This is a genomic window from Roseomonas gilardii (assembly GCF_001941945.1).
Taxonomy (GTDB): domain Bacteria; phylum Pseudomonadota; class Alphaproteobacteria; order Acetobacterales; family Acetobacteraceae; genus Roseomonas.
On record NZ_CP015583.1, the window covers coordinates 1692501 to 1804651 of the forward strand.

Below are 112151 nucleotides of genomic sequence, written 5' to 3' on the forward strand. Positions count from 1 at the left end.
GAAGATCCGGCGGTCCGCGCGCTTGGCGCGAACAGTGAAACCCCACACGGTTCAAACCGTGCCCGCGCGAAGCCGCGCCGCCTGGACAGGCGGGCGAGGCGAGAGCGGGACGGGGGAGCGGTGATCTTTCACAGGGTGAATAGGATCTGGCACGTCGAAGCGGCCAGGAAGTGCGAGGCAGGCATGCCCCTTTTGGGGTGATGTGTGCGCGGCACGGACTGGCACGGGACGGCGTGTCCGAGAGAGCAAGTTATCGAGTGAACGAGTGTGAGTGACTGAGCGAGTGCCTCGGTGAACTGCTCGCCGCTTGTCCGGTGCGCCTTGGTTCTGCGCGCGGGCGGTGGCGGGAGAGAGATAGAGTGAACAAAGGGCGTTCGGTGGATGCCTTGGCGCCAAGAGGCGATGAAGGACGTGGCACGCTGCGAAAAGCCGCGGGGAGATGCGAGCGATCGTTGATCCGCGGATGTCCGAATGGGGAAACCCCTCCCGAATGGGAGATCCTGCACTGAATTCATAGGTGCTGGAGGCAAACCCGGGGAACTGAAACATCTCAGTACCCGGAGGAAAAGACATCAACAGAGATTCCGCGAGTAGTGGCGAGCGAAAGCGGAGCAGGCCAGTGATTGTGCGAGAAGAAGCCGAACGGTCTCGAAAGGCCGGCCAGAGCGGGTGATAGCCCCGTAGGCGTAGTGTCTGGCATGATCCTCGAGTAGGGCGGGGCACGTGAAACCCTGTCTGAACGTGGGGGGACCACCCTCCAAGCCTAAATACTCCTTGGCGACCGATAGTGCACAAGTACCGTGAGGGAAAGGTGAAAAGCACCCCGACGAGGGGAGTGAAAGAGACCTGAAACCGAGCGCCTACAAGCAGTCGGAGCACTCTTGAAGTGTGACGGCGTACCTTTTGTATAATGGGTCCGCGAGTTTCTGTTGGCAGCAAGCTTAAGCCGAGAGGTGTAGGCGCAGCGAAAGCGAGTCTGATAAGGGCGCTTGAGTTGCCGGCAGAAGACCCGAAACCGAGTGATCTAGCCATGGCCAGGTTGAAGGTGGGGTAACACCCACTGGAGGACCGAACCCACGCCTGTTGAAAAAGTCGGGGATGAGCTGTGGCTAGGGGTGAAAGGCCAATCAAACTCGGAAATAGCTGGTTCTCCGCGAAATCTATTGAGGTAGATCGTCGTCCGATTACCTTCGGAGGTAGAGCACCGGAAGGGCTAGGGGGGCCCAAAGCCCTACCAAACCCTACCGAACTCCGAATGCCGAAGAGTACAGGACGGCAGACAGACAGTGGGTGCTAAGGTCCATTGTCGAGAGGGAAACAGCCCAGACCACCAGCTAAGGCCCCCAAATCGTGGCTAAGTGGGAAAGCATGTGAGACGGCCAAAACAACCAGGAGGTTGGCTTAGAAGCAGCCATCCTTTAAAGAAAGCGTAATAGCTCACTGGTCTAATCAGCTGTCTTGCGGCGAAAATGTAACGGGGCTCAAGCCACGTGCCGAAGCTGTGGATTGCACGCAAGTGCAGTGGTAGCGGAGCGTTCCGTAGGCCTGCGAAGGGAGACCCGTGAGGGCTCCTGGAGGTATCGGAAGTGCGAATGCGGACATGAGTAGCGATAAACAGGGTGAGAACCCCTGTCGCCGAAAGTCCAAGGGTTCCTGCGCAAGGTCAATCCGCGCAGGGTGAGCCGGCCCCTAAGGCGAGGGCGAAAGCCGTAGTCGATGGAAACCAGGTGAATATTCCTGGGCCTGACAGACGTGACGGCTGCCAACCGTTGTTCCTCCTTATCGGATTGGAGGGGCAGCCAAAGCAGCCCAGGAAATAGCGCTGTCGAGAAAGACCGTACCCGAAACCGACACAGGTGGACTGGTTGAGAATACCGAGGCGCTTGAGAGAACTATGCTGAAGGAACTAGGCAAATTACTCGCGTAACTTCGGGATAAGCGAGACCCCTTCTTGCGCAAGCAAGGTGGGGTGGCACAGACCAGGGGGTAGCGACTGTTTAGTAAAAACACAGGGCTCTGCGAAATCGAGAGATGACGTATAGGGTCTGACACCTGCCCGGTGCCGGAAGGTCAAGGGGAGATGTGCAAGCATCGAACCGAAGCCCCGGTAAACGGCGGCCGTAACTATAACGGTCCTAAGGTAGCGAAATTCCTTGTCGGGTAAGTTCCGACCTGCACGAATGGTGTAACGACTTCCCCACTGTCTCCAGCATAGACTCAGCGAAATTGAATTCCCCGTGAAGATGCGGGGTACCCGTGGTCAGACGGAAAGACCCTATGAACCTTTACTGCAGCTTCGCAGTGGTGCCAGGAAGGAACTGTGTAGGATAGGTGGGAGCCATCGAAACCCGGGCGCTAGCTCAGGTGGAGGCAACCTTGAAATACCACCCTGTTTCTTTCTGGCATCTCACTGAGCCCGGTTAGCCCGGGCCAGGACCCTGCGTGGTGGGCAGTTTGACTGGGGCGGTCGCCTCCCAAAGTGTAACGGAGGCGCGCGATGGTGGGCTCAGGCCGGTCGGACATCGGCTGTTGAGTGCAAAGGCATAAGCCCGCCTGACTGCGAGCGCGACAGCGCGAGCAGAGACGAAAGTCGGCCTTAGTGATCCGGTGGTCCCGCGTGGAAGGGCCATCGCTCAACGGATAAAAGGTACTCTAGGGATAACAGGCTGATCTCCCCCAAGAGTCCACATCGACGGGGAGGTTTGGCACCTCGATGTCGGCTCATCGCATCCCGGGGCTGGAGCAGGTCCCAAGGGTTCGGCTGTTCGCCGATTAAAGCGGTACGTGAGCTGGGTTTAGAACGTCGTGAGACAGTTCGGTCCCTATCTGCCATGGGTGTTGGAGACTTGCGAGGATCTGTCCCTAGTACGAGAGGACCGGGATGGACGTACCTCTGGTGCACCGGTTGTTCCGCCAGGAGCATCGCCGGGTAGCTAAGTACGGAACGGATAACCGCTGAAGGCATCTAAGCGGGAAACCAGCCTCAAAACCAGGTCTCCCCAAGGGCCGTGGAAGACCACCACGTCGATAGGTCGCAGGTGGAAGTCCGGTAACGGATGCAGCCGAGCGATCCTAATCGCCCGATCGAACTCCATCACTCCCCCGCCGCCGCAGTCCCCCTCAACAAGGGACACCGCGCGCAGCACCAAAGCGCACCCGCTCAGTCAGCAACACACACTCACAACACCCGATACCCCGCTCCCTCCAGCCCCAAAGCCCCATAAAGCCACAAGGCCCAGATCCTCCATCACCCAGCGCATCAGGTCGGTACACTACACACACCTCCACGGTTCCCATCCGGTGGCCTGGTGGCCCTAGCGAGGCTGCCACACCCGATCCCATCCCGAACTCGGCCGTGAAACGCCTCAGCGCCCATGGTACTGCGTCTCAAGACGCGGGAGAGTCGGTCGCCGCCAGGCCGCCCGATGGGAACCTACACACACAACACACCGACCCGATCGCCATCACCGCATCACACACTCACCCAACGCGGGGTGGAGCAGCCCGGTAGCTCGTCAGGCTCATAACCTGAAGGTCACAGGTTCAAATCCTGTCCCCGCATCCAAATCCCACTTACACCATAACAATACCACAACCCCACAGCCCCCTCAGCAGGGGGGTGGTCAAACATCTTCCTTCACGCGGCGCCGTATCATCAGCTTCTGCAACTTCGGGAGCCGGTCGCCGATCCGCCGTAGCTTCACCTGAGGGCGCGGCGGGATAGCCAGTTTTGCGCCTTCAGGGCCATGCTGCAGCATCAGCACCCGATGATGGAAGAACTCCAGTCCAGGCCTGTGGCCAATGGAGATCAGCGCCGAATCCGGCAGCTCCTCGATCAGCATCCGCATCATCATGTTCTGGTTCTCCTCGTCGAGGGCGGCCGTCGCTTCGTCCATGAAGATCCAGTGCGGTCTCTGAATGAACAGGCGGGCGAAGGCGAGGCGCTGCTGTTCTCCCAGGCTCAGCAGCTGGTCCCAACGTTCCTCCTGGTCAAGGCGGTCGCATAGCTTGCCCAGGCCCACGCGCCGCAGGGCCGCGCAACTGATCTCGTCATCAGCCTTTTCCGCGCCCAGGGGATAGGCCAGGGCATTCCGCAGCGATCCAAGTGGCAAGTAGGGACGCTGCGGCATGAAGATGGTGCTTTCAGCCGGCGGCATGCGGATCTCGCCACTGCCCCAGGGCCAGACACCGGCGAAAGCACGGAACAGCGTGCTCTTGCCTGTCCCTGATTCCCCTTTGATCAGCACACGTTCGCCAGCCTTTATCTCGCCGGAAGCCTCGGCAATCACCACGGAGCCGTCGGCGAAAGCCACCTGCACATCCCGGAAGGACAGGGTCTCGGGTTCCTTGCCGCCTGCCTTGACGATGCTGCGTGCGATCACCGGGTTCTCGGGCCGCGAAACCATCCCCTCCACCTGCTTCAGCGCCTCATGGAAGGTGAGGAGCCGCTCGACGCTGCTGCGCCATTCGGCGAGGCGAGGGAAGTTGTCCACGAACCAGTTCAGGGACGACTGCACCGAGCCGAAGGCAGAGCCGATCTGCATCAGCCCGCCCAGGGTGATCGCACCGGAAAAATAGGACGGCGCCGCGACCACGGTCGGGAAGACATAGGTCAGCATCCCATAGGCGCTCGTCAGCCACATCAGGCGGCGCTGGCTCTGCATCAGCGCCTTCACCGCTGCGGCCGTATGGGCGAAGATTCCGTCGAGCGTCCGTCTCTCGTCGCGCTCTCCGCCGATCAGCGCGATACCTTCGCTGTTCTCCCGCGCCCGCACCAAGCTGAACCGGAAATCCGCCTCGCGCGATGTACGGTGGAAGTTCAGCATCACCATCGGCCGGCCGACGAGGTAGGTGAGGGCAGACCCTACCACCGCATAGATCAGCGCCGCCCAGACCATATAGCCGGGGATCACGACGTCACGCCCGAAAAGCGTGAGATAGAGCGGCCCGGAGATGGTCCAGAGAATGCCGATAAAGGCGATCAGCATCACCACGGCGTTGAAGATGCCGGTCGCGAAATCCAGCGCCATTTCTGTCGCGGCGCGGACATCCTCGGCGATCCGCTGATCGGGATTGTCCGCTCCCCCGGCCTTCTCCATCTGGTAGTGCCGGGCGTCGGTCATCCAGGCGCCGATCAGCTTCCGCGTCAGCCATTGCCGCCAGCGGAGCTGCGTGAGCTGCTTCACATAGAGCTGGTAGACCGCCGTCACCATCGAGGCGAGGGCCAGCAGCAGGAACAGCCACATCTGCCAGAAGAAGGCGTCCCGGTCGCGGTTCTCCAGCGCGTTGAAGAAATCGCGGTTCCAGAGGTTGAAGCGGATCTGGATCAGGATCTGCAGCAGCGTCAGCAGGAAGAGACCCAGCACCATCCAGCGCGCGGAACGCTCCTGCCAGAAATAGGCGCCGGACAGTTTCAGGAAGCCGCGCAACGCACCGGTCTGGATCTGCACCTCACGGGTGCGTGGGTTCACGGACGTTTCTCCGCGGAGCCGGCCAGAGGGCCCAGCGCCGCAAGGTTGTCGCCGATGCGTTCTGCATCCACCGCCCGGCCATGCTCGCCACTGACGCCACGGCCGGAGGCGGCGATCTCGCGGCCGACCGTCAACCGGTCTCCCATGACCTCCGCGACGCTGGGCGGCAGGCGGATCACCATCCCGTCCTGCAGGATGACCCCCATGCTGTCGCCCTGGGGCGTGTAGAGGGGCGCCACGATCTGGCCGGAAACCTCGACCTCCTGCTGGCCGGAACGGTAGGTGCCGATGCCCCAGCTTGGGCGCTCCACGAAGCGGGGCGTCGAATTGGTGTCCTTCGCCCAGGCCAGCATGATGATCACCGGCGCCTTGCGCGCCCGGATGCCCCAGACGACGATGCTCTGGCCCGGTTCGATCTTGCGCGCCACCTCGTTGCCGACGGGGCCAGGCAGAATGATCTGTGGCCCTTCGCGGAACAGCAGCCGGTCGATCTTGCCCTCAGGATTCAGGAGGTAGCGCTCGACCACCCCCGTGAAGGACGGAAGCTGGGTGGGGTCGAACCACAGCCTCCCATCCTCCGTGCTGGGCGGCGCGACGCTGCCACCCGGCTGGCTGCCGCGGCTGGACTCCTGCGCCAGCGCAGCCCCGGTGGCCAGGCCACCGAAAGCGAGCACCAGGAAGGGGACCGGCCGCCACACGTCACACCCAGCCGCGTCCCGCGACCAGCGAGATCAGGAAGAGCACGAGGAAGATGACGAAGAGGATCTTGGCGATACCACTGGCGGCGGAGGCCACGCCACCGAAGCCCAGCACGCCGGCAACCAGGGCAATGATCAGAAAGATAACAGTCCAGTAAAGCATGGCAATGTTCCTCAACCTTGCGGTCGGTGAACGTGCGCCCCCAGGGCCAGTTGCCGAGCATTCTTCGGAAGACCGCAACGTGTTCCGCGTGTCACAGCCAGGCCCATTCCGGAAGGCCGTGGAGAAGGCGTAGGACAGGGGCCGGCTTCACTGGGAGCCCTTCGTCGCCATGCTTGGTCGATGTCCCCGGCGGCGTTGCCGGCCGCCGGGGGGAGGGGTCAGCCGAGCTGCACGCCGCCGGAGACCGCCTGATAGGTGGCGATGGCCAGGGCCACCGGCTCGAAGGGCTTGCTGATGATGAAAGCCGGCTCCAGCCGCTCCGCCGTGAGCAGACGCTCCGGATAGGCGGTGACGAAGATCACCGGGATCTTCTGCTCGCCGAGAATGCGCTCCACCGCTGTGATCCCGTCACCGCCGGGGCCCAGATTCACATCCGCGAGGATCAGGCCGGGACGCAGCGACCGGGCCAGTTCCACCGCTTCCGTCTCGTCGGAGGCCATGCCGACCACGTGATGACCGCAGCCTTCCACGAGCTGGCGGATGTCCATGGCGATGATCGGCTCGTCCTCGATCACCAGCACGTCGGTCGCGGCCGTGGCGCGTAGCACGGAATGCGCTGTCTCCAGCTCCGCTTCCGCTTCCGCCTGCTCCAGGCCAAGGACCAGGGCCGCGTCGCGGATCGGCAGATCCTCCAGGGCGGTAAGGAGCAGGAGCTGCCGCTGGCGCAGGCTCATCGTGCCCTTGCCCCTCCCGGCATCCACCTTTCCATCACCCTCCCGGCTTCCGCCTTCCGCCGCGACCCTCGCGGTCACGCCCGCATAAAGGGCCAGATGGCCCGGTACCGGCGGCAGTCCCGCGCGCAGCGCCTCCGCCACCAGCTTGTCGCCCGCCTCCTGCCCCCCTGCGAGAGCGCGTGCATAGCGCCGTGCGTAGGGCAGGGCCCGGAGAAGCTCTCCCTGCGTGACAGCGTTCATCGTGCTACTCCCTCACCGGCGCCTCTTCCGCGCCCTCGACCGAAGATAAGAATGGACCAACCCAGCATCGATTTTCGCGCCGGCCTCGCACAGCTTCTTCCCGATCTGCGTGCCTTCGGAAGATTCCTGGCACGCGACGTTACTGTCGCTGACGACCTGGTCCAGGAAACCCTAGTTCGGGCACTGAAAGCGGAAGCGCAATGGCAGGCCGGAACAAGCTTGCGTGCGTGGAGTTTCAGCATCTTGCGCAATGTTTTCTACGAGACCCGCCGCCGTGGCGCGAGCGAACGGCGGGTACTGGACGCCGTCCGTCCGGAGGAGGAGGAGCGGGTCGAGGGCGGCCAGCACGCCCGGCTGGAAGTCGCCGGGCTGGACTACGCTCTGGCCAGCCTACCGGCGGAACAGCGCGAGGCACTGGTGCTGGTGGGCGCGCTGGGCTTTTCCTATGAGGAGGCCGCCGGGATCGCAAGCGTGGCGGTGGGCACGCTCAAGGCCCGCGTCTCACGCGCCCGTGTCCGGTTGGCGGCCAGCTTCGCCCCCAAGGAAGGCGGACCCAATCTGCCAACCGATTGAATTTTAACCAAAACAGAAAAAGGCGAAAAATCGCTCCGTCAGCGGCAACCGATTTTCGTGCTCGTGCATTGATCTCGTGAAGGCCGGCTTTTTCCGGCCACGACATGCGGAGTAGCGACATGAGCCAGACCGCCGACACCCAGACCGCGACGTACGAAGGTGAGTTCAACTTCCACGACCTGCTCACCACCACACTGCCGCGGCTCCGGGTGCAAGCCCTGGCACTGACGCGTAACCGTGCGGATGCGGACGATCTGGTGCAGGCCGCCGTGACCTCAGCCCTGGCGGCGCGTCACTCCTTCACCCCCGGCACCAATTTCGGCGCCTGGATGTTCCGCATCCTGCGCAACCGCTTCATCTCGGATATCCGCCGCAAGCGCGAGACGGCCGATCTGGACGATGTGCCGAGCAGCGCCTTCGCCCGTCCGGGAGCGCAGGAGGACAGCCTGGTGATGCGCGAGCTGCGCATCCACATGGCCCGCCTCCCGGTCGAACAGCGTACCGCGCTGGTGATGGTGACGGTGCAGGGCATGTCCTATGAGGAAGTCGCGGCAGCGATGAACTGCGCCGTCGGCACCGCGAAGTGCCGCGTCTTCCGCGCTCGCCAGACGCTGCAGCGCTGGCTGACTGGCGAGGAGCGTGGTAGCGCTCGCAACACGACGAGCCGTGCGGCAGCCCAGCCGCGCCGCACCGCTGTCTCGGGCAAGGGCCGCGCTTCTGTGGTGGCTGATGAAGGGGATCGGGCAACCATCTTCGGTTAATGGACGGAAAACCGAAAAAAAAGGGACGTCCCATGCCGCTGGCCGGTCGGGGGCCTGAGGAAGCCGGGCGGCATTCAGAGAATGCCCCCGACGCCGCCTTCAACAAATGGCTCCAGATGGGCTTGCACACCATGTTCGATGACGTGGCAAGCGAGCCGATTCCCGAAGATCTCCTGAAGCTGATCGAGAGGGACCGAGAAAAGTGACGGGTAGGCCCGTCCCGCCAAGGCGCGCGGGGCGGGTCGTCGGTTTCCTGGCGGGCATCCGGGGTCGTATGACCGCCCTGCTCATGGCGGCTGGCGTGCCCGTGCTCGTGATTGCCGCCACCAACGCCATGCAGGGACGTGAGGCGACCTTCGAGGAGGCCTCGCGCCGCTTGGCGACGCAGCGGGAACTCGTGCTTGTCCAGGCGGCCGCCAAGGTCGATGGCATGAGCGCGATGTTGCAATCCCTTTCGCGCATCGATCTTCCAACCCGGGGTGCCGGCGAAAGCTGCGCGAGCGAGCTGCACCGCGTGCTGGACCTCTATCCCGGCCGCTATGCCAACCTTTGGATCTCAGACGGGCAGCACGATCACATCTGCTCCGCGGTGCCGGAGGCGAGCACCGTCATGCCACCGCGGGACCGCATCAGCGTCGCCCTGTCCAGTGGCCTCCCGGCTTTCGGCGACATCATCCCGGCGGATGGCGACCAGCACGCCCGGCTGCCCTTCGCCCTGGCGCTTTCCCGCCCCTCCGGTCAGCCCCGGGTGCTGGTGGGGGGCACGCTGCTGCTCAGCAGCTTCCTCCGCCCCGGCCTCTACCCTATCCCTGGGCAGTTTTCCTGGTTGGTAGACGGGCAGGGGGAGGTAGTTCCGCTGCAGGGTGGCGAGGTGAATCTCGCGCCGCGCGACCTGTCGATGCTAAGTCCGGCGGACAGCGTCGTGCAGGCCACCGCGCGCAACGGCGCGGAGATGTCCTATGCCATCGCGCCCTTCGGCCCGGGTCTGAGGATCGTGGTAGGCCAGGCCTACGAGCCGGTCCGCGCCACCGCCTGGAGCACGCTGCTGCAAAGGCTGGCAGAACTCTCTGCCTTCCTTCTGGCCTGTCTGGTGGCGATCGTGGTGGGCGCCGATCTCGGTCTGGTCCGCCCGCTGCATTCGCTGACAGAACGTGTGAAGCGCTGGCGTCCCGGTATGGTCTTCGAAAAGGCTCCCAACGGCATCGAGCCTCGCGAGGTGATCGAGCTGGAGCAGGCCTTCGACGAGGCGACACGGGCATTGGCGGCGCGGGAGACGGATCTCGTCGATGCACTGGACCAGCGGGACGCGCTGATGGCCGAGATCCATCACCGGGTGAAGAACAACCTGCAGATCGTCTCCTCCCTGCTGAATCTTCAGGCCAACCGCATCCGCGATTCGAAGGTGCAGGCGGAGTTCCGGGCGGCGCGCGACCGGGTGCGCGCCATCGGGACCCTGCACCGTTATCTCTACACGCAGCAGTCCTTCGAGGCGATCGCGCTGCGCCCTTTCCTGGAGGAGCTGGCGACGCAGCAGTTCTCCTCGCAGGGGGAGGTCGCCGGCGAAAGGCTGCGGCTGCGGATCGAGGCGGAGGGGGACCTGCGGATCTCCACCGACCAGGCGGTGACGGTGGCGCTCTTCGTGACCGAGGCGGTCAGCAACGCCGTTGCCCATGCCTTTCCAGGTGAGGCCACCGGCACCATCACCGTACGCGTCACGCAGGAAGGTCCGGACGTCATCCTCGATGTCCAGGACGACGGCATCGGCCTCCCGGCGAGCGAAGCCGTGCCGCGCGGCCTGGGCCTGGGGCTTCAGCTCCTGGACGGCTTCGCCCGACAGCTCGGCGGGCGCCTGTTGCGGGAAGAGGGGCCCGGCACCTGCTGGCGCGTCCGCTTCCCGCTACGTGAACGCGCGGCCCCCGCCCGGAACCCCGGGGACCGGCCGCGCCGGGCCGCCTGACCGATCCCTCCGGACGGGGCCGACCTGCTCTCCGGAAGGCCGCCCATCATGGCCGCCCGACCACAGGCCTGCACCCTCGCGCGGTGTGCTCTCGCCAAGCGGCAACCGGTCCCGCAACGTGACGTTGCGAATTCGACCGCGTGACCACAGGAGACGACGATGTCAGAGCAGTCCCAGCCCGGCTCGGAGGCCAGGGCACAGGTGGAGGCCACGGCCTCCGACGTGCGCGCCCAGATCGCCGATCTACGCCGCAAGGTGGAGGGGCTTCTCGCCGAGCGCACCGATTCGCTGAACCGCGGGGTGGACCGCGTGGAGGCCTATGCCGGGGATGTCGCCGAGTCGGTGCAATACCGCTACGACGATTTCCAGGAACGGGTGCGCGAACGGCCGGTGACCTCGCTGTTGATCGCGGCGGCCATCGGCTATGCCGTCGCCCGCCTGACGGGGCGCTGAGATGATGCTGCGCGCGCTCCGCCTCGTGGGCATGGCGGCCCAGGCCGAAAGCCGCCGCCTGAAGGTGCAGGCCGGGAGCAAGATCAACCAGCTTCTCTACTGGCTGATCGCTGCCGTCTTCGGCATCGCGGCCTTCATCATGCTGCATATCCTGATCTACAACTTCGCCTTCTTCCATGCGGGGGCCGTGGGCGCCGCGGCGATCCTGCTGGCCGTGGACCTGGTCCTGGCGCTGGTGCTGGCGCTGCTTGCCTCGCGCGGCGGCCATTCCAACGCGGAGATCGAGGCGCGGGCGGTGCGCGACGTCGCGCTGTCGGGCGCGGCGGAGGAAGTCTTCCTCGGCGTGGCCCGCAAGAGCGCGCCGATCGCCGTTCTGGGCGGCATCCTGCTGACGCTGCTGCGCCGGCGCTGACGTCCAGCCTCCGGAGGCCCGTCGCCTTGGCGGCGGGCTTCATGCGCCGGCATTTGACCGTTGCGCCCGCGACCGGGAGGATGCGCCCGACACAGCCCCGGCGCCGCCCCGTCACCATGATCTTGTCCGGACAGGCGGAAGGCGCGGTGCCCCCGGAATGGCTGGCAAGGAGACGCATATGGCCGAATATCCCTTCACCGCCGCGGATCTGGACGCCCTGCGGCAATGGGACACGCCCACGATCTGCAATGCGCTGGAACTGGTGGTGCCGCACCGCCGCGGCTACGGCTTCACCATCCGCCCGCTGGTCGCCTCCGACCCATCGCTGAAGCCGGTCTGTGGTCTGGCACGCACCGCGACGATCCGCGCCGCCTCGCCCTCCGGCCGGGCGCGCGAGGTGGACCGCGCGGCCCGGCTCGGCTGGTACGAGTATGTCGCGGATTCGGCGATGCCGACCGTGGTGGTGATCCAGGATCTCGACGACACGCCCGGGACCGGCGCCTTCTGGGGCGAGGTCCATACCAACGTCCACAAGTCGCTGGGCGCGCTGGGTGTCGTCACCAACGGCTCGATCCGCGATCTCGATACCGCCGCCCCGGGCTTCCAGATGCTGGCGGGGGTGGTGAATCCCTCCCATGCCTATGTGCATATCGTGCAGTACGGGCAGGAGGTCTCGGTGCATGGCATGGCCGCCCACCATGATGCTGTGGTGCATGCCGACCGGCACGGCGCCGTGGTGGTGCCGCATGACGCGGTGTCCAAGCTGCCCGCCGCGATCGAGCTCTGCATGCGGCGGGAAGCGGTGGTGCTGGACCTGTGCCGCTCGCGCGATTTCTCCGTGGCGGCCCTGAAGGAAGCCCTGTCGAAGGCCGACGAGATCCACTGAAGGCTCCGCCACGCCCCCCGAAGGGGGCGCGGCGGCCGGCCTGTCAGGCGCGCCGGAACTCCAGCACGCGCGACCGGTGCGAGGCGAGACACAGCCGCCCCTCGCCGGTGGGGAAGAGGCAGATCCGCATGGTCGAGCCGTTATGCGTGCGCGAGGCCAGGGCGCGGCCCCCTGGCAGCGGCGTCAGCATGGCGCGCACGCCCGGGATGCCGGGCAGTTCGGCGCTGCCATCGGCCTGGATGCTCAGCCGCGCGCCATAGGCATCGTCTCGCCATTCGCCGACCAGGGAGGGGTCCAGCGGCAGCCCCTGCGGCACCGGCAGGAGGTGCTGCGCCATGCGGCCGACATGGCCGCGCAGGCTCCCATCCGCCTCCGCGCGCAGGCTGGCCTCCAGATAGACGGGCAGGGTCCGCACCCCACCCGCCCCATCCGCGAAGAGCCGGTCCGTGGTCCCCATGAAGGTGACGGTGTCGTCTGCGGCCTCGGCCCAGAAGGGGCCGCTCTCGGCGGCGTAGAGGCCGGTGGGCAGGCTGGCCGCGGCGGGCAGGGCGCGCCCAGTCCAGGCCGAGACGATGCGCAGGGCGTTCCAGAGCGGGTCCGCATCCTCGCGGTTGCAGAGCACCACCACGCCCAGGCCGAGCGAGGGCGAGAGGAGGATATGGTCCTTGTAGCCGGGCAGGGAGCCACCATGCCCGAAGAGCGGCACATCCCCGGCCAGATCGGGGGCGTTCAGGCCCAGCCGGTAGAAGCCGCCCAGCGGCTCCCGCACCGCCGTCAGGCGCGCGAGCATCCCCTCCAGCGGCCCGCGCCCGGCCAGCAACGCCGCCCCCCAGCGCGCCAGGGTGCTGGCGCTGCCCGCCAGCCCGCCGGAGGGCGAATATTGCAACCCGTAGCGCCCACGGCGCCATTCGCTGCCGTCGTGCCAGTAGCCGGTTGCGAGGTCGGCGACCGGCTCGGCTTCGTCCTCGGGGAAGCGGATCGCCTCCAGCCCCAGCGGGCGCAGCAGCCGCTCGCGCAGCAGTTCCGCATAGGAGCGCCCCCGCTGTTCCGGAAAGACATGCTGCACCAGCCGGTAGCCCGTGTTGGTATAGGTCATCTCCGTTCCGGGGATGCCGTTGATGCCGGGCAGGCGGCGGATGGCGTCGAAGGCTTCCGCCCGCGTGATCGAGGCGGAGGAGGGAAGGCCCGCCAGGGACAGCGTCTCCATCAGGTCCGGCAGGCCGCCGGTCATGTCCAGCGCCTGGCCCAGCGTGACGCCGCCCACGGCCTCCGGCAGTTCCGCCACGAGCGATCCCAGCGGCGCGGCGAGGTCCAGCCCTTCCAGCAGCACGGTGGCGGTGCAGAACTGCTTGCTGATGGAGGCCCAGCGGTTCGGCGTGTCCGGCGTGAAGGGCGTGCGGGTTTCCAGCGAGGCGAGGCCGCCGCCGAAGCCTTCCAATACCCCATCCGGCCCGAACAGCACGATGGCGCCGCCGGGCCCCCCGGCCTCGGTCCAGTCCTGAGTGATGGCGCGGGCTTCCCCGGCGGCACGGCGTGGGTCCAGGGCGATCATGCGGCGACTCTCCTTGACGCGTCGGCGCGCATGGCGGGCCGGCGCGGGCGCGGCGTCAAGCGGGGGCGCGCGGGCTTGGCAGTGGAGAGGCCTTGCGCCATGCCGGGACGGCCATGCCCGATACCACCCTTTCCCCGGATCGCGCCGCGCTCCGCCTGCCGCAGGCGGGGCTGCTGCCTTCCTACGCCGCGGCTCTCGCCGAGGGCTTCGTTGCCGACGGCGGCGGCTTGCCACCGGAGGATGGGCTGCTCGCCCACCTGACATCGCTGAACGACCCGGAGACACCTGTGCGCCTGCCGGATGGCAGCTTCGTGCGGAAGGTGCCGGCCACGCATTTCTGGCTGGCCATCGGCGACATGTTCATCGGCACGGTGAACTGCCGCTATGCGCTGACCCCCTATCTGCGCCGCCGTGGCGGCCATATCGGCTATGCCGTCCGGCCCGGGCTGCGGGGGCGGGGCTTCGCCACGCGCGGCCTCGCCCTGGCCCTGGCGCATATGCGGGAGCGCGGCTTCGAGCGGGTGCTGCTCACTTGCCGCCCCGACAACACCCCATCCCGCCGTGCGATCGAGCGGGCCGGGGGCGTGCTGGAGGACGAGGCACCGGATGCGGTGAGCGGCGAGCCGGTCCGTCGCTACTGGATCGCGCTCGGGGAGGGGCCGGCGCTGCCTCCCTCCGCTCCGGAAGCGCTTGACCCGGAGCCGGGGGCGGCGTAGAGCCCCCGTACCCGGGACATGTCCCGCAACCCGGTCGGCTGCCCTGTGCGGCCGGCTCCGCCGCTCCGCGAAGGCTCGCGCAGCGGCGCGAACGGCATTGGAGTTTCGACCGCCGCATGTTCGAGGCGCTGTCAGGCAGGCTGAATGGGGTGTTCGACCGGCTTCGCCGGCGTGGCGCCCTGTCCGAGGCCGACGTGGCGGAAGCGCTGCGCGAGGTTCGCGTGGCGCTGCTGGAGGCCGACGTCGCCCTGCCGGTGGCGCGCGACCTCATCAACAAGGTCCGCGAGCGTGCCGTCGGGGTGGAGGTCATCAAGTCCGTCTCCCCGGCGCAGCAGGTCGTGAAGATCGTCCACGACGTGCTCGTGGAGGCCCTGGGCGGCGGCGAGGGCGACGACGGCAAGCGCGGCATCGACATCGCCGCGCCCGCGCCCGTCGCCATCCTGATGGTCGGCCTGCAGGGCTCGGGCAAGACCACCACCTCGGGCAAGATCGCGCTGCGCCTCCGCTCCCGCGAGCGCAAGAAGGTGCTGCTGGCCTCGCTGGACGTGCACCGCCCGGCCGCGCAGCTCCAGTTGGAGACGCTGGCGAAGCAGGCCGAGGTCGGCTCGCTGCCGATCGTCGCCGGGCAGGGGCCGCTGGAGATCGCCGCCCGTGCCCTCGATACGGCGCGGCGCGAGCTCTACGACGTCGTCATCCTCGACACCGCCGGCCGGCTGGCGATCGACGAGGCCCTGATGGCCGAGGTCGCCCAGGTCAAGGCCATGGTGAAGCCGCACCAGACGCTGCTGGTGGTGGACGCCATGACCGGCCAGGACGCGGTGAACACCGCCCGCGCCTTCCAGGAGAAGGTGGGCGTCAACGGCATCGCCATGACCCGCGTGGACGGCGATGCCCGCGGTGGCGCGGCGCTGTCCATGCGGGCCGTCACCGGCGCGCCGATCCGCCTGCTGGGTGCCGGCGAGAAGCTGGACGCGCTGGAGGATTTCCACCCCGACCGCATCGCCAGCCGCATCCTCGGCATGGGCGACATCGTCTCGCTGGTGGAGCGTGCGGCCGAGACCATCGACCGCGAGCAGGCCGAGAAGCTGGCCGCGAAGATGCAGAAGGGTCAGTTCGACCTGGAAGACTACGCGAACCAGCTCAAGCAGATCGGCAAGATGGGCTCGCTTTCCGGCATCCTCGGGATGCTGCCCGGCATCGGCAAGATGAAGGCGCAGCTCGAGAACGCCAATCTCGACCAGTCGATCCTGAAGCGTCAGGCGGCGATCATTTCCTCGATGACCGCGTCGGAGCGCCGCAAGCCGGACATCATCAAGGCCTCGCGCAAGAAGCGCATCGCGGCCGGTTCCGGCGTGACGGTCCAGGAAGTGAACAAGCTGCTCAAGCAGTTCGACGACATGTCCGCGATGATGAAGCGGATGAACAAGCTCGGCCAGAAGGGACTGATGCGCGGGGGGCTTTCCGCCCTGCTGCCCGGTGCCGGTGGCCGACGGCCCTTCTAACCTTCCCAGTTATCGAGAGAGGACTATCTCATGGGACTTAAGATCCGCCTCGCCCGCGCGGGCGCCAAGAAGCGCCCCTACTACCACATCGTGGTGGCCGACAGCCGCTCCCCGCGCGACGGCCGCTTCATCGAGAAGCTGGGTTCCTACAACCCGATGCTGCCGGCCGACCATGCCGAGCGCATCCGCCTGCACGACGAGCGCATCGCCCACTGGCTGAGCCAGGGCGCGCTGGCCACCGACCGCGTGGCGAAGTTCCTCGGCAAGGCCGGCCTGGCCCCGATGCCCGAGTTCCGCGAGCAGCCGAAGCAGTCCGCGCCGAAGAAGAAGGCGCAGGAGCGCGCCGCCGCGGCCGCCGCGAACGGCTGATCCCGGCTTACGGAGGTTCCTGAGGCACACCGATGGGCGCGAAGCGTATCCTGGTGGGCGAGTTCGGCCGGCCCCATGGCGTGCGGGGGCTGCTGCGACTGCGCTCCTTCACCGAGGCGCCGGAGGCGATCGCCGCCTATGGCACGCTGACCGACGAGAGCGGCCAGCGCAGCTTCGCCGTCGAGGTGCTTCCGGGTGGCCTGGCGCGCGTGCGCGGCGTGGGTGACCGGGACGCCGCCGCGCGGCTGACCGGGGTGAAGCTCTACGTGCTGCGGGATGCCCTGCCGCCGACCGACGAGGACGAGTTCTACCTGTCCGACCTGATCGGCCTTTCGGCCGTGGGCGAGGACGGGGCGCTGCTCGGCCGCGTCATGTCGGTGGAGGATTTCGGCGCCGGTCCCTTCCTGACGCTGCGCGACACGAAGGGCCGGGACCGGGAGATCCCCTTCACCCGTGCCTGCGTGCCGGTGGTGGATCTCGCCGCGGGCCGCTGCACGGTGGTGGTGCCGGAGGAGATCGTGGTGCAGCCCGAGAATGCTTCGGAGAAGGGCGAGGGAGAGGCCGCATGAGCTGGCGCGCCACCATCCTGACCCTCTTCCCCGAGATGTTCCCGGGCACGCTGGGCCATTCCCTGGCCGGCCGCGCGCTGGAACGGGGCGACTGGAGCCTGGAGGCGCGGCAGATCCGCGAGTTCGGCACCGGACGCCACCGCAACGTGGACGACACGCCCTTCGGCGGCGGCGCCGGCATGGTGATGCGGCCGGACGTGATCGACGCGGCCTGCGGGGCCGTCATGGCGGAGGGCGGCCAGCGGCCGCTGCTCTACATGACGCCGCGCGGGCGGCTGCTCGACCAGGCGCTGGTGCGCGACCTCGCCGCCGGGCCGGGGGTGGTCGTGCTCTGCGGCCGCTACGAGGGCCTGGACCAGCGCGTCATCGAGGCGCGCGCCATGACCGAGGTCTCGGTCGGCGACTATGTCCTGTCCGGCGGCGAGCCGGCGGCCATGGTCCTGCTCGATGCCTGCGTCCGGCTCCTGCCCGGCGTGATGGGAGCCAGCGAGAGCGGGGAGGAGGAGTCCTTCTCTCACGGCTTGCTGGAATACCCGCACTACACCCGCCCGGCCGAGTGGAACGGCCGCCGCGTGCCCGACGTGCTGCTTTCCGGCCATCATGCCGAGGTCGCATCCTGGCGCGCGGCGCAGTCCGAGGCCGCCACACGCCTGCGCCGCCCGGATCTCTGGGCCCGCCATAAAGCATTCGTGGAAGCGCCCGACGCTTCCCAGATCAACGGTTAAGACGAGGACAACACAGATGAACCTGCTTCAGCAGTTCGATGCGGACCAGAAGGCCCGCCTGACCGCGAGCCGCGCCACCCCGGCCTTCCAGGCCGGCGACACGGTGCGCGTGATGGTGAAGGTGGTCGAGGGCGAGCGCACCCGCACCCAGGCCTATGAGGGCGTCGTGATCGCGCGCTCCAACAAGGGCCTGCACAGCAACTTCACGGTCCGCAAGCTGTCCTATGGCGAGGGCGTGGAGCGCGTCTTCCCGCTGTACTCCCCGAACGTGGCGGAGATCACCGTGGTCCGCCGCGGCAAGGTGCGCCGCGCCAAGCTGTACTACCTGCGTGGCCGCACCGGTAAGTCCGCCCGCATCGCCGAGCGCACCATGACTCGCGAGACCGCCACGCCGGCGGCAGCGGCGGCCGCGCCGGCGGAGGCCACTCAGGGCTGAGCCCGCAAGGCCCGCTCCGGCAACGGGGCGGGCCTTTTTTGACTGCAGGAGGATCGCACGATGTCGGCAACAAAGCCGCGCACGCTGTTCGACAAGATCTGGGACGCGCACGTCGTCGAGACGCTGCCCGACGGCACGGCGCTCCTCTACATCGACCGGCACCTTACCCACGAAGTCACGTCGCCGCAGGCCTATGAGGGCCTCCGCCAGGCCGGCCGCAAGGTGCGCCGCCCGGATGCGACGATCGCCGTGGTGGACCACAACGTTCCCACCGACGCCACGCGCTTCACCGGCGTGAACGAGGCCGAGAGCGCGCTGCAGATCGCGACGCTGGAAAAGAACGTCAAGGAATTCGGCGTCCCCTACATCCCGCTCTCCGACAAGCGGCAGGGGATCGTCCATATCATCGGGCCGGAGCTGGGCCTGTCCCTGCCGGGCATGACCATCGTCTGCGGCGACAGCCACACCTCCACCCACGGCGCCATGGGCGCGCTGGCCTTCGGCATCGGCACCTCGGAGGTCGAGCACGTGCTCGCCACGCAGACGCTGCTGCAGAAGCCGGCGAAGAACATGCGGATCACTGTGGACGGCAAGCTCGGATTCGGCGTCACCGCCAAGGACGTGATGCTGGCCATCATCGGCAAGATCGGCACCGCCGGCGGCACAGGCCACGTGATGGAGTTCGCGGGCGAGGTGATCCGCAACCTCGACATGGCCGGCCGCATGACGATCTGCAACATGTCGATCGAAGCGGGCGCCCGCGCCGGCATGGTGGCGCCGGATGAGACCACCTTCGCCTATGTGGCCGAACGCCCGATGGGGCCGAAAGGCGAGGCGCTGGCCCGCGCGATCGAGTACTGGCGCACGCTGCCCTCCGACCCCGGTGCGCATTTCGACACGGAGATCATGCTGGACGGCGACGCCATCGTGCCGCAGGTCACCTGGGGCACCTCGCCGGAGACGGTGGTGCCGGTGACCGGCCGCGTGCCCGACCCGGCCGAGCAGGCGGACGAGGCGAAGCGCGCGCAGATGCAGCGCATGCTGGACTACATGGGCCTCGCCGCGAACATGCCGATGCAGGAGGTGAAGATCGACGCGGTCTTCCTCGGCTCCTGCACCAACGGCCGCATCGAGGACATCCGGGCTGCGGCCGAGGTGCTGAAGGGGCGGAAGATCGCCCCGGGCGTGCGCGCCATGGCGGTGCCGGGCTCCGGCCTGGTGAAGGAGCAGGCGGAGCAGGAGGGTCTCGACAGGATCCTGATCGACGCGGGCTTCGAGTGGCGCGAGGCCGGCTGCTCCATGTGCCTGGGCATGAACCCGGACAAGCTGAAGCCTGGCGAGCGCTGCGCCTCCACCTCGAACCGCAATTTCGAGGGCCGCCAGGGCCCTGGCGGGCGCACCCATCTGCTGAGCCCGGCCATGGCCGCCGCCGCGGCCGTCACGGGACGCCTGACCGACGTGCGGGAGATCATGCGCTGATGCAGCCCTTCACCACGCTGACCGGCATCGCCGCGCCGCTGCCGCTGGCCAATGTCGATACCGACATGATCATCCCGGCGCGCTTCCTGAAGACCATCGCGCGCACCGGCCTGGGCAAGAGCGCCTTCGCCAACATGCGCTATGCGCCCGATGGCAGCGAGAAGCCGGAGTTCGTGCTCAACCAGGAGCCTTATCGCAAGGCGGAAATCCTCATCGCCTTCGAGAATTTCGGCTGCGGCTCCTCGCGCGAGCACGCGCCCTGGGCGCTGCTGGATTTCGGCATCCGCTGCGTCATCGCTCCGGACTTCGCCGACATCTTCCACAACAACTGCTTCAAGAACGGCATCCTGCCGGTGCGCCTGCCGCATGCCGTCTGCGAGAAGCTGATGGAGGACGCGAAGCTGGGCGGCAATGCCCGGCTGACCGTCGATCTCGCGCGCCAGGTGGTGATCCGCCCGGATGGCGAGGAGATTTCCTTCAACGTGGACCCGCTTCGTAAGCATCTGTTGTTGAATGGCCTGGACGATATCGGCCAGACCATGGAGCATGCCGGCGCGATCGACGCCTTCGAGACGCGCGAGCGGGCAGCGCAGCCCTGGATGTTCGGAACGGGAACCACTCTTTGATGACGGCCAACAAGAAGATCCTGGTTCTGCCGGGCGACGGCATCGGTCCCGAGGTGATGCGGGAGGTCCGCCGCGTCATCGACTGGATGAACCGCCGCCGCACCGCCTCCTTCACCGTGGAGGAAGGCCTGGTCGGTGGTGCCGCCATCGATGCGGACGGGACGCCCTGTTCCGACGAGACGGTGGCCCGGGCCAAGGAGGCGGACGCCGTGCTCTTCGGCTCCGTCGGCGGCCCGAAATGGGACAGCCTGCCTTTCGAGCAGCGTCCGGAGCTCGGCATCCTGCGCCTGCGCAAGGAGCTGGGCCTCTTCGCCAACCTGCGCCCCGCCACGGTTCTGGCGCCACTGGCCAGCGCCTCCTCGCTGAAGGCCGAGGTCGTCAGCGGCCTCGACATCATCATCGTGCGCGAGAGCACGGGCGGCATCTATTTCGGCGAGCCGCGCGGCATCGAGGTGATGCCGGACGGCAAGCGCCGCGGCGTGGACACCGAGGTCTATACCGAGGACGAGATCGCGCGCGTGGCGCGCGTGGCCTTCGAGCTGGCGCGCAGCCGCGGCCGCAAGGTCACCAGCGTCGAGAAGGCGAATGTCATGCAGACCGGCCGCCTGTGGCGCGCCGTGGTCGGGGAGGTGGCGAAGGCCGAGTTCCCCGATATCGAGCTTCAGAACATGTATGCCGACAACTGCGCCATGCAGCTCGCCTCGAATCCGAAGCAGTTCGACGTGATCCTGGCCGGAAACCTGTTTGGCGACGTGCTGTCGGACCTGGCGGCTGCGCTGACCGGCTCGCTCGGCATGCTGCCTTCCGCCACGCTGGGCGCGCCGGATGCCTCCGGGCGGCGCCACGCGCTCTACGAGCCGATCCATGGCTCCGCGCCGGACATCGCCGGCAAGGGAATCGCGAATCCCTGCGCGCAGATGCTGTCCTTCGCCATGCTGCTGCGCTGGAGCTTCGGCATGGAGGAGGATGCGGCGCTGATCGAGCAGAGCATCAACAACGTGCTGACCGGCGGGCTGCGCACCGCCGACATCATGTCGCCCGGCACGGCCCGCGTGGGTACCTCGGTGATGGGGGACGCGATCCTGCGCGAACTGGACAAGCTGGCGGGCTGACACGCGGCGAAATGGGGGAAGGGCCCTTGCGCTTCCCCCGGCACCGCAGTATCAGGCCGCCACTGGCCGGCGCCCGTAGCTCAGCTGGATAGAGCACCAGACTACGAATCTGGGGGTCAGAGGTTCGAATCCTTTCGGGCGCGCCAGAAATCCTTTCGACATATCAGATGGTTCCGAACCCCGGTGCGTTTCCGCAGCGGGGTTTTCCGTATCTGCGGACGCATGACAGATCCGTGTCGAAAAACCGCTACGGTGCCATTGCACCGCCGGGAAGCCTCGGCTATCACCCCGTCACTGGTCGGCGCCCGTAGCTCAGCTGGATAGAGCACCAGACTACGAATCTGGGGGTCAGAGGTTCGAATCCTTTCGGGCGCGCCAGTTCCCTTTCCCATCCGAACGTGAACGTGTCGAAGTGGGCTGGCGATATGCCAGCGCCTCGCGCAACCCGTCCCCTGGCCGATCCTTCCTGCATCGAGTGCAGGGGAGGACGGGTCACCCATGGCCATGCAGAGTGCAGAGACCGTGATCATCGGGGCCGGGCAGGCCGGTGTGCCCCTGGCCCGCGCCCTGGCCGCGGCGGGCCGGGATGTCCTGCTGATCGAGCGTGATGCCCTCGGCGGCTCCTGCGTCAATTTCGGCTGCACGCCCAGCAAGGCGGTGATCGCTTCCGCCCGGCTGGCCGCCCAGGCCCGGCGCGCGGCCGAATGGGGCGTGACGATCCCCACGGTGGAGGTGGATTTCGCCGCGGTGATGGACCGCGCCCGTACCCTGGTGGCGGAGCAGCGCGGCGAGCTGGAGGAGAGCTTCCGCCAGCCCGGGGCGCCACGCCTGCTGCGGGGGGAGGCCAGGATCGAAGGCCGCGAGGGGAGCCGCCTCCGCCTCCGCGTGGGGGAGGCGGTGGTCCTGGCCGACCGGCTGGTGCTCGACACGGGCTCCCGCGCGGCGCGACCGGATCTGCCGGGGCTGGACCAGGTGCCCCTGATCGACAGCCGGAGCTGGATCGACCTCCGCGAGCGTCCGGGACATCTGCTCTTCCTGGGTGGCGGCACCATCGCGCTGGAACTGGCCCAGGCCTTCCGCCGCCTGGGATCGGCCGTGACCATCGTCGAGGCCGGCCCGCAGCTCACTGAACGCGAAGACCCGGATGTGGCCGAGGTGCTGCAACGGGCCCTGGAAGCGGACGGGATCGCCGTCCACCTGGGCGCGAAGCCCGAACGGGTGGAGGCAGGAGGCGAGGGGGTGCGGCTGCATCTGGGAGGACGGATGCTGGAGGGCACGCATCTCTTCCTCGCCGCTGGCCGCCAGGCAAACACGGATGCGCTGGGGCTGGAAAGCATCGGCCTGCACCCCGGCGAGAAAGGCGTGCTGGACGTGGACGACCGCCTGCGGACGAAGGCAGACGGGGTGTTCGCGGCTGGCGACATCCGGGGCGGGCCGCAATTCACCCACACCGCCTATGACGATTTCCGCGTCCTCCAGTCGCTCTTCCTGGAAGACGGCGCGCGTACCACGCGGCGCATCGTGCCCTATGCCATCTTCACCGAGCCGGAGCTGGGGCGCGTGGGCCTGTCGGAGCAGGAGGCGCGCAAGGCCGGCCGTCCCTATCGCCTCGGGAAGAAGCCGATGACGGAGAGCGGCAAGGCTCGCGACATCGGCCGCACCGAGGGCTTCATCAAGGTCCTCGCGGACCCCGGGACGGGGGAGATCCTCGGCGCCGCCGCGCTCTGCGATTCGGGGGCGGAGGTGGTGCAGCTCTTCGTGGAGCTGATGAATGCCGGGGCGGGCCTCCGTACCATGCTGGACGGCGTGCATATCCACCCCACTCTGGGCGAGGCCGCGAAGAACGCCGCCGCCGCCCTGGATGGATAGGGCCGAAAAACCCTTCGTCTGCCCATGGACGAAGGCGGCGCGTCAGGCTAGTTACCCGCCAACGCCTCTCCGGCCGTTCTTCCTGGCCATGTCCCGTTCGTCTAGAGGCCTAGGACACCGCCCTTTCACGGCGGCGACACGGGTTCGAATCCCGTACGGGACGCCACCATCCCCCAATCCCCGCCGATGCCGACGCGCCAGCCGGAAGCCATCCGCCCTCGCACCCCTTTCCCGATCGCGCTAACCGGCCGTCACATAGTCCCGCAGGGCCTCCGCCTCGCCCACGGCCTGTTCGATCCGGGCCTTCACCAGATCCCCGATCGAGACGATGCCGCAGAGGGTCTCGCCCTCATAGACCGGCAGGTGCCGCACCCGGCGGTCGGTGATCATCTCCAGGGCCCGGGTGATCGGCGTGTCCGGCGTCACCGTATGCACCACGCGCGTCATCACATCGGCGGCCACCAGCCCATCGACCGAGCCCGCATCACTGGCCAGTGCCCGCACGATATCGCGCTCGGACAGGATGCCGAGCACGGGCCGCGCCGCGTCCTCCGCCTCCCGCACGAGCACGGCGCCAAGCCGGTGCTGCACGAGGACGCGCGCCACCTCCACCAGCGACTGCCCGGGCCGCACGCTGATCACGTCGGAGCCCTTGTTGCGCAGGATGGTCTTCACCGTCATCGTCGCCTCCAACATCTTCCGGCTCTCATCCGCCGGTTGAAGACATGGTGGCCGTGGGCGAGGCATTGGTGACAAGCGGAAACCCCCGCGCTCACGCCGCCGTGAAAGGGCGTGCCCTCCCACGCCCCGACAAACACGCTCCGACAAACCCCGCGCCGGGGCCGGGGTGGCGGCTTCCGCCGCGGGCGGATAAGCAATGGCCGCGCCCCTCCGGCCTTGGGCGATACGATCAAGGAACGCATGTCGGCAAAGCTCTGGTCCCTCGGAACCTTTCTCGTCGCGCTCGGGATCGCCGCCTATGCGGTGGGCTGGGACACCCTGCTCTGGGTGCCGCGCCGGGTCATGGATTCCCTGTTCTGGGTGCCCGGCGCGATCCTGGACACCGTGCGGACCTCGCCGGCCACGGCCATCGTCATCGGGCTGGGCATCGTGCTGATGGTGGCCGCGCGCCTGATCGGACGGCACCGCGGATAGGACCGGCCGGCGGCCGCCGGCCTCTTGCGGTGGCAACCCCGGGCCACGAACTGGGCTTCCTGCCCTGGATAGGGAATCCGCAACGGGGAGGGGAGCGGCACTTGACCGGATGGAAGACGGCGATCCTGGGGATCGCGATCGCAGGCTGCGCCATGACGGGCTGGGTGGCCGCCGCTGGTGCCGCCAGGCCGCAGCAGCCCGCCCCGCACCGCCACCATGCCACTCCCGGGACGCAACGCCACGCGCGTGTGGCGGAGGCGCGGCGGCACCACACGGCGCCCCATGAGGCAACACACCACGGGGCCCGGCATCAGGCCACGCGGGAACAGCGTGGCCGCGCCTCGGTCTATTCCCACCGCTTCGCCGGACGGCCCATGGCGGATGGCGGCCGCTTCGACCCGGGTTCCAACACGGTGGCCAGCCGGACCCTGCCGCTGGGCACGCAGGCTCGCGTGACGAACCTCCGCAACGGCCGTTCGGCCGTCGTCAGCGTGCGCGACCGGGGGCCGCATCACGGCGGCCGCATCCTCGATGTCAGCCCGGGCGTCGCGGCCCGGCTGGGGATGCCGGAAACGGGCACGGCGCCCGTGGCGGTCGTCGCGCTTTCCACCCCTGGCCTCGCGGGCCGCGCCGAAGCCGCGCCGGCGGGACGGACAGGCCGCTGACCGGAAAGCCGGGGCATCCGCCCCTGCTTTCCCTGACCGGGAGAAGGGCGCTCCGGCAGCGGGCCCAGACCGCCTGCCGACAGCACGTGGCCCGATAGCGGGGCGTCAGCGCGGAGAGGCCGGGGGCTTTCCCGGCGGCCTCCCCTGGACTCCCGCCCTGGCCTTGACCACCGAGGCCTCGAACTCCCAGGGCGTCATGTCCAGCACCAGGCGCCCTTCCGGCGCATCCCGCAACAGGCTGGCCGGCACGGAGAAGGGGGCCGTCCCGATCCCCAGGGCCGGGTTCGGCAGGATCTTCACCACGGTGGAGGGCGCGGCGCCCGTAACACCGTTCACCGTGCCGATCCGCGTTTCGTCCATGGCCCAGACCTCCTTGCCGCGCAGGTCGTCCGCCCCGCGCAGGTTGGGCGCGGCCGCAAGCGGCGTGGCCGTGAGCAGCGCCAGCATCAGCCACGGGGTCGTCCATGGGGTGCGGCGCCGGCGTGGCCGCGCGGGGCCAAGGGCGTGGGGAAGGGACGGGACCATGATGGGGGCCTTCTTGCATTCTCCGCTGGCCGATGCCAGAGCCGCGAAGGTCCGGCAGGGCCACTTCCATCCACAGAGAGGCTCGTCCGGCCGCCTCCGCCCGGGTGGGAACGGTCCTTCGGCCGGATCACGGGTGGGGAAGTCACGCGGCAGGGAGAATTCCGGGGATGAGGATGCAGGAAGGCTTCGTCGTGCTCTCCTCGGCGGTGGGCAGCGCCGCCAAGGCGGGCGAGATCGCCAGGGCCCTGGTCTCGGCGCGGCAGGCGGCCCTCGGCGGGGAACGCGACGCGGAAGTGTTGCGGCGGCTTATCCGCGACAGGGTGGGGCAAGAGCCGCGGCTGCAACTGGACTATGCCAGCATCGCCGATGCCGCGACGATGGAGGAACTGCGGACCATCACGCCGGAGGCCCTGGCCCTGGTGGCCGCGCGGCTCGGGCGGACGAGGCTGCTGGACAACATGCGCCTGATGGCGCCCGGCTGAGCCGCCCGCGGATGGACCCGCTGACACGCCTGCTGATCCAGATGGCGCAGTGGTGGCGCCATCCGCCTGGGCGCCGGAAGGCCCTGGTGATCCTGGCGGCGCTGGCCCTGTCCTTCCTGCTCGTGGGCATCGAGAGGTTCGTCGGCTGGCCCGGCTGGCTGCGCACCGAGCCGGTGCCGATCCGCCGCCTGCCCTGACCCTCCGGCCCACGAGGCGCCCGGCGGCAGGGTTGCGCGGACCGGACTGGACCGGAACATGGCCCTGCCGCAGCCTCGGTCCCGATGTTCACGTCGATACCAGGCAGGTTCCTGCGGGGGCTGCTGCGGCCCCTGCTTCTTCTGGCGTTGCTGGCTGCCTCTCCGCCGGTGGCAGGCGCCGCCATGGCGGGCGTTCCCTCCTGCTCCCTGGCGGCCGCTCCGGCCCCTTTGGCGATGGAACAGGACCGGCCGCCGCCGCAGCCCACCTGCTATGGCGGCCGTGCCGTGGTCCGGTTCGGCTGGACGCTGGTGGATTACGGCCTCGCCACGATGAAATACGTGATCGGCCTGTTCCTCGTGATCCTGGGCTTCCTCTTCCTGATGCTGGGCTATGCCCTCAGTGTCCTGGACTTCCTGCTCTGCTGGCGATGAGCCCGGCGCCCTCCGCCCGGCCGGCCCATCCGGTGGTCAGCCCTGGCAGCCGGGCGAGGGCTGAAGCAGCGGGGGGCTGCCATCGTCCCAGCATGACCTGATGCGCGGGATCAGGGGCGATCCGCTGGCGATCAGTCCGATGGTCGAGCTCTGGCCCGGATGCAGAGGTTCCGGCCTCTCGGGATGCAGGCGCAGGGCCTGGCCCTGAGTGGCCTGGCCATCATGGCGGGCGTTCCAGATCTCCAGGATCTGCCAGTCGGGGGTCAGGCAGAGCGTCCAGCGCAGCATCGGGGCCTGTCCGCCATTGGTGACGAGGATCTCCGCCTGGAAGCCCTGACTCCAGGTGCTGACGACGCGGAACTGGACATGGAGCGACAAGGCGGTGATCCCAGTCCGTGAGAGTACGTGCCAGGAATGTCTATATTAAGAGACTTGTGAGAAAAACGCATCCCAGGTTGCCGTGCAACGAAACCAGGAGCGAAACGTGACGAACTGCCACGCTTTGTTGCGGTGCAACCAGTGGACCGCTCACCCGGTTGATGGGATTCCGGCACATAGGGCAACTCGTGCGTGCGATGGCATCATCCATCGCGCGGCGCTGAACCACCTGGTCCATGCCGAAGCCGCCATGTCCAGCAGGGAGGAGGTGGATAGCCCGCGAAAGCGCTATCCGCCCGGACAGGACCCGGCCGGCAGCCGGGTGACGTGGTCAAGAATCGCCCCGGCGGTGCAGAGCCAGACCTCGGGGCGAGGCGCCAGCACATGCGACAGGGCGCGGCGCAACGCCGCCAGCCGGTAAGGCTGCCCGACGATATAGGGATGCAGTGCGATCCCCATCACCTGCGCCCTGCCGTCCCGCACCTGTCGAAGCCGCTCGTCGAAATCCGCCACGATCATCGCCGCGAACTGCTCCGCCCCGTCCTTTCGCGCCACGATGGCGGGAATGTCGTTGACCTCCTGCGGATAGGGAATGGCGAGGAGCGGGCCGGAACGGGTGCGGTGCCAGACGGGCTGGTCGTCGCTGCACCAGTTCAATGTGTAGCGATAGCCCGCCTCGGCCAGCAGGTCCGGCGTGGCCGCGCTTTCCGCGATCCAGGGCGAGAGCCAGCCCCGTGGCGCCCGGCCCTCGTGATGGGCCAGTATCGCGGTCGCCTCGGCGATCAGCGCCCGCTCGGCCTCCTCCGGCAGCACGCTCTGCCGCTCGCTGTTGGTCTTTCCATGCCCGGCGATCTCGTCGCCCCGCGCCCGGTGCGCCGCCATGAGCTGCGGCGCGTGGTCATACATGGCGCTGTTGGCCAGGACGGTGCAGGGCGCGTCCAGTTCGTCCAGCAGTTCCAGGAGCCTCCAGGCTCCCACCCGGTTGCCGTAGTCGCGCCAGGCGTGGTTCAGCACGTCCGGCTGCGGCCCGCCGGGCGCCAGCTCCGCGCCCAGGCCCTCGCCGAAGGCGAAATGCTCCAGGTTCACGCCGAGATAGACGGCGAGGTGCCCGTCATTCGGCCATGCCCAGCGCGGCCGTTCCGGCCAGGGGTGGTAGTCGTGGCGGCCATGCTGGCGCAGCATGCGAGACCCTCGCGAAACCAAGGAAGAACGGAGGAAAGGGTGCATGCGGATGCGGAGTGGTCTAGAGGGTGCCGCCATGTCGTCCTCAAAGGCGGATGACGCGGCGGCCCGGCGGCTCCTGTCCCGTGCCGCGCGCGAGGATCGTCCGCGCCTCCTCCGCTCCACCGGCCTCGGTCTCGCCGCCGCCATCTGCGGCATCGCCCAGGCCTGGTTCATCGCCACGCTGCTTGCCGCCCTGCTGGGCTTTCCAGACGCGGTCGCCGGGTCCGGCTGGACCGCCTTTGCCGCCGCCGCCGTGCTCCTGCTGCTGCAGACCGGGCTCGGCATGGCGCAGGAACGGGCCCAGCACGCCGCCGGAGCCGCCGCCCGTGCCCGGCTGCGGCAGCAGGCCCTGGCCCGCCTCCTGGAACTCGGCCCGGCGGATGAGCGCCCGGCCGGGGAGCGCGCCGCGCTGGTGGTGGACCGGGTCGAGGCGCTGGACGGCTACTTCGCCCGCTGGCTCCCCGCCGCCATGCTGGCCCTGCTGGTGCCGGCCGCCATCGCCCTGGCGGCGGCGCTGACCGACCCGGTGGGCGGGCTGATCCTGGCCGCCGGCGGGCTGCTCGTGCCCGTCTCCATGGCCCTGACCGGCATCGGCGCCGCGATCCAGAGTCGACGGCAGTTCGACGCCCTCCAGCGCCTTTCCGGGCGCTTCCTGGACCGTGTGCGGGGCCTGCCCACCCTGGTCCTGTTCAACCGCCAGGACGACGAGGCAAAGGCCCTGGGGCGCGCCGCCGACGAGCTGCGGCAGCGGACGATGCGGGTGCTGCGCGTGGCCTTCCTGGGCTCCGCGGGGCTGGAGCTGATCGCCGCGGCGGTGCTGGGCTGCCTCGCCTGGCGCCATGCCGCGCTGGTCACCGGCGGCCATCCCTCGCCGGTCTCGGCACTCTTCGTGCTGCTGCTGGTGCCTGCCTTCTTCGCGCCGCTGCGCGCCTTCTCCGCCGCCTATCACGAGCGTATGTCCGCCGCCGGCGCCGCCGCCGAGCTGGCGCCGCTGCTCGACGCGCCGGAGCGGGAAGGGCTGCTGCTGGAGGAGGTGCCGCCCTCCGTGGTGCTGACCTTCGAGAACGTTTCGCTGCGCTACGACCCGGCGCGCCCCGCCGCGCTGGACGGCGTCACCTTCCGCGTCATGCCGGGCGAGACGCTGGTGCTATCCGGACCCTCCGGCGCCGGGAAATCCTCCGTGCTGCGACTGCTGCTGGGCTTCCGCCGGCCGGATGCCGGGCGCATCGCCCTCAACGGGCGCGACGCGCTGGCCCTGCGGCCCGAGGAGCTGCGCCGCCTCTCCGCCTATGTCCCGCAGCGCCCGCACCTGTTCCGCGACACGATCCGCGAGAATATCCGCCTCGCCCGGCCCGAGGCCGATGACGCGGCGGTGGAGGCGGCGGCGCGCGAGGCGCGGGTGACGGACTTCACCGCCGGGCTGCCCCGGGGGCTCGACACGCTGGTGGGCGAGGGGGGGTGGGGCCTTTCCGGCGGGCAGGCACAGCGCGTCGCCCTGGCCCGCGCCTTCCTGCGCGACCGGCCCCTGGTCCTGCTGGACGAGCCGACAGCCCATCTCGACCCCGGCACCGAAGCGGAGGTCCTCGACGGGCTGCGCCGGCTCTGCGCCGGGCGGACGGCGGTGATCGCCAGCCATTCGCCGCTGCTGCGCCAGCGCTTCCCGGCCCGGGTCCTCACCCTGGAGGACGGGCGCGTCGCCGGCCATGCGCGCCGGGGCAGGGAGGCCGACCATGTGGCGTGACCTCGCCCGCATCCTCGGCCTCTGGCGGGCGCACCGGGCCGGGTTGGCACTCGGCGCGCTGGTCGCCTGCCTCGCCGCCCTGTCTGGCGTGGCGCTGCTGTCGCTGGCAGGGCATGGCGTGTCACAGGGCTTGCGACACGGCGCCATGGCCGCCGCCACGGGCGCGCTGCTCCTGTTGCGGCCGCTGATCCTGCTGCGCCCGGTGCTGCGCTGGATGGAGCGCATAACCACCCATGCCGCCACCTTCCGCGCCCTGGCCGATACGCGCGTCTGGTTCTTCCGCCGCCTGGCCGAGCGCCTGCCGGCCGGGATCGGGCTCCGCCGCGCCGGCGACCTGCTGGGGCGGCTGGTCTCCGATGTGGAGGCGCTGGACGGACTCTATCTGCGCGCCATGGCGCCGATGGCGGCGGCCACGGCCACGGTGCTGGCCATCGCCGCGCTGCTGGGCTGGGCCTCGCCGGGGCTGATGGCCGTGGTGGCGCTGCCGCTCGCCCTGGCCCTGTTGCTGCCGCCACTGCTCGCCCCCCTGGCGGCCCGCCGTTCCGCCGCCGTGGCCGAGGCGCGTGGCACCCTGCGCGCCCGCGCCGTGGAGCCGCTGCTGGGGCTGGAGGACGTGCTGTCCAACAATGGCGAAGCCCGGGCCGGGGCGCGTCTGGCCGAGGCTGGCCAGGCCCAGTCCCTGGCCGAGGGCCGAGCCTCGCGCATCGGCACGCTGGGCGGGGCTGCCGGGGCTCTGCTGGCCCAGGCCGCATTGCTCGGCGCCCTGGCCTGGGGGCTGGCCGGTGGCGCGGGAGCCGCGGCGCTGGCGGTGCCCGCGCTGTTCCTCGCCCTCGCCGCCGCCGAGAGCCTCGCCGCGCTGCCTCGCGCCGGGATCGCCCTGGCCGGCGCCGGCGCCGCCGCGCGCCGCCTGCTGGAGGCCGCCGACGCCCCGGTCCCGGCGCCCGACCCGGCTGCCCCGGCACCCCTGCCGCCCGGCCATGCCATCCGCATGCGCGACATCCGCTTCGCCTGGGAGGCGGAGCGGGAGCCGGTGCTGGACGGCTTCTCCCTGGAGATCCCGGAAGGGGCGCGGGTGGTGCTTCTCGGCCCTTCCGGTGCCGGCAAGTCCACCGTGGCGGCCCTGCTGCTCGGCCTCGCCCGGCCGCAATCCGGCAGCATCACCCTGGGAGGCGTGGAGATCGCGGGCCTTTCCGCCCACGACCTGCGCCGCCGCATCACCTGCCTGACCCAGGATGCACGGCTCTTCGACGACACGATCGCCGCCAACCTGCGCCTCGCCCGGCCGGAAGCGAGCGAGGCGGAGCTCTGGCAGGCGCTGGACCGCGCCCGGATCGGCGATCTGGTCCGCGCCCTGCCGGAAGGGCTGGAGACGCGCTGCGGCGAGGCCGGGGCGCGCTTCTCCGGCGGGCAGGCGCGGCGCCTCACCCTGGCACGGGCGCTGCTGTCCCCGGCGCCGGTGCTGATCCTGGACGAGCCCGCCGCCGGACTCGATGTCAGCGCGGAGAGGGCTTTCCTGGAAACGCTGGACGAGGCCACCGCCGGGCGCACGGTCCTGCTGATCACGCATCGCCTGACCGGGGCGGAACACCCGACGCGGGTGCTCCGCCTGGCCGGCGGGCGGGCCTTTCATGCGGCCGGCTGATCACAATGAATCGGGCGCGCCCGCAGGACGGATTCGAAACCGTCCTGGCCCGTTGACGGGGCGGAACGGGCATCGCATGGCACGGCCTGTCACATTGTCCCGGAGACGCGCGCCGATGCGCCGGTTTTTCCTGCTTGCCTCCCTTGCGGCCCTGCCCATGCTGGCGGCCTGCGCCAGCCCGAAGATGGGCGCGCCCCAGGCCCGCATCGTCTTCTTCCAGCGCGACGACGCGATGCTCGACGACGCGGCCAAGGGCCTGATCGCCGAGGCGGCCGACATCGCCAACCGCTATCCCGAGACCAGGGTCACCGTCCTGGGCTTCGCCAATCCCGAGCCGACTCCCGTGCCCGGCGGCAACCGGGAGCTGAGCCAGCTTCGCGCCCAGGCCGTGGCGGCGCAGCTTCGCGCGGACAAGGTGGACGGCTCGCGCATCACCGTCCTGCCACTCGGCGCCATCCCCTATGAAGCCACCCCCGTGGAGAGCCGCCGGGTGGAGATCAAGATCGGAAACTGATGCTCGGATTTCTTCGTGACCGCCTGATCGACCGAGGGACCGGGCCGGAGGCCGACGGCCCCCGCAAGGTCCTGAGTGAGGTCTTCGGTCACAAGGGATTCCGCGGCCGCCAGGAGGAGATCGTCCACCACATCGTGGCGGGCGGCTCCGGCCTGGTGCTGATGCCGACGGGCGGCGGCAAGAGCCTGTGCTACCAGGTCCCCGCCCTCTGCCGCCCCGGCCTGGGCGTGGTGGTCTCGCCCCTGATCGCGCTGATGGAGGACCAGGTCTCGGCTCTCCGCCAGGCGGGCGTGGCCGCCGCCGCCCTGCATTCCGAGCTGGAGGAAGGCGAGCGCGGCAACCTGTTCCGCGACCTGTCGCGCGGCGCGCTGAAGCTGCTCTACGTCTCGCCCGAGCGGCTGAACCTCGAATCGACGCTGGAGCGGCTGGGCCGCACCGAGCTGGCCCTCTTCGCCATCGACGAGGCGCATTGCGTCAGCCAGTGGGGGCATCACTTCCGCCCCGACTACCGCGGCCTCGACGTACTGGCCCGCCTCTTCCCCGAGGTGCCGCGCATCGCCCTCACCGCCACCGCCGATGCGCGCACGGTGGAGGATATCCGCGAGCGCCTGAGCCTGACGGAGGACCCGGTCTTCCGCGGCGGCTTCGACCGCCCCAACATCCGCATCGAGGCCGCACCGCGCGAAAGCGCCCGCCGGCAGATCCTGGCCTTCGCGCGGGAGGCCTCCGACGGGCGTGGCGCCGGTATCGTCTATTGCGCCACCCGCAAGGGCGCCGAGCAGACCGCCGGCTGGCTGCGCGAGAACGGCCATGACGCCATCTCCTTCCATGCGGGGATGGAGGCCGCCGACAAGCGCGCCGCGCATAAGCGCTTCGCCAGCGGCGATGCGGTGGTGATGGCGGCCACCGTCGCCTTCGGCATGGGCATCGACCGCCCCGACGTGCGCTGGGTCGCCCATGCCGCGCTGCCGGCCAGCCCGGAAAGCTGGTACCAGGAGATCGGGCGCGCCGGCCGCGATGGGCTGCCGGCCCGCGCCCTGTTGCTGCACGGGGCCGAGGACATCGTCTGGGCCCGCCACCGGCTGGAGGAAAGCCCGGCCTCGGACGAGCAGAAGCGCATCGAGCGCGAGCGCCTGAACCGCATGGTCGCCATCGCCGAGAGCGCCACCTGCCGCCGCCGCATCCTGCTGCGCTGCTTCGGCGAGGATCTGGAGCAGGACTGCGGCAATTGCGACGCCTGCCTGCGCCCGCCCAGCCTGCGCGACGGTACCGTGGCGGCGCAGAAGCTGCTTTCCGCCGTGGTCCGCACCGGCAGCCGCTTCGGCCTGGGCCATCTGGTGGACGTGCTGCGCGGCGAGAAGACCGAGAAGGTCCTCCAGTTCGGCCACGACCAGCTTCCCACCTTCGGCGTCGGCCGCGACGTCTCGCCGCAGAACTGGCGCAGCATCGCCCGCCAGCTCGTGGCCCGGGGCGCGCTGGACGTAGCGGTGGAGAACCACGGCGAATACCGCCCGACCGAGGCCGCCCGCCCCATCCTGAAAGGGCAGGAGAAGGTGATGCTGCGGGAGGAAGCCGTCCTGCCGCGCGTCTCCGCCCGGGGCGGCCCGCGACGGCGCGAGGCGCCCGCCTCGTCCGGCGATCCGGTCTTCGAGGCGCTGCGTGCCTGGCGGCGGGAGGAGGCCCAGCGCCAAGCACTGCCCGCCTACATGATCTTCAGCGACCGCACGCTGAGCGAGATCGCTGCGCAGAAGCCCACGGATCTCGACGAGCTGGCCACTGTCCCAGGCGTGGGGGCCAGCAAGCTGGAACGGTATGGCGAGGACGTGCTGGACGTGCTCGCGACCTGCGGGCGGGGGTGAGAGGGCTTCCGGCCCGGCGGGTTGGGCGGGAATGAATTGCGAAAGAAACTAAGAATGACTTGCATCGAATCGACGGGGATGCGATAGCGGCCGCGTCATCGCACGGACGCGACATCCGCATGTATGTTTGCCTCTGCAACGGGATCACCGACACCCAGGTCAAGGATGCCATCGCGTCCGGCGCCAGCCGCTGCTGCGAGATCTATTCCAAGTGCGGCTGCAAGGCGCAGTGCGGCACCTGTACGCGCATGATTCTGGCCATGATGCGGGACCAGCCGGAGCAGGTTCAGGCACGCGCCGCGCGCTGAAACTGTTTCTCAATCTCAAAGTCGTTGAAAAACAACGACTTGACGCTTGGTGGGCTTTCTGTCTTTTCGTCGCCTCAGACGAGACAGGAGACAGACCATGTCCGCTTACGGCGATCCCAAGGTCATCGAGCATCTGAACACCCAGCTCACCAACGAGCTGACGGCGATCAACCAGTACTTCCTGCACGCCCGCATGCTGAACCACTGGGGCGTGACCAAGCTCGGCCGGCACGAGTACAAGGAATCCATCGAGGAGATGCGGCATGCGGATGACCTCATCCACCGCATCCTGTTCCTCGATGGCCTGCCGAACGTGCAGCGCCTGAACCAGATCCTGATCGGTCAGACCGTGAAGGAGATCCTGGAATGCGACGAGAAGCTGGAAGCGAAGGCGATCAACGACCTGCGCGAAGGCATCGCCTATTGCGAAAGCGTGCGCGACTTCATCTCGCGTGACCTGCTGGTGAAGATCCTCGCCGACGAGGAGCACCACGCGGACTTCCTGCATGCGCAGTTCACGCTGCTCGGGAAGATCGGCGAGGAGCGCTATACGATGCTCAACAGCGACGCGGCGCCCGACCAGAGCCAGGACGGCGACCACTGAGGCCATTCGCCGACGGGACGATCCCGCTGGTTCCGATACGCATCACGGGCTCCCGCCACCTCGCGTGACGAGAAGCCGCCACAGGGCCGGGGGAACTTTCCTCCGGCCCTGCGTGTTTTCAGGCCCCGGCGGACGCGACCGGGGCAAGCTGGCCGCCGCCCAGGCGCAGCCCCCGGTCATGGAAGCGCGCCACGGCCGGGCGGTGGGCGATGGAGACGATGCCGGTCCCCGGCAGCTTCTCCCGCAGCCGGGCGTAGAGCAACTCCTCCGATTCCGGATCGAGATTGGCCGTCGCCTCGTCGAGGAAGAGCCAGTCGGGCTTCTGCAGGAAGGCGCGGGCCAAAGCGAGCCGCTGCTGCTCGCCGCCCGAAAGCCGGCGCTCCCAGGCCTCGCTTTCATCCAGTTGCGGGATGAAGCCCTCCAGCCCGGCACTGGCCATCGCCGCCAGCACTTCCTCCCCGGTGAAGTCGCCTTCCGCCATGGGATAGCAGACCGCGTGGCGCAACGTGCCGAGCGGGATATAGGGCCGCTGCGGCAGGAAGAGCACGCGTGCGCCGTCCGGGATCTCCACCCGGCCCCGGCCAAAGGGCCAGATGCCCGACAGCGCCCGGAACAGCGTGGACTTGCCGCTGCCCGAGGCGCCGGTGACCACCACCGCTTCGCCCGGCGCCAGGGACAGGTCGGCATCGCCCACCAGCACGCGGCCATCGGGGAGCTTCAGCTCGATATCCCGCGCCGTGAGATGTGTGCCGGCGGCGGCGACGAGCTTCGGCCCTTCGTCGGAACGCGCCTCCGACATGGCGATGGCCTGGCGGAAGCCGGCCAGACGCTGCACCGTCGCGCGCCAGTCGGCCAGCAGACCGTAGCTGTCCACGAACCAGGACATCGCGCCTTGCACCTGCCCGAAGACGGAGGAGGTCTGGGTCAGCGCCCCAAGAGGGATGCGGCCGGCGAAGAAGGCCGGGGCAGCGACGATAAAGGGGAAGATGACCGCAAGCTGCCCGAAGGCCGAGGTGAAGAAGGTCAGCCGCTTCGTCACCGTCATCAGCGCGCGCCAGTTCGCCACCACCGCGGCGAAGCGCCCGGCCAAGCTGCGCTCCTCGCCCGCCTCGCCGCGATGCAGGGCGATGCCCTCGGCATTCTCGCGCACGCGGATCAGCGAGTAGCGGAAATCCGCCTCCAGCCTCTGCTGCTGGAAGTTCACGGAGATCAGCCTGCGGCCGACCAGATGCGTCAGCCAGGTGCCGAGCGCCGAGTAGAGCAGGGCCACCCAGACGAGATAGCCGGGGATCGGCAGTTCCAGCACGTTCACCGGGTCGGACAGGTTCCAGAGCACGGCGATGAAGGAGATCAGCGTCACCACCGAATTCATCAGCCCGAGACCCAGCGACAGGTTCTGGCTGACGAAGCTGTTGATATCCTCGGAGATGCGCTGGTCCGGATTGTCCGTGCCCGTGTCGGTCAGCGCGATCCGGTAATAGGCACGGTCCCGCAGCCAGTCCCCGGTGATGCGTCCGGTCATCCAGCGCCGCCAGCGGATCTGCAGCAACTGCCGCAGATAGAGCTGGAACACCGCCACCAGGATGAACAGTGCCGCCACCACGCAGAAACCGGGGAGGTAGCCTTCATCCGGATCGTGGCGGCCTAGGAAGAGAAGCTGGGAGAAGGCCTCCCAGTTCTTGTCCTGCAGCGAGTTGTAGAAGGCGCGGTTCCAGAAGGTGAGGATCACGTTCATCCCCACCAAAGCGAGGTTCAGCAGGACCACCACCGCCAGGAGGCCCCGCGCGGACCAGCGCTCCTCGCTGAACCAGAAGGGGCGGGCCAGGGCCCAGGCGTCCCTGAGGGCACCGCGCGTGTCACGCATCGCGGGATCTCCAACGTATCAAAGAGGGAAAGGCCAAAGCGCGAAAGGCGGCGTCAGCGCGCGGCGATCCGCAGGCGGATGACACCGCGCACCTCGCCGGGTTCCACCGGCTTGCCCTTGCGCAGCACCTCGATCTCGCCCTGTCGGGCCAGTTCCATCGCCGTGTCGCGCACCGGCCGCATCAGGCCGCGCCAGGACTCGCCGCCCAGCTCGCGGGCGACCTCGCTGGGGCAGATGGACTTCTCCGCGCCGCGCTGGGTGGCGAGGCGCCGGATGCTTTCGGCGATCCGCTCCCGGTCGGGCGGCGCGGCTCTGGCCGGAGTCTCGGAGGCCTGCGGGTCAGAGGTCAGGGGATCAGCCATCTTGCCTCCACGCCATGGCCCAGGAAACGGAAGCGGGCCCGGCGGTGTCGTTCGGGGTCGAGGTGAAGCCACTCCATCTGCCGCAGCCTGACAGTGATCGCGCAGAAATTCGCGCGGGCCTGCGGCGTGACGACGGGTGGCGGGGGAGGGGCGGGAACAGCGCTTCCGGGCGGGTCGAGGGTCGCGTAGCTGCGGCGTTCGCCATCGGGCATCGCGGTCCAGGCATGGTCGGCCAGGGCGTCGTCGCGATGCAGCCGCGCCTCGCCCTCCAGCCGGATCTGCCATTGCCGCGCGCCATCCCAGCCAAGCAGGGAGACGCGAGGATCGGCCGCGATCTCGCCCACCTTGCCGGAGCGGGCATCGCAATGCAGCCGCAGGGTCAGGCTCCCGGGGTCGAAGCCACGCAGGACCACCATGCGCTGGCGCGGTCCGGCCGCTGTGCCGGTGGCCAGGACGAGCAACCGCCATCCGCTGTCCCGGTCGCCGGGAGCCGCCCGCAGGAGGTCGAGGATCTCCGGCAGGATCCACCCCGCATCCGGCGCCGCCGCGCCGGTGGTCACGCCTTGGTCCTCAGGGGTTCGATCCCGTGCCGGCATGGAGGCAGGTCTCGCCCGGCGTCGTGGCGGTGCTGCCTCGTTGGTCCCAACGACCCATCGCCGGCGCACCCGGCGCTGCGATGTTCGCGGGCGCGACTGTAACAGCTTCCCCGGCACGGCACAGCGGGCCGGCTTGTGGCGATGCGTAACGCACCGGGACCGGGAAACGGGGCGGAAAAGAAGAAGGGCCGGTCCTCGCGGACCGGCCCCCTTTCCTGAAGCGACGTATGGAACGTCTGCGCGATCAGCGCAGGACGATCTCCACGCGGCGGTTCTGCGGCTCGCGCACGCCATCGGCGGTCGGCACCAGCGGACGGCTCTCGCCGAAGGCCTCGACCGTGATCTCCGAGCGCTGGATGCCCTGGCGCACCAGCTCGGCGGCCACGGCGTCGGCGCGGCGGCGCGACAGACCCATGTTGTACTGCGGCGTACCGGAGCGGTCGGCGTGGCCGGCCACCTCGATGCGGGTCGAGCCCGTGCTACGCGCGTTCTGCGCCGCCTCGGTGATGATCTGCCGGGCGCGGTCCGTCAGGTTGTAACGGTCCCAGTCGAAGAACACGAGGTAGGTGCGGGCCACGGCCTGCGGAGCCTGCGGCACGACCGGCGGAGCGGCCACGGGCGCCGGCGGGGTCCAGAGCGCGTAGCGCAGGCCCAGCATGGCGGAGTGGTTGTTCGCGCCGTCGATCTCGAACTTGCCGCGCGTCGGGATCTGGCCCGAGGCGGTGCGGACGATGCCGTCATACTTGGTCTGCAGCGTGCCGAGGTAGCGGTACTCGGCCGTCAGGGACAGGCCAGGCACGGCCGGGATCGGGAAGGCCAGACCGGCGATGCCCTGGTAGCCGAAGGCACCGGCGGTGTCGTCGATGGTCAGGTTGTCGCCCGGACGGCCGACGCTGTTCACCCGCGTGCCGCCGACATTGTCCAGATCCGTCCAGATCCAGCCCACGCCGCCGCCGACATAGGGCACGACCGGAATCGGCATGTTCGGGAACCAGGCCGGCAGCTGGAAGTCGTAGTAGCCGTTCACCATCACGCCGTACTGGCGCATACGGCCGGTGCCGCTGAAGAAGTTGCCGCTGGTGGAGCCAACGCCGCGGCTGGACCAGCCACCGACCTTGCTGGTGGGATTGTCGCGGAAGTTACCCTCGACTTCGGCGCGCAGGCCGTTGCCGAAGCCCCAGCCGACGGCGACCTGGCCGCCCCAGCCTTCGCTGAACTTGAACGAGCCCTGGCGGTTGCCCACCGTGGCGTCGAAGAAGCCGTTGGCGCCGCCGTCGGAGGTGACGTTGCGCTTGTTGGCATGGTTCCAGCCGGCGCCGCCGGACAGGTACAGGCCGGTGACCGGCGTCGCGACCGGAGTGGCCAGCCAGCTCGGGGGCGTCCACCAGGCGGACTGCGCCATCGCGACACCGGGGGCCATGAAGAGGGTCGTCGCGAGCAACGCGTGACGGAGTTTCATTGAATAGTGTCCTTCATCGGGGGGACGAACGACGCTCAAAATGCACGCCGGCGCGGCGAAGCATATTCACCAGCATGAGAGGCAGGGTTGCCGAAAGGGCGTCCTGTGTCGCTGTGGCTGAACTGCCACAGCATCGGCGCGGAAACCGGCACGAACCGGGATTTCACGGAAGCGAAAACAGGCTGCACATGCATTCTGCGCCATGTTCCGTTCACGAAGCCAGGGGCAATCTCAGGGGCAACCCACGGTCGCGGCGAAAATCGCCGGATCGCGAATCGCCCCCAAGGGCGTTCGCCGGAAAAAGGCGCCTCGGATCAACCGGCCTTCGGCGCCAGGGCCGTGCCGGTCCGGTCCAGGGCGATCTCGGCACCAAACCAGCTCACGCCTTCGGCGACCAGATCCATGCTCCATCCCTGGGCGTCCTGCAGCGGCAGCTCGAAGACGATCTGCACCGTCTCGCCGGGCATGATCTCCTGCGCGCTGAGCCGGACGCGGCGGAAGTCGCGCTCCAGCGTGCCGTCCGCCAGGCGCCGCATCACGCCGAGGTTGACGCCGCCCGCACCGGTCCCGCCCGGACGCCAGCGATAGCCGCCGAGATTGCGGATCGCCACGGTGAGCGAGAGCTTCTGCTTGGTGGCCGTGCCCGACAGGACCGCGATCTCGGCGATCGGCGCCTTGCGCTTCGTCAGCGGCGGAATCTCGCGGCTGTCCGGTGCTTCGCCGGTGCGGCTGAGGACGATGCAGCAGTCGTGGCGGAGCCAGGCATCCAGCTCCGCGAGGCCCTGCGTCATCATGGCCGGGGAGGGAGCCGCATCGGGCGCATCGCGGCGGGAGACACGTTCCAGCTCGGCGGCATAGGCCGTGGCACCCATCATGACGGGATGCCGCGCCGCCAGGGCGAACTCGCAGCGCGCGAAGCCCGCCGCCGCGGCAGCAGCCTGGATGCCCGACGGGTCCGTTTCCGGCTCGGCGATTCCGGTCGCCCGCATCCTGGCCTGCACCGCGGGGGAGCGCGACTGACCGGGCGCTGCGGTCACGATCACCGCGCGCCCGCCCTCGGCCAACACGCGCTGCATCTCCGGCAGCAGCCCCGCCAGATCCCCGAGTCGGTGCAGGCTGTGGAAGGCGATGATCCGGTCCACCGAGGCATCGGGGAGGGGGATGCGTCCCTTCTCCAGCACGCCCGTCTTCAGCCGCGCCGCGAGCTGGGGCAGGTGGACCGAGACGAAGGCCTTCGCCTTGCCGATCGCCGTGGCGGAGGGATCGACGGCCTGGACCTCCAGCCCCTGCTGCGCCAGCAGCCGCGCCAGCCAGCCATGGCCACAGCCGAGATCCAGCACGCGATGGCCGGGCTCGGCCTGCAGAAGGTGCAAGGCCACCCCGAGCTGCGGCAGCACCTCCCGCGCCGTCGCGGGATCGGAAAAGGGCATGTGGAAGCGCGGGTCGCTGACCGGTATGCCTTCGTGCTGGCTGTCCAGCCGCGCCAGCCGCTCCGCCTCCGCGGTCGCGTCCAGGAGACGGTGCGTGTCGATCAGGCCATCCTTTCCGAGGAAGGCCTCCGCGTTTTCGGGCTGCCAAGCCGCCATTCGCAGGATGCTCCAGACAATTTCCCGCGATGGTGGTTGGTTCCGCCGCATTTCGCAACCACTGGTTCGTGACCGCCAGTCGCTTCCGGCGCCTCCGTGATCGGGAAGGAACGGCCCGGACGCAGGCGGGAACCGGACCGACCCTCTTGCATGGTGCTGGCGGATGCCGGGCGCCAGCGGTTCCGCCCGGAATTCCTGGTCATCACGCCGGATCACTGATCGTTCGCGGAAAGATCCACCTGCACCGGGGTGCCCTCCGGACCACGGACTCGCAGGGATGCTGCTCTGCACCATGATTTCGCTCGCCCCGGTCACGCAGGTGCGATAAGTGACGAATGTCGCTGAGGCGCGCCGGACCCGGCGGCACGGGGATGTCACGGGATGCCATGGCAGGAGCCGTGCCGAACTCTCGCGGAGGTTGCGTAACCGGCGCGGTGGGAGCATTGGTGGTCCGGTCGCGAAGGTCGCTCAGCGGGACAGAAGGAGTGATCTGAAATCGTCACGCTTCGTCCTTTTTTCGGCCTTCGTGCCCGGCCAGAAGAAGCCGGTCGCGTCCTGCCGCCCGGTTGCCCCGGTGCCGGCCACGACGTCGTGCCAAAGGCGGAGGATCATCCGGCGTGAGTGCCCGCATCCTGGTGGTGGATGACATCGCAACGAACATCCATCTGCTGGAAGCCCGCCTCCGGGCCGAATACTACGAGGTCGCCTCCGCCAGCTCCGGCCCGGCGGCCATCCGCCTCGCCGAGGAATGGCTGCCCGACATCATCCTGCTGGACGTGATGATGCCGGGGATGGACGGCTACGAGGTCTGCCGCCGCCTGAAGGCGCAGAAGCAGACCGGGCACATCCCCGTCGTCATGATCACCGCCCTGACGGACCAGAGCGAGCGCATCCGCGGCCTGGAAGCCGGCGCCGACGACTTCCTGTCCAAGCCGGTGGACCACGCCACGCTCTTCGCGCGGCTGCGCGCCCTGTTGCGCACCAAGCAGGTCCTGGACGCCTTCCACATCCGCTCGGAGAGCACGGGCGACCTCGGCATGAGCGGCGGGCTGCGCGCCCTGAGCAGCATGATCGGCACGCGCGCCCTCATCGTCACCGAGGACCGCGAGGAGTCGCGCTTCCTGGAAGAGGCGCTGGCCGAGGACGGCGTGGTCTGCTTCGTGGCCACCGACCATGGAGCGGCCTGGAACGCGCTGATGTCGGGCGAGTTCGAGCTGGCCGTTCTGAGCCTGTCCTTCGACGCAGGCGACGGGTTGCGCTTCGCCTCCCGCCTCCGGGCGCAGTCCGGCACGCGCGACCTGCCGGTGCTGCTGGTCGCCGACCCGGCGCAGCGGCAACTCGTGCTCCGGGGCTTCGACCTCGGCGCCAACGACCATGTGCTGCGGCCGGTGGACCGCAACGAGCTACGCGCCCGCGCCCGCAACCAGATTCGGCGCAAGCTCTACCAGGACCGGCTGCGCGAGGATCTCCAGCGCACGCTGGAGGCGGCGGTCACGGACAGCCTGACCGGCCTGCGCAACCGGCTCTACGCCTCCCGGCACCTGGAGGCGATGCTGCGTTCCGGCGGCGCCTCGGTGCTGCTGCTGGACGTGGACCACTTCAAGCGCGTGAACGACACCTTCGGCCATGCCGGCGGCGACGTGGTGCTGCGGGAGGTCGCCCAGCGGCTGCGCAGCAACCTCCGTTCCTCCGATATCGTCGCCCGCTATGGCGGCGAGGAGTTCCTGGTCATCATGGCCAGCCGCTCCCAGGCCGATGTGGCGAACGTGGCGGAGCGCCTGCGGCTGGCGGTGGGCGAGGAGCCGGTCTGGCTGCCTTCCGGCCCGGTCCGGGTGACCATCAGCATCGGCGGCGCCAGCGGCGGTGACGGCACCCCGCTGGACGATCTCCTGGCCCAGGCGGACAGCGCCCTCTACCGCGCCAAGGCCGCCGGCCGGAACCGGCTGGAGATCGCGCGCAGCGGGACCGGCGCGGCGGCCTGAGCCGCCCGCCCGGCGGGGCCGCACAGTCTCGGAAGCAAGGGAAGACCAACGCGAAAAGCCCGGCCGGGACCCCGGTCGGGCTCTCTGTCGTGGCGCATTCCCCGTCAGCGGGGAAGGGTGGCGCCCCGGCTCGTGCCGGGACGCGCCGCGATTACTTGATCTTGGCTTCGCGGAAGACGACGTGCTTGCGCGCCACCGGGTCGTACTTCTTCAGCTCCAGCTTGCCCTGGGCGTTCCGGGTGTTCTTCTTCGTCACGTAGAAGTAGCCGGTCTCGGCGGTGCTGAGGAGCTTGATCTGGATCGTGTTGGACTTGGCCATGGTCTGATTCCGTAAACAGGCCTGCGCACTGAGCCCCGGCCGTTGAACGGCGCAACCTAGTCACCGCGCCCGCCGCGTCAAGCTTTCTCTCGCGGAAACAACCCTCAGCGGCCGGATGGCACCCATGCCGGCCTTCGTGCCCGTCCGGGCTTCCCTTGCCGCACCGTCACTTCGCCGTGGCGGTGCGATAGGCCTCCGGATTCGACAGCAGCGTGACCGCCGCCTGGAGGTCGCCGTCCCGGCCCTCGGCGGGGGGGCAGGCGCCACGGAGGGCTGTGATCTCGCTCGGCAGCACCGGTACGCGCGCCTGCCGCTGGCGCCGCAGCACGGCGCCCATCGGGGCATCGCCCTGGGCCAGGCGCTCCAGGCCCCGGGTGGCGCCGTCCGCGCCCAGGCTGGTGCAGAGGGAAGGCAGCACGCCCAGCGACTGCAAGGGCCAGCCATCCGGCGCCAGGATGCGGGACCAGGAAAGCGAGAGCTCCCCCTCGTTGGGCAGGGGCACCAGGATCTGGATCAGCCCCTTGCCCATCGTGGCGCTGCCCACCACCGCCGCCCGGCCGTTGTCGGACAGGGCCGCGGTCACGATCTCGGCCGAGGAAGCGGTGCGGCCATCGACCAGGATGGCGATCGGCCGCCCCTGCGTCAGGTCCATCCCCGCCGCGTGCCAGACGCGGCGCGCATCCGGGTGCCGGCCGTCGGTGCGGGCGACGATGCCGGCGGACAGGATGTTGTCCACCACCCGGATCGCCTCCCGCAGGAAGCCACCCCGGTTGCCGCGCAGGTCCAGCACCAGGCTGCGCGGTGCCGGGGAGACGGGGTGGTCGAAGGCCATCAGCAGCGCCTCGCCCAACTGGTCCGCCGTGTCGGAGGAAAAGGCGGTGATCCGCAGCACCAGCACGTCGCCCTGCCGCGCACTGCGGACGGTCTGCGGCGGCACGACCTCCCGCCGCAGGACGATGTTGCGATGGCCGCGGCCGCGCTGGATGCGCAGGCGGGCACGCGAGCCCAGCGGCCCTTCCAGCAGCGCCGCCAGCCGGTCCGGCGCCTGCCGGGCCATGGAGATGCCGTTCAGGCTGAGCAGCACGTCGCCCTGCTGCAATCCGGCCGCCTCGGCGGGGCTGTCGGGCATCACCGCGAGCACCGTGGCGCCGCGCGGGCCACCCTCGACCTGCAGTCCCAGCCCCGCCGTGCCCATGCGGCGGTCGCGGTCGCTGTCGGCGGTGGCGGGCGAGACATAGCGGCTGTAGGGGTCCAGGTGGTTGAACACCTCGTCGAAGCTGGCCTGCAGCAGCGCATCCGCGCCCGCCCGCCGCAGGGTGGGAGAGACCCCCCAGGCCGCGCCATAGAGCCAGGACAGGGCGGTGGCGGCCTCCGCCAGCGTGCCCGGCGTGGCACGCTGCGCCAGGCTCCGCCCCAGCAGCGAGACGCGCAGCACGCCGTCGCGCGACTCCACGTCGAAGCCCGGCTCCAGGGCGGTCAGCCCGCGCAACGCCCAGAGCGCGAGATCGGGCGGCGTCACGGGGTCGAGATGCCGCTCGGCGATCGCCTCGAAACCCGCCTGGAGCGTCGTCTCGATCACCGGGGCCGGGAATGCCTGCGCGCGTGCCGGCCCGGCCCCCAGGAGCAGGGCCGGAACAAGGAGGATCAGCGCCGCCGCGACGAAGCGCCGGAACGGGCCTTGCCAGAGGCAGAGTGCCTTGCGCCCGCCTTGCGACCCGCGCGCGGGTCGCCCTGCAGGAGATCGAATGTCAGGCTGCCGGTCAGGGGCATGGCCTCGGCCAGGCGAACCTCGACCGGCTGTCCCAACGAGAAGGCGAGGCCCGTATGACGGCCCACCAAGCGCTGCGCGCCTTCCTCGTGTTCCCATCGGTCATCCGGCAAGACGCGAATCGGAACGATTCCGCTCGCGCCATTGGTGTCCAGCGTGACGAAGAGACCGAAGCGTGTCACCCCGGAAACCCGTGCGGGGAAAGTAGCACCGACATGGTCCGCCATATAGGCGGCGAGATAGCGGTCCACCGCGTCGCGCTCCGCCTGGGCGGCGCGCCGCTCGGTTCGCGTGATGTCTTCACCGATCGCGGTAAGGCCCTGGGCTTCCTCGCTTGTCAGCCCGTCCGGCCCCAGGCGCAACCCGGCGATCAGGGCGCGATGGACCAGAAGGTCCGCATAACGGCGGATCGGACTCGTGAAATGCGCATAGCGGGCCAGGGCAAGACCGAAATGGCCGATGTTGTCCGGCGCGTACTCGGCCTGGGACTGGGCGCGCAGCACCGTCTCATGCACGAGCCGCTCCTCTGGCCGATCCTTCACCCGTTCCAGAAGTTGCGCGAAGTCGCGCGGACGCAACTCGTTGCCGGGCGGCAGGGACAGGCCGAACGTGTCCAGGAACTGCCGCAACCCCTCCAGCTTCGCATCCGAAGGGCGGTCATGGACCCGGTACATGCAGGGCTGGTGCAACCGTTCCAGCTCCTCCGCCGCGCAGACATTGGCGGCGACCATGAACTCCTCGATCAGCCGGTGGCTGTCGAGGCGGGCCCGGGGCCGCACCGCCAGCACCTTGCCCTCGGGGCTCAGCTCCACCTTCCGCTCCGGCAGGTCGAGGTCCAGCGTACCCCGCTTCTCCCGTGCCCCCAGCAGGGCGCGATAGGCGCCATAGAGCCCGTCCAACCGCGCCTCGCCGGCCTCATGCGCCAACTGCACCGCCTCATAGGTCAGCCGGGCGGTGGAGCGCATGATGCCGCGCCCGAAGCGGTGCGACTGTTTCCGTCCTCCCGCGTCGAAGCGCATCCGCACGAAGAGGCAGCCGCGATCCTCGTCCGGGCGCAGGGAGCACCAGCCGTTGCTGAGCGCCTCCGGCAGCATCGGCACGACCCGGTCGGGGAAATAGACGCTGTTGCCGCGCCGACGCGCCTCCCGGTCCAGCGCCGAGCCAGGGCGGACGTAATGCGCGACATCGGCGATGGCGACCGTCACCTGCCAGCCCTCGCCGTCGGGTTCGGCATGGACGGCATCGTCGAAGTCCCGCGCATCCTCCCCATCGATGGTGACGAGCGGCAGGTCGCGCAGATCCTCGCGCCCCTCCGGCCCGACGCCGCGGGCGCGTTCCGCCTGACGCAGCGCCTCGCCGTCGAAGGCATCGGGGATGCCATGCGCATGGATGCAGACCAGCGAGACCGAGCGGGGCTCGCCCATCTTCCCCAGCCGCTCCAGCACGCGCACGGGCCGCAGGCCGAGCCCATGGCCGGGCAGCGGCTCCGCCAGAACGAGGTCGCCATCCTCGGCGCCGCCTTCCTCGCCGGCCGGCACACGCCAGTCGGCCCGGATGCGGCGGTCCACGGGGCGGACGAGGCCCTTCTCGAACATCCCCAGCACACGCGAGGAACCCTGCTCCGCCAGGCGGCGGATCGTGCGGCCCTCGTATTTCTCGCGCCCCGCCGGTTTCAGCCGCGCCAGCACCCGGTCTCCCGGCGCCAGGGCCGGTTGCCCCTTCGGTTCGGGACGCATGTAGATCAGCGGCGGACGCCCGCCTTCCCAGTTCACCGGGCGGGCGAGGGGATCGCCGTCCGGGTCGGTGCCGAAGACCTGGACGATCGCGGTTTCCGGCAGGTTGGCGGCATGGCGGAAGGAACGCCGCCCGGAAGGCGCGGCGCTGCCCTCGGCCTTCAGTTCCTTCAACAAGGCGCGCAGGGCCGGGCGATGTTCCACGCCCAGGCCGAAATGCCGCACGATCTGGCTCTTGCCCACCGTGCCGCCGGCCGCGCGCAGGAAGGCCCGCAGCTCCTCCCGTGTCGGCAGGTTGGCCGGCGCCTCCGGCTGGGCGGTGGCGCGGCGGCGAGCGCTGGCCTGAGGACCGGCGCCACGGCGAACCTTCACTCGCAGGCCCTGCCGGCCGGGACCAACCGCGATGCGGCGTGCCATCGCGGCGGTGCCCCCGCTCAGGCCTTGGCGGTCTTGCGCGCCGCCGGCTTGGTGGCCGGCTTGCCAGCGGCGGGCTTGGCCGTTGCCTTGGAGGGCGCCTTGGGGGCCGCCTTGCGCGGCGCGGCCTTCTTCGCGGCGGGTTTCTTCTCCTCCCCGGCTTCGGCGGCGGGCTTCGCCGCCGCCTTCTTCGCCGTTGCCTTGGCCTTGCCCTTTGCTCCCGCCTTCCCCTTGGGCGCGAGCTGCTTGCCCTTCTCGGCCAGCAGCGCCACCGCCTGCTCCAGGGTGAAATCCTCCACCTGGACATTGCGCGGCAGGCTGGCCACGGTCTGGCCATGCTGGGCATAGGGGCCGAAGCGCCCGCGCCGGATCTCCACCGGCGCGTTATCCTTCGGATGCTCGCCCAGCACCACGGAACGCGGCTTGGCCTCGGCCAGCAGCGCCACGGCGCGGTTCAGCCCGATGGTCAGCACGTCGTCATCCTTGTCGAGCGACTTGGAGAGCGTGCCCATGGTCAGATAGGGACCGAAGCGGCCGAGATGCGCGGTGATCTCCTCGCCCGTCTCGGGATGCACCCCGACGATGCGCGGCATGGAGAGCAGGGCGAGGGCGCGTTCCAGCGTCACGCCTTCCGGCTCCATGCCCCGGGTCAGGCTGGCACGGCGCGGCTTGGTCGGCTTGCCCTTGGCATCCACCCCCGGCTCGCCGAGCTGGACATAGATGCCATAGGGCCCGCGCCGCATGGTGACCGGCACGCCCTCCGGGCTCGCGCCCAGCTCGCGCACCCCGTCCGCGAAGCCCGCCGCCTCGTCGCCCTCGGCGCCCGGGGCGATCAGCGGGCGGGTGTAGCGGCATTCCGGGTAGTTCGAGCAACCGATGAAGGCGCCCGTCTTTCCCAGCCGCAGGCCGAGCCGCCCGGTATGGCAGTTCGGGCATTCGCGCGGGTCCTTGCCGTCATCGGCCGGCGGGAAGAAGTGCGGCCCCAGATCCTCGTCCAGCGCGTCGATCACGTCGCTGATCTTGAGGTCCTTGGTCGCGGCCACGGCCTTGGAGAAGGCATCCCAGAACTCGGCCATGACCTCCCGCCAGTCGGCGCGCCCGCCGCTGATGTCGTCGAGCTTCTCCTCCAGCGCGGCGGTGAAGTTGCTGTCCACGTAGCGCTCGAAGAAGGCGACCAGGAAGGCGGTGACCAGCCGTCCGCGATCCTCCGGCTGGAAACGCCGCTTCTCCAGCTTCACATAGCTGCGGTCCTGCAGCGTCTGCAGGATCGAGGCATAGGTGGAGGGGCGGCCGATGCCGAGCTCCTCCATCTTCTTCACCAGCGAGGCCTCGGAATAGCGCGGCGGCGGCTGGGTGAAATGCTGCTCCGGCGCCACCTCGCCGCGCTTCAGCGGGTCCTTCTCCGCCACCGGCGGCAGGACGCGCCCGTCCTCCTCGCCGAGCGCGGCGGGGGCATCGTCCACATCCTCCCGGTACAGCTTCAGGAAGCCGTCGAAGGCGATCACCGAGCCGGTGGCGCGCAGCTTCGTCCGGCCCGTTCCCTCGGCGATCTCCACCGTGGTCTGGTCCAGCTCCGCCGAGGCCATCTGGCTGGCCACGGCACGCTTCCAGACCAGGTCGTAGAGGCGCCGCTGCTCCGGATTCAGGTAGCGCGCCACCTGCATCGGGGTGCGCGCGACATCGGTGGGGCGGATCGCCTCGTGCGCCTCCTGGGCGTTCTTGGCGCGGGAGGAATACTCGCGGGCCTGCGGCGGGAGGTAGTTCTGGCCGAACTCCTCGCCGACATGGCCGCGGATGGCCTGGATCGCCTCGGCCGACATCTGCACGCCGTCGGTCCGCATATAGGTGATCAGGCCGACCGTCTCGCCGCCGATCTCCACGCCCTCATAGAGCTGCTGCGCCAGGCGCATCGTCGCCTGGGCGCCGAAGCCGAGCTTGCGCGAGGCCTCCTGCTGCAGGGTCGAGGTGGTGAAGGGCGCCTGCGGGTTGCGGCGGACCCGCTTCTTCTCGACCGAGGCGACGCTGAACTCGCCCGCCTCGATGGCGGCGACGGCGCGCTTCGCGGCGGCCTCGTCGGGCAGGTCGAACTGCTCCAGCCGCTTGCCGTCGAGATGCGTCAGCCGCGCGGTGAAATGCGCCCCGATCGGCGTGGCGAAGCGGGTCTCCACCGTCCAGTACTCGCGCGGCCGGAAGACCTCGATCTCCGCCTCGCGCTCGCAGATCAGGCGCAGCGCGACCGACTGCACCCGCCCGGCCGAACGGCTGCCCGGCAGCTTGCGCCACAGCACGGGGGAGAGCGTGAAGCCCACGAGGTAGTCGAGCGCCCGCCGGGCCAGATAGGCCTCGATCAGCGGCGTATCCAGGTCGCGCGGATGCTCGATGGCGTACTGGATGGCGCGCTTGGTGATCTCGTTGAAGGTGATGCGGTGGACCTCAAGGCCCTTCAGCAGCCGCTTCTGCTCCAGCATCTCCCGCACATGCCAGGAGATGGCCTCGCCCTCGCGATCCGGGTCGGTGGCGAGGAAGAGCCGCTTGGCCCCCTTCAGCGCCGAGGCGATCTCGCGGAGCTGCCGCTCCCCGCGCTCCTCGGACTCCCAGTCCATGGCGAAGCCTTCCTCGGGCCGCACCGAACCGTCCTTTGCGGGCAGGTCGCGCACATGGCCGAAGGAGGCGATGACCTTGTAGCCGCCACCCAGATACTTGTTGATGGTCTTGGCCTTGGCGGGGGATTCTACGACGACGACGTCGGTCATTTTCGCTCTGAGGTGTCCTCCCGGCCCGCAACGGCAGACCGGACAATACGGTTTCCAGGCAGCACCTCGATCCGCCCCGAGATCTCGAGATCGGCGACCAGGCCCTGAAGATCGGAATGGGAGAGGTGGCAGCGGCGCAGGATTTCGTCAACCGCCACGGGAGAATAGCCAATCAGGTCAAGAAGATAGTCTGTGTCCGAGGCGTCCTGCGATGGTTCTGGCGGCGAATCCAACGCCTCCGGGCCGGGTCCGGGCCGCGCTTTCCGGCCCGCTTCCGGCCGCAGCAGGGAAACCGGCCGCGGGGCTTCCGGCAGGTGCGCCAGCACGTCCCCGGCATGCTCGCAGAGGGTCGCGCCCTGCCGCAGAAGGTCGTTGGAGCCACGGCAGCGCGGGTCGAGCGGGCTGCCCGGCACGGCGAAGACCTCACGCCCGGCCTCGATGGCATGCTGGGCGGTGAGCAGGGTGCCGGAGCCCATCGCGGCCTCCACCACGACCACGCCCAGGCTGAGCCCGGCGACGATCCGGTTGCGGCGCGGGAAATGCCGGGCGGAGGGCTGCGTCCCCAGCGGATACTCCGCCACCAGCGCCCCGCCCTCCGCCGCGATCCGCTCCTGCAACCGCGCGTTCTCGGGCGGGTAGGCAATGTCCAGCCCGCCGGGCAGGACCGCCACGGTGCGCCCCTTCCGCAAGGCACCCTCATGCGCCGCCGTGTCCACTCCGCGCGCCAGGCCGGAGGTGACGGCGATCCCGTCGCCCGCCAGCGCGGCCGCGATCTCCTCGGCGATACGGCGCCCGGGGGCGGAGGCGTTCCGCGCGCCGACGATGGCCACCTGCCGCAGCGCCAGGACGGCCGGGTCGCCCAGCACGGCCAGCACCGCCGGGGGATCGCCGATCAGGGACAGGAGCTCCGGATAGCCTTCCTCCTGCCAGAACAGGAAGCGGCCTCCCGCCTCCCGCACCGTGTCGTATTCCCGTTGGACCGTGCCGGGGGCCGGTGGCTCGAAACGCCCGCCGTCCCGGCGCGCCGGCCAGCGGGGCAGGGCCTCCAGCGCGGCGAGGCCGCTGCCGAAGCGTTCCAGCAACTGGCGGAAGCGGACCGTGCCGATACCGTCGGTGCGGGCCAGCCGGAGCCGGGCCAGGGCTTCCGCCTCGTTCAAGCGCCCGGCTTCTCCTTGCCCTGCCCGATGCGCGGCTCCGTGCCGGCCAGCAGGCGGCCGATATTCGCGTGGTGCCGCACATAGACGTAGAGCACGATCAGCGTCACGGCGATGGCGACGGCGGGCACCTCCAGCGCCCAGGCGGCCAGCAGCGCGATGGCCAGCCCGCCCAGCGCGCCGGCGGAGGAGATGCGGGTGATCTTCGCCACCAGCAGCCATCCCAGGGCCGCCGCCAGGAAGACCCAGACCGACAGGGCCAGGAAGACGCCGAGCGAGGTCGCCACGCCCTTGCCACCCCGGAAGCCGAGCCAGGGGGGATGGCAATGGCCCAGCACCGCGCCCACCGCCGCCGCCGGGGCGGCACCGGGGCCGAGCAGGGCCACGGCCAGCAGCACCGCCGCCGTGCCCTTCAGCGCATCCAGCAGCAGCGTGGCGGCGGCCAGCTTCTTGTTGCCGGTGCGCAGCACGTTGGTGGCGCCGATATTGCCCGAGCCGATGCTGCGGATATCGCCCAGCCCGGCGGCGCGGGTCAGGATCAGGCCGAAGGGGATGGAGCCCAGCAGCAGCCCGATCAGCAGCCCCAGCAGATGCAGGGTCCAGGGATTCATCAGCCGAAGACCCGCCGCCCGGCCTTCCAGGTGCCCAGGACCCGCCCCTCCAGCGCGCGCCCGTCGAAGGGCGAGTTCTGCGCCTTGCCGGGCAGCTTCCCGGCCTCGACCTTCCAGGCGCGCTCCAGGTCGAAGAGCACGAGATCGGCCGGGGCGCCGGCGGCCAGGCGCCCGGCCTCCAGCCCCAGCAGCTTCGCCGGGGCGGCGGTCAGCAGCTCCAGCGCCCGCAGCAGCGGCAGGTCCCCGGCATGGACGCGGGCCAGGGTGACGGCGAGCAGCGTCGCCAGCCCGGCGCCGCCGGCCTCGGCCTGGGCGAAGGGCAGGCGCTTGTCATCCGCATCGCGCGGCTGATGGTCGGAGGCGATGGCGTCGATCGTGCCGTCGGCCAGGGCCGCCACCACCGCCTCGCGGTCGCTCTCGGGGCGCAGCGGCGGCTCCAGCTTCGCATAGGTGCGGTAGTCGCCGATCGCCGTCTCGTTCAGGTCGAAATAGGGGGGCGCGGTGTCGCAGGTGACGCGCAGCCCCTCGGCCTTGGCCTCCCGCACCAGCTCCAGCGCCGCCGCGGTGGACAGATGGGCGAAGTGGACATGGCCGCCCGTCAGCCGCGCCAGGGCGATGTCGCGGGCGACCTGCATCGCCTCGGACGCCGCCGGCACGCTGGGCAGGCCCAGCCGCGTCGCCAGTTCGCCCTCGGTCGCCGCCGCGCCGCGCGACAGGCTCGGCACCGCCGGATGCTGCACGATGAAGCTGCCGAAGGCCCGGGCGTAGGAGAGGGCGATCCGCATGGTCCTCGCATCGCCGATGGCATGGTTGCCGTCGGTGAAGGCGACCGCCCCGGCCTCCCGCAACAGGCCGAACTCGGTCATCTCCTTGCCGGCGCAGCCGCGCGTGGCGGCGCCATAGGGGAGGATCGAGAGGCTGCCCGTCGCCTCGCCACGCCGGAGCACGAATTGCAGCAGCGCCGGATCGTCCAGCGCTGGCTCGCTGTCCGGGAGGGCGCAGAGGGTGGTGATCCCGCCCGCCGCCGCGGCCAGGGCGGCGGAGGCGATGGTCTCCCGGTGCTCGGCGCCTGGCTCGCCCACGGCGGCGCGCAGGTCGATCAGGCCGGGGGCCAGGCAGGCGCCGCCGCCATCCACCACCGTGGCGCCCTCGGGGATGCCCGCCGGGCCGCCCTGCAGCACCTCGGCGATCGTGCCGCCGCGCAGCAGCAGGCTGCCGGCACCGTCGAGGCCGCTCGCCGGGTCGAGCAGCCGGATGTTGGTGAGGATCGTATCGGTCATCAGCGGTCGTTCCGGCCCGGGCCACGCGAGAGGATGTCGAGCACGGCCATGCGGACCGCCACGCCCATCTCCACCTGCTCGCCGATCACGCTGCGGCTGGGGTCGTCGGCCACGGCGCTGTCGATCTCCACGCCCCGGTTCATCGGGCCGGGATGCATGACGATGGCATCGGGCTTCGCGGCGCGCAGCTTCTCGGCATCCAGGCCGTAGAAGCGGAAGAACTCGCGGGCCGAGGGAACGAGGCCGCCTGCCATGCGCTCCTTCTGCAGGCGCAGCATCATGACCACGTCGGCATCCTTCAGGCCCGTGCGCATCTCGTGGTGGATCTCCACCCCCAACCGGTCGGCGGCGGAGGGGATCAGGGTCGGCGGGCCGACGATCCTCACCCGGCAGTTCATGGCGCTCAACAAGTGGATGTTGGAGCGCGCGACCCGGGAATGCAGCACGTCGCCGCAGATGGCGACGGTCAGGTTCTCCAGGCTCCCCTTGTGGCGGCGGATGGTCAGCGCATCCAGCAGGGCCTGGGTCGGGTGCTCATGCGTGCCGTCGCCCGCGTTGATCACCGCCGCGTCCACCTTCTGGCTCAGCAGGGCCGGGGCACCGGACTGGGCATGGCGGACCACCAGGAGGTCCGTCTTCATGGCGTTCAGGGTGGAGGCGGTGTCGAGCAGCGTCTCGCCCTTGTTCACGCTGCTGTTGGAGACGGACATGTTGATCACGTCCGCGCCCAGCCGCTTGCCCGCCAGCTCGAAGGAGGTGCGGGTGCGGGTCGAGTCCTCGAAGAAGAGGTTGATCAGCGTGCGGCCCTTGAGCACGTCGCGCCGGGTCTGCCCGGACCGGTTGAGCAGGGCGTAGCTTTCGGCGAGGTCCAGCAACTCCCCGATATAGTGGGGATGCAGGCCCTCGATGGCCAGGAGATGTCGGGAGGGGAAGGCAACCATTCCGGGCAGGCGTCCAATGTCGCGGCGGACCATAGGCGCGGCGTGGATTCGGCGGAAGCCCGCCGCGCTCCGGTCCGGTGGGGGGTGTCAGGGGGCGGGCGGGGGGCGGGTGGCGTCCAGCGCCGATTGCAGCATGTAGGCCGCGGCGGCGGCATCCACCGCCTTGGCGCGCTTGGCGCGGGACAGGTCGGCCTCCTCCACCAGCATCCGGTTCACGGCGGAGGAGGACAGGCGCTCGTCCCAGAGCGAGACGGGCAGGCCCACGGCCTCGGACACGGCCATGCCCCAGTCCTTGGCGGCCTGGGCGGCGGGGCCGAAGGAACCGTCCAGCCCCAGCGGCAGCCCCACCACCAGCCCGCCCGCGCCTTCCCGGTCCGCGACGGCACGGATCTCGGCGGCATTGGCGGCGAGCTTGCCCCGGGGAATGGAGCGATAGGGCGAGGCCAGCATCAGCAGCACGTCCGAAAGCGCGAGGCCGATGGTCCGGCGGCCGGGATCGATCCCGATCAGCCGGGCATCCCGGGGCAGGGCGGCCCGCAATTCGGGCAGGAGCAGGAGGGGCATGAGCCCGGGCTTTCGCCGGGGGCGTGGCCGCCGTCAAGCGGAAGCCGCGCCACCCAGCCCTGCCGCATCGGCTGTCCAGGCCAGGATGATCGCGAAATCAACCTTCTGGCCCGGAATTCTCGTTTGACAGGTGAGGCTCCGTCCGCTCACTCCGTGTTGCTGAGCGCAGAAGGCGGCGGCGAGCGCGTCTCGGCGCCGGACGGGTCCCCGGCTTTGTCTGGCACGGGCTCCGGCCGGTGTTCCTCATGCCGCGGCGTGCGGGCGAGGATGACGGTCTGCGCCGGAAGCGCGATCTGGATCCCCAACTCCTGGAAGCGCTTCTTGATGCGGCGGTTGAACTCCCGCTGCACGCCCCAGCGGCCGCTGTCGCGGCACTTCATCTGGCCGACCACGGTGGCGGTGGCGCCATCCACCTTGTCCACACCCCAGAGGGCGAAGTCGTCCAGGATGTTGTCGCGGAAGGCCGGGTCCTGCCGCAGCCCGGCGCCGATCTCCTTCAGCACCTCGCCCACCCGGTCCGTGTCCTCGTCCGAGGCGACGGTAACGGAGACCGCGGCATTGCCGATGCCCTTGTTGGTGTTGGTCACCGTGGTCACGGAGGAGAAGGGGATGACATGCACCGACCCGTCCCCCGCCCGCAGCCGGATGGTGCGGACGGACAGCGCCTCCACCGAGCCGGACAGGCCGGAGACCGTCACCCAGTCCCCCACCTGCATGGCGTTCTCCAGCAGCAGGAACATGCCGTTGATCACGTCCTGCACCAGCTTCTGCGAGCCGAAGCCCAGCGCCACGCCGATGATCGAGGCGCCGGCCAGCAGCGGGGCGATGTTGACGCCGAGCTGGCTGAGGGCGGTGAAGCCCACCACGATCAGGATGGCGGTCAGCAGCGCGGTGCGCAGCAGCGGCAGCAGGGTGCGCAGCCGGGCGGAGCGGGCATAGTCGCCCCGCGCGGCCATGTCGCCGATCTGCCGGTCCACCCAGGAATTGGTGAGTTCCCAGATCACCACCGCCACCAGGGCGGCGATCAGCACCACCACGGCGGAATTGGCGATGCGCTCGCCCAGCCGCCCGTTCTGGAACCAGGCGAAGGCATCCACCCCCCAGACCTGCAGCACGGCGAGCACCGTCACCACCGCCATGGCCAGCGAGATCAGCCGGCGCAGGACGGGGTAGTAGCGGTTGGCCCGTTCCTCCAGGAAGGGCAGCCGCAGCTTCTTCTCCGCATCGATGCGGAAGATCCGGTCCAGCAGGCCCAGGATGCCGACGGTGATCAGGCGCGCCAGCACCAGCACCACCACGGTCAGGCCGAAATAGCGGAAGAGCAGGCCATAGCCGTTGCGGATCTCCACCGCCCAGACGAACCAGATGGCGAGGATCAGGAAGATCGCCAGCACGTGCCAGATGGCCGCCAGCCAGTTGCGCGCCAGGGCGAAGGCGCTGTGCGAGCCGTGCGGGGCGGCGATCGCCTCGGCCACCGGCTTGCGGCACTGCAGGACCACCACGACCATCATCAGGTGCGTGGCCAGGATCAGCAGCTTCGCCGCGGAGGTATAGGCGAGGCTGTAGAGGCCCAGCACCCGGGCCATCTCCAGCACCGCCATCCCATAGACCACGACCCGGCTGATCCGGGCCAGCCAGACCTCGACATAGGCGGCGGTCTCGTCGCTGATGTCGAAGAGACGCAGGGCCTCGTAATCCGGTGAGACCAGCATGTGGCAGATGGCCATGACCGTGTGCTGGATCACATAGGCATTGACGGCGGCCAGGATGATCAGCGGCACCGTCCAGCCATCGTTCAGCGGCGTGGCCAGCAGCAGGTTGCCCACGGCGGCGAAGGCGGCGATGGGCAGCAGTTCCAGCAGCAGCCGCAGCAGGGCCAGGGGCAGCCGGCGCAGGAAGCGCAACTCCGCCCGGCTGGCGAGGCCGGCCGCGTCGGGCCCCATGGCCTCGCGCTCCCGCCGGCGCCGGGCCACGCCTTCCTCGGCGCGGTGGATCACCATCGCCGTCGGCCGGCGCAGGGCACGGCTGGCGAGGCGGCGGGCCGTCCAGGCCAGGGCGCAGACCAGCACCAGCTTCCAGCCCGCGTCGAGGGCGGTGGACTGGGCATAGGGGTTGGTCGCGGTGCGGACCATCCAGTCCCAGACCATCGGGACATTGCCCACGGTCCGCCCCGCCGTGACCAGGTAGCCCGAGGCATTCCCGAACCAGCCGGAAAGCGCGACGATGAGCTGCGCCAGGATGCCGTCCGCCTGCAGCGAGACCCGCTCCGGCGTCCCCGGCGCCGCGGCCCCGGCGGCGGGGGCAGCGGTGGCCGGTGTGGCCTCGGAAGGCTGCGCGGGGGCCCTCTCGGCCGTGCCTCCTGCCGCCGGGGCCGTGGCGCCGCCCGGAACGGGCGCGCCATGGGTGGACGGCGTGGCCGGGGTGGAGGCCGGTGCGGTGCGGGCGATGGCTTCCAGGGTGGTGATCACGTCCCGGCGGCGCGCGTCGTTCTGCAGCACCTCCAGCGCCCGTCGCGCCTCCTCGGGCGTCAGGCCCGGCTGCGCGGCACTGGGCTGCGCTGCACTGGACTGCGGGGCCGTGGCGGCGTTCTGGGCCAGGGCGGGCCGGGACAGGCCGGGCGCGCCCATGGCCAGCAGGAGGGCGAGCAGGAGCAGGCCAAAGGCCGGAGCCGGGGACCCCGCGCCTTGGCGTCTCGCCCCGGCGGTCATGGTCCTTCGGCGGTCCCGGCCAGGGGCCGGTCCGTGTCCGACGCGTGATAGCCTCATCCAGTCACTGTCCTTTTCGCTGTGCCGGGGCGCGGCTCCAAGGACAGGCCAAGGCTCCGCGGCCCCTGGTCCGGCCGTGGTCTATCTCGGTGAGCGGTGCTTCTAGGCCGAACCCGCCTCCGGATCGACCGTTGCGCTCCCGGGGTTACGCTTCGTTTCCCGGCGCTTCCCACCCGTCAGCGGCAAAAGCCGGTGGGGCGCCCCGGGTTTCAGGCCGGAAACCGTCCCGGCCCGCCATCTCCGGCGGGGGCGGGGCAGGTCTGTCCGTGCGCCTTTCCGGGGCCGCTTCGCGGCGGTCAGCGACGCACGGCCCTTGACTTCGGGCCCGTCGCTCGCTTCCTGGCCCTTGTCTGTACTCTGAACTGGGGTTCCTTCCCGAACATGTCGCTCGATACCGCCACCGTCCGGCGCGTCGCGTCGCTCGCCCGCATCCATCTGGAGGATGAGGAGGTCACGCGCCTGCAAGCCGAGCTGAACGGCATCCTGGCCTGGGTGGAACAACTCCAGGCCGTGGACACGGCCGGCATCGAGCCCATGGCGGGCGGTGCCGCCATGCCGGAACTCGCCGTCCTGCGCATGCGGGACGACGTGGTGACCGACGGCGGCATGCCGGAGAAGGTCCTCGCCAACGCGCCCGACCGCCAGGGCGATTTCTTCACCGTTCCGAAGGTCGTCGAATAAGATGCGCCCGACCGATTTCACGCTCCGTGGCGCGCTGGACGCGCTGAACGAGGGCGAGATCACCTCCGAAGAGCTGACCCGCGCCCATCTGGATGCGATCGAGGCCCTGAACCCCCGGCTCAACGCCTATATCACCGTCACGGCGGAGAAGGCGCTGGAGGCCGCGCGCGCCTCCGACGCCCGCCGCAAGGCGGGGCAGGCGGGCAGGCTGGACGGCGTGCCGCTGGCCATCAAGGACCTGTTCTGCACCGAGGGCACCCGCACCACGGCAGCCAGCCGCATCCTGGGCGAATTCGTGCCGCCCTATGAGAGCACCGTCACCGCCAACCTGCTGCGCGACGGCGCGGTCTTCCTGGGCAAGGTGAACCTGGACGAGTTCGCCATGGGCTCCTCCAACGCCACCTCCGCCTTCGGCGGCGTGGAGAATCCCTGGTCCCGCCGCAACGACCCGGACACGAAGCTGGTCCCCGGCGGGTCCTCGGGCGGGTCCGCCGCCGCCGTCGCGGCGCGGCTGGCCCTGGGCGCCACGGCGACCGACACGGGCGGCTCCATCCGCCAGCCCGCGGCCTTCTGCGGCATCGCCGGGATCAAGCCGACCTATGGCCGCTGCTCGCGCTGGGGCGTGGTGGCCTTCGCCTCCTCGCTCGACCAGGCGGGGCCGGTGGCACGGACCGTGGAGGACTGCGCCCTGCTGCTCGGCTCCATGGCCGGGTTCGACCCCAAGGACTCCACCTCGGTGGAACTGCCGGTGCCGGATTTCGCGGCGGCCTGCGCGCGCGGGGTGAAGGGGCTGCGCATCGGCGTACCCAAGGAATACCGCCTGCCGGGCATGCCGGAGGAGATCGGCAGGCTCTGGGAACAGGGGCTCGACTGGCTGCGCGCCGAGGGCGCGGAGATCGTGGAGATCTCCCTGCCGCACACGAAATACGCGCTGCCGACCTACTATATAGTGGCGCCGGCCGAGGCCTCCTCGAACCTCGCCCGCTATGACGGCGTGCGCTACGGCGCCCGCGTCTCCACGGGCGGCGATCTCAAGGATCTCTACGAGCACACCCGCGCCGCCGGCTTCGGCGCCGAGGTGAAGCGCCGCATCATGATCGGCACCTATGTGCTCTCCGCCGGCTACTACGACGCCTACTACCTGAAGGCGCAGCGGGTGCGGGCGCTGATCAAGCGCGACTTCGACGAGGCCTGGGAGAAGGTGGACGCCATCCTGACGCCCGCCACGCCCTCGGCCGCCTTCGGCGCGGACGAGAAGCAGGACGACCCCGTCGCCATGTACCTGAACGACGTCTTCACCGTGACGGCGAACCTCGCCGGCCTCCCGGGGCTCTCGGTCCCGGCCGGGCTGGACGCGCAGGGCCTGCCGCTGGGCCTGCAGGTGATCGGCAAGCCCTTCGACGAGGAGACCGTCTTCGCGGTCGGCACCGCCCTGGAGCGGGCCGCCGATTTCACCGCCCTGCCGGGCGTGAGGGCTTTCGCATGAGCTATACGATCGAGGGCGAGACCGGCCCCTGGGAACTGGTGATCGGGCTGGAAGTCCATGCCCAGGTCAGTTCCGAAGCCAAGCTCTTCTCCGGGGCGGCGACCGAGTTCGGCGCTCCGCCGAACAGCCAGGTCTCCTTCGTGGATGCCGGCATGCCGGGCATGCTGCCGGTCATCAACCGGGAATGCGTGGCCCAGGCGGTGCGCACCGGGCTGGGGCTGAAGGCGAAGATCAATCCCTGGTCGCGCTTCGACCGGAAGAACTATTTCTACGCCGACCTGCCGACGGGCTATCAGATCAGCCAGTTCGCCTTCCCCATCGTGGGGGAGGGCAAGCTGACCATCGAGCTCTCCGACGGCACGGCGAAGGAGATCGGCATCACCCGCCTGCATCTGGAGCAGGATGCGGGCAAGTCGCTGCACGACCAGGACCCGTCGCGAACCTTCGTGGACCTGAACCGGGCCGGCGTGGCGCTGATGGAGATCGTCTCCGAGCCGGACCTCCGCTCGCCGGAGGAGGCTGGGGCCTATGTCACCAAGCTGCGGCAGATCCTGCGCTATCTCGGCACCTGCGACGGCAACATGGAGGAAGGCAGCCTCCGCGCCGACGTGAACGTCTCCGTCCGCAAGGCGGGGGAGGGGTTCCGCACGCGCTGCGAGGTGAAGAACGTCAACTCCATCCGCTTCGTCATGCAGGCCGTCGAGGCCGAGGCGCGGCGCCAGATCGAGGTCTGGGAATCGGGCGGCACGGTGGAGCAGGAGACGCGGCTCTTCGACACCGGCCGGGGCGTGACCCGCTCCATGCGCTCCAAGGAGGATGCGCATGACTACCGCTACTTCCCCGACCCGGACCTGCCGCCGCTGGTGCTGGAGCCGGCCTGGATCGAGGGGCTGAAATCCGGGCTTTCCGAACTGCCGGACGACCGCCGCGCCCGCTATGTCGGCGAATACGGCCTCACCGCCTATGACGCCCATGTGCTGACGCTGGAGAAGGAGACGGCCGCCTATTACGAGGAGGTCGCCCGCGGGCGCGACGCCAAGCAGGCGGCCAACTGGGTGATGGGCGATCTCTTCGCCGCGCTGAACCGCACCAGGACGGACATCACCACCTCGCCCGTCTCGGCGAAGGACCTGGGCGCGCTGCTGGACCTGATGGCGGACAACACCCTGTCCGGCAAGCTGGCCAAGGAGGTCTTCGAGGCCATGGTCGAGACGGGCCGCGCGCCCGGCGAGATCGTGGAGGAGCGGGGGCTGAAGCAGGTGACCGACACCGGCGCCATCGAGGCGGTGGTGGACGAGGTCCTCGCGAAGAATGCCGACAAGGTGGCCGAGTACCGTTCCGGCAAGGACAAGCTCTTCGGCTTCTTCGTGGGCCAGACGATGCGGGCCATGCAGGGCAAGGGCAACCCGGCCCTGGTGAACGAGGTCATCAAGGCGAAGCTCGCCGGCTGAGCCCGGCGCCGGGTTCCGTCCGCGCCAGGAAAGCATGCCAGGGAAGGGGCCGGCGGCACATGCCGCCGGCCCCTTTTTCATGCCCTGCCGCCCCGCAGCGAGGCGATCAGCTCGTTGTTGTAGCGGCGGGTCATGCCGGGGATCAGGAAGATGTCCACGAACAGCCAGATACCCACCAGCAGGAAGCCCAGATGGCCGATGAAGATCAGGCTCAGCACCCAGCTCAAAGCCGTGATCAACAGCATCACCACGCCGCTCATGGTCCGGCCCAGATAGAAGCGGTGGATGCCCAGCCAGCCCAGGAAGAACCACAGCACATAGGCCACCAGGGCCGACTTCTTGTTCGCGTCGTATTGCATCATCATCATCGCTTCGCCCGGCGCCGCCCCTTGGGGGAGACCGCTGGGCGATACGTTGAAGGACTGTGACATCCGGCAGATCCTCTTCGGCCTCTTCCCCTTCCATATAGGGATTCGGGCCGCGCCGCCGGAGTGGTCCAGCCACCATCGCAAGACGAGGCCCGGCATGAGCATCACGCTGCACACCTGGAACACGCCCAACGGACGCAAGATCAGCGTGGCGCTGGAGGAGATGGGCCTGCCCTACACGGTGAAGACCGTGGACATCACCAAGGGCCAGCAGTTCGAGCCGGACTTCCTCAGGATCAGCCCGAACAACCGCATCCCGGCCATCGTCGATTCGGAGAGGCCGGACGGAAAGCCGATCAGCGTCTTCGAGTCGGGCGCGATTCTCCTCTACCTCGGCGAAAAGACCGGGAAGTTCCTGCCGCGCGACCTGCGCGCCCGGGTCCCGGTGCTGGAATGGCTGATGTGGCAGATGGGCGGATTCGGCCCCATGCCGGGGCAGGTCCACCACTTCCTGGGACAGCCGGAGGGGCCGGCGCGCGACTATGGCGTGGAGCGCTACGGCAAGGAGACGAAGCGTCTCTATGGCGTGCTCGACAGGCGCCTGGCCGGGCGCGACTTCGTGGCCACCGAGGGAGAGCCGAGCGTGGCGGACTTCGCCATCCTCGGCTGGGCCTGGCGGCATGAGCGGCACCTGGTGCCCTTCGACGGCCTGCCGAACGTGGCCGCCTGGTACGACCGGATGATGGCCCGCCCCGCGGTGAAGCGCGGCTTCGAAATCCCGCTGTCCTGAGGTTTGACGGCGCCTTCGGTCACGGCTAGAAGCACCCCCGCAACGCCGTGAGACTTTCCACTCCTGCGGAGGGGTGGCCGAGTGGCCGAAGGCGGCGGTTTGCTAAACCGTTATAGGATGTCAAGTCCTATCGTGGGTTCGAATCCCATCCCCTCCGCCATTTTCTGTCCACGGATTTCCTAGGCTTTCGGCGGTGTGACCGGGCGATTTGTACCCCGGATTGTAACCCGCCGTGCATGGCCGCCACCTGACCCGCAAGGGGTCTGCCTGGGTCTTCCAGATGCGGGTGCCCGCCCGCTTCAACTTTTCGTTGAAATCCTCGCCGATCCGAATCACGCTTGGAGCAATCCCAAAGCGTGCGGCGCAAGTCGCTGCTCGGGTCCTTGCGGTCACCGCAAGCATCCATCTCGAGCGTGAGAGGTTCCACGACATGGCCGAGGCTGGCATCAGGACACCGGATCCCCGGTCAACAGTCGCGTCCCTGCTTCGGGACGATTTCAAATCGATTCTCCTGCTTCTGCGCGGACTGGACGACGCAGACCGGTGCCAGCCGTCTGATGCGACACTTGCCCCCCGGATGGTCGCCGCCGGGCTGGATGGCCTGGCCGATCTCGTCGCGGACCGCACCACCGGCAGCGCGCTGGCGCGAAATCAGGGGGCGGCCCTGGAATCCTACTTTCGGAGGGTCATCACCGACGAGGGGACAGGCCGCGAGCATCTGGGCGAACCTCCCTTGCCGCCACGGGAACCGGCTGCGGACATCGCCAAGGTGCTCACCGTCGTCCAGGACGTGCAGGCCAAGCAGGCGGCCATGGAGGCGAAGCTCGCCGCCGCGACCGCGGTGAAGCATGGTCCGCTGTTTAGCGCCGCGGCGGACGCCTATCACGAGAAGCTACGCTTGGCGCATGGCGATGGATATGACGAACTCAAATACGTGCGTCATCGCAAGGCCGTTTTCCTGCAATTGTGCGGGGACAAGCCGGTCAACCAATACACGCAGGACGACATCCAGAACTTCGTCAATGACGTCCGCCACCTTCCGCCCAACATTTCCAAGAACCCCGATTACCGGATTGAAGACGTCCGACGATACATTGCCGAGGCCAAGGCGCGGGGGGCCAAGGGACTGAGCGAGAGCACGTTGGTCAACAACTACCTCGGCAAGGTCAAGACCATCCTGCGCGACGGCTGCGCCAGCGCGGGCATTCCCTTCACCTTGGAGGGCGTGCGGATCGTCATACCCAAGGGCGTCCCCAAGGCGCGCCACCGGCTGGCGCCCGACTACGCCGCGCTGAACCGCGTCTTCCGTGCCGGTGTTGAAAGCGGAATGCTTGCCGAGGCGCTGTTGCCGCTGCTGGGCTTCCTGACCGGCCGCCGGTTGGGGCTGCTCACCTTCCTGCGCCGGGAGGACATCCAGCGATACCATGGCTGCTGGGTCGTTCCGCCGCGCGACAGCGTATGGAACGGCGAGCGGTGGGTGACGGTGCCGTTCAAGACCGACGAGTCCCTGACCTACTTCGTGCTGCATGACGTGCTGGCCGAAACAGGCTTCATCAACTGGGCGCAGCGGGGTGAGGGCTTCATGTTCAAGAGCCTGCACGAAGCGAAGGACCCGGCCGACACCGCCTCGAAGCGGATGGCGCGCCTGTTCCGGACCGCCGGTCTGGACCCCAGGCTGTTCACCATGTTTCACGGGCTGCGGCATGCGAAGATTGCCCTGGACCGGGAATTGAAGATTGATCCGCGCGCCATCCGGCTCCAGGTCGGGCACGAACTCGGCGGCGTTCATGACAACTACGGCGACCACGGCATGAACCGCAGCGAACTCGCCGCCGTCGCCCGGGCTGAGTTGCCGCCGGAGATCGACCTGAGTGTGTTCCGGGGCCTCGACTTCGAGGCGCTGGCCGCCGTCCGGCCGAGGCGAGGTCGGCCGCGAAGGGAGTGACCAATCTCGCCGATCAGAGTTGCCCCTTGTTCGGCCCGCCGGAGGCGTGGCTGAACGAATCGGGACGCCCCTCGTCCCGACGCCACCGGCCCGGCCGTCGCGCGCAGCGCGGGTCAAGGTTGGCGAAGCCACCGCGGAGCGGCGCGCCGCAGGCGCGACCTTGATGCGCGTGAGCACGGCGGCAGGGTGACGGCGAGGGAAAGCGGATCGCGGGGGTCTCGGGGGCGGCGCCAGTCCCCCGGGCAGGTCCAGGGCGGCGCCCTGGCAGGGAGGCCGTCCGGCCGGGGCAGCGCCCCGAGAGGACCCGACAGCTATGGAGCGCAGGGCGAAGCCCGGAGCGGAATAGCGGTAGTCGGTCACTACGCGAAGTGGCTGCCTCTCCGTTTCCTTGTGGCTTGCATCCTTTCGCCGAACAGATCGCAGCATGGAGGCGCTGGGATTCCAGTTCGTGCACATCGAGGGCTACGCGCGGAAAGCCGACGCGCGGGGCCGGTCGGTTGATTTCGTCCTCGCGGAAGCGGAGCGGCGGCCGGATTCCTGCGCCCATGTCGCGGCGCCCGCGCCGCCGGAACTGGTTTTCGGCCTTCCGCTGGCGGATTTGCGCGCGCTTCACGACGCACAGGCCGAGGCTGCCCGCGCGACCATAGCCGGTGGGAAAACGCGGCGTATCCGGCAGGACCAACTGACCCTGCTGACCGTGGTCGCCTCGCACCCCGCCACGGTCGCCGAGACGCAGCGGAATCCCGCCCTGGCCGCGGAGGTCGCCGTTTGGGAGGCGCGGGTCGTGGCGTGGCTGCGGGAGCAATGGGGCGACGATCTCGCCACTGTCGTCCGTCATGTGGACGAAGCCCACGCGCACCTTCACGCCTACATCCTGCCGTCGGACGCCGAGATGCGGGCGCGGCGCCTGCATCCGGGCGTCGCGGCCAAGGAGAATGCCAAGGCCGCTGCGAGTGCCGGAGGCGCCGATGCCTAAGCGGCGAACGCGGCCGGGGACGTCGCCTATCGCGCAGCCATGCGCGCCATGCAGGATGGATTCTGGCGCACGGTCGGGATTCCTTGCGGCCTCGCACGCATCGGACCGGCGCGACGTCGGCTGACGCGGGCCGCCTGGCATGCGGAGAAGGCCGCCGTCGGCGCCGCGGCGGAAGCCTTGCGGATCGCCGACACCGCGCGCGCCGAAGCAGACGCCGCCCGGCAGGACGCCGCCCGCGTGACCGGCGCGGCCGAGGAAAAGCAGGCCGCCGCCGTGTCCTTGCAGGTGCGCGCGGAAGAAGCTGCCGCCCGCGCCGGGGAGGCGATCAGGACCGCCCGGGAGCGCGCCGCCGAAGCACGGGCGGCGGCCGACGCCGCGCAGGTGGAGCGCGCGGAGGCGGAACGGCGGGCGCGGGCTATGGAAGCGCGGGGACGGCGCCTGCTGCGCCAGGCGCAGGGTGAGGCCGGGCGCGTCCTTGGCACCGCGCGGGCCGAGGCCGACCGCATCCGGCGTGGCGCGCGCGGTCTCGGGGCCTGGCTGGGGGCGCTCTGGCATGGCGTGCTCGGCACGGCTCCGGCGGCGGTCGCGCGGAAGGCGGCGGGCGCGGCCCGCGCCGAGGAGCGCAGGCTCGTCCTCGGCCGCATCACGGCGGCGGACGCCGAGGCCGACCGGCTGCGCGACCGGCTCCGCGCCACCGAGGAAAGACTCGCCGCCACGTCCGGGGCCGCCGCCTCGCTGGGTGCCGAGCGTGACCGGCTGGCGCGCGAGGTTTCCCGCCTCCGTCCGGCGGCGCCTCCGGCCCCGGAGGCGGTCCCGGAGGCGCCAGCACCAAGGAGAAAGCCATGATCGTCTTTGGCCTGCTGGGGCTCGCCCCCGGCGACGACGCGGAGTCGCCGCCGCCCGATGCGCCCGACCGAGTGTTGGTCCAATGGCTTGAGGCGCGGCTCGGGCGCCTGCCGGTCTGGTTCGAGGTGCTGGAATTGCGGTCCCTGCTGCGGGCGCTGGTGCGGCGCTGGGCGTGGTGGGCCTGGTGGCGCCGCTTCCGTCCGCTCCGGCTCCCGGCCCGGGAGGATTTGGTCGCTGATTTCCTGGCCTTGGCGGAGGGGCAACTCCTTCTGCGCGCGCTCGGCGGCAGCATGGCGGCGCTGGTCGCGCAACTGCGCCTGCCGGACCCGTTCGCAGGCTACGACGGCCGCCATCCGACCGCTTCGCGCCCGACCCGTCTGGAACGGCTCCGCGAGCGCGTCGCCGGGGGCGGCGCCGTGCCGCTGTGGGCGCAGGCGGAGGCCGCGACCGCCTACGCCACGTGGAAAGTGACCGGCGTGCCGGTGCTGGCGCCGGGCTTGATGCCGGAGAGGGTGGACTTCCTTGCGCCCGCCCATGCCGCCGCCCTCAACGTGCTGTCGCCCGGGGCGGCCATGGCGTTCGCCGCGCGGCTGCGGGCGGCGCGGTGCAGCGAGGCCGGGCGCCGCGCTGCCCTTGGGGAACTGGCGCGGATCGGGACGGAAGCCATGGAACTCTGGCCGGACGTCGCCCGGCGTTCGGCAACGCCGCCGCTCGGGCTGTGGCCGCCAGCCGCCCCGGAGGACGGCGCCCCGCCGCGGGTTGCCGCCCCGGCGCCGCGGGGCGGCCCTTCGCCATGATGGGCGGCGGCAACCGGCGCAAGCTGGTTTTCCTTGCGCGCCGGTCCGGCGGTGGTCACAGCGGTGCGGCGGATCAGGCCGCCCGGCGCCGTTGTCGGCCCCTTGGACCGGCGGGTGCCTCCGCCTCCTGTCGCAGGCGGGCGAGGGTTTCCTCGGCCGGTTCGTCGGCGGCGTCCTGGGGGACGAGGTCGCCACGGAAGGCGGCATCAAGGATTTGCCGCTCCAATCGACTGAGCAGGTCGTGGCTCGCCCGGGCCTGACGTTCCATTTCGTCAGCAACCTTCAGGCGCTCCTCGACCAAATTCACGAGGCGGGCTTGCTCCGCCTCCGGAGGGATAGGGAGCGCGAAACTGGCAAGCTCGGTCATGCTGACGTTGTATTGTCCCGCTGAACTCGCCGCCTTCGCGAAGACCTGGTCACGAATCATGGGCGAATGCCAGACAAGCGCGATCCACCGCCACAGCGTGTCATTTCCAACCAGCCGGAAGCGAATGAGATAGGACGCAAAATAGACGTCGCGTTCCAGGGATTGCCGCACGACTGCACCTCGTCCTACGAGGTCCGGGCTGCCATTCGTGCGAACAATAAGCAGGTCTCCCGGCGCAACGGCTTCGCCGGGAACCAAGCCCAGGTCTCCTGTGGCAAATTTCAGGTCGGATAAGTCGACTGCCCCCCGTGCGACGTTGGGGATCCGTAGAACGGGAGAGCCGCTGGCTGCGGGGTCGCACTTCTCGGATGTGCCATAGGAAGCAGCCCAAGCAAGCTGATCCAGGCTGGCCAGAGTCCACCCGGCTGGCAGAGAGTCGGCGTAGTGCTCGACCGGCCTGACGGGCGAGGGAAACCGATCCTTCCAGTTGTCTTTCAAGCGGCGCCCCTTGGCGGCAGCACGGGCAAGCTCACTCTGTTCCCAAAGCTGGCGCCTCTCACTCGCCAGCCGGTCCATGAACACGCCACTTTCTTCAGCGGACGTCCCGCTTCCGCTTCGGTCAGAAGTCAGTTCGCCTGATATCGCTGCGGCGACAAGGGCATTGCGGAACCGCTCGGCAAGGACAAGGGTGCGGTCGAGGTCGTTCCGGGCGTCCCGGATGGCGCCGAACAGCGCTTCGATGCGCGCCACGATCCGGCGCTGCTCGGCCAGCGGCGGCACCGGCATGGGAATCCGGGCAAGTGACTCCCCGGGCAGATGCTTGATGGTCGTCCCGGTAAGGAAATCGTTCAGGCCGCCATTTTGGGCCATGCACCGGAGGAAGAGAGGCAGCCACTCGGGCAACAGCGCAGGGCCGCACCGGGCTCGGTGGATCGCCTTCTGGAACTTGATGTCAGTGGGACCGCGCCGCCAAACCGCCGCACGTCCTGGCTCGCCGCCCTCACAAATCAGGACATCGCCGTCTCTGACGGAAAATTTCTCAACCTCGTCTGGCTTGAAGCGCATCTCGGCCAAGCTCGACAGGTCGAACGCGAACCAACGGACGTTGATGTTTCTCAGGTAGGGGCCAGCGGTGCCTTCAACGTTCTTCTGGCGGTCCAGCATTTTCCCAAGCTGAAGATCCGCGAGGGAGCCAACCGGCGCGGTGGCCCACCCATTCGGCAAGGATTCGGGCATCGGTCAGGCGTCCAGTCCCGTCGGAGCCAATTCCTCGGCCAGCGCCTCCGCCCGGGTCAGCGCCCGGCGCAGGTGCTCCACCATGGCGGCGGCTATGTCGGTCGGGTCCTCCAAAGAGTCTTCGCCCGCTTCTTCAGCGCCGCGCAGCCACGCAATGTCCAAATTGTCCTGCCGGTCCGCGATGGCAGCCCGGCTGAAGCAGCGGAACCGCCCTTCCTCTCCCTGGTCCTGGCGCGGCGCCTTGCCGAGCGGGTCGTCGCCGAACGCTGCTTCGAAAGCGGCGAAGTCCTCGCGGGTCAGCGGGCGGGTTTTGCCGAACGGCGCCTGTCCGGTGCGCATGTCGTAGATCCAGACGTCGCGCGTGTTGCCATGGTTGCTCCGGCCGCGGGTGAAGAACAGCACGTTGGTCTTCACGCCGCCCGCGTAGAAGATGCCGGTCGGCAGGCGGAGGATGGTGTGCAGGTCGCACATCGCCATGAGTTGCTGGCGGACGGCGCGGCCCGTGTTGTCCTCGAATAGCACGTTGTCCGGCACCACGACGGCCGCCCGGCCGCCCGGGGCGAGGTTGCGATAGACGTGCTCCACGAAGGCCAGTTGCTTGTTGGAGGAGCCACGCGTCTCCACGAAGCTCGCCCGGTTCGGGCGCTCGCCGCCGCGCTTGGTGCCGAAGGGCGGGTTGGTGACGATCAGGTCCGCCCGGGACAGCGCCTCGCCGTCGGAGGAGAGCGTGTCGCCCATGCGCACCCGGCCTTCGATGCCGTGCAGCATCAGGTTCATGAGGCAGAGCCGGTGCGTGTCGTGCACCAGTTCCAGGCCGGTGAAGGCGTCCTGGCGCTGGAAGGTGCGGTCGGCCTCGCTCAGGCTGTAGAGGTCATCCGTCTGCTGCTTGACGTAGTGGTCGCAGGCCACCAGGAAGCCACCGGTCCCGGCCGCCGGATCCTGGATCACCTCGCCCGGCTGGGGCTTCACCAGATGGATGATGCTGTCGATCAGCGGCCGGGGGGTGAAATACTGCCCGGCGCCGCTTTTCTTCTCGGCGGCGTTGCGTTCCAGCAGGTCCTCGTAGAGGTCGCCCAAGCCCTCCTCGCGGGCGCTGAACCAGTCCAACCTGTCGATGGCCTCGGTCAGGGCCTTGAGGTTGGCGGGCTTGCGGAGCTTGGTCTGCGCGTCGGCGAAGATGTCGGCGAGCAGGCCGCGCCGGGTCTCGGAGAGCTTCAGCAGGATGGCGCGGTAGAGGTCGAGTTGGGTCTGTCCGACGGCCTCGGCGAGCGGCGCCCACCGGCAGTCCTTCGGGATGGATTTCTCCATCCCGGTCTCCTGCGCCATCTTGAGGAACAGCAGATAGGTGAGTTCCGTCACGTAATCCTGGTAGGTGACACCGTCGCCGCGGAGGACGCTGCACAACTGCCAGAGCTTGGCGCCAATATCCTTGACCGTCCGTCCTTGCGTCAACTCGCCTGTCTCCAGATTTCCTCGTTCAGGTCGCCCAGGATCTCACCCAGGCGCCCGCCGAAGCGGCGGTTGAGCCCTTCGAAGCCGCCCACGTCAACCTTGAACTGGCCGGTGTCCAGGGCCTCGCGGTCCACCACGGTTTCCCGCTCGATTTCCTCGCCCAGGCGGCGAAGCCAGCGTTGCTGGATCGGCGTCCACGTCTCCCGGTCAAGGATGGTCTTGAGGGCGCGCCGGACCCGGTCGGCGTAGGGCACCAGCGGGTCACCGAGGGCGGCCTGACGGACGTAGCCGATGATCGAGGCGGCGATATCGGCGCTGCCCGCCTGCTCCCAGGCCCGGCGGACCTGAGCTTCCGGATAGCCGCTGTCGTCCAGCGCCCGGCGCAGGCTGATCAGGGTGGCGCGGTCGAGGTCGCGCGGGCGCTGCACCACCACGGCCAGGGCGGCGATGCGGTTGAGGTTGGTGCGGACGAAGGCGGCGAAGGCGTCGATATAGTCCTCCGGTCGGGTGATGCTGCCATCCTTCCCATAGCCCCGGGTGACGGAGCGGATGGCGTCCGGGTGGTTCGAGACCGGCAGGGGCGGCGCCGTCCCGCGGGCCGGGTTCCAGTCCAGGATGGCGCCGAGATCCGCCGGACGGTCCCGCAGCCAGGCGGCGACGTCTCCGGGGGGCGCGTGGTCGAGCCGGTGCAAGGTTTCCTCCGGCGTCTCCCCGGCCTGCTGCCGCCACAGGTCGCGGGCCGCCGGGGCGAGGTTGCGCAGGCGGCGGCGCAGCTTGACGCGGATCTGCTCGGCAAGGATTTCGCGATGGCTGTCCTTCCCGGCCGCCGCCAATTCCTGCAACAGGGTCTCGAAGGAGAACACCGGGGCGACGCCGACCGGCTTCATGTCGGAGAGGCGCGACAGGGTGGGGTAGAGGTCCACCGCGTCGAAGATGCGGAAGGTTTCCTTGGCGATCTCCGGGCATGGGCGGGTCGCCCGGCCGACCATCTGGTCATAGAGGATGCGGGAATTCACCCGCCGAAGGAAAACCAGGTTGGTGATGCGCGGGACGTCGATGCCGGTGGTCAGCAGGTCCACCGTCACGGCGATCTTCGGCAGGTCGTTGTTGCGGAAGGACAGGATCAGGTCGTCCACGCGGTCAATGTCGCCGGTGACGCGGCGGACGGCGCCGTCCGGCAGGGCGCCATAGGCGGCTTCCATGGCGCGCTTCACCTCGGTCACCACCAGGTCGGCATGGCGGCGGTTGACGGCGAAGATGAGGGTCTTGTCGGGGAGCGAGGGGTCGATCTGCCGCGCCAGTTCCTCGGCGACGGTCCGGTTGAAAGCCGTGGTGATGACCCGGCGGTTGAAGGATTCGACGTCGAAGTCCAGGTCGTCGGGCGCGTCGGCGGCGCGGAGTTCGCCGGTGGTAGGGTCGAACAGGTCCAGTTGCTCGCCGCGGCGCCAGTGGATGCCGTCCGCTGACAATTCCGTCTCGATGCGGATCGGCGGCTCCTGGTCGATCAGGAAGCGGTCGGCCACAGCCTGGCGGTAGCTGTATTCGAACACCGGGGCGCCGAAGATGTCCTTGGTGTGCAGCGCCGGAGTGGCGGTTAGGCCGATCTTCACCGCGTCGAAGTGCTCCAGGACGGCGCGGTATTTCGACTGGTAGTCCGCCTGGTCGCGGAACTCGATTTCCTCGCCGGTCATCTCCCGGTCGAGGAGATAGCCGCGATGGCACTCGTCCACCACCATCAGGTCGTATTGGTCCACCGGCGGGGCGGGGGCGTCGCCCGGGAACAGCACGCGGCGGACGAGTCCTTGGATGGTGCAGATGTGGACCTGGGTGCTGTCGTCCGGGGTGACGTGCTTCAGCCCCTTGATGCCAAAGGTCTCCGCGAAGGTGGTGGTGCTGACGATGCGGGTGTCGCCGAACTCGCGCTCGGCCTGATCGCCGAGCGTCCGCCGGTCCACCACGAAGCAGATCCGGCGGAACCGGCGGGCGTCCAGGAGCCGGGACAGGAGCGCGATGGCGAGCTTGGTCTTGCCGGTGCCGGTCGCCATGGCCAGCAGCATCGCCCGGCGCCCGGCGGCAAGCTCCTCCTCCACCTTGCGGATGGCGGCTTCCTGGTAGCGGCGAAGCTCGAAGCCGAAGTCGAACGGCTTCGCCCGGAGCGCGGCATCGGCGGCGGCGATGTCCTGGCCGAGCAGCGCGCGCAGACCGTCCGGGGAATACCAGCCGTCCAGGGCACGGGCGTGGTTGGTTCCGCGGCGGACGTCGCGGAACCAGATGCCGGACTCAGTCTCCATCTGCTTGAGGTACGGGCGGCCGTTGGCGGAGAAGACGAACGGCGCCCGGAAGTCATCCCACGGCCCACCAGCGGGGTCGGCGTCGGACGCCAGCCGGACGGTCCGGCTGTAGCGTTCCGCCTGGGGAAGGCAGGCCGCGACGGCCCGGTTGCGCTTCTTGGCCTCCACCATGCCAAGCAGGGTGGTGCCAAGGAAAAGCGCGTAGTCGGCCGGACCGGAATCGGTCGGCCATTCCGCAATCGCCATGGCGCGCCCGCGCGCCGGTCGGACACCGGCGGCGTGGCGCAGGGTGGCGCTGTCCACCTCCCACCCGGCGTCTCGAAGCTGCTGGTCGATGAGCGTGCGGGTGGCGGCCTCGTCCAGGGCGATGCCGCGATCGGCTTCGGTCGCCGCCTCGATCAGGGCTTCCACCCGTTCGGGGGGCGCCGCGGCGGCAGCCTGGGCGGCGGCAAGCTCGGCCGCCATCGCGGCGCGGTGCGCCTCGGCATCGGCGAGTTGGCGTTCCAGGGCTTCCCGCTGCCCGGCTTCCTGGCGACGCCGTTCCTCCGCGGAGAGGCGCGCGGCCTCCGCCGCCTCCTGGGCTTCGCGGGCGCGATCCACGCTGGACAGCGCCGCGGCGCGTTCCTCCCGGAGCCGGACGATTTCCTTGGCGAGCGCGGCGGCAACCCGCTCCGGGGCAGGGGGCGGGGCGAAGGGCGCTGGCTGGAACTGCGGTGCGCCGCCATAGGACCGATGGAACCACACGCCGAGTTGCCAAGCGAATTTGAGGCAGGAGAGCGCCGTCTCGTGGTCGCCGAAGCCCTCGTGCGCTGCCTTGTTGCCGAAGGTGCGAAGCTGGTGGAACAGGCGCGCGGCCTCCCGGGGGACGGCGCCCCGGTCTTCCAGGCGGCGGAGAAGATCAACCTGCCGCACGCCGTCCTCGGGCAGGTTTCGGGTACTTGCCGCCACGCGGCGCGCGAGTCCTTCGCCGAACAACCGCAGCTTGGTCAGCGCCGCGTTGGGGTCGGTGCGGAAATAGGTCTCGGCGAGGGCGGCAAGACGAACAAGCTGGATGTCGTGCCCCGCGAGAAAGCCGAAATTCTTGGATGGCGCTGCCGTGTCTTCGCTCATCCTGGCGCCCTTGCCGCTCCTCTTCAGTCGGGGGACCGACGATAGAAGCGGCAGGGCCGCTGCACAACTGAAGGCGCTGCCGGTCGTGGGACCGGCAGCCTGACGGTCCGGTCAGCGGTCGGCGTGGCGGCGCAGCGCCTCTGCCATGCGGTCGGCGTCGTCCTCGGCGAGCCACCGTATCAGGACGTCGGTGCCGTCCGGGAGGGTGGCCGACAGCCTGCCGGAGCGGACCGGCCCCGGGGCAAGGCGCTTGAGGACCGGCGCGGTCGCGCGGGGGCGCCGGATCAGGATCCAGCCGCGGGCGATGTGCTCCACGGCGCCGGAGCAGGTCCGGGAGAGGCTGGAGGGCTTTGGGCCGCTGAACCAATGGGGCCAGCGCACCCGGACGCCGTCGATGCGTTCGCCGACCATCAGGCCATCCCTCCCGCCGGGCAGGCCGCCGCGGCGAGGATGTCCGCAGCCAGGTCCACGGAGCGGACGCGGAGGTCGTCCAGGTGACGCCCCCGGAAGCAGCCGACCGGCAGCCAACGCTCGCCGCTATGGGAGAGGAGGCGAAGTTCGGCGCGCCAGCCGGTGCGGCCCATGGGCGCAATGTCAACAGACATGACATGCCCGGTCTCGGCGCGGAGGCGGATGTGTTCGTGAGTGAAGATACGCATGGAAGGTCGGACCTTTCCGTTGGTGGATAACCTACGGTCCGGCCAGCCGATGCAAGGGACAACGACGGCGCGAGCAAGATAAGGATGCCGCGCAAAAGGATTTCCTTTCGTCGGGCGATTTGCCGACTTTCTTGATCCAGGGAATCCGCGCCTGTCAGACTCGCAAAAGGTTGGTCTCGATTTCGGAGCGGACAAATGGGGCGGCTTCTCGGGTATGGGCGCGTGAGCACCGGCGATCAGGATCTCGCCCTTCAAGTGGATGCGCTCCGGGCCGCGGGGGTCACCGAGGAGAACCTGTTTACCGACGTGGTGAGCGGCGCCCGGGCGGACCGACCGGGCCTCTCCGCGTTGCTGGCGGCGGCGAGCCCGGGCGACACCATCGTGACCTGGCGTTTGGACAGGCTTGGACGTTCCGTTCTCAATTTGGCCGACCTGGCTGAACAGCTTCGCGCCCGCGGCATCGGCATACGGAGCCTGTCCGATGGCGTGGACACGTCCACGGTGGGCGGGCGCCTGCTCTACGGTTTGCTGAGCGTGCTGGCCGAGTTCGAGCGGGAGACGATCAAGGACCGGGTGCGTGCCGGGATGGCCGCGGCCCGCCGCTCCGGCGTGCATTGCGGACGACGCCCGACGCTGAAGGCGGAGCATGTTGCCGACGCCCGGGTGAGGCTGGCCGCCGGGCAGACGGCGCGCTCCGTCGCCCGGTTCCTCCGCGTATCGGAGGCCACGCTCTATCGCGCCCTGGCGAGACATCCGGCGCCGGTCGCCTCGCCCCCGGCCGCCTGACGCACACGCTTCCCCCGAGCCTGCCGGGACTCGTTTTCCTTGTCGCGGATTTCAGTGCCGGTGGAGGGGGTGGCGGACATTACCAGGGTATCTCCGGGTCTCCTTCCCCGCCGCCGACTGGCTCAGGCGGCCGCCATGGAGGATGGGCGGTTGCCATGCGGGTTGGCTGGCGCGGATTCCGGGATAGCCGTGGTCGCCTCAGTAGAAAGGAGTGCGCGCCGCGCGGCGGCGACAGCTTCGGCGACCTGGTAGGTTTCGGCGATTTCCCCGAAGGCAATGCCTTCCCGTCCCCGGACCCGCATCGCCGGGCGCATCGTGCCGTCACCGAAATCATGCAGAACGAGCCGCAGGAGCCGGGCGCCGGTGGTCGTGAACAGGCGCTCGCGCAGGCGGGCGATGGCTGGCAACCGGCGGCGCGGCCGGATGGTGACGTGCCCGTCGGCTTCCTCGATGACGGCCAGGCCGTCCCGATCAAGCTCGCCTTTCCACCGGCGGAACGCGCCGACGGCGCGGGTCATGGCGAGGTGCCGCGTCTGACGGTGGAACTCGACAAGGTTCTCGGGCGAGAACGCCAATCCGTCCTCATTGGCCTGCCGGATGGTCTCCGCAAGGGACTTGCTCTCGTATTGGGCCAGGGCGCCGGGGTAGCGTTCCGCCTCCTCCGATCCGCCGGTCAGGGAGTCCCACCACGACCAGCCCGAGGTGCGGAAGTAGGCACGCATCTCGTGAAAGTCCTCGATGCTGCCGCGGGTGGCAAGATGGAAGTGCATGTCAACTTCCGCGCCGTGCTGGGCGATCACGCGGACTTCGGAGCAAACCAGGTCGCAGGCGAGGCCGGGCGCGAACCGTTTGCATCCGTATCGCAGGCGTTCGCCGAGCCGCTTGCTGTCACGGGCGTGAACCTCGCGAAGCTCCGTCAGGCGGACGACAGACACCGGCGCCCTGACGACCACCTGGATCGCCCGGGTGATTCCTTTGGCGCCACAGAAGGCCGCGTATTCCCTGCCCCATTTTGTCTTCAGCGCATGCGCCTCGTCGGCGAAGCCGTGCCACCGGCGCCGCTGCCGTCCGAGGTAGTCGCGCAGGGCGCCGCAGGTGGCGAGGTCGAGCATCGTGTCGCCATCGAGGGCCGCATACACCTCGTCGTCGCACAGGCCGCCCCGGAGCAGGTCACGCGCGGTTTCCTCTGCTTCCTGGCGCCGGTCACGCGCGGCCCGCGAGAGCGCGATGTCGCGCTTCCGTCCTGCCCCGGGGAAGGTCAGCGCATCGGTGTCGTCGGCGGCAAACCTGTTGACAGCTTGGGGTGTGAAGGGCTGGCGGTCCGAAAGGGTCCGTTCGGGCCGCCCGGGCGTCACCTACTGCCCGAGAAAGCGGCGGAATCCTTGAGGTCGGCGCGTGACGAGCGCATGCTGATTCCGTTCGATGACAAAATGCCGGGCGGAGGGCTGGCAGGCCCGATGATGCCCGGCTCTTTTATGAGGCGGTGCGATCCCTGCCAGGGTCAAGGGTCTTGTGCACGGCGTCGTGAGGCTGGGCCAGAGGTAGGCCCGCCGCTCTCCGAAGGGCGCCGTTTGACCGCGTGATCTCGGGTGAGGGTGAGGGAAGCCCGCGCGCGCCGCATGGCGCCCTCGGATCCGGGGCTTGCGTCCGGATTGTAAGCCGTATAGTGTCCGCAACGGCTCGGCGCTGCCGATAAACCTTTGATTTTCCGTGTAGAATCGGAAAATGTGCGGAGTGTCCCATCCCCTCCGCCATCTGCTTTCCTCGACCGGAAGATACAGCGCCCCTGATGTGGGGCCACGATTCCGGACCATCCCCACGCCACATCCGACCAGGCCGGGCTTCGTCCACGGCGATCCGCCCGTCGCGCAGGCGTCCCGAAGGCCGAACCAGATCGTTTGTCACCGGGAAGGGGGAAAAAGGCTGCGGGCCAAAGGAGGGGGGCTCTCGGAACCAGATCGGGGGTTGGTAGTGATTGGTACCGCGCCCGCAGCAATGGGAAAATGCCGCAGGTGACCGGTTGAATCCAGCAACCCATGGTTGAGAAATCTCAATTTTGATCGAATTCTTTTTCTTTCATGAGATTCTCTGGCCAAAACATCCCTGCGGTTGTGTGCCTCGCAAGTCGCAGGGTCCATCGCGATTGTGAATGTGGCGTCTCCCGATTCCCGAGGCCCTTCAACTGGCCTGGATGATCGCCAGATTTCATTGTGACCACGACCGGGGGCCTGACCGCGAGGCCAGGACCTGATTCGAGAAGAGGAGGTCGTATGGCCGGAAACGCACCCGACGACGAAGCACGCATCCGCGAACTCGCCTATTTCCTGTGGAAGGACGCCGGCTCCCCGGAAGGCATGGCGGGCGCGCACTGGGAACAGGCGAGCCGGCTGCTGTCCGGACAGGCTTCCGGGGGCGAGCCGCTGGAGATGCAGGCGGCCGCCGCGGCCAAGGCCGAGGAGGAAGCCAAGGCCGTCGCCGCCAAGGCCCGGAAGCCGAAGGTGATCGGTACGGCCGCCGCCGAGGTGAAACCGGAAACCAGGAAGGCCGCGCCAAAGGCCGAGAAGGCGCCGAAGGCCGACAAGCCCCCCAAGAAGCCCAAGGCCAAAGCATGACGGTGGATGCCGGGCTGTTCCGGGACGCAGCCATGTCCAGGCCGAAAGGGACATGGGTGCCGCGCGGGCGCAGCCTCGGCATCTCGAAAACCGCGACGACGCCACAGAAAGCTGTTTCACAATTTCTTGGGGTCGGGCATTTTACCTTCAACAGAGGTGTCGGGAGCGCATCTGGTGGCTGATTTCTGGGCGGACTGGGGCGCGCTTGCATATGTGGCGGCGGCCTGTTGGGCTTTCTTCGAAGGCGAGACCTTCGTGCTCCTTGCCTCCGCAGCCGGACGGGCAACCGGGCTGATCGATCCCTGGATCCTGATGCTCTCGGTCTGGGGTGGCTCCTTCCTCGGCGACCAGCTCTGGTTCACGCTGGGGCAGCGCTATGGCGCCAAGGCCGTGCGCAAGATCCCCGGGGCCGAGCGCCGCCTGACCCAGGCGATGGGCATCCTGGAACGCTATGGCGCCCTGTTCGTCCTGACCTTCCGCTTCGCCTATGGCATCCGCAACGTCGCCGCCGCCGCCTGCGGCGTGGCGGGGATGCCGCGGCTGCGCTTCATGACCCTGAACTTCGTGGCCGCCGGGATCTGGGCCGCCGCCTTCGTGGGCGCGGGCTGGTTTGCCGTGGCCTGGCTGGGCGAGAAGAACACCTTCTATGCCCTCGGGGCGATCGGCTTCGGGGCCATCATCTTCCTGGCGGTGAAGCTGATCCGCCAGCGCCAGCGCCGCAACCGCGCGCTGGTCGCGGCCGAGTAGCCGCCCTTCCGCTCCACGGCATCGCCCGAACCCATATGGCCCGAGACGGGGCGCCTTCCTCCCGGAAGGCGCCCCGTTCCGCGTTCAGGCGGAGGCGCGTGGCTCGTAGGGTGCCTCCAGGGAGGCGATCTCCTCCGGAGTGAGCATGATCTCGGTCGCCGCCGCCGCATCGGCGATCTGCGCCGGGTCGGAAACGCCGAAGATCGGCGCGGCCATCATCGGCCGGCTCAGCAGCCAGGCGAGCGAGACCTGCATCGGCTTCACCCCGCGCGCCGCCGCGATGGCCATCACCGCGTCCAGCACGGCGAAGTCGCTTTCCCGGTAGAGGCCATCCGCCAGCTTGTCCGTCTTCGCGCGCTGGCTTTCCGCCCCCGCGCGGCTGCGGTTGCCGCCCAGGAAGCCGCGCGCCAGGGGCGAGTAGGGGACCAGCCCGACGCCCTGCTCCAGGCAGAGGGGGATCATCTCCCGCTCCTCCTCCCGCTGCACGAGGTTGTAGAGGTTCTGCATCGCCACCGGCTTCGCCCAGCCGCGGTACTGCGCCACGGCGCACATCTGGGCGAAGCGCCAGGCCGGCATGGTGGAGCCGCCGATGTAGAGGACCTTGCCGGCGCGGACCATGTCGTTCAGCGCCTCCATCACCTCCTCGATCGGGGTGACGGCGTCCAGCCGGTGGATCTCCAGCAGGTCCACGTAATCCGTGCCGAGCCGCTTCAGCGAAGCGTCGATGGCCTCCCGCAGATGCTTGCGCCCCACGCCCGAGCCGTTGGGCCGGTCGCTCATCGGGCTGCCGATCTTGGTGGAAACCACCACCTCCTCGCGCTTCGCGAAGCGCAGCAGGGTGGCCCCGATGATCCGTTCGCTCTCGCCGAGGTTATAGACATCGGCCGTGTCGAAGAAGTTGATCCCGGCATCGAGCGCGGTCCGGAAGAAGGGCTTCGAGCCTTCCTCGTCGAAGGCGCCCCAGGCCCGCCGTCCGGCCGCGCCCCAGGAATTGCCGCCCAGGCAGACCGCCGAGACGGTGAGGCCGCTGCGGCCGAGCTGTCTGTACTTCATGGAGCGAGTCCCCTTCGCTGCTGTCGCATCGCATCGGTCTGCCGCAAAGCCGGGCGCGGCATAAGCCGTCTCCGGAATGCCGGGCGATAGAGACGGGGCAGGCAGCCCGCCCGGAGTTCCGGCGTTGACCGGGTGGCATGTCCGCCCGGCAACGGGACACCACACGGAGGAGAAAAGCATGAGCGACGTCACGGACCCGGTGCCTTTCCCGGCCGAGGCCGATCTGGCGGCGGTGGCGCAATCGGCGACCGGGCCGGTGGGCCGCTTCCAGATCGTCTGCAGCGGGCTGCCGAAGGGGGGCGTGGCGGCCTTCCTGATCGACACCACCGACGGACGTTCCTGGAGCTTCGACGGCGAGAGCTGGACGCCGCTGCCCTACAGCATGGAACGCCCCGAACCGGCGCCCTGAGCGCGCGACCACGCGGATTCGGATGCCCCGGGGGCTGGCTGCGGGCGGCCGGTCGTGGTTGTTCTGCGGAATCGCATTTCCGGAGGCTCGACCATGGCCAATCCCCCGACCGGCTTCGATCACGGCGTCACGCTGGAAGCCACGCAGACGATCCTGCGCGAGACTCTGGCGGAAGGCCGCCGCCTCGGTCTCGCGCCCCTGACCGTCGTGGTGCTGGACCAGGCGGCACAGCTCAAGGGCATGTTACGGGAGGATGGTTGCAGCCTGCTCCGCCCCGGCATCGCCCAGGGCAAGGCTAATGCGGCCCTGGCGCTCGGCTTCGGCGGCCGCGAGCTGGCGCGCCGCGCCCAGAACATGCCGGCCTTCATGAACGCCCTGTCCGACCTCACCGGCGGCTCCGCCGTGCCGGTGCCCGGCGGCGTGCTGCTGCGGGATTCCGCCGGCAAGGTCCTGGGCGCCGTCGGCGTGTCTGGCGACCTGTCGGAAAAGGACGAGGCCGCCGCCGTCGCCGGGATCAAGGCTGCCGGCCTGGTGCCCGACACGGGGGACTGAGCGCCTTCAGGCGGCATCCCCGACCGCTTCCCCGGCCGTGCCGGGGAGGCAACCGGCGGAGGAACCGGGCGACATCCGCGCCTGCATCTCGCGCGCCGTGGCGAAGAAGCGTTCCGTCAGCGGCGCGACGAAGGGGTTCTCCTGGGTGATTGTCCGGAACAGCGCCTCGGAATCGTCGCGCACCGCCTCCACCGCCCGCATCAGTTGCTCGAAGCTCGGCGTGGTCTGTCTGGGGCGCGGCAGGTCGAGGCTGTCCACGAGCCGGGCGACCAGATGGGTCAACCCCTGGACTTGCGCCATCTCCCGGTCATGCGCCTCGGCGGTGGAGCGGATCACCGTCAGGCCGAGCGCGCGTTCCAGGAACCGCTCCACCAGCCTGTGCCGGCCCCCGCGCCCCGGGCAGACAGTGACCCGCAGCCCGGCGATCCCATGGCGCCCGCTGTTCGGCCCGAAGAGCGGATGGGTTCCCACCAGTTCCACCGAAGCGGGCAGCACCGCCCGCAGCAGGCGCAGCGGTTCCAGCTTCAGGGAACAGGTATCCACCACCAGCGTGCCGGGGCGCAGATGCGGGGCGATGGCGGCGCCCGTCGCCGCGATCTGAGCCACCGGCACGGCGAGCAGCACGAAAGGCTGCGCCGCGGCCTCCGCCAGGCTGGCGGCGCGAACCCCGTGGCGGGCGGCGATCTCCCCCAGGTCGGGCCGCGGATCGGCGAGGTGGATACGGAAGAAGGGGCGCAGATGCGGCAGGCAGAAGCCGCCGAAGGCGCCCGCGCCGATCAGGCCGAGGCCGGGACGGGACGGTTCATCCGCAGGGGCGGGGAAGGTGGTCATGATATCGGCGCTCCGGAAGGAGCCGCCGGAGGGACGCAGGAACGAGTGTGCCGCCTTCCGGCGGCCTCGTCTCAATCGGGAATGACTGATCCTTGCCGCGCCATGTGGGGGCGCGGGTAATAGCTTCGCCGGACGGGCTGGGCCTGGATCATGCGCTGCATGATGACACGGAGCCGCCTCGCGTCAATGCCGGCCCTTTCCCGCGGATACCACCCTTGCGGGACGCCGCGCCCGGGCGGAACCTGCGGCCCCCCGCGAGGAGAGATGCGATGAGTCGGACCGAGACCGTGCTGCGACACCTGGACGAGCAGGAGGCGCAGCTCCGCCAGCGGTATTTCGAACTCCTCCGCATCCCCAGCGTCAGCGCCCAGCCCGCCCATGCGGCCGATTGCCGCCGCACCGCCGAGTTCCTGGCTGCCGAGCTGAGCGCCATCGGCTTCGAGGCGCGGGTGCGCGACACGGCGGGCCATCCCGTGGTGGTGGCGCACCATCCGGGGCCAGCGGACGGGGCCGCGCCGCACCTGCTCTATTACGGCCATTACGACGTGCAGCCGGCCGAGCCCTTCGAGCTCTGGACCAGTCCGCCCTTCGAGCCGACGGTGATGCCCGGCCCGCATGGCGACCGCGTCGTCGCGCGCGGCGCGGTGGACGACAAGGGACAGGTGATGACCTGGCTCGCCGCGCTGCGCGCCTGGCACGAGGTCGGCGGTGGCATCCCGGTGAAGGTCACGGCGCTGATCGAGGGCGAGGAAGAGGTCGGATCGCCCAGCCTCGACGCCTTCCTGAAGGAGAACGCCGGGGAGCTGAAGGTCGCGGATGTCGTGGTGGTCAGCGACACCAACCAGTGGGACTTCGACACCCCCGCCATCTCCACCCGGCTGCGCGGCATGGCCTATGTGCAGATCGACCTGCGCGCCGCCTCGCGCGACCTGCATTCCGGCATGTATGGTGGTTCCGCGCGCAACCCGATCAACCTGCTGACCCGCATCCTCGGCGAGTTGCAGGACGAGGACGGGCGGGTGCAGATCCCCGGCTTCTATGACGGGGTGGAGCCGGTCTCCAACGCCCAGGCGACGCAATGGGCCGAGCTGGGCTTCGACGAGGCGCGCTTCCTCGGCGATGTCGGGCTTTCCGTGCCGGCGGGCGAGCGCGGCCTCGGCGCGCTGGAGCGTCTCTGGGCGCGGCCGACCTGCGACCTGAACGGCATCTGGGGCGGCTATACGGGCGACGGCTCCAAGACGGTGATCGCGGCCGAGGCGCATGCCAAGCTCTCCTGCCGCCTCGTCGGCAGCCAGGACCCGGCGAAGGTCGTGGCAGGCATCAAGGAATTCGTGCAGTCGCGGCTGCCGAAGGATTGCACCGCCGAGGTCCAGGTCTTCGGCCTCGCCGCGCCCGTGGTGGTGCCGGTGGAGAACCGCTTCGTCGCCGCCGCCAAGGAGATCCTGACCGAGGAATTCGGCAAGGCGCCGGCCATGATCGGATGCGGCGGCTCCATCCCCGTGGTGGAGAGCTTCAGGCGTATCCTGGGCCTGGACTCGCTGCTGATGGGCTTCGGCCTGGATGACGATCAGGTGCACAGCCCGAACGAGAAGTTCGAATGGCGCTGCCTGACCCGCGGGGCCCGCGCCCAGGCCCGGCTGCTCGGCAAGCTGGCGGGGTGAAGGCACAGGCCGGGAGGAGACCGCCGGAAGGGACAGGTTCCCTTCCGGTCATCGCGCTCCCGCAAGATGGAGGCGCCATCCCGTGCGGGGTGGCGCCCCCGGCGCGCGGATCAGCCGCGCGGCGCCAGTTCCGCCTTGAGCGCCTGGATGCGGCTGCGCAGGCTCTCGCGCAGGCTGGGCGAGGCATGCGCCTTCATCCCCGCCAGGGTCTCCTCCAGCTCGCGCAGGAGGCGACGCTTCTCCTCGCGGTTCCGCTGGATCGGCTTGTTGTCGCTGAACTGGCCCTCGAAGGCACGCATCGGGCTCACATCCCCTGAACACTGTGTGAACACAAGCTATTCCACCGGGCGGAAAACGGCAAAGGGGGCCGGACGGCTGCCCGCCCGGCCCCCTCCCGCGCCGCTCAGTACTCGTATTCGTAGGACAGCCCGGCGCTCTGCCCATCCGTGCCGGAGCTGCTCTTGAGCTTCAGGCGCGGGGTCAGCTCGATCTCCACCCCGACGCGCGGCTGGCCCGTCGTCGCTCCCGGATCGACGTTCACATAGACGCCGTCCGCCAGATAGCCGCCCGCCTTGACGCCGAGCTCGCCGGAGGAGGTGGAATCCACGCCCAGCCGGTCGAGCCCCAGCCGCTTTGCGATGCGGCCGAAGAAGCCGCCGTCGGAATCGCTGCCCAGCGCCCCGGTCGCGCCGGCCAGGGCCTGGGCGATCTGGGCGATCTGGAAGGGCGAGAGTTCGCTGGTCGAGCGCGCGAAGAGCAGCCGCGCCAGCACCTCGTCCTGCGGCAGTTCCGGGGAGGAGGTGAACTCCACCTTCGGCTCGGTCGGCTTGCCCGAGATCGCGACATTGATGGTGGTGGACTGGACCGTGGTGGAGGCCAGGAAGTCCAGGTCCGGCATCACCCCGCCGCTGAAGGCGAGGCTGCCGCGCGAGAAGCTCAGCCGCCGGTCGATCAGCGTGAAGGTGCCGCGCACCATGTCGAGCGAGCCGGTGATGTTCGGCGCCGAGGCGGTGCCGCCGACCTTGAGGTTGCCCTCCATTTCCGCATCCAGCCCGCGGCCGCGCACATAGAAGCGGCCGGGGATCACCACGTTGATGTCGAGCGCGATCGGCGCCGCCTGCGGATCGGGCTGGCTCGCGGCGGCCTGTGTCGCGGCGGATGCATTCCGGCCGCGCCGGGGCGCCGGGGCGCCGCGCCCGACCTCCCGCACATTGCCCAGGTCCGCCACGCTACCGGGCAGGCCGGTGGGGATGCCGAGCGTGGCCTCGGGGATCTCGATACGCCCCGAGGCGCGCAGCCCGGAGGCGAGCCCGCCATCCAGCAGCAGGTCGGTGTTGAACAGCCCCGTGAACAGGTCGCTCGTCACCGGCTGCAGTCCCTGGCTGGTCAGGGTGATGCGCAGCGGCTGACCCTGCGCGAAGGGCCGCGCCTCGCCCCGGGCGCTCAACGTGCCCTTGGTGCCGTTGGCGGTCAGGCTTTCCAGCACGATGCGGTCGCCCTGCGCCGTGATGCGCGCCGCGATGTTGCGCAGCGCCGCCCCGTATTCGAGGTTGCGGAAGCTGCCATTGCTCAGCGTCGCGCCGCCGCTGAGCTGCGGGGCGGAGACGGTGCCGGCGGCGCGGGCATCGATGGTGAGCTGCCCCGTCGCCCGGTTGGCGCCCGCCGCCAGCAGCGGCGCCGCGATCGTGCCGAGATTGGCGTTGCCGCGCAGGCTGGCCTGGACCGGCGCATTCCCGGTCGCGCCCTGCGGCAGCCGCGCCTCCAGCGTCATCCGGGCGGCGCTGCCGGCGACCAGATTGGCCACCGCCTCGATCGCCTGGCCGCGCATCTTGGCGTTCACGGTCAGGTTGGCGGGCGGCAGGCCGGCGGCATAGGGCGCATCCGCCCGCAGGCCCGTGGCCCGCACCTCGCCATCGATGTTCGGCGCGGCGGTGGCGCCGGTGACGCGGATATCGGCATTCACCGTGCCGGCGAGACGTGGATCGGGCACGAAGAGATTGGCCATGGCCACCGGCAGGTTGGCGATGGTGGCGCGCAGGTCCGCCTGCTGCGGCCCCCATTGCCCGCCCAGGCGCAGCGTGCCGCCCGGCCGGGCGGCCAGCGCCATGTCGCCGATGCGGATGCCGCCATCCTGCCGCAGCGTCACCGTGGCGGGGGCGGTGAGGCGGAGGCCGAGCTGTCCCCGCGTCACGTCCAGCGCGGCGAGGTTTACCGTGCGGTCGGCGCTCACCGCATCGATCCTCGCCCGGGCATTGAGCCGGGCGTCCATGGCGGCGATCTGCGCCTGGAGGTTCAGCGCGTCGAGCGCGCCCTCGGCCCTCACCGTGCCATCGACCGGTGTGCCCGCCGCGGTCAGCCGGTTCAGGCGCAGGTCGGCATTCACCGTCTGCACCCCCCGGCTGTCCGGGGCGCCCCTGGCTTCCAGGTTCAGCCCGCCCGCGAGCGGCATGCCGGCGATGCCGGAGAGCGGCGCGAGGTCGCGGGCCTCCAGCTTCACCTGCCCGTCGAAAAGCAGCTTCGCGATGTCGAAGCTGCCGCCGCCGTTCAGCCGCAGCGGGCCGAGCGCCGCGGCCAGGCGCTCGATGCGCAGGACCTGCTCGTTCAGCTCGGAGGCCGCATCGAGGCTCAGCGGCTGCCCATCCAGCCGGCCGCTCAGCTTCGCGGAACCGGTCGGAGGGGAAAGCCGGGCGAGATCGGCGTCGAGCTGGAGGTTCTCCAGCTTGTGGCCCTGCGCGATCAGCTCGGGGCTGTTCACCTTCGCCTGCACGGTGGGGGCGGCGAGGGTGCCGCCGACATGCAGATCCGCCTGCATCCGCCCGCGCACCGGCTGCCCCGTGGCCTCGGCATTGGCGAGGCGGATCTGCGCCGTCAGGTCCAGCGGGTCCTGGTAGGAGCCGGAGGCGGTGGCGCTCAGCCCCGCGCCGGTCAGCTCCAGATGCTCGATCCGCTTCAGGTCGCCGCGCAGGGTCAGCACGGGCTCCTTGCCGAGCAGGCCCGGGGCCGGTTCCGGCAGGCGCGGGTCGCGCATCACCAGCTTCGCATCCACCGCCGGGTCCTGCTGCGTGCCGGTGACGGTGCCGTCCAGTTCCAGCGCGCCCCAGCCGATGCCGGCCGGCAGCAGCTCGCCCAGCGCCTTCGCATCGCCCATGCGTGCCTTCACCGCGAGGTCGAGCGCGTCGCGGTAACGCCCCGAGGCCTCCAGGTTCAGCCCGGCGCCCGCCACGGTCAGGCGCTCGATGCGCTCGCCATCGCCCTTGAGGTCCATCCGGATGGCATCGCCCACCAGGGTCGGCGGCGCCTGCGGGATGCGCGGCTGGCGCACCACGCCCTGGGCCTCGATGGCCGGGGCGCTGGTGGAGCCGGTGACATGGGCGTTCAGCTCGATGCCGTTCCAGCCCAGCCCCTGCGGCAGCAGGCTGCCCAGCGCCTCGGAATTGCCGAGCGCCGCCTTGAGGGTCAGGTCGCTGTTGTCGCCGACATAGCCGCTGCCTTCCACCCGGCCGGGCGCGGCGGAAACGAGGAAGCTGTTCAGCCGCAGGCCGGAGCCCTCCGGGCGCAGGTCCACGGCGAAGTCGCCGCCGGTCACGGGGGCCGGCAGCAGGCCGGGGGCCTGGACATTGCCCTTGGCCACGAGGCCGAGCCCGCCCGTGGCCGGCAGCGCCAGCGTGCCATCCGCCTGCGCCTTCAGCGCGTCGCCGATGGCGGCGCGGAGCGTCAGGGCGGCGCCTTCGGCCGGGCCGTCCAGGGTGATCCGGGCGCTGCCGGGGGCAGGGGGCAGGCCGAGCAGCCCGGCCACCATGCCGCCCGCGGGCTCGTCATAGCTGACGTTCAGCTTCACCCGCTGCCCGGGGGCCAGGGCGACATCGGCATCCAGCGCGCCGGGCATGTCCAGCCGCCGGGCCTTCACGCCCAGGAAGGCGCCGTCATCGCCCAGCCGCCCGCCCGCCTGCAGGTTCAGCGCCGCCGGCATCCCGGCCACCGCCTGGCCGATCTCCAGCCGCTTCACCTCCAGCGCCTCCAGCGCCAGCCCGACCGGGAGCTGGGGCAGGGACGGGATCAGGCTGCCGCCCTCGCTGGGCTGCGGCTCCGGCGCCGGGGCGGTGCTTTCCGGCAGGCGCTCGAAATCCAGGCGGCCCGCATAGAGGCGGCGGATGCGCACCTCCCGGCGCAGCAGGGCGCCGAGATCCACGTCCAGCACGGCATCCTCGACGGTCAGGTAGGTGCCCTTGGCATCGGCCATGGTGACCCGGTCGATGCGCGGCCCGAAGGGCAGCCCGCCATGCAGCCCCTCGATGGTCAGGCCTGGCACGTACTGCCCCGCCAGCCGGGCGATCGTCGCCTGCCCGGGGGAGGTATTGGCGAAGACCAGCACGCCGCCGACCACGACGACGGGGAGGAGGATCAGGACCAGCAGCAGGATGCCGGCCCATTTCAGCGCGCGCCGCATCAGAAGGCCTGCCCGATGCCGATATAGAGACCATAGCCGGAATCGCCCGGCAGCTTCTTCAGCGGAACGGCCACGTCGGCACGGATCGGGCCGATGGCGGTGGCATAGCGCACGCCGAGGCCGGCGCCGAAGGCAAGGTTGCTGAAGCCGGGCGCGCTGTCCTCCTGCACGCTGCCGCCATCGACAAAGGCGGCCATGCCCCAGGCGCCCGAGATGCGCTGCCGCACCTCCAGATTGGCCTCGACCACAGAAAGGCCGCCGGTCGGCGTGTCGTTGCTGCGGCGCGGGCCGATGCGCTGGAAGTCATAGCCACGCACCGAGCCGCCGCCGCCCGCGTAGAAGCGCATATGCGGCGGCACGTCGAAATAGGAGGAGGTGCCGAGGATGCTACCGACGGAGATTCGCCCTGCCAGGATCGTGCCCTTGTCGCTGGTGAAGTCGTGATAGGCGGTGCCGGTGCCGCGCATCCGCACGAAGGTCTGCCCGCCATTGATGGCATAGATCGGCGAAACCAGCCCGTTCAGCCGCACGCCGCGCGAAGGGTCGAGCAGGCTGTCCGTATCGTCCCAGAAGGCGGTGCCGAGCAGGCCGACGAGCTGGTAGTCGCGCTTGCTCGCGCCATACTCCTTCGTCCTGCCGAACTCGCCGATCACGCCGCCCGACAGGGTCAGGCGCGGATCGGGCTTGGTCTCGATCGACACCGCGCCGGTGATGGCGTCGCGGTCATAGGCGAGCAGCCGCTCGCGGATCGCGGCCGTGTCGATCACCAGCGTCATGTTGCGCCCGAAGATCCAGGGCGAGCGGAGATTGGCGCCCACCCGGGCGTTGAAGCTGTTGCCCGAACTGCTCTGCGAGGTCCGGCCGATCGAGCCCTCCAGCCGCAGCCGCTCGGCGGCGCCGAACAGGTTGCGATGCTCCCAGAACACCGTTGCGGTCGGGCCGTTCCGGGTCTCGTAGGCACCGGTGACGCCCAGGGCGCGGCGCGGCCGCTCGGAAACCAGGAAGGTGACCGGCAGGCGGCCGCTGCCGTCCAGCGCCGTGCCTTCCTGCGCCCGCACCATGCCGAAGACGCCGAGGTCCACGAGGTCCCGCCTGACCCGGGCCAGGGTCTGCGGGTTGTACTCCTTGTCCGTGAGCTGGCTGGCCACGGCGTTCAGCATGCGTGGGCTGACGCGGGTGGCGCCTTCCACATCCGGCGTGGCGAAGCGCGCCTGCGGACCGGACTGGAGGTGATAGACCACGTCCATCAGATGCGTGTCGAAATCGACCGTCACCTCGCGCCGGGGAATCGAGGCGAAGGGATAGCCCGTGTCGCGCAGCGCGGTGACCAGCCGGTCGCCCGCGGCGATCACATCCTCGGCCCGGGCGGGATCGCCCTTGGCGAGACCCGTGACCTCGCCGGCACGGCCCAGGTCGCGGCCGGGCTCCGCCGGCGTGACACGGAGCACGCCGATCCGGAACCGTTCCCCCGGAGCGGCGCCGACGGTCACCTTCACCGGCTCCTTCCGGCCGGCGAGGCGCGCGGCGAGCTGCGGCGTCTCCGGCGGCTGGCCGTCGATCAGCACCTCCGGGCGCCCGGCATAGAAGCCTTCCGCCCGCAGCGCGCGCGTGACCAGCCCCTGTTCCTGGATCGCGCGGGCGACCAGCCCCTCGGCCGAGGTGGGCGCCAGGCTCTGCAGGCGCTTCAGCGCGGAGATGCTGGAGATCGCGGAATCGACCGCGGAATCCCCGCTCGGGCGGAACTCGGTCTCATAGGGGACCGTGACCTCGTCCGCGTCCTGGCTCCCCGGCCCGGCCTCGGCGGACGGCGGGGCTGGCGCGGTGGATGACGGATCGCCGCCCTGGGCCAGCGAGATCTCCGCCGGCATCGCGGCCACGAGGGTGAAAGAGGCAAGCAATGCCGGAAGGCGATGGAGCATCGGCAATGAACGGGCTATCCCCCAAAACTATGAACCCGGAACTCTTTGAGACCCTGACCGGTTGGCGCCGCCATCTGCACGCCAACCCTGCCCCTACCCTGGATGAAGGCCCTACGGCGACGTATGTGGCCGCACGTCTGCGCGAGCTTGGCGTGACCGAGATCGCCGAGGGCATCGGCGGCCACGGGCTGGTCGCCACCCTGCGGCGCGGTGGCGGCAACCGCTCGGTCGGCCTGCGCGCCGACATGGACGCGCTGCCGATCCAGGAGGCCGCGACGGACCTTCCCTGGGCCTCCACACGGCCGGGCGTGATGCATGCCTGCGGCCATGACGGTCACACCGTGGCCCTGCTCGGGGCGGCGGCTCTGCTGCTGGAGGACAAGAGCTGGTCGGGCACGGTCCATCTGGTCTTCCAGCCCGCCGAGGAAGGCGGGGGTGGTGCCCGCTCCATGGTGGCGGACGGTCTCTTCGAGCGTTTCCCCATGGACCGGATCTTCGGCTGGCACAACTGGCCGGGCCTGCCGGTGGGCACCATCGCCGTCCATGACGGCGCGGTCATGGCGGCCGGGCGGCGTTTCGAAATCGTCATCCGGGGCCATGCCGGGCATGCCGCCCTGCCGCATCTGACGCGCGACCCGATCCTCGCCGCCGGACACGCCATCACCGCCGTGCAGTCCATCGTGGCCCGCTCGGTGGACCCGATGAAGACGGCGGTGTGCAGCCTGACCACGATCCACGGCGGCGAGGCCATGAACCAGATCGCGGCCGAGGTCGTGCTGAACGGCACGATCCGCTTCATCGACGACGAGGTCGGCGCGCTGATGATCGAACGGCTGCAGGCCATCGCCGCCGGGCTGGAGGCGAGCTTCGGCGTGCGGGCGGAGGTGCGGGTGCTGTCCGGCGTCGATGCCACGATCAACCATCCGGCGGAGCGCGAGCTGGCCGCCGAGGCCGCCGCCGCCGTGGCGCCGCTGCGCCGGGACGTGGGTCCCGCCATGACGGGGGAGGATTTCAGCGCCTTCCTGCAGAAGGTGCCGGGCGCCTTCGTCTGGATCGGCAACGGCCCCGCCGAGGGCGGCCGGGAGCTGCACAACCCGCACTACGATTTCGACGACCGCGTGCTGCCGGTGGCCAGCGGCTACCTCGCCGAGACGGCGAAGCGGGCGCTGTCGGCCAGGGATGGCTCTTCCGGCGGCTGATCCGGCGGGGCGGGATACTCGATCGGGGCGGCCAAGCCCGTCATCTGGCGGGCTTGGCCGGGTTTTCCCCTATGGCGTCACGATATTGAACCAGAACGGAAACGAATCGAGGCTGGAGACGAGGTCGTTCAGCTTCGCCCGGTTTCCGGAAAGCTTCACGCCACCGGACTGGAGCGCGTCGTCCAGCGAGACTTTCTGCAGGATGATATCGTTCAACGTGCCGCGGCTGAGGGTCAGCGAGGCATCGGCCCCATCGACATTCCTGCCTTCCGTGTGATTGAGCACACCATTTTCGAGCTGCACGAAATACTTCTCGTTCGTATCGGAAAAGTCGAAATTGAGTTTCGCCTGCTTGTTTGCCGCCTTCTCGGCATTCAGGCGGACACCGAGATAATCGAAGAACAGATTGAGATTCATCGCGCGGATCGTGTCGGGGCTGGCCGTGTTCGGGGTCGGCAATTCGGCCACGCCCTTGCGGAGTTCCTGCGCCCCGGTCAGGTAGAAGTTGCGCCACGGACCGGCCTCGGACTGGTAGCCGAGCTGCTCCAGCGCATCCGCTTCGAGATCCTTGGCCGCCTGGTTCTTGGGGTCCGCGAACACGGCGTGATGCACCACCTGGGCGACCCAGCGATAATCGCCGGCCGCGTAGGACTTCCTGGCTTTTTCGAGCAGAGCATCGGCGCCGCCCATGAACTCGACATACTTCTTGCTCGCCTCCACCGGAGGAAGTTCGTGCAGGGTCGCCGGATTGCCGTCGAACCAGCCGAGGTAAAGCACATAAGTCGCGGCGACGTCGTGGTAGATCGATCCGTAGTAGCCACGATTGGCCCAGAAATGGCCCAGGCTGTCGGGCAGCTTGAAGCTCTCCGCGATCTCCCGCATGGTCATGCCGTGATTGACCATCCGCAGCGTCTCGTCATTGATGTAGCGGTAGAGATCACGCTGCTTCTCAAGAAGTTCCTTGATGTTGCCGTTGCCCCAGGTCGGCCAGTGATGCTGGGCAAACAGCACTTCGGCCTTGTCGCCCCACATGGTGAGCGCCTGATTGAGGTATTTGGACCAGGGCAGCGGTTCGCGGATCTTGGCGCCGCGCAGCGAGTAGGTGTTGTGAAGCGTATGGGTCGCGTCCTCGGCCGCCTCCATCGCCTTCTTCTCTTCGATGAACCACAACATCTCGGAAGGCGCTTCGGAACCCGGCGCCATCAGGAACTCATAGGTCAGGCCGTCGATCACCTCTTTCTGGCCGGTCCTGGTAATGGTGTTGGTCGGCGGGATCAGCGTCACCGTGCCGGCGGAGGTCGTCGTCCCGAGGCCGGCGCCGACCTGGCCCTTGGGATCCGCCGGCAGGAGATTGCCATACATGTAGCTGGCACGCCTGCTCATCGCGTTGCCGGCCATGACATTCTCGGCGACCGCGGCTTCGAGGAAGCCTTCGGGAGCGTAGACCTTCACTTTCCCGGCGCTGACATCCTGCTCGGAAACGACCCCCCTGACGCCGCCATAGTGATCGACGTGGCTATGGGTATAGATCACCGCCTTGACCGGCTTCTGGCCCCGGTTCTTGAAATACAGGTCCATCCCGGCCTTCGCCGTCTCCTCGGAGACGAGCGGGTCGATCACGGTGATCCCCTCGGCGCCCTCGATGATCGTCATGTTCGACAGATCGAGATTGCGGATCTGGTAGATGCCGCTGGCGACTTCGAAGAGGCCGGAAATATTGATCAGCTGCGCATTGCGCCACAGGCTGGGATTCACGGTGTCCGGTGCCGCGACGCCTTCCTTGATGAAGGCGTATTTGCCGGGATTCCAGATGACGTTTCCGCCCTGGCCCTTGATGACCTCGCCGGGCAGTGCGGCGATGAAGCCGCGATGGGCATTCTGGAAATCTGTTGTATCCTGGAAGGGCAATTCGCGCAGGAGCGCCGCATTGGCCTGCTTGGTGGCTTCGGTCGCGTTGTTTCGGACATCCCGATCCTGAGCCAGAGCCGGGAGAAGAGCGCCCGCTGCCGCCAAGGCGACAGCGGACAGGCCCGCGAACAGATATCTTCTCGACACCGCATTTCCTCCGAGCACTGGTGATAGGCCGGGGATCTTTTTTCGCCCGTTACAGGCGGGTGCGCGATTTTGGCTTTGTTCAGCAGGCAAAGATCCCGGAAACGCAACAATCCGATCCTGTGCCCGATCCATCTCCCGGCACAAGCTTCGGGCAGGGGCTCCCCGGCCGGCAGTACAGAACCGTCAAATAACCCGATCCGGAAAAGAGCCCGCAAAACCCGGGGCTTATGGACGGGCCTCGTGCGGGGAGGAGGCTTCCCGGCCACGCGCAGATGTGATGCCGCGCTGATCCCAGGCGGAGAGGCCAGCGTCGTCGGAGCATTTCCACCGGACGGAAGAACTTCTTTCCCAAACCCTTATGGCATGGGCCAGCCTGCTGCCCGGGGCGCGACGGTCATCGAGTTTCCCACGCCATGCTCCTGGTCGGGCTTGTGCGGCATCGGGTACCCCATCAACGGCCCGAGGAACACCGCCGCGCCGCCAGCCGATATGGCAGGGCCTGTGCGGGATCTTCCCTGGCCTCGCCGCGCTCTTCGCGCTCCGTCGATCGTCAGGCCAGCCTTTCCCGCAGCCAGCGCCCGGCTTCCTCCACCGCCTCGCCGGCGGCGCCGACCCGGCCCTGGGCACGCAGGAAGCCGTGCACCGTGCCGGGGAACAGGCGCGACAGCACCTCGACCCCGGCTTCCCGCATCCGCCCGGCCATGGCGAGGCTGTCGTCGCGCAGCACATCCAGCTCCGCGACCTGCAACAGGGCCGGAGGCAGGCCGCGAAGATCGGCGAGGAGCGGCGAGGCGAGGGGGCTCATCCGCGCCTCCTCCTCCGGCGCGTAGAGACGCCAGAACAGCGCCATCCTGTCCCGCGTCAGGCCGAACCCCTCGGCGAATTCGCGCTGGCTCTCCGTGTCGCAACGGGCATCGTAGCAGCCATAGGCGAGCAGCAGCCCGCGCAGCGCCAGCCCCGGATCGGTCTCCCGCAGCAGCAGCGCGGCCCCGAGGGCCAGGTTGGCCCCGGCCGAATCGCCGCCCAGCACGATCCGCGCCGGGTCCAGCCCCAGCGAGGCACCCTGGGCTGCCACATGGCGCACCACCCCGGCCACCTGTTCCAGCGCGACGGGAAAAGCGGCTTCGGGCGACAGGGAATAGTCCGGCGCCAGTACGGCGCAGCCGGCGGCATGGGCATAGGCGCGGAACAGGCGGTCATGCGTATCGACGCTGTTCCAGACCCAGCCGCCGCCATGCAGGTTCACCATCACCGGCAGGACACCCCCATGCCCGCCCTCCACATGCGGGCGGTGCAGGCGGCAGGACAGCGTTCCGCCGGGCAGTTCCAGCCGGAGGTCGCGGCTTTCCGCCATGGCATGGCCCCCGGCCGCGAGCGGCAGGTTCAGCGCCTCGGTGCGCGCCCGCCCGGCGGCGAGGTGGCGTGCCGTGTCCCGGATGATGTCCGGGATCGGATCGGGCAGGGCGGCGGCCTCCATCGCGCGGGTGAAGCGCAGCATCTCCGGGTCCCAGCGCGAATCCTGCGGCATCGGCACGGCCTCTCCTCTCGTGCTCCCGCCGATGGGCATTGCCATTGGGCATTGACGCGGAAGCCCGAAAGCAAGATTGCCGCATCGCCTGGAAATCACCACCCTGAGGCGGCGATGACCCCTTTCCATTCCCCCAGCCTCCGGCCCGGTTTCCGGGCCGCCTCGCTCTTCGCGCCCAGGCGCGTGGCCTTCCTGGGCGATCCCGCCCTGCCGGAAACCGCCATCCTGGCGCGCAACCTGGTGGCCGGGCAGTTCAAGGGCGTGCTGCACACGATCGGCTTCCACTGGGACGGGCTGGACGAAGCGCCGAGCCTCGATGCCCTGGAAGAAGCGCCGGATCTCGCCGTGATCTCCCTGCCGCCGGAGGCGCAGCCCGCCGCCTTCGCAGCCCTGGCCGCGCGGGGCTGCCACGCGGCGGTGGTGCCGGTCGCCTCCCCCGATCTCGCCGCCCTCGCGCGCGGCAGCGGCGTGCGGGCGCTGGGGCAGCGCTCCTTCGGGCTGGCGGTGCCGCCGCTGGGCCTGAACGCCACGCTGTCGCATCTCGTGCCCCGGCCAGGGAAGCTGGCGCTGCTCTGCCAGTCCTCGGCCCTGGCCCGGGCGATCCTGGACTATGCCGAGGCGCAGGGCTTCGGCTTCAGCCTGATCGCGGGCATCGGCGGCAATGCGGATTACGGCTTCGCCGGCGCGCTGGACTGGCTGGCGCGCGACGCGGCCACCAATGCCGTGCTGCTGGACCTGCGGCGGATCAAGAACCGGCGGCAGTTCATCTCCGCCGCCCGCGCCACGGCGCGCACCCGTCCCGTGGTGGCGATCCGCCCCGGCAGCGCCGCGCGGGAGGCGCTGGGCGGGGCGGATGCGGTGATGGAGGCGGCGCTGCGCCGCGCCGGAGTGCTGCGCGTGGCGGACCTGGCGGAGCTCCTCGCCGCCGCCGAGACGCTGTCGCGCGTCCGGGTCTCCTCGCTGCGCAGCGGGGCGGAAGCGGACCGGATCGCCGTGGTGTCCAACGGCCTCGCCACGGGCCAGATGGCCACGGATTCCGCCCTGCGCCGCGGCGGCCGGCTCGCGGAGATCCCCGAGGCTGCCTGGCCGATGCTCCATCTGTCCCTGCCGCCGCGCTGGCATGGCGGCAACCCGCTGGTCCTGCCGCATGGCGAGGGCCACCGGCTGGCGGAGGTGGCGGCGATGATCGCCGCGCTGCCGGAAGTGGGCTCGGTGGTGGCGATCCATTCGCCGAACCCGGAAGAGGACAGCGACGCCGTGGCCGCCGCCATGGCCGGGCTCAGCGGCATCCGGGGCGCGCCCATCCTGGTGGGCTGGCTCGGGCAGGCGACTGGCAGCCCGCAGCGCTCCTTCCTCGCCAGGTCCGGCATCGCCGTCTTCCCCACCCCGGAGCGGGCGGTGCGGGGCGCGCTGCATCTGGCGCAGGACCGGCGCAACCGCGATGCCGCGGCGGAGCTGCCGCCGCGCGACGTGCCCGACTTCGCACCCGACCGCGCGGCGGTGCGCCGGCTGCTGGACACGGTGCGCGCCCGGGGCAGGCTGGCGCTGAACGAGGCCGAGGCGCTGAGCGTCTTCGACGCCTATGGCGTGCCGACCATCGCGCGCCGCGTGGTCGCCGGCCCGGCCGAGGCGGGCAAGGCGGCCATGGAACTCGGCTTCCCGGTGGTGCTGAAGCTGCTGAGCGCCGAACTGCCGCGCAAGACGGAGATCGGCGGCGTCGCGGTCGGGCTGCGCGACGTGAAGAGCGTGCGCGCCGCGGGCCTCGCCATGCTGACGCGCGCGGCGCAGGAACGGCCGGATTGCCGCATCGACGGGCTGCTGGTGGAGCGGCAGGCGCAGCCGGGCGCGGAGCTGCGCCTGCGCCTGGGCGACGAGGTGATGTTCGGTCCCTGGATCGGCTTCGGCGCCGGCGGCACCACCGCCGACCTGCAGGCCGACGAGGCGGTGGACCTGCCGCCGCTGAACCGCGTCCTGGCCACGGCGCTGATCGGCCGCACGCGGATCTCGCGCCGCCTGCATGGCTGGCGGGACCAGGAGGCCGTGAAGGTCGAGGCGGTGTCCGACGCGCTGGTGCGGCTCTCGGCCCTGGTGGTGGACTTCCCCGAGATCAAGGAAGCCACCATCAACCCGCTGATCGCCTCGGCCATGGGCGTGATCGCGGTGGATGCCGACCTGCGCCTGCGCGCGGAGGGCGAGGCCGCGATGCTGGCCATCCCGCCCTATCCGGCCGAGCTGGCGGAAGCCTGGACAGCACCGGACGGCCGCCGGCTGATGGTACGCCCGATCCGCCCCGAGGATGCGGCTGCCCATGCGGAGGCCTTCCGCAACATGGACCCGGACGACATCCGCTGGCGCTTCTTCGGCTCCATGCGCGAGCTGCCGCGCGCCCAGATCGCCCGCATGACGCAGATCGACTACGACCGCGAGATGGCCTTCGTCGCCATCGAGACGGGCGAGGACGGGGTGGACCGGATCGTCGGCGTCTCGCGGCTGACGCGGGAGGGTCAGGGCAACGGCGCCGAGTTCGCCGTCGTGGTGCTGCCGCGCTGGAAGGGCAAGGGGCTGGGCCGCCACCTGATGCGGCGTGTGCTGGACTGGGGCCAGGAAACCGGCATCCGCCGCGTGGTGGGCCAGGTTCTGGCGGACAACACGCCGATGCAGGCCTTCGTGGCCAAGCTCGGCTTCCACCTGCACCGGCTGGAGGACGATGTCCTGGAGGCGAGCCTCGATCTCTGAGGAGTGCGGGGGCTGGCACGGCGCCGCCCCCGCGAGTTTCAGTCGTTGCGCGAGTGGCTCTGGATCAGCTCCCGCACGCGGGATGCCGCGCTGGCGCCCTTGAGCGCGTCGCGCCACACCGATTCCGCCACGCGCTGATGGATGGACACCGCCTCGTCCGCCCCGGTGATCATGCCGACGCCGACGGCATTGAAGGGCGAGACATCGGGCGCGAAGGGGTTGGCGCAAAGATGCGCGCGCTCGCGGTCCCGGAAGACCACGAAGGTGCCGGCCGGATCGCCACCGGGCAGCAGGCCGAGCTGCAGGCCCATCGGCTCGCTCTCCATCAGCTCCGCGATGCGCTCCACCTCGGCGCGCGCCGCCGCGCGGCAGCGGTTCCGGACGCGGTCGGACAGCGGCATGGCGCCGGCCACGCCATCCTCCAGCAGCCGGCGCAGGGCGCCTTCGCCCAGCATGGCGATGATCGAGGGCCGGCGCTGGGCATAGAGGCGCTTGCGCGTGGCGAGCTGGCTCAGCGCCTGTTCCGCCGTGGTGCGCGCCTGCATCCGCTCCGGCGAGGCATCGGCGATCTCCGCCAGGGCCTCGGCCAGCGCCCCCTCCAGCGCGTCCGAGGACACCTGCACGCAGAGCGCCCCGCCCACCTGCAGCAACTGGTCGGCCTGCTCCTCGATCTGGCGCAGGCGCTCCGTGAGCGCGAGTGGTCGGGAGAAATATTCGACACCGATTCCCAGCAGGGACAGTGGCGAGATCTTCAGCAGCTCCGCGAGGCGCCGGATCGTGTCCAGCTTGATGACCTCGCCTTTCTCATAGCGATAGAGCGCTGCACGGGACACGCCCAGGCGCGCCGCGATCTCCTCGGCCCGGAGACCCGATTCGAGCCTGTAGGCGCGTAATTGCTGCCCGATATCGGCAAACCGCATGCAACCCCTCGTGTTTTAAGCGTGTTGGCCTCCGGTCGGTCGAGCCCCATAACCGAACCGAAGCATTTCTCGCAAAATGCGGCGGCACAGGAAGCGTATCAACAGGAATCTACATTTTTTGATGCGTCGCAACGATCATCGCCTTGGGCCACGGCGTGCAAATCGTCTTTCTGCTTCTTCCCACCATCTTTAATGGACGTGCCCTAGGCAGGCGAACTGCCGTGGCCGCGTCGAAACCGCCAACCCCCGAAACCCGCGGGATGCCAGCTTCCACGGCATCCGCCCCTCTCCGGCGCACCCGATTCGACAGGCGGTCCTGTCCTCGGGCGCCGTGGATGGCCCCGGGTTCCCGGCCAATGGCCCCGGCACGAGGCGCGCGCCTTTCCCTTCGTATTTTCCATCGTATTTCCCTCCGGGCCGATCCGGCCTAGAGCGGAAGCGCGCGGACGGACCGGTCCGGCCCGTATCCGGGCCGGGCGCCACGGCGGGACCCCGTCCCGGGACACGACCCGCACCCGAAATCCTTGGACGCCGAGAACATGGCACGAACCCCGGAGACGCCGGACGAATCCTTCCGGCCGGCCCAGATGATCGGCGCCCTCGCCCTGCTGGCGCTGCTGGTCGGCTGCCTGCTGGTGGTCCGCCCCTTCCTGTCCGCGCTGCTCTGGGCGGCGATCCTGAGCTACTCAACTTGGCCCGCCTACCGGCTGCTGCGGGAAAGGCTGGGGCTTTCCGCCAACCTCGCCGCGGCCGCCATGGTCTGCGCGATGTTCCTGGTGCTGGGCCTGCCGCTGCTCTTCGCCGCGCCCACCAGCGGGGCGGATGTGGAGAACCTGCGCCAGATGGTGCGCCGGGTCACGGATGGCGGCCTGCCCAGCCTGTCCGGCCTGGTCGGCTCCATCCCCGTGCTGGGCCCTTGGCTGCAAAGCTACGTGGAGCGCCTGGGCATGGACCTTTCGGGACTGTTCCAGACGCTGCAGCCCTATATCGGCGGCGTCGCGCAGCTCCTGCTCTCCGGCGTGCTGGGCATCCTGTCCGGGCTGGCGGAGCTGCTGATCGCGATCCTGCTGGCCTTCTTCTTCTTCCGGGACGGCGCGACGCTGGCGGATGCGGTGCAGCGCATGGCGCAGCGGATCGCCGGCGAGCGCGGGCGGCACCTGGTCCTCCTGGCCGGGAACGTGACCCAGGGCGTGGTCTACGGGCTGCTGGGCACGGCGGTGGTGCAGGGGGTGATGACCGGCTTCGGCCTCTGGATCCTGGGCGTGCCACAGCCGGTGCTGCTCGGCGTCGTGGCCGGCTGCATCTCGATCCTGCCGGTCGGCGCGCCGGTCGTGTGGATCCCGGCGGCGATCTGGCTCTTCGCCGAGGGGCGCCTCTGGGCCGGCCTCGGCATGCTGCTCTATGGCGCGGGCGGGATCTCCTCGGTGGACAATTTCATCCGCCCCTGGCTCATCGCACGTGGCGCCGACCTGCCGCTGTTGCTGACCCTGCTCGGGGCACTGGGCGGCGCCTTCGCCTTCGGCCTGCTGGGGCTCTTCCTGGGCCCCGTGCTGCTGGCCGTGGGCTTCACCATCCTGAAGGAATGGCTCGGCCAGCCAGTGGCAGGGGTGGACCAGAGCGGATCGCCGTAGGGCGTAGCCCGGAGGCGTGAATCCGCTCTGCAAGGCCCGCGGATCGCCGTAGGGCGTAGCCCGGAGGCGTGAATCCGCGCCGGCTGCCTCAGCGGAAGGGAACGGCGGCAACCACGTTGTAGGGCGAGCCGTCCACCAGCTTGGTGGACCAGGCGAGATAGACGACCACGCCCTGTTCCTCGTCGATGAAGCGGTGCACCCGCGTCTCCTTGAAGAACAGGCTGGTGTTGCTCTCGAAGACCTTCTCGCCACGGTCGCCGCGCCTGGCCTGGTCGGTCACCTGCACCGGCCCGGTCGCGACGCAGTTCAGGCCGAAGCGCGCCGGGTCCTCCGCCAGCCCGACCATGCCGGACACGCCGCCCGTGCGCGCCTGGCTGATGTAGCAGGCCACGCCGGACACATCCGGGTCGTTGAAGCGTTCCACCACCACGCGGTGGGAGCGGGTGAGGCCGAGATTGGTGACGGCGGTGTTCACATAGCCGATCTGCTTGGTCTCGTCGGCCGAGGCAGGCAAAGCGAGGCAGGTGCCGAGCAGGGCGGCGAGGGCGATGCGGTGGGGACGGCTCATGGGCGGGGCTCCGGTTCCGGGCAGACCTCCGACGTGAATGCCGGGACGGAAGCCCCGGCACCAGAGGGTGCTGCCCAACGGCCGGGGGCCGGCCCGGTTGCACGGCGCGCCGTGGCGGAGACCGCCGGCGCGCCGCGCGGATCTCAGTGCTTCTCGACGCCCCAGAAGACCGGGACCGTGGTGGGCCGGATGCCGGTCAGGCTGGCGCGCCAGGCGGCATTGGTGCGGAACTGCCCGGCATTCACATAGGGCACCGTCTCATAGGCACGCGCCTGCACCCGGTCGAGCAGCGCGCGGCGCTTCGCGGGGTCGTTCTCGCTCCACCACTCATGGCGCAGCGTCTCCAGCTCCTTGTCGCAGGGCCAGCCGGACAGGCCGCCATCGCAGGGACTGGCGAGGTAGAAGTTGGACAGCGGATCGCCCGCATCGAAGGCATTGGCGACGGTGACGAAGAGGTTCCAGCCCTCCCTCTTGTTGCGGCGCTGGCCGAGCGTGCCCCAGTCCATGGAGGGCAGGTCCACGTTCATCCCCGCCTGCTTGAAGGCTTCCGCCATCACCAGCGTCGCCGCGTTGTTCAGCGGCTGCTCCGTGGAGTTCAGGAAGACCACCGGGGAGCCGTCATAGCCGCCCTGCCGCAGGTATTCCCGGGCCCGCGGCAGGTCCAGCTCCTTCAGCCCGCGCGCCCCGGCGGCGGTTTCCAGCGGCGTGCCGCACATGAAATAGGCGGGGCAGTAGGGCACCTGCTCGGCGGGGCGGATGCCCATGCCGTCCAGCACATCCTTCTGGCTGACCGCATAAAGCAGGGCCTGGCGCGCACGCTCATTGTCGAAGGGCGGCTGCGCGTGATTGGGACGCAGCCAGACCATGTAGCCGACCGGGTTGATCGGCTTCACGGTGAGCTGCCGGTTGCGCTCCAGCTGCGGGATCAGGTCAGGCGGCGGCTGCTCGATGAAGTCGATCTCGCCATTGCTCAGCGCATTGGCGGCGACGGCGGCATCGGGCATGGCCAGCCATTCGATGCGGTCGACCTTGGGCTCCTTGCCCCCGGCCAGCCCGTCCGCCGGCTCCGGGCGCGGCTTGTAGGCGGGGTTGCGGACATAGACGGTGCGGTCGCCAACGCGCCATTCCTCCTTGCGGAGGATGAAGGGGCCGGAGCCGGTGGCATCGGTGATCTGGGTGTTCGCCGGGGTCTGGGCGATGCGTTCCGGCATCACGAAGAGGGCCGAGCCGGTGGGGCGGGCCAGCGCCTCCAACACCAGGGCGAAGGGCCGGGCGAGCTTCAGCTCGAAGCTCTTCTCGTCCACGGCATCCAGCGAGGCGGTGGCGGCGGCCATCGCCTTGCCCACCACGTCGCGCTGTGCCCAGCGCTTGATCGAGGCCACCGCATCACCCGCCCGCACCGGCTGCCCGTCATGGAAGGCCAGGCCGTCGCGCAGGGTGAAGCGCCAGGTCAGGCGGTCGTCGGAGACGGTGTAGCGATCCACCATCTGCGGCTTCGGCACGCCCTTGCTGTCCAGGGCGAAGAGCTGGTCATAGACGAAGAAGCCGTGGTTCCGCACCACCGCCGCCTGGGAGAAGACAGGGTCGAGGCTGGTGAGGTCGTTGATCAGCACCACACGCAGGGTCGTGTCGGCCTGGGCAGCGGAGGCGAGCGTGGCCGCGCCGGTCAGGCTGGCGGCGGCGAGGCGCAGGGTCAGGGCAAGGGCCCCGCGGCGTGAGGTCATGGCGGCATCTCCGCTGGCAGAATGGCAGCCGCCGCCCCGGTCTCCCCGGGGCGGCGCGCCCGATCCGCCGCATGTCAGCACGCGCCGTGCCAGTGGGCGAGAGGCTCCGGCGCGATCAGCGCCGATCGCGCTGGCGCATGGGTTCCCCTAGGGGTTCCCCCAGGGGTTCCATACCGCTGTCGCGGATGGCGCCGGCGGCGGCCGGCGAGGCGAGATAGGCGATCAGCGCCTCCGCCTCCCCGCGTTGCCTCGAAGCCCGCACCACTCCGGCGGAGAAGACCGTCATCTTCTGCAGCTCGGGCGGCAGCGGCCCCAGGATGTCGATCCCGGCGATGGGCTTCAGCTCGCTGAGCTGCTGGAAGCCGAACTCGGCCTCGCCGCGCGCCACGATCTCGCCGACAGGGGTGGCCGGGATCATGCGCGCCTTGCCCTTCATCGCATCCGCGATGCCCAGCTTCGCGAACATCTCGTTCTGGATGTACACGCCGCTGGCACTGTCGGAATAGGCGATGGACTTCGCGTCCAGCAGGGCCTGCTTCAACGCCTCCACGCTGCCGGTCGCGGGATGCGGCGCCCCGGCCTTCACCGCCATGCCGATGCCCGACCGGGCGAGATCGACCCGGCTGCCGGGGATCACCTTGCCCTCCCTGGCCAACTGGTCGAGCGCGTAGCCGACCATGATCAGCACATCGAGCGGCTCGCCACGCTTCAGCCGTGCCGGCACGGCGTCATGCGTCTCTCCCATCGAGGGACCCCAGCCGATCACGAGATGGTCGCCGCTGTGCTTCTCGAAGCCCGGCGCCAGCGCGCGATAGGCGGCGGCGAAACCGCCGGAGCTGACCACATGCAGCGTGGCGCCGCGCGCCAGGGCAGGGCGGGCGCCCAGGAATGCGAGCGAGCCACCGGCCAGGGCCAGGACACCACGGCGCGAAAGATTCGGGACGGACATGCGCTTTCTCCCTTTTCGTCCCGGACGGCCCCGGATGGGCGGTCATGCCGGTCCGGGGTGCCGGGGCGTTCGGAAACAGGAAAAGCACTCCCGCCGCATGCCGGGGAGCGCCCGGCACGGGCCTGTGCCATGGCCGGAGCGGGACACCCGGGGCATGGATGTCATGAAACCTCCACCACGGCGAAAGCCGGACAGGAGGCGACAGGCTGGGATTCCTGCCCGTCCCCGGAGGAAAGGCTCCCCCTCTCGCCCTGGAATCCTCCCTCGTCAGAATGCCGCACACCCCTTCAATGTGCCTTGCATCCCAAGGTCCACCCAGGATATAGGAATATAATCAACTACCCGTCCTGCGCCACCGCCCCTTGGGATGAGCGTCCCGGCACGCTACCCGTTCGCAACGCAGAACGAGGCCCGCATTCACCGGGGCGGATAAAGGACTAAAAACCTAAAATACTAAAACCCTAAAGTGTGAGCCGCCACAGATGGAAGGCCCCGGCCCATGGAGGCGGAAGGCGGACAGCGCCGAAGCGTAGCGCGTTCAAAGGACCCCGCATCCCGCCATTCGTATCAGTCCCCGAGCGCCACGCCCTCCCGCCGCGGATCGGCCCCGCCGGTCATGCCCTCCGGCGTCACGCGGATCGCCTGGGTGCCCGAGTTCATGGCGCGGATATCCACCGTATGGCCCATCGCCTGGAGCGCCGGGGCGAGGCCCGCGGCGGCGGTGCCGCCTTCCAGCTCCACCGCGCCGCCCAGCGTGCCGACATGCGGCAGGGCCAGCGCCGCCTGCGGGTCGAGCCGCCAGTCCAGCATGCCCAGCAGGGCCTGGGCGACATAGCCGATGATCCGCGCCCCGCCGGCGGAGCCCACGGCAGCAACCAGCCGGCCCTGCCGGTCGAAGACCAGGGTGGGGGACATGGAGGAGCGCGGGCGCTTGCCGCCCTGGACGCGGTTCGCCACCGGCCGGCCATCCACCTCCGGCCGGAAGGAGAAGTCGGTCAGCTCGTTGTTCAGGATGAAGCCGCGCACCATCAGCCGCGCGCCGAAGGCATCCTCCACCGTGGTGGTCATGGCCAGGGCATTCCCCGCATCGTCCACCACGATGACCTGGCTGGTGCCGTGCTCCGGCTGCGGCGGCATGGGGGCGAGCGGCACCTCGTTCGGGTCGCGCCAGCTCGGATTGCCGGGCGCGGGCTGGGCCATGGCGCGCCCCGGCGCCACCGCCTGCGCGCGCAGGGTCAGATAGGCCGGGTCCAGCAACCCGCGCAGCGGCACGGACAGGAAGTCGCTATCGCCCAGATACTGGTTGCGGTCGGCGAAGGCGAGGCGCCCGGCCTCGGCGACGAGATGTGCCGCCTCGGCGCCGCGCGGATCGAGGGAGGGGAGGTCGAAATGCTCCAGCACGCCCAGGATCTGCGCCACCGCCACGCCGCCGGAGGAAGGCGGCGGGAAGCCGCAGACGATGTAGAGGCGGTAGGGGCCGCAGACGGGCTGCCGCCGCTTCGGCTCATAGCCGGCGAGGTCGTCCGTGGTCATCAGCCCGCCCTCGCCATGGTTGCGCACGGCCGCGGCGATGTCGGAGGCGATGGGGCCGCGCAGCAGCGCCGCCGCGCCGCCCTCGGCGATGGCCTGCAGCGTGTCGGCCAGGGCGGGATTGCGCAGCACGGTGCCTTCCGGCAGCGGCACGGGATCGTTGGCCAATGGCGCGGGCGAGAAGAAATAGCCCCGGGTCGAGGGGTTGCGCCGCAGCCGCTCCGCATCGTCGGCGATCGCCCCGGCCAGCCGGGCGGACACGCGGAAGCCGTCCCGCGCCGCCTTGATCGCGGGCTCGAAGAGCTTCGCCCAGGGCAGCCGCCCGCCTTCCCTGTGCGCAGCCTCCAGCATGGCGATAGCGCCCGGCACGCCGACGCTGCGGCCGGACAGCACGGCGTCGTAGAAGGGCATCGGCTGGCCGTCGCGCAGGAAGAGCCCCGGCTGCGCGGCGGCGGGGGCGGTCTCGCGCCCGTCCCAGGCGGTGATCCTTCCATCGGCCGCGTTCCGGTACAGCATCAGCGCGCCGCCGCCGATGCCCGAGGACTGAGGCTCGACCAGGCTGAGCATGGCCTGCACCGCAACCGCCGCATCCACCGCGCTGCCGCCCTGGCGCAGCATGGCCAGGCCGGCCTCCGCCGCCAGCGGGTGGGCCGCCGCCACGATGTGCTTCCTCGCCAGGCTGGCCTGCGGACGAGGCGCGTTCAGGCTATCCTGTGCCGCCGCCGGCAGAGTGACGAGAAGGGCGAGGCAGAGGACAAGGCGACGCATGAGGCGGACTCCGACAATCTGTGTCCGGGACCAGGACGGATGCGACCCAAACGGGACACCAGATGGGACCGCAGGCGGATTGCGCCAGGATTGCGCCGATCCGAAGGCAGGGCGGAGGCGGGCCGAGAGCAGGGGCCGCGTGGCCGAGGCCCTGGCGGCGGAGGCCCTGCGCGCCGGGGGCTGGACGGTGCTGGCCATGCGGGCGCGCACGCCGGCGGGGGAGATCGACCTGATCGCGGAGCGCGAGGGGCTGCTCGCCTTCGTCGAGGTGAAGGCCAGGCCAGACCTCGCCGGTGCCGCGCTGGCCCTGGGGCCGCGGCAGCGCGCGCGGCTCCTGGCCGCGGCGGAAGCCTGGCTCGCCCTTCATCCCGGCCATGGCGGCGCGGGCATCCGCTTCGACGTCATCCTGGTGGATGGCGCGGGCCGGATGCGGCGCATCGCCGATGCCTTCCGGATGGGGGACTGAGTCTCAGTCCACGATGAACAGCTTCGCGCCCGTCTCGGTGGAGGACCGGTGCGGCGAATCCCCGAAATCCGACACGGTGTAGCCATGCCCGGCGGTGAGAAGGACGCTGCGGCCATCCTTCAGCTCGCTCTTCAGCGTGCCTTCCAGCACGTAGATGATGTGCCCCCGGTCGCACCAGTGGTCCGCCACATAGCCGGGCGAGTACTCCACCACCCGCATACGCACGTCGCCATTGTTCATCGTGCGCCACAGAGCGGTGCCGGCCTCGCCCTTGTGCTCGGTGGCCGGCAGCGCATCCCAGTGGACGGCGGTGAAGGGAAGTTCGGGCAGCTTCAAGGCCAGGGCTCCGTATCGGTCGCTGGTGTCCCGTCCGGGAAGGACGCCACGGCGGGATGCCGGAAGGACCGCCCGGTTCTGCGCGCCCGGCCGACCGGACGCAACGCCCCCGCCGCCTCAGCGGGCGCGGTAGGCCAGCGCCTCCGCCACATGGGTCCGGCCGATCGCCACGGAGCCGGCGAGGTCGGCGACGCTGCGCGCCACGCGAAGCATCCGGATGAAGCCCCGGTTGGACAGCCGCAGCCGCTCCACCGCCCGTTCGGCCAGGACCAGCGCCTCGGCGGAGAGGCCGGGCTTGAGGTGGTCCAGGCTGGCTTCCGCATTGGTGCGCGGCCCGTTCCGCTCCCAGCGTTCGGCCTGCATCGCGCGCGCCTGAGCCACCCGGCCGGCGACCACGGTGCTGGGCTCCCCGGCCGGGGCGCGGGCCAGTTCCCCGGCCGGGATCGGCTGCAGGGCGATGGTCATGTCCAGCCGGTCCAGCACGGGGCCGGACAGCTTGCCGCGATAATCCTCGCCGCAACGGGGCGCCCGGCCGCATTCGCGCCCGCCCTCGCCCAGATAGCCACAGCGGCAGGGGTTCATCGCCGCCACGAGCTGCACCCGGGCGGGGTAGGAGACATGGGCATTGGCGCGGCTGATGGAGACGGTGCCGCTTTCCAGCGGCTGGCGCAGCGCCTCCAGCGCCGGGCGCGGGAATTCCGGCAACTCGTCCAGGAAGAGCACGCCGCGATGGGCGAGGCTGATCTCGCCCGGCCGTCCGCGCGGCCCGCCGCCGGTCAGCGCCGCCTGGGAGGCGGAGTGGTGCGGGTCGCGATAGGGCGGGCGCAGGCTGAGCCGGCCGCCTTCCAGAAGCCCGGCCACGGAGCGGATCAGGCTGACTTCCAGCGCCTCCTGCGCCGAGAGATCCGGCAGCAGGCCCGGCAGGCGCGCGGCGAGCATGGATTTCCCGGCCCCCGGCGGCCCGACGAAGAGCAGGTTGTGGAATCCGGTCGCCGCGATCTCCAGCGCCCGCTTGGCGCTTTCCTGGCCCCGCACCTCGGACAGGCAAGGGGCCGAGGCGCCGGCGGGAGACGGGACGGGCAGGGGTGGCTTCGGCGCGGGCAGCAACTGCCGGCCGGTGAAATGCGCGATCAGCCGGTGCAGGTCCGGCGCGGCGACGATCTCGGCGGAGGAGACCCAGGCGGCTTCCGGCCCCTGCGGGGCCGGGCAGATCAGGCCCAGCTCCGCCTGTGCCGCCGCCAGCGCGGCCGGAAGGATGCCCGGAATCGGGGTGAGGGCGCCGTCCAGCGCCAGTTCGCCGAGCGCCGCGAAGCCCTGGAGCTCGTCGGCCGGCACCACCTCCATCGCCGCCAGCAGGGCGAGGGCGATGGGCAGGTCGAAATGCGTGCCCTCCTTGAGCAGGTCGGCCGGGGCGAGGTTCACCAGCACGCGGCGGGGCGGCAGCGCCAGGCCCAGCGCCGCCAGCACGGCCCGCACCCGCTCCCGGCTCTCGGCCACGGCCTTGTTCGGCATGCCGACGAGATTGAAGGCGGGTAATCCAGCGGCGATCTGGACCTGGACCTCCACGGGAATGGCGTCGATGCCGTTGAAAGCGAAGGTCACGACGCGGGCCATGGTCATGCAATCCATGCTAGAATGACATTATTCGCTCCTCAACCCGTCCGCCGCGCATGGTGGCGTCTTGCCCTTCCTGGCATGGCGCGTGCAAACCTGACGGCATGACCTGGAGCATCCTGGCCCGCGACCCCGAGACCGGCGAACTCGGCGCGGCGGTGGCCACCAAATTCTTCGCTGTCGGCGCGCTCTGCCTGCGGGTGGAGGGGCGCGTCGGCGCGGTCGCCAGCCAGGCGCTGGTGAATCCCATGCTGCGCGAGCAGGCCCTGGACGGGCTGCGGGCCGGAGGCGGCGCCGGGGAGGTGCTGGCAGCCGTGATCGCGGTCGATCCAGGACGCGAGGCGAGGCAGTTGCACATCCTGTCGGCGGTCCCGGGCGCGGCCGATGGCGCAGCCGCCCGGCATACCGGAAGCGGCTGCGTGGACTGGGCGGGGCATGTGGCGGGGCCGGATGTCTCGGTCGCCGGCAACATGCTGGCCGGCCCGCGCGTCGTGGAGGCGACGCGCGACGCCTTCCTGGCCAGTGCCGGCCGGCCCATGGCGGAACGGCTGCTGCTGGCGCTGGAGGCCGGACAGGCGGAAGGCGGCGACAAGCGCGGGCGGCAGTCCGCGGCGCTGCTCGTGGCTGGCCGCGATCCCTATCCCGACCTGGACATCCGTGTGGACGACCATCCCGACCCGCTGGCCGAGCTGCGGCGCCTGTACGCCGTCTCCGGCGAGCATTTCGCGCATTTCCGGCGCTTCATGGCCGGGCGGGACGAGAGCGGGCGCGACCATCCCGGCGTCTTCGACCGGGCGGTGCTGAACGCGGCCATTGCGAAGGCGCAGGGCGCGTGAGCGCGGCTCCGCCGGTCTTCCCGGTCCTGGAGGTCATCGGCCTTTCCCTCAGCTTCGCCACCGAGCGCGGCCCGCTGGGCGTGCTGGACGGCATCTCCTTCTCCGTGCCGGCGGGACGCACCGTGGCGCTGGTGGGGGAAAGCGGCTGCGGCAAGTCCGTCACCTCGCTGGCGGTGATGGGCCTGCTGCCGGAGACCGCGCGTCTGAACGGCACGATCCGGCTGGAGGGGCGCGAGATCGCCGATCTGCCGGCGGAGGAGAAGCGGCGCCTGCGCGGCGGCGCCATGGCGATGATCTTCCAGGAGCCGATGACCAGCCTGAACCCCGCCTTCACGGTGGGCGACCAGGTGGCCGAGGCGCTGCGCCAGCATCGCGGCATGGGGCGGCGCGAGGCGGCGGCGATGGCGGTGCGTGCGCTGCACGCGGTGCGCATCCCCGACGCGGCGCGGCGCGCGGCGCAGTACCCGCACCAGCTCTCGGGTGGGATGCGGCAGCGGGTGATGATCGCCATGGCGCTCGCCTGCCAGCCGCGCCTGCTGATCGCCGACGAGCCGACCACGGCGCTCGATGTCACGGTGCAGGCGCAGATCCTGGCCCTGCTGGACGAGATGCGCGCCGCCACCGGGACGGCGGTGCTGCTGGTGACGCACGATCTGGGCGTGGTGGCCGACCATGCCGACGAGGTGGTGGTGATGTATGCCGGCCGCATCGCCGAGCAGGGGCCGGCGGCGAAGGTGCTGGGCACGCCGCAGCATCCCTATACGGTCGGCCTCCTCGGCGCCGCGCCGCGGCTGGACGGGCCGCGCGGCGGCCGGCTGGCGACGGTGGAGGGCACGGTGCCCGACCTGATGGTGCCGCCCCCCGGCTGCCGCTTCGCGCCGCGCTGCCCCTTCCGCATCGCCGCCTGCGACGTGACGCCGCCGCTCCTCGATCTCGGCGGCGGGCATCGCGCCGCCTGCCACCGCACCCCGCTGGACCAGTTCCTGGACGCCGCATGACCGAGACCCTGCTCGAACTCGACCGCGTGGTGCGCCACTTCCCCGTGCGCGGCGCGCTGGGGCAGCGGCGCGGCGCGGTGCATGCGGTGGACGGCGTCTCGCTCTCCGTGGCGGCGGGTGAGGTGCTGGCCGTGGTGGGCGAGAGCGGCTGCGGCAAGTCCACGCTGGGGCGGCTGATGCTGGGGTTGGAACAGCCCGATGCAGGCATCGTCCGCTTCGGCGGGGAGGAGTTGACGCGGATGGGCCGGCGGCGCCTGCGGCAGCAGCGGCGCTGGATGCAGATGATCTTCCAGGACCCCTATGCCAGCCTCGACCCGCGCATGACGGTGGGGCAGGCGGTGGAGGAGCCGCTGCGCATCCACCCGGTCGTGCCGAAGGAGCAGCGCCGCGCGCGGGTGGAGGAGCTGCTCGCCCGCGTCGGGCTGCGCCCCGAGCATGCCGATCGCTGGCCGCACGAATTCTCCGGCGGGCAGCGCCAGCGCATCGCCATCGCGCGGGCGCTGGCCAGCGGGCCGAAGCTGATCGTGGGTGACGAGCCCGTGAGCGCCCTCGATGTCTCGGTACAGGCGCAGGTGGTGAACCTGCTGCAGGAGCTGATCCGCGATCTCGGGCTGAGCTTCGTGCTGATCAGCCACGACCTCGCCGTGGTGCGCCATGTCGCGGACCGGGTGGCGGTGATGTATCTCGGCCGCATCGTCGAGGAAGGCCCCGCCGAGGCGATCTTCGACGATCCGCGCCATCCCTACACGCGGGCGCTGCTGGCCTCCGTGCCCGGTGCCGGCGGCGGTGCGCCGCTGCCGGGCGACCTGCCGAGCCCGCTCGCGCCGCCCTCCGGCTGCCGGCTGCACACGCGCTGCCCGCATGCCAAGGAGATCTGCGCGCTGGAGGACCCGGCGCTGGAGGGGGCCACCGAGGCCTCGCTCCGCCGCACGGCCTGCCATTTCCAGAACGGGCTGCCGCCGGTCCCGCCCTTGCGCGAGCGCCGCGCCAGCGGCGACCGGCAGGCCCGGCTGCAACGCTTCTTCGACCGCACCGACGTCACGGGAGACGCCGCATGAATCCTGTCATCACCCGGCGCGGCCTCGCGCCGCTGGCCCTCGGTGCCCTGGCCATCGCCTCGCCGGGCACGCGTCCCGCCGCCGCGCAGGGAGCGAAGCACTTCCGCCTCGGCCTGCGCGAGGACCCGGACATCCTCGATCCGACGCTCGCGCGTTCCCTGATGGGGCGCGTCGTCTTCGCCAGCCTCTTCGACAAGCTCTTCGACGTGGACGAGAAGCTGGAGATCGTGCCGCAGCTCGCCACCGGCCATCGCTGGGAGGACCCGCGGACGCTGATCATCCCGCTGCGTGAAGGGGTGAAGTTCCACGACGGCACGGCGATGGATGCGGAGGCGGTGCGCTATTCGCTGATGCGCCACCTGACCATGCAGGGCTCCTTCCGCCGTGGCGAGATCGGCACGATGGAGAGTGTCGAGGTGGTGGACCCGAAGACCGTCCGCATCCGGCTGAAGGAACCCTCCGCCGCCTTCCTGTCGCAGCTCACCGACCGCGCCGGCATGGTGGTCTCGCCCAAGGCGGCCGAGGCGGCGGGCAAGGATTTCGGCACGAAGCCCGTGGGCACCGGCCCCTTCCGCTTCGTCGAGCGCGTGGCGCAGGACCGCATCGTGGTCGAACGCAACCCGGACTACTGGGACGCGAAGCGCATCCACCTCGATCGCATCACCTATCAGGTGATCGTGGACAGCACGGTGCGCGTCGCCAACCTGCGCTCCGGGACGCTCGATCTCGTGGAAAGCGTCGCGCCGACCGATGTGAAGGAGGTGCAGGGCAACCGGAACCTGAAGGTCGCGGCCACGGACGGGCTCGGCTACTGGGGCATCACCTACAACATCGGCAATGGCGAGCAGGGCCGGACGCCGATCGGCCAGGATGCCCGCGTGCGCAAGGCCTTCGATCTCGCGCTGGACCGCGAGGCCATCATCCAGGTGGTCTATGAGGGGATGTTCACTCCCGCCACCCAGGCCGTGGCCCCCAACTCGCCCTACCACATCGCCGGGCGCAAGGTGCCGGCGCGGGATGTCGCCCGCGCGAAGCAGCTCCTGAAGGAAGCCGGCGTGCAGGCCCCGCTCAGCGTCGAGATCATGGTCGCCAACAACCCCGAGGCGCGGCAGGTGGCCGAGGTGATGCAGTCCATGGTCTCCGAGGCGGGCTTCGAGCTGAAGATCAAGGCGGTGGAATTCGCCTCCGGCCTCGCCGCCGCGGTGCGGGGCGAATTCCAGCTCTATTTCAGCGGCTGGTCGGGTCGCCCCGATCCGGACGGCAACACCTGGGCCTTCCTGCACAGCCGCGGGCCGCAGAACGACGGCCGGTACAGCAACGCGGAGACCGACCGGCTGCTCGACGCGCAGCGGCAGGAGATGGACGAGGGCAAGCGCAAGGACCTGTACCGCCAGCTCTGGGAGCAGGCGGTGGACAAGGACCAGGCGCGCTCCTACCTCTGGTACATCAAGAACATCGCCGCCCATACCAGTCGTGTCGGCGGCTTCAGGCCCCATCCGGACGGGCTGATCCGCGTGCAGGACCTCACCCTCTCGTAAGGACGCGCGATGTTCGGCTGGCTGCTGCGGCGCCTGGGGCAGGTCGTCCCCACGCTGCTGATCCTGAGTCTCCTTGTCTTCGGCCTGCAGCAGCTCATGCCCGGCGACCCCGCCCTGATCATGGCGGGGGAGGAGCGGGGCGATCCCGAGGTGCTGGCGCAGATCCGGGCGGAGCTGATGCTCGACCGCCCGGTCTGGGAGCAATACCTCGCCTGGCTGTTCCGCCTGCTGCACGGCGATCTCGGCTTCTCCTGGCGCATCCGGCAGCCGGTCACGGAACTGATCCTGCAGAAGCTGCCGGTGACGCTGCAGCTCGGCGCCATGGCCTTCGTCATCGCGGTCGCCATCGGCGTGCCGCTCGGCGCGCTTTCCGCCGTGAAGCGCGACCGGCCGGCGGACTGGATCGCCAACGGGCTGGCCCTGGCGGGCATCTCCACGCCGAACTTCTGGCTGGGGATCATGATGATCCTGCTCTTCAGCGTGCAGCTCGGCTGGTTGCCGCCCTCCGGCTACGTGCCGCTGACCGAGGACTGGCGGCAGTCGCTCGCCACCACGATCATGCCGGCCTTCGTGCTGGGCAATTCCATCGCCGGCGTGCTGATGCGCCACACCCGCGCCGCCATGCTCGGCGCGCTGGGGCAGGACTATGTCCGCACCGCACGCGCCAAGGGCCTGCCGGAACGGGTGGTGGTGGGCAAGCACGCGCTGCGCAACGCGCTGATCCCGGTAGTGACGCTGGGCACGATCGAGCTCGGCAAGCTACTGGCCGGCGCGGTGCTGACCGAGCAGATCTTCACCATCCCCGGCTTCGGCAAGCTGATCGTGGATGCCGTCTTCAACCGCGACTACCCGGTGGTGCAGGGCGTGGTGGTGGTGACGGCGGTGATCTTCGTGCTGCTCTCCCTGCTCTCGGACCTGCTCTACATGCTGATCAATCCCAGGCTGCGCGCGGCATGAGCGGGGTTTCCGTCCGTCGCCCGGGCGCCGCCGCGAATCCCGCCGCCACGCGCCGCGACAGCCCGGGGCGGCGCGCGGTGCGCCGCTT

98 protein-coding genes, 5 tRNA genes and 2 rRNA genes (1 of these 105 only partly in view) are annotated in these 112151 nt (G+C 70.0%); 60 read left to right on the plus strand and 45 right to left on the minus strand.

Annotation, left to right across the window (positions count from 1 at the left end):
- Positions 1-354: 354 nt before the first annotated feature.
- The 3 genes from RGI145_RS07625 to RGI145_RS07635 all read left to right on the plus strand — a co-directional run bounded on the left by RGI145_RS07625 (position 355) and on the right by RGI145_RS07635 (position 3565).
- Positions 355-3097: ribosomal RNA gene (locus tag RGI145_RS07625) — 23S ribosomal RNA — on the plus strand.
- 207 nt (positions 3098-3304) lie between these two features.
- A 5S ribosomal RNA gene (gene rrf, locus RGI145_RS07630) occupies positions 3305-3419 on the plus strand.
- A 69-nt stretch (positions 3420-3488) separates the two neighbouring features.
- Positions 3489-3565: transfer RNA gene (locus RGI145_RS07635), tRNA-Met, on the plus strand.
- Positions 3566-3623: 58 nt separating this feature from the next.
- On the opposite strand, the gene RGI145_RS07640 is transcribed toward RGI145_RS07635, so the two are convergent.
- From RGI145_RS07640 to RGI145_RS07655, 4 genes are all read right to left on the minus strand, one after another.
- Positions 3624-5471: an ABC transporter ATP-binding protein/permease gene (locus tag RGI145_RS07640; RefSeq protein ID WP_075797884.1), complete on the minus strand. Its 1848-nt coding sequence runs from the start codon at positions 5469-5471 to the stop codon at positions 3624-3626.
- The gene (locus RGI145_RS07645) at positions 5468-6169 is read right to left on the minus strand and encodes a hypothetical protein (protein WP_075797885.1); all 702 of its coding nucleotides are present in this window, start codon (positions 6167-6169) and stop codon (positions 5468-5470) included. The genes RGI145_RS07640 and RGI145_RS07645 overlap by 4 nt, the downstream gene beginning before the upstream one ends.
- A 1-nt stretch (position 6170) precedes the next feature.
- Positions 6171-6332 (minus strand): DUF1328 domain-containing protein, encoded by a 162-nt coding sequence (locus tag RGI145_RS07650; RefSeq protein ID WP_019462915.1) that lies wholly within the window; start codon positions 6330-6332, stop codon positions 6171-6173.
- A gap of 218 nt (positions 6333-6550) precedes the next feature.
- A complete protein-coding gene (locus RGI145_RS07655) occupies positions 6551-7306 on the minus strand; it encodes a PhyR family response regulator anti-anti-sigma factor (protein WP_075797886.1) in 756 nt (251 codons plus the stop codon).
- Between the two features lie 51 nt (positions 7307-7357).
- On the opposite strand from RGI145_RS07655, the gene RGI145_RS07660 reads away from it, so the two are divergent.
- The 7 genes from RGI145_RS07660 to RGI145_RS07685 all read left to right on the plus strand — a co-directional run bounded on the left by RGI145_RS07660 (position 7358) and on the right by RGI145_RS07685 (position 12348).
- A complete protein-coding gene (locus RGI145_RS07660) occupies positions 7358-7879 on the plus strand; it encodes a sigma-70 family RNA polymerase sigma factor (protein ID WP_075797887.1) in 522 nt (173 codons plus the stop codon).
- A 119-nt stretch (positions 7880-7998) separates the two neighbouring features.
- Entirely contained in the window at positions 7999-8640 is a 642-nt protein-coding gene (locus RGI145_RS07665; protein ID WP_075797888.1) for a sigma-70 family RNA polymerase sigma factor, read from the plus strand.
- A gap of 32 nt (positions 8641-8672) precedes the next feature.
- Positions 8673-8846, plus strand: a complete 174-nt coding sequence (locus tag RGI145_RS25415; protein ID WP_167668250.1) for a NepR family anti-sigma factor — start codon at positions 8673-8675, stop codon at positions 8844-8846.
- Between the two features lie 68 nt (positions 8847-8914).
- Positions 8915-10597 carry a sensor histidine kinase gene (locus RGI145_RS07670; protein WP_075797889.1) on the plus strand — a complete coding sequence of 561 codons (1683 nt, stop codon included), beginning with the start codon at positions 8915-8917 and terminating at the stop codon, positions 10595-10597.
- A 159-nt stretch (positions 10598-10756) separates the two neighbouring features.
- Positions 10757-11050: a hypothetical protein gene (locus RGI145_RS07675; RefSeq protein ID WP_027280862.1), complete on the plus strand. Its 294-nt coding sequence runs from the start codon at positions 10757-10759 to the stop codon at positions 11048-11050.
- A gap of 1 nt (position 11051) precedes the next feature.
- Positions 11052-11462: a hypothetical protein gene (locus tag RGI145_RS07680; protein WP_027280863.1), complete on the plus strand. Its 411-nt coding sequence runs from the start codon at positions 11052-11054 to the stop codon at positions 11460-11462.
- 178 nt (positions 11463-11640) lie between these two features.
- Positions 11641-12348 carry an RraA family protein gene (locus RGI145_RS07685; RefSeq protein ID WP_075799929.1) on the plus strand — a complete coding sequence of 236 codons (708 nt, stop codon included), beginning with the start codon at positions 11641-11643 and terminating at the stop codon, positions 12346-12348.
- Positions 12349-12391: 43 nt separating this feature from the next.
- Here the strand turns inward: RGI145_RS07685 and RGI145_RS07690 are convergent, their stop codons facing one another.
- Positions 12392-13900, minus strand: coding sequence for a serine hydrolase domain-containing protein (locus RGI145_RS07690; protein ID WP_075797890.1), 1509 nt, complete (start codon positions 13898-13900; stop codon positions 12392-12394).
- Positions 13901-14013: 113 nt separating this feature from the next.
- On the opposite strand from RGI145_RS07690, the gene RGI145_RS07695 reads away from it, so the two are divergent.
- The 13 genes from RGI145_RS07695 to RGI145_RS07755 all read left to right on the plus strand — a co-directional run bounded on the left by RGI145_RS07695 (position 14014) and on the right by RGI145_RS07755 (position 23469).
- A complete protein-coding gene (locus RGI145_RS07695; protein ID WP_075799930.1) occupies positions 14014-14616 on the plus strand; it encodes a GNAT family N-acetyltransferase in 603 nt (200 codons plus the stop codon).
- A 116-nt stretch (positions 14617-14732) separates the two neighbouring features.
- The gene (ffh, locus tag RGI145_RS07700) at positions 14733-16118 is read left to right on the plus strand and encodes a signal recognition particle protein (protein WP_075797891.1); all 1386 of its coding nucleotides are present in this window, start codon (positions 14733-14735) and stop codon (positions 16116-16118) included.
- Between the two features lie 30 nt (positions 16119-16148).
- Positions 16149-16487: a 30S ribosomal protein S16 gene (rpsP, locus tag RGI145_RS07705; protein ID WP_019462903.1), complete on the plus strand. Its 339-nt coding sequence runs from the start codon at positions 16149-16151 to the stop codon at positions 16485-16487.
- 32 nt (positions 16488-16519) lie between these two features.
- The gene (rimM, locus tag RGI145_RS07710; RefSeq protein WP_075797892.1) at positions 16520-17056 is read left to right on the plus strand and encodes a ribosome maturation factor RimM; all 537 of its coding nucleotides are present in this window, start codon (positions 16520-16522) and stop codon (positions 17054-17056) included.
- On the plus strand, positions 17053-17781 hold the full coding sequence (gene trmD / locus RGI145_RS07715) for a tRNA (guanosine(37)-N1)-methyltransferase TrmD (RefSeq protein WP_075797893.1): 729 nt from the start codon (positions 17053-17055) through the stop codon (positions 17779-17781). The genes rimM and trmD overlap by 4 nt, the downstream gene beginning before the upstream one ends.
- 16 nt (positions 17782-17797) lie before the next feature.
- Positions 17798-18217 (plus strand): 50S ribosomal protein L19, encoded by a 420-nt coding sequence (gene rplS / locus RGI145_RS07720; RefSeq protein WP_075797894.1) that lies wholly within the window; start codon positions 17798-17800, stop codon positions 18215-18217.
- A 60-nt stretch (positions 18218-18277) separates the two neighbouring features.
- Positions 18278-19696, plus strand: coding sequence for a 3-isopropylmalate dehydratase large subunit (gene leuC / locus RGI145_RS07725; RefSeq protein WP_075797895.1), 1419 nt, complete (start codon positions 18278-18280; stop codon positions 19694-19696).
- Positions 19696-20322, plus strand: a complete 627-nt coding sequence (gene leuD / locus RGI145_RS07730) for a 3-isopropylmalate dehydratase small subunit (protein ID WP_075797896.1) — start codon at positions 19696-19698, stop codon at positions 20320-20322. Before leuC ends, leuD begins: the two co-directional genes overlap by 1 nt.
- A complete protein-coding gene (leuB, locus tag RGI145_RS07735) occupies positions 20322-21434 on the plus strand; it encodes a 3-isopropylmalate dehydrogenase (RefSeq protein ID WP_075797897.1) in 1113 nt (370 codons plus the stop codon). Before leuD ends, leuB begins: the two co-directional genes overlap by 1 nt.
- Before the next feature lie 69 nt (positions 21435-21503).
- A tRNA-Arg gene (locus tag RGI145_RS07740) sits at positions 21504-21580 on the plus strand.
- Between the two features lie 155 nt (positions 21581-21735).
- Positions 21736-21812, plus strand: a tRNA-Arg gene (locus tag RGI145_RS07745).
- A 120-nt stretch (positions 21813-21932) separates the two neighbouring features.
- Positions 21933-23303: an FAD-dependent oxidoreductase gene (locus tag RGI145_RS07750; RefSeq protein WP_075797898.1), complete on the plus strand. Its 1371-nt coding sequence runs from the start codon at positions 21933-21935 to the stop codon at positions 23301-23303.
- A gap of 90 nt (positions 23304-23393) precedes the next feature.
- A tRNA-Glu gene (locus RGI145_RS07755) sits at positions 23394-23469 on the plus strand.
- Positions 23470-23543: 74 nt separating this feature from the next.
- Here RGI145_RS07755 and RGI145_RS07760 read toward each other — a convergent pair.
- Positions 23544-23999, minus strand: coding sequence for a CBS domain-containing protein (locus RGI145_RS07760; protein ID WP_237183241.1), 456 nt, complete (start codon positions 23997-23999; stop codon positions 23544-23546).
- Positions 24000-24224: 225 nt separating this feature from the next.
- Here RGI145_RS07760 and RGI145_RS07765 point away from each other — a divergent pair, with 225 nt between their 5' ends.
- Positions 24225-24458: a hypothetical protein gene (locus tag RGI145_RS07765; RefSeq protein ID WP_075799932.1), complete on the plus strand. Its 234-nt coding sequence runs from the start codon at positions 24225-24227 to the stop codon at positions 24456-24458.
- A 101-nt stretch (positions 24459-24559) separates the two neighbouring features.
- Positions 24560-25123, plus strand: coding sequence for a septal ring lytic transglycosylase RlpA family protein (locus RGI145_RS07770; protein ID WP_237183242.1), 564 nt, complete (start codon positions 24560-24562; stop codon positions 25121-25123).
- Positions 25124-25228: 105 nt separating this feature from the next.
- Here the strand turns inward: RGI145_RS07770 and RGI145_RS07775 are convergent, their stop codons facing one another.
- Complete coding sequence (locus RGI145_RS07775; protein ID WP_075797899.1) at positions 25229-25570, minus strand: hypothetical protein; 342 nt, start codon at positions 25568-25570, stop codon at positions 25229-25231.
- A 245-nt stretch (positions 25571-25815) separates the two neighbouring features.
- Between RGI145_RS07775 and RGI145_RS24975 the strand changes: the two genes are divergently transcribed.
- From RGI145_RS24975 to RGI145_RS07790, 3 genes are all read left to right on the plus strand, one after another.
- The gene (locus tag RGI145_RS24975) at positions 25816-26130 is read left to right on the plus strand and encodes a pantoate--beta-alanine ligase (protein ID WP_075797900.1); all 315 of its coding nucleotides are present in this window, start codon (positions 25816-25818) and stop codon (positions 26128-26130) included.
- Between the two features lie 11 nt (positions 26131-26141).
- Positions 26142-26327 carry a hypothetical protein gene (locus RGI145_RS07785; protein ID WP_075797901.1) on the plus strand — a complete coding sequence of 62 codons (186 nt, stop codon included), beginning with the start codon at positions 26142-26144 and terminating at the stop codon, positions 26325-26327.
- A gap of 183 nt (positions 26328-26510) precedes the next feature.
- Positions 26511-26759, plus strand: coding sequence for a hypothetical protein (locus RGI145_RS07790; protein ID WP_156878469.1), 249 nt, complete (start codon positions 26511-26513; stop codon positions 26757-26759).
- A 36-nt stretch (positions 26760-26795) separates the two neighbouring features.
- On the opposite strand, the gene RGI145_RS07795 is transcribed toward RGI145_RS07790, so the two are convergent.
- Positions 26796-27137 (minus strand): cellulose binding domain-containing protein, encoded by a 342-nt coding sequence (locus RGI145_RS07795; RefSeq protein ID WP_075797903.1) that lies wholly within the window; start codon positions 27135-27137, stop codon positions 26796-26798.
- A 288-nt stretch (positions 27138-27425) separates the two neighbouring features.
- The gene (locus RGI145_RS07800) at positions 27426-28319 is read right to left on the minus strand and encodes a polysaccharide deacetylase family protein (protein WP_075797904.1); all 894 of its coding nucleotides are present in this window, start codon (positions 28317-28319) and stop codon (positions 27426-27428) included.
- A 76-nt stretch (positions 28320-28395) separates the two neighbouring features.
- Between RGI145_RS07800 and cydD the strand changes: the two genes are divergently transcribed.
- The 6 genes from cydD (at position 28396) to bfr (ending at position 35029) form a co-directional block, all read left to right on the plus strand.
- The gene (cydD, locus tag RGI145_RS07805; RefSeq protein ID WP_075797905.1) at positions 28396-30102 is read left to right on the plus strand and encodes a thiol reductant ABC exporter subunit CydD; all 1707 of its coding nucleotides are present in this window, start codon (positions 28396-28398) and stop codon (positions 30100-30102) included.
- Positions 30092-31744, plus strand: a complete 1653-nt coding sequence (cydC, locus tag RGI145_RS07810; RefSeq protein ID WP_167668252.1) for a thiol reductant ABC exporter subunit CydC — start codon at positions 30092-30094, stop codon at positions 31742-31744. Before cydD ends, cydC begins: the two co-directional genes overlap by 11 nt.
- Before the next feature lie 115 nt (positions 31745-31859).
- Entirely contained in the window at positions 31860-32258 is a 399-nt protein-coding gene (locus RGI145_RS07815) for an OmpA family protein (RefSeq protein WP_075797907.1), read from the plus strand.
- The gene (recQ, locus tag RGI145_RS07820; protein ID WP_083670529.1) at positions 32258-34117 is read left to right on the plus strand and encodes a DNA helicase RecQ; all 1860 of its coding nucleotides are present in this window, start codon (positions 32258-32260) and stop codon (positions 34115-34117) included. Before RGI145_RS07815 ends, recQ begins: the two co-directional genes overlap by 1 nt.
- Before the next feature lie 59 nt (positions 34118-34176).
- Positions 34177-34425: a (2Fe-2S)-binding protein gene (locus RGI145_RS07825; RefSeq protein WP_237183243.1), complete on the plus strand. Its 249-nt coding sequence runs from the start codon at positions 34177-34179 to the stop codon at positions 34423-34425.
- 97 nt (positions 34426-34522) lie between these two features.
- Positions 34523-35029 (plus strand): bacterioferritin, encoded by a 507-nt coding sequence (bfr, locus tag RGI145_RS07830; protein ID WP_075797908.1) that lies wholly within the window; start codon positions 34523-34525, stop codon positions 35027-35029.
- Positions 35030-35147: 118 nt separating this feature from the next.
- Here the strand turns inward: bfr and RGI145_RS07835 are convergent, their stop codons facing one another.
- The 5 genes from RGI145_RS07835 to RGI145_RS07855 form a co-directional block, all read right to left on the minus strand.
- Positions 35148-36893: an ABC transporter ATP-binding protein/permease gene (locus tag RGI145_RS07835; protein ID WP_075797909.1), complete on the minus strand. Its 1746-nt coding sequence runs from the start codon at positions 36891-36893 to the stop codon at positions 35148-35150.
- A gap of 53 nt (positions 36894-36946) precedes the next feature.
- A complete protein-coding gene (locus tag RGI145_RS07840; protein WP_083670531.1) occupies positions 36947-37255 on the minus strand; it encodes a DUF3253 domain-containing protein in 309 nt (102 codons plus the stop codon).
- Entirely contained in the window at positions 37240-37815 is a 576-nt protein-coding gene (locus tag RGI145_RS25420) for a pyridoxamine 5'-phosphate oxidase family protein (RefSeq protein ID WP_075797910.1), read from the minus strand. The genes RGI145_RS07840 and RGI145_RS25420 overlap by 16 nt, the downstream gene beginning before the upstream one ends.
- 280 nt (positions 37816-38095) lie before the next feature.
- Complete coding sequence (locus tag RGI145_RS07850; RefSeq protein ID WP_075797911.1) at positions 38096-39310, minus strand: OmpA family protein; 1215 nt, start codon at positions 39308-39310, stop codon at positions 38096-38098.
- Positions 39311-39624: 314 nt separating this feature from the next.
- Positions 39625-40896 carry a class I SAM-dependent methyltransferase gene (locus RGI145_RS07855; RefSeq protein ID WP_075797912.1) on the minus strand — a complete coding sequence of 424 codons (1272 nt, stop codon included), beginning with the start codon at positions 40894-40896 and terminating at the stop codon, positions 39625-39627.
- A 617-nt stretch (positions 40897-41513) separates the two neighbouring features.
- On the opposite strand from RGI145_RS07855, the gene RGI145_RS07860 reads away from it, so the two are divergent.
- Positions 41514-42878 carry a PleD family two-component system response regulator gene (locus RGI145_RS07860; RefSeq protein ID WP_075797913.1) on the plus strand — a complete coding sequence of 455 codons (1365 nt, stop codon included), beginning with the start codon at positions 41514-41516 and terminating at the stop codon, positions 42876-42878.
- 151 nt (positions 42879-43029) lie between these two features.
- Here the strand turns inward: RGI145_RS07860 and rpmG are convergent, their stop codons facing one another.
- The 10 genes from rpmG to RGI145_RS07910 all read right to left on the minus strand — a co-directional run bounded on the left by rpmG (position 43030) and on the right by RGI145_RS07910 (position 57123).
- The gene (rpmG, locus tag RGI145_RS07865; RefSeq protein ID WP_019459949.1) at positions 43030-43197 is read right to left on the minus strand and encodes a 50S ribosomal protein L33; all 168 of its coding nucleotides are present in this window, start codon (positions 43195-43197) and stop codon (positions 43030-43032) included.
- 166 nt (positions 43198-43363) lie between these two features.
- Positions 43364-44776, minus strand: a complete 1413-nt coding sequence (locus tag RGI145_RS07870) for a S41 family peptidase (RefSeq protein ID WP_075797914.1) — start codon at positions 44774-44776, stop codon at positions 43364-43366.
- 65 nt (positions 44777-44841) lie between these two features.
- The gene (rnr, locus tag RGI145_RS07875; protein WP_156878471.1) at positions 44842-47115 is read right to left on the minus strand and encodes a ribonuclease R; all 2274 of its coding nucleotides are present in this window, start codon (positions 47113-47115) and stop codon (positions 44842-44844) included.
- Between the two features lie 17 nt (positions 47116-47132).
- The gene (topA, locus tag RGI145_RS07880; protein ID WP_075797915.1) at positions 47133-49865 is read right to left on the minus strand and encodes a type I DNA topoisomerase; all 2733 of its coding nucleotides are present in this window, start codon (positions 49863-49865) and stop codon (positions 47133-47135) included.
- Positions 49862-51022: a DNA-processing protein DprA gene (gene dprA / locus RGI145_RS07885; RefSeq protein ID WP_075797916.1), complete on the minus strand. Its 1161-nt coding sequence runs from the start codon at positions 51020-51022 to the stop codon at positions 49862-49864. The genes topA and dprA overlap by 4 nt, the downstream gene beginning before the upstream one ends.
- Positions 51019-51630 (minus strand): glycerol-3-phosphate 1-O-acyltransferase PlsY, encoded by a 612-nt coding sequence (gene plsY / locus RGI145_RS07890; RefSeq protein WP_027280890.1) that lies wholly within the window; start codon positions 51628-51630, stop codon positions 51019-51021. Before plsY ends, dprA begins: the two co-directional genes overlap by 4 nt.
- Complete coding sequence (locus RGI145_RS07895; RefSeq protein WP_075797917.1) at positions 51630-52910, minus strand: dihydroorotase; 1281 nt, start codon at positions 52908-52910, stop codon at positions 51630-51632. The genes plsY and RGI145_RS07895 overlap by 1 nt, the downstream gene beginning before the upstream one ends.
- Positions 52910-53851, minus strand: coding sequence for an aspartate carbamoyltransferase catalytic subunit (locus RGI145_RS07900; RefSeq protein WP_075799936.1), 942 nt, complete (start codon positions 53849-53851; stop codon positions 52910-52912). The genes RGI145_RS07895 and RGI145_RS07900 overlap by 1 nt, the downstream gene beginning before the upstream one ends.
- An 87-nt stretch (positions 53852-53938) precedes the next feature.
- Positions 53939-54415, minus strand: coding sequence for a Holliday junction resolvase RuvX (gene ruvX / locus RGI145_RS07905; RefSeq protein WP_027280893.1), 477 nt, complete (start codon positions 54413-54415; stop codon positions 53939-53941).
- 146 nt (positions 54416-54561) lie between these two features.
- Positions 54562-57123, minus strand: a complete 2562-nt coding sequence (locus RGI145_RS07910; RefSeq protein WP_075797918.1) for a mechanosensitive ion channel family protein — start codon at positions 57121-57123, stop codon at positions 54562-54564.
- Between the two features lie 438 nt (positions 57124-57561).
- Here RGI145_RS07910 and gatC point away from each other — a divergent pair, with 438 nt between their 5' ends.
- Genes gatC through gatB form a run of 3 tightly spaced genes read left to right on the plus strand, consistent with a single transcriptional unit; the run spans position 57562 to position 60798 of the window.
- A complete protein-coding gene (gene gatC / locus RGI145_RS07915; protein ID WP_027280894.1) occupies positions 57562-57861 on the plus strand; it encodes an Asp-tRNA(Asn)/Glu-tRNA(Gln) amidotransferase subunit GatC in 300 nt (99 codons plus the stop codon).
- Between the two features lies 1 nt (position 57862).
- Positions 57863-59347, plus strand: a complete 1485-nt coding sequence (gene gatA / locus RGI145_RS07920; RefSeq protein WP_075797919.1) for an Asp-tRNA(Asn)/Glu-tRNA(Gln) amidotransferase subunit GatA — start codon at positions 57863-57865, stop codon at positions 59345-59347.
- Positions 59344-60798 carry an Asp-tRNA(Asn)/Glu-tRNA(Gln) amidotransferase subunit GatB gene (gene gatB / locus RGI145_RS07925; protein ID WP_075797920.1) on the plus strand — a complete coding sequence of 485 codons (1455 nt, stop codon included), beginning with the start codon at positions 59344-59346 and terminating at the stop codon, positions 60796-60798. The genes gatA and gatB overlap by 4 nt, the downstream gene beginning before the upstream one ends.
- A gap of 77 nt (positions 60799-60875) precedes the next feature.
- Here gatB and RGI145_RS07930 read toward each other — a convergent pair whose 3' ends face one another.
- Positions 60876-61229 carry a TM2 domain-containing protein gene (locus RGI145_RS07930; RefSeq protein WP_083670539.1) on the minus strand — a complete coding sequence of 118 codons (354 nt, stop codon included), beginning with the start codon at positions 61227-61229 and terminating at the stop codon, positions 60876-60878.
- Positions 61230-61323: 94 nt separating this feature from the next.
- Here RGI145_RS07930 and RGI145_RS07935 point away from each other — a divergent pair, with 94 nt between their 5' ends.
- The 6 genes from RGI145_RS07935 (at position 61324) to RGI145_RS07960 (ending at position 66520) form a co-directional block, all read left to right on the plus strand.
- Positions 61324-61956: a glutathione S-transferase family protein gene (locus RGI145_RS07935; RefSeq protein ID WP_075797921.1), complete on the plus strand. Its 633-nt coding sequence runs from the start codon at positions 61324-61326 to the stop codon at positions 61954-61956.
- Between the two features lie 67 nt (positions 61957-62023).
- Positions 62024-62116: transfer RNA gene (locus tag RGI145_RS07940), tRNA-Ser, on the plus strand.
- 72 nt (positions 62117-62188) lie between these two features.
- Entirely contained in the window at positions 62189-63901 is a 1713-nt protein-coding gene (locus tag RGI145_RS07945; RefSeq protein WP_156878473.1) for a site-specific integrase, read from the plus strand.
- Between the two features lie 424 nt (positions 63902-64325).
- Positions 64326-64877: a plasmid recombination protein gene (locus RGI145_RS07950; RefSeq protein WP_075797923.1), complete on the plus strand. Its 552-nt coding sequence runs from the start codon at positions 64326-64328 to the stop codon at positions 64875-64877.
- Positions 64878-64925: 48 nt separating this feature from the next.
- A complete protein-coding gene (locus RGI145_RS07955; RefSeq protein WP_156878474.1) occupies positions 64926-65723 on the plus strand; it encodes a hypothetical protein in 798 nt (265 codons plus the stop codon).
- Positions 65720-66520 (plus strand): hypothetical protein, encoded by an 801-nt coding sequence (locus RGI145_RS07960; protein WP_075797925.1) that lies wholly within the window; start codon positions 65720-65722, stop codon positions 66518-66520. Before RGI145_RS07955 ends, RGI145_RS07960 begins: the two co-directional genes overlap by 4 nt.
- Before the next feature lie 73 nt (positions 66521-66593).
- On the opposite strand, the gene RGI145_RS07965 is transcribed toward RGI145_RS07960, so the two are convergent.
- The 5 genes from RGI145_RS07965 to RGI145_RS07985 all read right to left on the minus strand — a co-directional run bounded on the left by RGI145_RS07965 (position 66594) and on the right by RGI145_RS07985 (position 73581).
- Positions 66594-68123, minus strand: a complete 1530-nt coding sequence (locus RGI145_RS07965) for a restriction endonuclease subunit S (protein ID WP_075797926.1) — start codon at positions 68121-68123, stop codon at positions 66594-66596.
- A 3-nt stretch (positions 68124-68126) separates the two neighbouring features.
- Positions 68127-69575, minus strand: a complete 1449-nt coding sequence (locus RGI145_RS07970) for a class I SAM-dependent DNA methyltransferase (protein ID WP_075797927.1) — start codon at positions 69573-69575, stop codon at positions 68127-68129.
- Complete coding sequence (gene hsdR / locus RGI145_RS07975) at positions 69572-72976, minus strand: type I restriction-modification system endonuclease (protein WP_075797928.1); 3405 nt, start codon at positions 72974-72976, stop codon at positions 69572-69574. The genes RGI145_RS07970 and hsdR overlap by 4 nt, the downstream gene beginning before the upstream one ends.
- Positions 72977-73087: 111 nt before the next feature.
- Positions 73088-73387 (minus strand): hypothetical protein, encoded by a 300-nt coding sequence (locus RGI145_RS07980; RefSeq protein WP_075797929.1) that lies wholly within the window; start codon positions 73385-73387, stop codon positions 73088-73090.
- Entirely contained in the window at positions 73387-73581 is a 195-nt protein-coding gene (locus RGI145_RS07985; RefSeq protein ID WP_156878475.1) for a hypothetical protein, read from the minus strand. Before RGI145_RS07985 ends, RGI145_RS07980 begins: the two co-directional genes overlap by 1 nt.
- A 276-nt stretch (positions 73582-73857) precedes the next feature.
- On the opposite strand from RGI145_RS07985, the gene RGI145_RS07990 reads away from it, so the two are divergent.
- Positions 73858-74421 carry a recombinase family protein gene (locus tag RGI145_RS07990; RefSeq protein WP_237183244.1) on the plus strand — a complete coding sequence of 188 codons (564 nt, stop codon included), beginning with the start codon at positions 73858-73860 and terminating at the stop codon, positions 74419-74421.
- Positions 74422-74543: 122 nt separating this feature from the next.
- Here RGI145_RS07990 and RGI145_RS07995 read toward each other — a convergent pair whose 3' ends face one another.
- Positions 74544-75776, minus strand: a complete 1233-nt coding sequence (locus RGI145_RS07995; RefSeq protein ID WP_075797932.1) for a hypothetical protein — start codon at positions 75774-75776, stop codon at positions 74544-74546.
- Positions 75777-76691: 915 nt separating this feature from the next.
- Here RGI145_RS07995 and RGI145_RS08000 point away from each other — a divergent pair.
- On the plus strand, positions 76692-77033 hold the full coding sequence (locus RGI145_RS08000; protein ID WP_075797933.1) for a DUF2934 domain-containing protein: 342 nt from the start codon (positions 76692-76694) through the stop codon (positions 77031-77033).
- A gap of 174 nt (positions 77034-77207) precedes the next feature.
- Positions 77208-77780 carry a DedA family protein gene (locus RGI145_RS08005; RefSeq protein WP_075797934.1) on the plus strand — a complete coding sequence of 191 codons (573 nt, stop codon included), beginning with the start codon at positions 77208-77210 and terminating at the stop codon, positions 77778-77780.
- A gap of 84 nt (positions 77781-77864) precedes the next feature.
- On the opposite strand, the gene RGI145_RS08010 is transcribed toward RGI145_RS08005, so the two are convergent.
- The gene (locus tag RGI145_RS08010) at positions 77865-78833 is read right to left on the minus strand and encodes an aldo/keto reductase (RefSeq protein WP_075797935.1); all 969 of its coding nucleotides are present in this window, start codon (positions 78831-78833) and stop codon (positions 77865-77867) included.
- 178 nt (positions 78834-79011) lie between these two features.
- On the opposite strand from RGI145_RS08010, the gene RGI145_RS08015 reads away from it, so the two are divergent.
- Both RGI145_RS08015 and RGI145_RS08020 read left to right on the plus strand, forming a co-directional pair.
- On the plus strand, positions 79012-79242 hold the full coding sequence (locus RGI145_RS08015) for a hypothetical protein (RefSeq protein WP_027280911.1): 231 nt from the start codon (positions 79012-79014) through the stop codon (positions 79240-79242).
- 93 nt (positions 79243-79335) lie between these two features.
- Positions 79336-79794: a GlcG/HbpS family heme-binding protein gene (locus RGI145_RS08020; protein ID WP_027280912.1), complete on the plus strand. Its 459-nt coding sequence runs from the start codon at positions 79336-79338 to the stop codon at positions 79792-79794.
- Positions 79795-79800: 6 nt separating this feature from the next.
- Here RGI145_RS08020 and RGI145_RS08025 read toward each other — a convergent pair whose 3' ends face one another.
- Positions 79801-80625, minus strand: coding sequence for a prephenate dehydrogenase/arogenate dehydrogenase family protein (locus RGI145_RS08025; protein WP_075797936.1), 825 nt, complete (start codon positions 80623-80625; stop codon positions 79801-79803).
- Positions 80626-80894: 269 nt separating this feature from the next.
- Between RGI145_RS08025 and RGI145_RS08030 the strand changes: the two genes are divergently transcribed.
- Positions 80895-82286 (plus strand): dipeptidase, encoded by a 1392-nt coding sequence (locus RGI145_RS08030; RefSeq protein WP_075797937.1) that lies wholly within the window; start codon positions 80895-80897, stop codon positions 82284-82286.
- Between the two features lie 110 nt (positions 82287-82396).
- Here the strand turns inward: RGI145_RS08030 and RGI145_RS08035 are convergent, their stop codons facing one another.
- The 3 genes from RGI145_RS08035 to RGI145_RS08045 form a co-directional block, all read right to left on the minus strand.
- Complete coding sequence (locus tag RGI145_RS08035) at positions 82397-82585, minus strand: hypothetical protein (protein ID WP_027280915.1); 189 nt, start codon at positions 82583-82585, stop codon at positions 82397-82399.
- A gap of 104 nt (positions 82586-82689) precedes the next feature.
- On the minus strand, positions 82690-86733 hold the full coding sequence (locus tag RGI145_RS08040) for a translocation/assembly module TamB domain-containing protein (RefSeq protein WP_075797938.1): 4044 nt from the start codon (positions 86731-86733) through the stop codon (positions 82690-82692).
- Complete coding sequence (locus RGI145_RS08045; protein ID WP_075797939.1) at positions 86733-88652, minus strand: autotransporter assembly complex protein TamA; 1920 nt, start codon at positions 88650-88652, stop codon at positions 86733-86735. Before RGI145_RS08045 ends, RGI145_RS08040 begins: the two co-directional genes overlap by 1 nt.
- A 29-nt stretch (positions 88653-88681) precedes the next feature.
- On the opposite strand from RGI145_RS08045, the gene RGI145_RS08050 reads away from it, so the two are divergent.
- On the plus strand, positions 88682-89851 hold the full coding sequence (locus RGI145_RS08050; protein WP_075797940.1) for an amidohydrolase: 1170 nt from the start codon (positions 88682-88684) through the stop codon (positions 89849-89851).
- 69 nt (positions 89852-89920) lie between these two features.
- Here the strand turns inward: RGI145_RS08050 and RGI145_RS08055 are convergent, their stop codons facing one another.
- Together RGI145_RS08055 and RGI145_RS08060 are read right to left on the minus strand one after the other, a co-directional pair.
- Positions 89921-91906 (minus strand): alkyl/aryl-sulfatase, encoded by a 1986-nt coding sequence (locus RGI145_RS08055; RefSeq protein ID WP_208863948.1) that lies wholly within the window; start codon positions 91904-91906, stop codon positions 89921-89923.
- A 550-nt stretch (positions 91907-92456) separates the two neighbouring features.
- Entirely contained in the window at positions 92457-93434 is a 978-nt protein-coding gene (locus RGI145_RS08060; RefSeq protein WP_075797942.1) for an alpha/beta hydrolase, read from the minus strand.
- Between the two features lie 114 nt (positions 93435-93548).
- On the opposite strand from RGI145_RS08060, the gene RGI145_RS08065 reads away from it, so the two are divergent.
- The gene (locus tag RGI145_RS08065; protein WP_075797943.1) at positions 93549-96170 is read left to right on the plus strand and encodes a bifunctional acetate--CoA ligase family protein/GNAT family N-acetyltransferase; all 2622 of its coding nucleotides are present in this window, start codon (positions 93549-93551) and stop codon (positions 96168-96170) included.
- Between the two features lie 38 nt (positions 96171-96208).
- Here the strand turns inward: RGI145_RS08065 and RGI145_RS08070 are convergent, their stop codons facing one another.
- Positions 96209-97090 (minus strand): helix-turn-helix domain-containing protein, encoded by an 882-nt coding sequence (locus RGI145_RS08070; protein WP_027280921.1) that lies wholly within the window; start codon positions 97088-97090, stop codon positions 96209-96211.
- 539 nt (positions 97091-97629) lie between these two features.
- On the opposite strand from RGI145_RS08070, the gene RGI145_RS08075 reads away from it, so the two are divergent.
- A complete protein-coding gene (locus RGI145_RS08075) occupies positions 97630-98721 on the plus strand; it encodes an AI-2E family transporter (RefSeq protein WP_075799938.1) in 1092 nt (363 codons plus the stop codon).
- A gap of 88 nt (positions 98722-98809) precedes the next feature.
- Here RGI145_RS08075 and RGI145_RS08080 read toward each other — a convergent pair whose 3' ends face one another.
- From RGI145_RS08080 to ggt, 4 genes are all read right to left on the minus strand, one after another.
- Positions 98810-99289, minus strand: coding sequence for a CreA family protein (locus RGI145_RS08080; RefSeq protein WP_027280922.1), 480 nt, complete (start codon positions 99287-99289; stop codon positions 98810-98812).
- Positions 99290-99432: 143 nt separating this feature from the next.
- Positions 99433-101013, minus strand: coding sequence for an ABC transporter substrate-binding protein (locus RGI145_RS08085; RefSeq protein WP_075797944.1), 1581 nt, complete (start codon positions 101011-101013; stop codon positions 99433-99435).
- A 115-nt stretch (positions 101014-101128) separates the two neighbouring features.
- Positions 101129-101962, minus strand: coding sequence for a substrate-binding domain-containing protein (locus RGI145_RS08090; RefSeq protein ID WP_075797945.1), 834 nt, complete (start codon positions 101960-101962; stop codon positions 101129-101131).
- Positions 101963-102529: 567 nt separating this feature from the next.
- Entirely contained in the window at positions 102530-104260 is a 1731-nt protein-coding gene (gene ggt, locus RGI145_RS08095) for a gamma-glutamyltransferase (protein WP_075797946.1), read from the minus strand.
- A gap of 139 nt (positions 104261-104399) precedes the next feature.
- Here ggt and RGI145_RS08100 point away from each other — a divergent pair, with 139 nt between their 5' ends.
- Positions 104400-104726 carry a YraN family protein gene (locus RGI145_RS08100; RefSeq protein WP_418314499.1) on the plus strand — a complete coding sequence of 109 codons (327 nt, stop codon included), beginning with the start codon at positions 104400-104402 and terminating at the stop codon, positions 104724-104726.
- Positions 104727-104729: 3 nt separating this feature from the next.
- Here the strand turns inward: RGI145_RS08100 and RGI145_RS08105 are convergent, their stop codons facing one another.
- The gene (locus RGI145_RS08105) at positions 104730-105062 is read right to left on the minus strand and encodes a DHCW motif cupin fold protein (RefSeq protein WP_075797948.1); all 333 of its coding nucleotides are present in this window, start codon (positions 105060-105062) and stop codon (positions 104730-104732) included.
- Between the two features lie 117 nt (positions 105063-105179).
- The gene (locus RGI145_RS08110) at positions 105180-106682 is read right to left on the minus strand and encodes a YifB family Mg chelatase-like AAA ATPase (protein ID WP_075799939.1); all 1503 of its coding nucleotides are present in this window, start codon (positions 106680-106682) and stop codon (positions 105180-105182) included.
- 98 nt (positions 106683-106780) lie between these two features.
- Between RGI145_RS08110 and RGI145_RS08115 the strand changes: the two genes are divergently transcribed.
- The 6 genes in view from RGI145_RS08115 to RGI145_RS08140 are tightly spaced (at most 9 nt apart) and all read left to right on the plus strand, a layout consistent with a single transcriptional unit that may run on beyond the window.
- Positions 106781-107512, plus strand: coding sequence for a DUF1028 domain-containing protein (locus RGI145_RS08115; RefSeq protein ID WP_075797949.1), 732 nt, complete (start codon positions 106781-106783; stop codon positions 107510-107512).
- Entirely contained in the window at positions 107509-108510 is a 1002-nt protein-coding gene (locus tag RGI145_RS08120; protein ID WP_075797950.1) for an ABC transporter ATP-binding protein, read from the plus strand. Before RGI145_RS08115 ends, RGI145_RS08120 begins: the two co-directional genes overlap by 4 nt.
- The gene (locus RGI145_RS08125) at positions 108507-109568 is read left to right on the plus strand and encodes an ABC transporter ATP-binding protein (RefSeq protein ID WP_075797951.1); all 1062 of its coding nucleotides are present in this window, start codon (positions 108507-108509) and stop codon (positions 109566-109568) included. Before RGI145_RS08120 ends, RGI145_RS08125 begins: the two co-directional genes overlap by 4 nt.
- Positions 109565-111106: an ABC transporter substrate-binding protein gene (locus tag RGI145_RS08130; protein ID WP_075797952.1), complete on the plus strand. Its 1542-nt coding sequence runs from the start codon at positions 109565-109567 to the stop codon at positions 111104-111106. The genes RGI145_RS08125 and RGI145_RS08130 overlap by 4 nt, the downstream gene beginning before the upstream one ends.
- A 9-nt stretch (positions 111107-111115) precedes the next feature.
- A complete protein-coding gene (locus tag RGI145_RS08135; protein WP_075797953.1) occupies positions 111116-112063 on the plus strand; it encodes an ABC transporter permease in 948 nt (315 codons plus the stop codon).
- Positions 112060-112151, plus strand: the start of a protein-coding gene (locus RGI145_RS08140) for an ABC transporter permease (protein WP_075797954.1). Its footprint extends 811 nt past the window's final position; 92 of the gene's 903 nt are visible here — the first part of the coding sequence; it begins with the start codon at positions 112060-112062; the stop codon falls past the right edge of the window. The genes RGI145_RS08135 and RGI145_RS08140 overlap by 4 nt, the downstream gene beginning before the upstream one ends.

Coding starts and splice junctions, on each gene's coding strand:
- RGI145_RS07835 (WP_075797909.1), bottom strand. CDS start 36,893: ATGCGTGACACGCGCGGTGCCCTCAGGGACGCCTGGGCCCTGGCCCGC.
- trmD (WP_075797893.1), top strand. CDS start 17,053: ATGAGCTGGCGCGCCACCATCCTGACCCTCTTCCCCGAGATGTTCCCG.
- RGI145_RS08075 (WP_075799938.1), top strand. CDS start 97,630: ATGGCACGAACCCCGGAGACGCCGGACGAATCCTTCCGGCCGGCCCAG.
- RGI145_RS07690 (WP_075797890.1), bottom strand. CDS start 13,900: ATGATCGCCCTGGACCCACGCCGTGCCGCCGGGGAAGCCCGCGCCATC.
- RGI145_RS08010 (WP_075797935.1), bottom strand. CDS start 78,833: ATGAAGTACAGACAGCTCGGCCGCAGCGGCCTCACCGTCTCGGCGGTC.
- rnr (WP_156878471.1), bottom strand. CDS start 47,115: ATGGCACGCCGCATCGCGGTTGGTCCCGGCCGGCAGGGCCTGCGAGTG.
- RGI145_RS07665 (WP_075797888.1), top strand. CDS start 7,999: ATGAGCCAGACCGCCGACACCCAGACCGCGACGTACGAAGGTGAGTTC.
- RGI145_RS08025 (WP_075797936.1), bottom strand. CDS start 80,625: ATGACCACCTTCCCCGCCCCTGCGGATGAACCGTCCCGTCCCGGCCTC.
- RGI145_RS07800 (WP_075797904.1), bottom strand. CDS start 28,319: ATGCTGCGCCAGCATGGCCGCCACGACTACCACCCCTGGCCGGAACGG.
- ruvX (WP_027280893.1), bottom strand. CDS start 54,415: ATGCCCCTCCTGCTCCTGCCCGAATTGCGGGCCGCCCTGCCCCGGGAT.
- RGI145_RS07675 (WP_027280862.1), top strand. CDS start 10,757: ATGTCAGAGCAGTCCCAGCCCGGCTCGGAGGCCAGGGCACAGGTGGAG.
- RGI145_RS08125 (WP_075797951.1), top strand. CDS start 108,507: ATGACCGAGACCCTGCTCGAACTCGACCGCGTGGTGCGCCACTTCCCC.
- RGI145_RS07965 (WP_075797926.1), bottom strand. CDS start 68,123: ATGCCCGAATCCTTGCCGAATGGGTGGGCCACCGCGCCGGTTGGCTCC.
- RGI145_RS07685 (WP_075799929.1), top strand. CDS start 11,641: ATGGCCGAATATCCCTTCACCGCCGCGGATCTGGACGCCCTGCGGCAA.
- leuD (WP_075797896.1), top strand. CDS start 19,696: ATGCAGCCCTTCACCACGCTGACCGGCATCGCCGCGCCGCTGCCGCTG.
- RGI145_RS08030 (WP_075797937.1), top strand. CDS start 80,895: ATGAGTCGGACCGAGACCGTGCTGCGACACCTGGACGAGCAGGAGGCG.
- hsdR (WP_075797928.1), bottom strand. CDS start 72,976: ATGAGCGAAGACACGGCAGCGCCATCCAAGAATTTCGGCTTTCTCGCG.
- RGI145_RS08135 (WP_075797953.1), top strand. CDS start 111,116: ATGTTCGGCTGGCTGCTGCGGCGCCTGGGGCAGGTCGTCCCCACGCTG.
- RGI145_RS07985 (WP_156878475.1), bottom strand. CDS start 73,581: ATGTCTGTTGACATTGCGCCCATGGGCCGCACCGGCTGGCGCGCCGAA.
- ffh (WP_075797891.1), top strand. CDS start 14,733: ATGTTCGAGGCGCTGTCAGGCAGGCTGAATGGGGTGTTCGACCGGCTT.
- RGI145_RS07785 (WP_075797901.1), top strand. CDS start 26,142: ATGGACCCGCTGACACGCCTGCTGATCCAGATGGCGCAGTGGTGGCGC.
- rplS (WP_075797894.1), top strand. CDS start 17,798: ATGAACCTGCTTCAGCAGTTCGATGCGGACCAGAAGGCCCGCCTGACC.
- RGI145_RS08115 (WP_075797949.1), top strand. CDS start 106,781: ATGACCTGGAGCATCCTGGCCCGCGACCCCGAGACCGGCGAACTCGGC.
- RGI145_RS07935 (WP_075797921.1), top strand. CDS start 61,324: ATGAGCATCACGCTGCACACCTGGAACACGCCCAACGGACGCAAGATC.
- RGI145_RS07750 (WP_075797898.1), top strand. CDS start 21,933: ATGGCCATGCAGAGTGCAGAGACCGTGATCATCGGGGCCGGGCAGGCC.
- rpmG (WP_019459949.1), bottom strand. CDS start 43,197: ATGGCCAAGTCCAACACGATCCAGATCAAGCTCCTCAGCACCGCCGAG.
- RGI145_RS07960 (WP_075797925.1), top strand. CDS start 65,720: ATGATCGTCTTTGGCCTGCTGGGGCTCGCCCCCGGCGACGACGCGGAG.
- RGI145_RS07650 (WP_019462915.1), bottom strand. CDS start 6,332: ATGCTTTACTGGACTGTTATCTTTCTGATCATTGCCCTGGTTGCCGGC.
- plsY (WP_027280890.1), bottom strand. CDS start 51,630: ATGAATCCCTGGACCCTGCATCTGCTGGGGCTGCTGATCGGGCTGCTG.
- RGI145_RS07855 (WP_075797912.1), bottom strand. CDS start 40,896: ATGGCGGCTTGGCAGCCCGAAAACGCGGAGGCCTTCCTCGGAAAGGAT.
- RGI145_RS08015 (WP_027280911.1), top strand. CDS start 79,012: ATGAGCGACGTCACGGACCCGGTGCCTTTCCCGGCCGAGGCCGATCTG.
- RGI145_RS08065 (WP_075797943.1), top strand. CDS start 93,549: ATGACCCCTTTCCATTCCCCCAGCCTCCGGCCCGGTTTCCGGGCCGCC.
- RGI145_RS07660 (WP_075797887.1), top strand. CDS start 7,358: ATGGACCAACCCAGCATCGATTTTCGCGCCGGCCTCGCACAGCTTCTT.
- RGI145_RS07930 (WP_083670539.1), bottom strand. CDS start 61,229: ATGTCACAGTCCTTCAACGTATCGCCCAGCGGTCTCCCCCAAGGGGCG.
- RGI145_RS08130 (WP_075797952.1), top strand. CDS start 109,565: ATGAATCCTGTCATCACCCGGCGCGGCCTCGCGCCGCTGGCCCTCGGT.
- RGI145_RS08020 (WP_027280912.1), top strand. CDS start 79,336: ATGGCCAATCCCCCGACCGGCTTCGATCACGGCGTCACGCTGGAAGCC.
- RGI145_RS08000 (WP_075797933.1), top strand. CDS start 76,692: ATGGCCGGAAACGCACCCGACGACGAAGCACGCATCCGCGAACTCGCC.
- gatB (WP_075797920.1), top strand. CDS start 59,344: ATGAGCTATACGATCGAGGGCGAGACCGGCCCCTGGGAACTGGTGATC.
- RGI145_RS24975 (WP_075797900.1), top strand. CDS start 25,816: ATGAGGATGCAGGAAGGCTTCGTCGTGCTCTCCTCGGCGGTGGGCAGC.
- leuC (WP_075797895.1), top strand. CDS start 18,278: ATGTCGGCAACAAAGCCGCGCACGCTGTTCGACAAGATCTGGGACGCG.
- RGI145_RS07760 (WP_237183241.1), bottom strand. CDS start 23,999: ATGTTGGAGGCGACGATGACGGTGAAGACCATCCTGCGCAACAAGGGC.
- RGI145_RS07840 (WP_083670531.1), bottom strand. CDS start 37,255: ATGGCTGATCCCCTGACCTCTGACCCGCAGGCCTCCGAGACTCCGGCC.
- RGI145_RS07680 (WP_027280863.1), top strand. CDS start 11,052: ATGATGCTGCGCGCGCTCCGCCTCGTGGGCATGGCGGCCCAGGCCGAA.
- RGI145_RS08085 (WP_075797944.1), bottom strand. CDS start 101,013: ATGACCTCACGCCGCGGGGCCCTTGCCCTGACCCTGCGCCTCGCCGCC.
- RGI145_RS07955 (WP_156878474.1), top strand. CDS start 64,926: ATGCAGGATGGATTCTGGCGCACGGTCGGGATTCCTTGCGGCCTCGCA.
- RGI145_RS08060 (WP_075797942.1), bottom strand. CDS start 93,434: ATGCCGCAGGATTCGCGCTGGGACCCGGAGATGCTGCGCTTCACCCGC.
- RGI145_RS08090 (WP_075797945.1), bottom strand. CDS start 101,962: ATGTCCGTCCCGAATCTTTCGCGCCGTGGTGTCCTGGCCCTGGCCGGT.
- ggt (WP_075797946.1), bottom strand. CDS start 104,260: ATGCGTCGCCTTGTCCTCTGCCTCGCCCTTCTCGTCACTCTGCCGGCG.
- rimM (WP_075797892.1), top strand. CDS start 16,520: ATGGGCGCGAAGCGTATCCTGGTGGGCGAGTTCGGCCGGCCCCATGGC.
- gatA (WP_075797919.1), top strand. CDS start 57,863: ATGCGCCCGACCGATTTCACGCTCCGTGGCGCGCTGGACGCGCTGAAC.
- RGI145_RS08045 (WP_075797939.1), bottom strand. CDS start 88,652: ATGCTCCATCGCCTTCCGGCATTGCTTGCCTCTTTCACCCTCGTGGCC.
- RGI145_RS25415 (WP_167668250.1), top strand. CDS start 8,673: ATGCCGCTGGCCGGTCGGGGGCCTGAGGAAGCCGGGCGGCATTCAGAG.
- recQ (WP_083670529.1), top strand. CDS start 32,258: ATGCTCGGATTTCTTCGTGACCGCCTGATCGACCGAGGGACCGGGCCG.
- RGI145_RS07815 (WP_075797907.1), top strand. CDS start 31,860: ATGCGCCGGTTTTTCCTGCTTGCCTCCCTTGCGGCCCTGCCCATGCTG.
- RGI145_RS08080 (WP_027280922.1), bottom strand. CDS start 99,289: ATGAGCCGTCCCCACCGCATCGCCCTCGCCGCCCTGCTCGGCACCTGC.
- RGI145_RS07950 (WP_075797923.1), top strand. CDS start 64,326: ATGGAGGCGCTGGGATTCCAGTTCGTGCACATCGAGGGCTACGCGCGG.
- RGI145_RS08035 (WP_027280915.1), bottom strand. CDS start 82,585: ATGCGTGCCTTCGAGGGCCAGTTCAGCGACAACAAGCCGATCCAGCGG.
- RGI145_RS08110 (WP_075799939.1), bottom strand. CDS start 106,682: ATGACCATGGCCCGCGTCGTGACCTTCGCTTTCAACGGCATCGACGCC.
- RGI145_RS07850 (WP_075797911.1), bottom strand. CDS start 39,310: ATGAAACTCCGTCACGCGTTGCTCGCGACGACCCTCTTCATGGCCCCC.
- RGI145_RS07900 (WP_075799936.1), bottom strand. CDS start 53,851: ATGGTTGCCTTCCCCTCCCGACATCTCCTGGCCATCGAGGGCCTGCAT.
- RGI145_RS07910 (WP_075797918.1), bottom strand. CDS start 57,123: ATGACCGCCGGGGCGAGACGCCAAGGCGCGGGGTCCCCGGCTCCGGCC.
- RGI145_RS07670 (WP_075797889.1), top strand. CDS start 8,915: ATGACCGCCCTGCTCATGGCGGCTGGCGTGCCCGTGCTCGTGATTGCC.
- RGI145_RS07765 (WP_075799932.1), top strand. CDS start 24,225: ATGTCGGCAAAGCTCTGGTCCCTCGGAACCTTTCTCGTCGCGCTCGGG.
- cydC (WP_167668252.1), top strand. CDS start 30,092: ATGTGGCGTGACCTCGCCCGCATCCTCGGCCTCTGGCGGGCGCACCGG.
- rpsP (WP_019462903.1), top strand. CDS start 16,149: ATGGGACTTAAGATCCGCCTCGCCCGCGCGGGCGCCAAGAAGCGCCCC.
- cydD (WP_075797905.1), top strand. CDS start 28,396: ATGTCGTCCTCAAAGGCGGATGACGCGGCGGCCCGGCGGCTCCTGTCC.
- RGI145_RS07895 (WP_075797917.1), bottom strand. CDS start 52,910: ATGACCGATACGATCCTCACCAACATCCGGCTGCTCGACCCGGCGAGC.
- RGI145_RS07695 (WP_075799930.1), top strand. CDS start 14,014: ATGCCCGATACCACCCTTTCCCCGGATCGCGCCGCGCTCCGCCTGCCG.
- RGI145_RS07655 (WP_075797886.1), bottom strand. CDS start 7,306: ATGAACGCTGTCACGCAGGGAGAGCTTCTCCGGGCCCTGCCCTACGCA.
- RGI145_RS07775 (WP_075797899.1), bottom strand. CDS start 25,570: ATGCTGGCGCTGCTCACGGCCACGCCGCTTGCGGCCGCGCCCAACCTG.
- bfr (WP_075797908.1), top strand. CDS start 34,523: ATGTCCGCTTACGGCGATCCCAAGGTCATCGAGCATCTGAACACCCAG.
- gatC (WP_027280894.1), top strand. CDS start 57,562: ATGTCGCTCGATACCGCCACCGTCCGGCGCGTCGCGTCGCTCGCCCGC.
- RGI145_RS08050 (WP_075797940.1), top strand. CDS start 88,682: ATGAACCCGGAACTCTTTGAGACCCTGACCGGTTGGCGCCGCCATCTG.
- RGI145_RS08040 (WP_075797938.1), bottom strand. CDS start 86,733: ATGCGGCGCGCGCTGAAATGGGCCGGCATCCTGCTGCTGGTCCTGATC.
- RGI145_RS07790 (WP_156878469.1), top strand. CDS start 26,511: ATGGCGGGCGTTCCCTCCTGCTCCCTGGCGGCCGCTCCGGCCCCTTTG.
- RGI145_RS08070 (WP_027280921.1), bottom strand. CDS start 97,090: ATGCGGTTTGCCGATATCGGGCAGCAATTACGCGCCTACAGGCTCGAA.
- RGI145_RS07980 (WP_075797929.1), bottom strand. CDS start 73,387: ATGGTCGGCGAACGCATCGACGGCGTCCGGGTGCGCTGGCCCCATTGG.
- leuB (WP_075797897.1), top strand. CDS start 20,322: ATGACGGCCAACAAGAAGATCCTGGTTCTGCCGGGCGACGGCATCGGT.
- topA (WP_075797915.1), bottom strand. CDS start 49,865: ATGACCGACGTCGTCGTCGTAGAATCCCCCGCCAAGGCCAAGACCATC.